At 36.7% G+C, this 115,343-nt stretch carries 117 protein-coding genes and 1 other RNA gene (1 of these 118 running past the window's edge); 88 read left to right on the top strand and 30 right to left on the bottom strand.

Going from position 1 to position 115,343, the window contains the following annotated elements; all coding sequences use genetic code 11:
- Both DRF61_RS14175 and DRF61_RS14170 read right to left on the bottom strand, forming a co-directional pair.
- Positions 1-891, bottom strand: the 5' portion of a protein-coding gene (locus DRF61_RS14175; protein WP_111958151.1) for a leucyl aminopeptidase family protein. The gene continues 525 nt to the left of window position 1, outside the view; the window shows 891 of its 1,416 coding nt (coding positions 1-891); the start codon lies at positions 889-891; the stop codon falls past the left edge of the window.
- A 4-nt stretch (positions 892-895) separates the two neighbouring features.
- Positions 896-2,017 (bottom strand): alpha/beta hydrolase-fold protein, encoded by a 1,122-nt coding sequence (locus tag DRF61_RS14170; protein ID WP_111958149.1) that lies wholly within the window; start codon positions 2,015-2,017, stop codon positions 896-898.
- A 203-nt stretch (positions 2,018-2,220) separates the two neighbouring features.
- Between DRF61_RS14170 and glgB the strand changes: the two genes are divergently transcribed.
- The 3 genes from glgB to DRF61_RS14155 all read left to right on the top strand — a co-directional run bounded on the left by glgB (position 2,221) and on the right by DRF61_RS14155 (position 7,018).
- The gene (gene glgB, locus DRF61_RS14165; RefSeq protein WP_174772316.1) at positions 2,221-4,170 is read left to right on the top strand and encodes a 1,4-alpha-glucan branching protein GlgB; all 1,950 of its coding nucleotides are present in this window, start codon (positions 2,221-2,223) and stop codon (positions 4,168-4,170) included.
- A gap of 57 nt (positions 4,171-4,227) precedes the next feature.
- Complete coding sequence (locus DRF61_RS14160; RefSeq protein WP_111958145.1) at positions 4,228-5,634, top strand: glycogen synthase; 1,407 nt, start codon at positions 4,228-4,230, stop codon at positions 5,632-5,634.
- Between the two features lie 115 nt (positions 5,635-5,749).
- Entirely contained in the window at positions 5,750-7,018 is a 1,269-nt protein-coding gene (locus DRF61_RS14155) for a glucose-1-phosphate adenylyltransferase (protein ID WP_111958143.1), read from the top strand.
- An 82-nt stretch (positions 7,019-7,100) separates the two neighbouring features.
- Here DRF61_RS14155 and DRF61_RS14150 read toward each other — a convergent pair whose 3' ends face one another.
- On the bottom strand, positions 7,101-8,561 hold the full coding sequence (locus tag DRF61_RS14150) for a S41 family peptidase (protein WP_111958141.1): 1,461 nt from the start codon (positions 8,559-8,561) through the stop codon (positions 7,101-7,103).
- Between the two features lie 241 nt (positions 8,562-8,802).
- Between DRF61_RS14150 and DRF61_RS14145 the strand changes: the two genes are divergently transcribed.
- The 4 genes from DRF61_RS14145 (at position 8,803) to apaG (ending at position 14,549) form a co-directional block, all read left to right on the top strand.
- On the top strand, positions 8,803-9,843 hold the full coding sequence (locus DRF61_RS14145; RefSeq protein WP_111958139.1) for an SRPBCC domain-containing protein: 1,041 nt from the start codon (positions 8,803-8,805) through the stop codon (positions 9,841-9,843).
- Positions 9,844-9,967: 124 nt separating this feature from the next.
- Positions 9,968-12,784, top strand: a complete 2,817-nt coding sequence (locus tag DRF61_RS14140; protein ID WP_111958137.1) for a 2-oxoglutarate dehydrogenase E1 component — start codon at positions 9,968-9,970, stop codon at positions 12,782-12,784.
- Between the two features lie 41 nt (positions 12,785-12,825).
- On the top strand, positions 12,826-14,082 hold the full coding sequence (gene odhB, locus DRF61_RS14135) for a 2-oxoglutarate dehydrogenase complex dihydrolipoyllysine-residue succinyltransferase (RefSeq protein ID WP_111958135.1): 1,257 nt from the start codon (positions 12,826-12,828) through the stop codon (positions 14,080-14,082).
- A 77-nt stretch (positions 14,083-14,159) separates the two neighbouring features.
- On the top strand, positions 14,160-14,549 hold the full coding sequence (gene apaG / locus DRF61_RS14130) for a Co2+/Mg2+ efflux protein ApaG (RefSeq protein WP_111958133.1): 390 nt from the start codon (positions 14,160-14,162) through the stop codon (positions 14,547-14,549).
- A 75-nt stretch (positions 14,550-14,624) separates the two neighbouring features.
- Here the strand turns inward: apaG and DRF61_RS14125 are convergent, their stop codons facing one another.
- The 3 genes from DRF61_RS14125 to DRF61_RS14115 form a co-directional block, all read right to left on the bottom strand.
- Positions 14,625-15,179, bottom strand: coding sequence for a 3'-5' exonuclease (locus DRF61_RS14125; RefSeq protein WP_111958131.1), 555 nt, complete (start codon positions 15,177-15,179; stop codon positions 14,625-14,627).
- A 171-nt stretch (positions 15,180-15,350) separates the two neighbouring features.
- Positions 15,351-16,331: a glycosyltransferase family 2 protein gene (locus DRF61_RS14120; RefSeq protein WP_111958129.1), complete on the bottom strand. Its 981-nt coding sequence runs from the start codon at positions 16,329-16,331 to the stop codon at positions 15,351-15,353.
- Positions 16,332-16,336: 5 nt separating this feature from the next.
- Positions 16,337-17,221: a lysophospholipid acyltransferase family protein gene (locus DRF61_RS14115; RefSeq protein WP_111958127.1), complete on the bottom strand. Its 885-nt coding sequence runs from the start codon at positions 17,219-17,221 to the stop codon at positions 16,337-16,339.
- A gap of 80 nt (positions 17,222-17,301) precedes the next feature.
- On the opposite strand from DRF61_RS14115, the gene DRF61_RS14110 reads away from it, so the two are divergent.
- Complete coding sequence (locus tag DRF61_RS14110) at positions 17,302-17,874, top strand: thioredoxin family protein (RefSeq protein ID WP_111958125.1); 573 nt, start codon at positions 17,302-17,304, stop codon at positions 17,872-17,874.
- Positions 17,875-17,910: 36 nt separating this feature from the next.
- Here the strand turns inward: DRF61_RS14110 and DRF61_RS14105 are convergent, their stop codons facing one another.
- From DRF61_RS14105 to DRF61_RS14090, 4 genes are all read right to left on the bottom strand, one after another.
- The gene (locus DRF61_RS14105; protein ID WP_111958123.1) at positions 17,911-19,272 is read right to left on the bottom strand and encodes an aldehyde dehydrogenase; all 1,362 of its coding nucleotides are present in this window, start codon (positions 19,270-19,272) and stop codon (positions 17,911-17,913) included.
- A 44-nt stretch (positions 19,273-19,316) separates the two neighbouring features.
- Positions 19,317-20,879, bottom strand: a complete 1,563-nt coding sequence (locus DRF61_RS14100) for an MFS transporter (protein ID WP_146897111.1) — start codon at positions 20,877-20,879, stop codon at positions 19,317-19,319.
- 287 nt (positions 20,880-21,166) lie between these two features.
- Positions 21,167-22,213, bottom strand: a complete 1,047-nt coding sequence (locus tag DRF61_RS14095; RefSeq protein ID WP_111958119.1) for an HlyD family secretion protein — start codon at positions 22,211-22,213, stop codon at positions 21,167-21,169.
- Between the two features lie 5 nt (positions 22,214-22,218).
- Positions 22,219-23,556: a TolC family protein gene (locus tag DRF61_RS14090; RefSeq protein ID WP_228452664.1), complete on the bottom strand. Its 1,338-nt coding sequence runs from the start codon at positions 23,554-23,556 to the stop codon at positions 22,219-22,221.
- Between the two features lie 137 nt (positions 23,557-23,693).
- Between DRF61_RS14090 and DRF61_RS14085 the strand changes: the two genes are divergently transcribed.
- The gene (locus DRF61_RS14085) at positions 23,694-24,497 is read left to right on the top strand and encodes a helix-turn-helix domain-containing protein (protein WP_111958113.1); all 804 of its coding nucleotides are present in this window, start codon (positions 23,694-23,696) and stop codon (positions 24,495-24,497) included.
- Between the two features lie 257 nt (positions 24,498-24,754).
- Here the strand turns inward: DRF61_RS14085 and rplI are convergent, their stop codons facing one another.
- The 7 genes from rplI to DRF61_RS14050 all read right to left on the bottom strand — a co-directional run bounded on the left by rplI (position 24,755) and on the right by DRF61_RS14050 (position 30,779).
- The gene (gene rplI / locus DRF61_RS14080) at positions 24,755-25,273 is read right to left on the bottom strand and encodes a 50S ribosomal protein L9 (protein WP_111958111.1); all 519 of its coding nucleotides are present in this window, start codon (positions 25,271-25,273) and stop codon (positions 24,755-24,757) included.
- 169 nt (positions 25,274-25,442) lie between these two features.
- Positions 25,443-25,745, bottom strand: coding sequence for a 30S ribosomal protein S18 (gene rpsR / locus DRF61_RS14075; RefSeq protein WP_034706728.1), 303 nt, complete (start codon positions 25,743-25,745; stop codon positions 25,443-25,445).
- A gap of 31 nt (positions 25,746-25,776) precedes the next feature.
- The gene (gene rpsF / locus DRF61_RS14070) at positions 25,777-26,118 is read right to left on the bottom strand and encodes a 30S ribosomal protein S6 (RefSeq protein ID WP_034706729.1); all 342 of its coding nucleotides are present in this window, start codon (positions 26,116-26,118) and stop codon (positions 25,777-25,779) included.
- Positions 26,119-26,331: 213 nt separating this feature from the next.
- Positions 26,332-27,684, bottom strand: coding sequence for a chloride channel protein (locus DRF61_RS14065; protein WP_111958109.1), 1,353 nt, complete (start codon positions 27,682-27,684; stop codon positions 26,332-26,334).
- 150 nt (positions 27,685-27,834) lie between these two features.
- Positions 27,835-28,188, bottom strand: coding sequence for a hypothetical protein (locus DRF61_RS14060; protein WP_111958107.1), 354 nt, complete (start codon positions 28,186-28,188; stop codon positions 27,835-27,837).
- A 383-nt stretch (positions 28,189-28,571) separates the two neighbouring features.
- The gene (locus DRF61_RS14055; protein WP_111958105.1) at positions 28,572-29,888 is read right to left on the bottom strand and encodes a dihydrolipoamide acetyltransferase family protein; all 1,317 of its coding nucleotides are present in this window, start codon (positions 29,886-29,888) and stop codon (positions 28,572-28,574) included.
- Positions 29,889-29,951: 63 nt separating this feature from the next.
- Positions 29,952-30,779 (bottom strand): SAM hydrolase/SAM-dependent halogenase family protein, encoded by an 828-nt coding sequence (locus DRF61_RS14050; RefSeq protein WP_111958103.1) that lies wholly within the window; start codon positions 30,777-30,779, stop codon positions 29,952-29,954.
- A gap of 138 nt (positions 30,780-30,917) precedes the next feature.
- Between DRF61_RS14050 and DRF61_RS14045 the strand changes: the two genes are divergently transcribed.
- From DRF61_RS14045 to DRF61_RS14025, 5 genes are all read left to right on the top strand, one after another.
- On the top strand, positions 30,918-31,874 hold the full coding sequence (locus DRF61_RS14045) for a PhoH family protein (protein WP_111958101.1): 957 nt from the start codon (positions 30,918-30,920) through the stop codon (positions 31,872-31,874).
- Between the two features lie 123 nt (positions 31,875-31,997).
- Positions 31,998-32,663, top strand: coding sequence for a porin family protein (locus DRF61_RS14040; protein ID WP_111958099.1), 666 nt, complete (start codon positions 31,998-32,000; stop codon positions 32,661-32,663).
- 139 nt (positions 32,664-32,802) lie between these two features.
- Positions 32,803-33,300: a hypothetical protein gene (locus DRF61_RS14035; RefSeq protein WP_111958097.1), complete on the top strand. Its 498-nt coding sequence runs from the start codon at positions 32,803-32,805 to the stop codon at positions 33,298-33,300.
- Between the two features lie 412 nt (positions 33,301-33,712).
- Positions 33,713-34,375: an outer membrane beta-barrel protein gene (locus DRF61_RS14030; protein WP_111958095.1), complete on the top strand. Its 663-nt coding sequence runs from the start codon at positions 33,713-33,715 to the stop codon at positions 34,373-34,375.
- An 83-nt stretch (positions 34,376-34,458) separates the two neighbouring features.
- A complete protein-coding gene (locus tag DRF61_RS14025) occupies positions 34,459-35,112 on the top strand; it encodes a porin family protein (RefSeq protein WP_111958093.1) in 654 nt (217 codons plus the stop codon).
- 64 nt (positions 35,113-35,176) lie between these two features.
- Here the strand turns inward: DRF61_RS14025 and ffh are convergent, their stop codons facing one another.
- Positions 35,177-36,538 (bottom strand): signal recognition particle protein, encoded by a 1,362-nt coding sequence (ffh, locus tag DRF61_RS14020; protein WP_048504315.1) that lies wholly within the window; start codon positions 36,536-36,538, stop codon positions 35,177-35,179.
- A gap of 169 nt (positions 36,539-36,707) precedes the next feature.
- Between ffh and DRF61_RS14015 the strand changes: the two genes are divergently transcribed.
- From DRF61_RS14015 to DRF61_RS13870, 30 genes are all read left to right on the top strand, one after another.
- Complete coding sequence (locus DRF61_RS14015) at positions 36,708-37,079, top strand: hypothetical protein (protein WP_034725372.1); 372 nt, start codon at positions 36,708-36,710, stop codon at positions 37,077-37,079.
- Positions 37,080-37,138: 59 nt separating this feature from the next.
- Positions 37,139-38,236: a F0F1 ATP synthase subunit A gene (atpB, locus tag DRF61_RS14010; protein WP_111958091.1), complete on the top strand. Its 1,098-nt coding sequence runs from the start codon at positions 37,139-37,141 to the stop codon at positions 38,234-38,236.
- A 48-nt stretch (positions 38,237-38,284) separates the two neighbouring features.
- Entirely contained in the window at positions 38,285-38,479 is a 195-nt protein-coding gene (atpE, locus tag DRF61_RS14005) for an ATP synthase F0 subunit C (protein WP_002979108.1), read from the top strand.
- A gap of 86 nt (positions 38,480-38,565) precedes the next feature.
- Complete coding sequence (locus DRF61_RS14000; RefSeq protein WP_111958089.1) at positions 38,566-39,063, top strand: F0F1 ATP synthase subunit B; 498 nt, start codon at positions 38,566-38,568, stop codon at positions 39,061-39,063.
- Between the two features lie 2 nt (positions 39,064-39,065).
- Positions 39,066-39,605, top strand: a complete 540-nt coding sequence (gene atpH, locus DRF61_RS13995) for an ATP synthase F1 subunit delta (RefSeq protein ID WP_111958087.1) — start codon at positions 39,066-39,068, stop codon at positions 39,603-39,605.
- Positions 39,606-39,623: 18 nt separating this feature from the next.
- Positions 39,624-41,201, top strand: coding sequence for a F0F1 ATP synthase subunit alpha (gene atpA / locus DRF61_RS13990; protein WP_111958085.1), 1,578 nt, complete (start codon positions 39,624-39,626; stop codon positions 41,199-41,201).
- Between the two features lie 73 nt (positions 41,202-41,274).
- Positions 41,275-42,141 carry an ATP synthase F1 subunit gamma gene (gene atpG / locus DRF61_RS13985; RefSeq protein ID WP_111958083.1) on the top strand — a complete coding sequence of 289 codons (867 nt, stop codon included), beginning with the start codon at positions 41,275-41,277 and terminating at the stop codon, positions 42,139-42,141.
- Positions 42,142-42,244: 103 nt separating this feature from the next.
- The gene (locus tag DRF61_RS13980; protein WP_111958081.1) at positions 42,245-43,603 is read left to right on the top strand and encodes a hemolysin family protein; all 1,359 of its coding nucleotides are present in this window, start codon (positions 42,245-42,247) and stop codon (positions 43,601-43,603) included.
- Between the two features lie 10 nt (positions 43,604-43,613).
- Positions 43,614-43,919 (top strand): ATP-dependent Clp protease adaptor ClpS, encoded by a 306-nt coding sequence (locus DRF61_RS13975; RefSeq protein WP_111958079.1) that lies wholly within the window; start codon positions 43,614-43,616, stop codon positions 43,917-43,919.
- A gap of 129 nt (positions 43,920-44,048) precedes the next feature.
- Positions 44,049-45,887 carry a T9SS type A sorting domain-containing protein gene (locus tag DRF61_RS13970; protein ID WP_111958077.1) on the top strand — a complete coding sequence of 613 codons (1,839 nt, stop codon included), beginning with the start codon at positions 44,049-44,051 and terminating at the stop codon, positions 45,885-45,887.
- A gap of 120 nt (positions 45,888-46,007) precedes the next feature.
- The gene (udk, locus tag DRF61_RS13965) at positions 46,008-46,622 is read left to right on the top strand and encodes a uridine kinase (RefSeq protein WP_111958075.1); all 615 of its coding nucleotides are present in this window, start codon (positions 46,008-46,010) and stop codon (positions 46,620-46,622) included.
- Between the two features lies 1 nt (position 46,623).
- Positions 46,624-46,980, top strand: a complete 357-nt coding sequence (locus DRF61_RS13960; RefSeq protein ID WP_111958073.1) for an FtsB family cell division protein — start codon at positions 46,624-46,626, stop codon at positions 46,978-46,980.
- A 208-nt stretch (positions 46,981-47,188) separates the two neighbouring features.
- Positions 47,189-48,349, top strand: a complete 1,161-nt coding sequence (locus DRF61_RS13955) for a methylmalonyl-CoA mutase family protein (protein ID WP_111958071.1) — start codon at positions 47,189-47,191, stop codon at positions 48,347-48,349.
- 72 nt (positions 48,350-48,421) lie between these two features.
- Positions 48,422-48,805 carry a GxxExxY protein gene (locus DRF61_RS13950; RefSeq protein WP_111958069.1) on the top strand — a complete coding sequence of 128 codons (384 nt, stop codon included), beginning with the start codon at positions 48,422-48,424 and terminating at the stop codon, positions 48,803-48,805.
- 169 nt (positions 48,806-48,974) lie between these two features.
- Positions 48,975-49,415: a DinB family protein gene (locus DRF61_RS13945; protein WP_111958067.1), complete on the top strand. Its 441-nt coding sequence runs from the start codon at positions 48,975-48,977 to the stop codon at positions 49,413-49,415.
- Between the two features lie 122 nt (positions 49,416-49,537).
- Positions 49,538-50,686, top strand: coding sequence for a class I SAM-dependent methyltransferase (locus DRF61_RS13940; protein ID WP_111958065.1), 1,149 nt, complete (start codon positions 49,538-49,540; stop codon positions 50,684-50,686).
- Positions 50,687-50,822: 136 nt separating this feature from the next.
- Positions 50,823-51,488 carry an OmpA family protein gene (locus DRF61_RS13935; RefSeq protein WP_111958063.1) on the top strand — a complete coding sequence of 222 codons (666 nt, stop codon included), beginning with the start codon at positions 50,823-50,825 and terminating at the stop codon, positions 51,486-51,488.
- A 77-nt stretch (positions 51,489-51,565) separates the two neighbouring features.
- Complete coding sequence (locus DRF61_RS13930) at positions 51,566-52,945, top strand: dipeptidase (RefSeq protein ID WP_111958061.1); 1,380 nt, start codon at positions 51,566-51,568, stop codon at positions 52,943-52,945.
- Between the two features lie 139 nt (positions 52,946-53,084).
- Positions 53,085-54,002: a T9SS type A sorting domain-containing protein gene (locus tag DRF61_RS13925; protein ID WP_111958059.1), complete on the top strand. Its 918-nt coding sequence runs from the start codon at positions 53,085-53,087 to the stop codon at positions 54,000-54,002.
- 149 nt (positions 54,003-54,151) lie between these two features.
- Entirely contained in the window at positions 54,152-54,856 is a 705-nt protein-coding gene (locus tag DRF61_RS13920) for an SDR family oxidoreductase (protein WP_174772317.1), read from the top strand.
- 153 nt (positions 54,857-55,009) lie between these two features.
- Positions 55,010-55,756, top strand: coding sequence for an electron transfer flavoprotein subunit beta/FixA family protein (locus tag DRF61_RS13915; RefSeq protein ID WP_111958055.1), 747 nt, complete (start codon positions 55,010-55,012; stop codon positions 55,754-55,756).
- 101 nt (positions 55,757-55,857) lie between these two features.
- The gene (locus DRF61_RS13910) at positions 55,858-56,805 is read left to right on the top strand and encodes an electron transfer flavoprotein subunit alpha/FixB family protein (RefSeq protein ID WP_111958053.1); all 948 of its coding nucleotides are present in this window, start codon (positions 55,858-55,860) and stop codon (positions 56,803-56,805) included.
- Positions 56,806-56,994: 189 nt separating this feature from the next.
- Complete coding sequence (locus DRF61_RS13905) at positions 56,995-57,594, top strand: bifunctional nuclease family protein (protein WP_111958051.1); 600 nt, start codon at positions 56,995-56,997, stop codon at positions 57,592-57,594.
- Positions 57,595-57,614: 20 nt separating this feature from the next.
- Positions 57,615-58,997 (top strand): nucleoside permease, encoded by a 1,383-nt coding sequence (locus tag DRF61_RS13900; RefSeq protein WP_111958049.1) that lies wholly within the window; start codon positions 57,615-57,617, stop codon positions 58,995-58,997.
- 118 nt (positions 58,998-59,115) lie between these two features.
- On the top strand, positions 59,116-59,670 hold the full coding sequence (locus DRF61_RS13895; protein ID WP_111958047.1) for an RNA polymerase sigma factor: 555 nt from the start codon (positions 59,116-59,118) through the stop codon (positions 59,668-59,670).
- Positions 59,636-60,352 carry a hypothetical protein gene (locus DRF61_RS13890; RefSeq protein ID WP_111958045.1) on the top strand — a complete coding sequence of 239 codons (717 nt, stop codon included), beginning with the start codon at positions 59,636-59,638 and terminating at the stop codon, positions 60,350-60,352. The genes DRF61_RS13895 and DRF61_RS13890 overlap by 35 nt, the downstream gene beginning before the upstream one ends.
- An 84-nt stretch (positions 60,353-60,436) precedes the next feature.
- Positions 60,437-61,528, top strand: a complete 1,092-nt coding sequence (locus tag DRF61_RS13885) for a hypothetical protein (protein WP_111958043.1) — start codon at positions 60,437-60,439, stop codon at positions 61,526-61,528.
- A gap of 149 nt (positions 61,529-61,677) precedes the next feature.
- A complete protein-coding gene (locus DRF61_RS13880; RefSeq protein ID WP_111958041.1) occupies positions 61,678-62,082 on the top strand; it encodes a hypothetical protein in 405 nt (134 codons plus the stop codon).
- Complete coding sequence (locus DRF61_RS13875; RefSeq protein WP_111958039.1) at positions 62,079-62,492, top strand: hypothetical protein; 414 nt, start codon at positions 62,079-62,081, stop codon at positions 62,490-62,492. Before DRF61_RS13880 ends, DRF61_RS13875 begins: the two co-directional genes overlap by 4 nt.
- A gap of 56 nt (positions 62,493-62,548) precedes the next feature.
- Positions 62,549-63,727, top strand: a complete 1,179-nt coding sequence (locus DRF61_RS13870; protein WP_111958037.1) for an acetyl-CoA C-acyltransferase — start codon at positions 62,549-62,551, stop codon at positions 63,725-63,727.
- Between the two features lie 368 nt (positions 63,728-64,095).
- Here DRF61_RS13870 and DRF61_RS13865 read toward each other — a convergent pair whose 3' ends face one another.
- Both DRF61_RS13865 and DRF61_RS13860 read right to left on the bottom strand, forming a co-directional pair.
- The gene (locus DRF61_RS13865) at positions 64,096-64,584 is read right to left on the bottom strand and encodes a hypothetical protein (protein WP_111958035.1); all 489 of its coding nucleotides are present in this window, start codon (positions 64,582-64,584) and stop codon (positions 64,096-64,098) included.
- Between the two features lie 25 nt (positions 64,585-64,609).
- Positions 64,610-64,987, bottom strand: coding sequence for a helix-turn-helix domain-containing protein (locus tag DRF61_RS13860; RefSeq protein ID WP_111958033.1), 378 nt, complete (start codon positions 64,985-64,987; stop codon positions 64,610-64,612).
- A gap of 136 nt (positions 64,988-65,123) precedes the next feature.
- On the opposite strand from DRF61_RS13860, the gene DRF61_RS13855 reads away from it, so the two are divergent.
- The 11 genes from DRF61_RS13855 (at position 65,124) to DRF61_RS13805 (ending at position 76,056) form a co-directional block, all read left to right on the top strand.
- Positions 65,124-66,623 carry a hypothetical protein gene (locus DRF61_RS13855; RefSeq protein ID WP_146897114.1) on the top strand — a complete coding sequence of 500 codons (1,500 nt, stop codon included), beginning with the start codon at positions 65,124-65,126 and terminating at the stop codon, positions 66,621-66,623.
- A gap of 19 nt (positions 66,624-66,642) precedes the next feature.
- Positions 66,643-67,206 (top strand): DUF6705 family protein, encoded by a 564-nt coding sequence (locus DRF61_RS13850; protein ID WP_146897117.1) that lies wholly within the window; start codon positions 66,643-66,645, stop codon positions 67,204-67,206.
- Complete coding sequence (locus tag DRF61_RS13845) at positions 67,206-67,766, top strand: DUF6705 family protein (protein WP_111958027.1); 561 nt, start codon at positions 67,206-67,208, stop codon at positions 67,764-67,766. Before DRF61_RS13850 ends, DRF61_RS13845 begins: the two co-directional genes overlap by 1 nt.
- Positions 67,767-67,908: 142 nt before the next feature.
- Positions 67,909-68,406, top strand: a complete 498-nt coding sequence (locus tag DRF61_RS13840; RefSeq protein ID WP_111958025.1) for a hypothetical protein — start codon at positions 67,909-67,911, stop codon at positions 68,404-68,406.
- The gene (locus DRF61_RS13835) at positions 68,406-68,924 is read left to right on the top strand and encodes a hypothetical protein (protein WP_146897120.1); all 519 of its coding nucleotides are present in this window, start codon (positions 68,406-68,408) and stop codon (positions 68,922-68,924) included. Before DRF61_RS13840 ends, DRF61_RS13835 begins: the two co-directional genes overlap by 1 nt.
- Positions 68,925-69,018: 94 nt before the next feature.
- Entirely contained in the window at positions 69,019-69,846 is an 828-nt protein-coding gene (locus tag DRF61_RS13830) for a peptidase associated/transthyretin-like domain-containing protein (RefSeq protein ID WP_111958021.1), read from the top strand.
- A 171-nt stretch (positions 69,847-70,017) separates the two neighbouring features.
- Positions 70,018-71,508 (top strand): MFS transporter, encoded by a 1,491-nt coding sequence (locus DRF61_RS13825; protein ID WP_111958019.1) that lies wholly within the window; start codon positions 70,018-70,020, stop codon positions 71,506-71,508.
- Positions 71,509-71,713: 205 nt separating this feature from the next.
- Positions 71,714-72,640, top strand: coding sequence for a mevalonate kinase family protein (locus tag DRF61_RS13820; protein WP_111958398.1), 927 nt, complete (start codon positions 71,714-71,716; stop codon positions 72,638-72,640).
- A gap of 10 nt (positions 72,641-72,650) precedes the next feature.
- Positions 72,651-73,580: a UbiA family prenyltransferase gene (locus DRF61_RS13815; protein ID WP_111958017.1), complete on the top strand. Its 930-nt coding sequence runs from the start codon at positions 72,651-72,653 to the stop codon at positions 73,578-73,580.
- Between the two features lie 64 nt (positions 73,581-73,644).
- On the top strand, positions 73,645-74,811 hold the full coding sequence (locus DRF61_RS13810) for a proline dehydrogenase family protein (protein WP_111958015.1): 1,167 nt from the start codon (positions 73,645-73,647) through the stop codon (positions 74,809-74,811).
- Positions 74,812-75,036: 225 nt separating this feature from the next.
- Complete coding sequence (locus DRF61_RS13805; RefSeq protein ID WP_111958013.1) at positions 75,037-76,056, top strand: T9SS type A sorting domain-containing protein; 1,020 nt, start codon at positions 75,037-75,039, stop codon at positions 76,054-76,056.
- A 57-nt stretch (positions 76,057-76,113) separates the two neighbouring features.
- Here the strand turns inward: DRF61_RS13805 and DRF61_RS13800 are convergent, their stop codons facing one another.
- Positions 76,114-76,650, bottom strand: coding sequence for a helix-turn-helix transcriptional regulator (locus DRF61_RS13800; protein ID WP_111958011.1), 537 nt, complete (start codon positions 76,648-76,650; stop codon positions 76,114-76,116).
- A gap of 839 nt (positions 76,651-77,489) precedes the next feature.
- Between DRF61_RS13800 and DRF61_RS13795 the strand changes: the two genes are divergently transcribed.
- A complete protein-coding gene (locus tag DRF61_RS13795; protein WP_111958009.1) occupies positions 77,490-78,599 on the top strand; it encodes a M14 family zinc carboxypeptidase in 1,110 nt (369 codons plus the stop codon).
- Between the two features lie 81 nt (positions 78,600-78,680).
- Here DRF61_RS13795 and DRF61_RS13790 read toward each other — a convergent pair whose 3' ends face one another.
- Positions 78,681-79,190, bottom strand: a complete 510-nt coding sequence (locus DRF61_RS13790; protein WP_111958007.1) for a DUF4920 domain-containing protein — start codon at positions 79,188-79,190, stop codon at positions 78,681-78,683.
- A gap of 143 nt (positions 79,191-79,333) precedes the next feature.
- On the opposite strand from DRF61_RS13790, the gene DRF61_RS13785 reads away from it, so the two are divergent.
- From DRF61_RS13785 to uvrA, 5 genes are all read left to right on the top strand, one after another.
- Positions 79,334-80,749, top strand: a complete 1,416-nt coding sequence (locus DRF61_RS13785; RefSeq protein WP_111958005.1) for an APC family permease — start codon at positions 79,334-79,336, stop codon at positions 80,747-80,749.
- A gap of 163 nt (positions 80,750-80,912) precedes the next feature.
- The gene (locus DRF61_RS13780) at positions 80,913-81,353 is read left to right on the top strand and encodes a GPW/gp25 family protein (RefSeq protein ID WP_111958003.1); all 441 of its coding nucleotides are present in this window, start codon (positions 80,913-80,915) and stop codon (positions 81,351-81,353) included.
- Positions 81,354-81,378: 25 nt separating this feature from the next.
- Positions 81,379-83,262 (top strand): type VI secretion system baseplate subunit TssF, encoded by a 1,884-nt coding sequence (locus DRF61_RS13775; RefSeq protein ID WP_111958001.1) that lies wholly within the window; start codon positions 81,379-81,381, stop codon positions 83,260-83,262.
- Between the two features lie 27 nt (positions 83,263-83,289).
- Positions 83,290-84,219, top strand: coding sequence for a DUF3829 domain-containing protein (locus DRF61_RS13770; protein WP_111957999.1), 930 nt, complete (start codon positions 83,290-83,292; stop codon positions 84,217-84,219).
- A gap of 260 nt (positions 84,220-84,479) precedes the next feature.
- Entirely contained in the window at positions 84,480-87,311 is a 2,832-nt protein-coding gene (gene uvrA, locus DRF61_RS13765; RefSeq protein ID WP_111957997.1) for an excinuclease ABC subunit UvrA, read from the top strand.
- 46 nt (positions 87,312-87,357) lie between these two features.
- On the opposite strand, the gene DRF61_RS13760 is transcribed toward uvrA, so the two are convergent.
- Positions 87,358-87,738 carry a DUF7079 family protein gene (locus DRF61_RS13760; RefSeq protein WP_111957995.1) on the bottom strand — a complete coding sequence of 127 codons (381 nt, stop codon included), beginning with the start codon at positions 87,736-87,738 and terminating at the stop codon, positions 87,358-87,360.
- A 36-nt stretch (positions 87,739-87,774) separates the two neighbouring features.
- The gene (locus DRF61_RS13755; protein WP_228452666.1) at positions 87,775-88,254 is read right to left on the bottom strand and encodes a hypothetical protein; all 480 of its coding nucleotides are present in this window, start codon (positions 88,252-88,254) and stop codon (positions 87,775-87,777) included.
- A 197-nt stretch (positions 88,255-88,451) separates the two neighbouring features.
- Between DRF61_RS13755 and DRF61_RS13750 the strand changes: the two genes are divergently transcribed.
- Positions 88,452-88,586, top strand: coding sequence for a bacteriocin-like protein (locus DRF61_RS13750; RefSeq protein WP_111957991.1), 135 nt, complete (start codon positions 88,452-88,454; stop codon positions 88,584-88,586).
- Positions 88,587-88,635: 49 nt separating this feature from the next.
- Here the strand turns inward: DRF61_RS13750 and DRF61_RS13745 are convergent, their stop codons facing one another.
- Positions 88,636-89,184 carry a YqhG/Tai3 family protein gene (locus DRF61_RS13745; protein ID WP_111957989.1) on the bottom strand — a complete coding sequence of 183 codons (549 nt, stop codon included), beginning with the start codon at positions 89,182-89,184 and terminating at the stop codon, positions 88,636-88,638.
- A gap of 128 nt (positions 89,185-89,312) precedes the next feature.
- On the opposite strand from DRF61_RS13745, the gene DRF61_RS13740 reads away from it, so the two are divergent.
- The 3 genes from DRF61_RS13740 to DRF61_RS13730 all read left to right on the top strand — a co-directional run bounded on the left by DRF61_RS13740 (position 89,313) and on the right by DRF61_RS13730 (position 90,730).
- Positions 89,313-89,825, top strand: coding sequence for a DUF421 domain-containing protein (locus DRF61_RS13740; protein ID WP_111957987.1), 513 nt, complete (start codon positions 89,313-89,315; stop codon positions 89,823-89,825).
- A gap of 5 nt (positions 89,826-89,830) precedes the next feature.
- On the top strand, positions 89,831-90,325 hold the full coding sequence (locus DRF61_RS13735) for a GNAT family N-acetyltransferase (RefSeq protein ID WP_111957985.1): 495 nt from the start codon (positions 89,831-89,833) through the stop codon (positions 90,323-90,325).
- 171 nt (positions 90,326-90,496) lie between these two features.
- Positions 90,497-90,730, top strand: coding sequence for a hypothetical protein (locus DRF61_RS13730; protein WP_111957983.1), 234 nt, complete (start codon positions 90,497-90,499; stop codon positions 90,728-90,730).
- Between the two features lie 43 nt (positions 90,731-90,773).
- Here DRF61_RS13730 and DRF61_RS13725 read toward each other — a convergent pair whose 3' ends face one another.
- Positions 90,774-91,088 (bottom strand): DUF4286 family protein, encoded by a 315-nt coding sequence (locus DRF61_RS13725; RefSeq protein ID WP_111957981.1) that lies wholly within the window; start codon positions 91,086-91,088, stop codon positions 90,774-90,776.
- A 147-nt stretch (positions 91,089-91,235) separates the two neighbouring features.
- On the opposite strand from DRF61_RS13725, the gene gyrA reads away from it, so the two are divergent.
- The 7 genes from gyrA to DRF61_RS13690 all read left to right on the top strand — a co-directional run bounded on the left by gyrA (position 91,236) and on the right by DRF61_RS13690 (position 98,348).
- Positions 91,236-93,824: a DNA gyrase subunit A gene (gene gyrA / locus DRF61_RS13720; protein ID WP_111957978.1), complete on the top strand. Its 2,589-nt coding sequence runs from the start codon at positions 91,236-91,238 to the stop codon at positions 93,822-93,824.
- 28 nt (positions 93,825-93,852) lie between these two features.
- Positions 93,853-94,878 carry a tetratricopeptide repeat protein gene (locus tag DRF61_RS13715; protein ID WP_111957976.1) on the top strand — a complete coding sequence of 342 codons (1,026 nt, stop codon included), beginning with the start codon at positions 93,853-93,855 and terminating at the stop codon, positions 94,876-94,878.
- A 156-nt stretch (positions 94,879-95,034) separates the two neighbouring features.
- A complete protein-coding gene (locus DRF61_RS13710; RefSeq protein ID WP_111957974.1) occupies positions 95,035-95,871 on the top strand; it encodes a 1,4-dihydroxy-2-naphthoyl-CoA synthase in 837 nt (278 codons plus the stop codon).
- A 90-nt stretch (positions 95,872-95,961) separates the two neighbouring features.
- Positions 95,962-96,891 carry a 1,4-dihydroxy-2-naphthoate octaprenyltransferase gene (gene menA / locus DRF61_RS13705; protein WP_111957972.1) on the top strand — a complete coding sequence of 310 codons (930 nt, stop codon included), beginning with the start codon at positions 95,962-95,964 and terminating at the stop codon, positions 96,889-96,891.
- 12 nt (positions 96,892-96,903) lie between these two features.
- Positions 96,904-97,350, top strand: a complete 447-nt coding sequence (locus tag DRF61_RS13700) for an SRPBCC family protein (protein WP_111957970.1) — start codon at positions 96,904-96,906, stop codon at positions 97,348-97,350.
- 5 nt (positions 97,351-97,355) lie between these two features.
- Positions 97,356-97,643, top strand: coding sequence for a hypothetical protein (locus tag DRF61_RS13695; protein ID WP_111957968.1), 288 nt, complete (start codon positions 97,356-97,358; stop codon positions 97,641-97,643).
- 18 nt (positions 97,644-97,661) lie between these two features.
- Positions 97,662-98,348 carry a metal-dependent hydrolase gene (locus DRF61_RS13690; protein WP_111957966.1) on the top strand — a complete coding sequence of 229 codons (687 nt, stop codon included), beginning with the start codon at positions 97,662-97,664 and terminating at the stop codon, positions 98,346-98,348.
- 104 nt (positions 98,349-98,452) lie between these two features.
- Here DRF61_RS13690 and ffs read toward each other — a convergent pair.
- Positions 98,453-98,550, bottom strand: an RNA gene (gene ffs, locus DRF61_RS13685) — signal recognition particle sRNA small type.
- Positions 98,551-98,680: 130 nt separating this feature from the next.
- On the opposite strand from ffs, the gene DRF61_RS13680 reads away from it, so the two are divergent.
- The 12 genes from DRF61_RS13680 to DRF61_RS13625 all read left to right on the top strand — a co-directional run bounded on the left by DRF61_RS13680 (position 98,681) and on the right by DRF61_RS13625 (position 109,374).
- Complete coding sequence (locus DRF61_RS13680; protein WP_111957964.1) at positions 98,681-99,280, top strand: DUF4199 domain-containing protein; 600 nt, start codon at positions 98,681-98,683, stop codon at positions 99,278-99,280.
- Positions 99,281-99,296: 16 nt separating this feature from the next.
- On the top strand, positions 99,297-100,247 hold the full coding sequence (locus tag DRF61_RS13675; RefSeq protein ID WP_111957962.1) for a glycosyltransferase family 2 protein: 951 nt from the start codon (positions 99,297-99,299) through the stop codon (positions 100,245-100,247).
- A 372-nt stretch (positions 100,248-100,619) separates the two neighbouring features.
- Positions 100,620-100,994, top strand: a complete 375-nt coding sequence (locus tag DRF61_RS13670; RefSeq protein WP_111957960.1) for a hypothetical protein — start codon at positions 100,620-100,622, stop codon at positions 100,992-100,994.
- 18 nt (positions 100,995-101,012) lie between these two features.
- Positions 101,013-101,741: a DUF3667 domain-containing protein gene (locus tag DRF61_RS13665; protein WP_111957958.1), complete on the top strand. Its 729-nt coding sequence runs from the start codon at positions 101,013-101,015 to the stop codon at positions 101,739-101,741.
- A 7-nt stretch (positions 101,742-101,748) separates the two neighbouring features.
- The gene (locus DRF61_RS13660) at positions 101,749-102,450 is read left to right on the top strand and encodes a GIN domain-containing protein (protein WP_111957956.1); all 702 of its coding nucleotides are present in this window, start codon (positions 101,749-101,751) and stop codon (positions 102,448-102,450) included.
- Positions 102,451-102,505: 55 nt separating this feature from the next.
- Positions 102,506-102,862: a four helix bundle protein gene (locus tag DRF61_RS13655; RefSeq protein WP_111957954.1), complete on the top strand. Its 357-nt coding sequence runs from the start codon at positions 102,506-102,508 to the stop codon at positions 102,860-102,862.
- 232 nt (positions 102,863-103,094) lie between these two features.
- A complete protein-coding gene (locus tag DRF61_RS13650) occupies positions 103,095-104,810 on the top strand; it encodes a phospho-sugar mutase (RefSeq protein ID WP_111957952.1) in 1,716 nt (571 codons plus the stop codon).
- Positions 104,811-104,820: 10 nt separating this feature from the next.
- Complete coding sequence (locus tag DRF61_RS13645; RefSeq protein WP_146897123.1) at positions 104,821-105,729, top strand: hypothetical protein; 909 nt, start codon at positions 104,821-104,823, stop codon at positions 105,727-105,729.
- Between the two features lie 20 nt (positions 105,730-105,749).
- Entirely contained in the window at positions 105,750-107,003 is a 1,254-nt protein-coding gene (locus DRF61_RS13640) for a pyridoxal phosphate-dependent aminotransferase (RefSeq protein ID WP_111957948.1), read from the top strand.
- Between the two features lie 247 nt (positions 107,004-107,250).
- On the top strand, positions 107,251-107,973 hold the full coding sequence (gene kdsB / locus DRF61_RS13635; protein ID WP_111957946.1) for a 3-deoxy-manno-octulosonate cytidylyltransferase: 723 nt from the start codon (positions 107,251-107,253) through the stop codon (positions 107,971-107,973).
- 78 nt (positions 107,974-108,051) lie between these two features.
- Positions 108,052-108,714, top strand: a complete 663-nt coding sequence (locus DRF61_RS13630) for a histidine kinase (protein WP_111957944.1) — start codon at positions 108,052-108,054, stop codon at positions 108,712-108,714.
- An 84-nt stretch (positions 108,715-108,798) separates the two neighbouring features.
- Positions 108,799-109,374 carry a glutathione peroxidase gene (locus tag DRF61_RS13625; protein WP_111957942.1) on the top strand — a complete coding sequence of 192 codons (576 nt, stop codon included), beginning with the start codon at positions 108,799-108,801 and terminating at the stop codon, positions 109,372-109,374.
- Positions 109,375-109,494: 120 nt separating this feature from the next.
- On the opposite strand, the gene DRF61_RS13620 is transcribed toward DRF61_RS13625, so the two are convergent.
- Positions 109,495-110,151, bottom strand: coding sequence for an NAD(P)H-binding protein (locus DRF61_RS13620; RefSeq protein ID WP_111957940.1), 657 nt, complete (start codon positions 110,149-110,151; stop codon positions 109,495-109,497).
- Between the two features lie 97 nt (positions 110,152-110,248).
- Between DRF61_RS13620 and DRF61_RS13615 the strand changes: the two genes are divergently transcribed.
- Positions 110,249-110,602: an MmcQ/YjbR family DNA-binding protein gene (locus DRF61_RS13615; protein ID WP_111957937.1), complete on the top strand. Its 354-nt coding sequence runs from the start codon at positions 110,249-110,251 to the stop codon at positions 110,600-110,602.
- Here the strand turns inward: DRF61_RS13615 and DRF61_RS13610 are convergent.
- Positions 110,599-111,519 carry a bifunctional riboflavin kinase/FAD synthetase gene (locus DRF61_RS13610; protein ID WP_111957935.1) on the bottom strand — a complete coding sequence of 307 codons (921 nt, stop codon included), beginning with the start codon at positions 111,517-111,519 and terminating at the stop codon, positions 110,599-110,601. The genes DRF61_RS13615 and DRF61_RS13610 overlap by 4 nt on opposite strands.
- A 206-nt stretch (positions 111,520-111,725) precedes the next feature.
- Between DRF61_RS13610 and atpD the strand changes: the two genes are divergently transcribed.
- The 3 genes from atpD (at position 111,726) to DRF61_RS13595 (ending at position 114,501) form a co-directional block, all read left to right on the top strand.
- Positions 111,726-113,234 carry a F0F1 ATP synthase subunit beta gene (gene atpD, locus DRF61_RS13605; RefSeq protein ID WP_111957933.1) on the top strand — a complete coding sequence of 503 codons (1,509 nt, stop codon included), beginning with the start codon at positions 111,726-111,728 and terminating at the stop codon, positions 113,232-113,234.
- Between the two features lie 83 nt (positions 113,235-113,317).
- Positions 113,318-113,599 carry a FoF1 ATP synthase subunit delta/epsilon gene (locus DRF61_RS13600; RefSeq protein WP_111957931.1) on the top strand — a complete coding sequence of 94 codons (282 nt, stop codon included), beginning with the start codon at positions 113,318-113,320 and terminating at the stop codon, positions 113,597-113,599.
- An 80-nt stretch (positions 113,600-113,679) separates the two neighbouring features.
- A complete protein-coding gene (locus DRF61_RS13595; protein ID WP_111957929.1) occupies positions 113,680-114,501 on the top strand; it encodes a hypothetical protein in 822 nt (273 codons plus the stop codon).
- Between the two features lie 67 nt (positions 114,502-114,568).
- Here DRF61_RS13595 and DRF61_RS13590 read toward each other — a convergent pair.
- A partial coding sequence (locus tag DRF61_RS13590; RefSeq protein ID WP_238601920.1) for a helix-turn-helix domain-containing protein occupies positions 114,569-115,343 on the bottom strand: 775 nt, incomplete at its 5' end.

Genomic DNA, 115,343 nt, shown 5'->3' with positions numbered 1-115,343 from the left:
TTCAGAAATGGCATTATCCGTGATAGGAAGTACGGCAACGATATTCACCGGAAGCTTCATTTCTGCTGCATAGATCAGGGTTCCGATAACTGCCGTGGCACCTCCCATATCAGATTTCATGTAATGCATATTGTCCGGGTTCTTCAGGGAAATACCTCCTGTATCAAAAAGGACACATTTCCCGACCAAACCAAATGTTTTGGCATTTTTAACGGTAGTTTTATATTCTATAATGGTAAAAGCAGCATCATAAGCACTTCCCTGGTTAACCGACAGATAAGCGCCTAGGCCTAATTCTTCGCATTTTTTTCTATTGAATACAGTATATTTTAAATCATATTTCTTGGCCATATTTTTCAGAAACAGACTTAATATATCAGGTTTCTTAAGATTAGCCGGCTTATTCAACCATTCCTGACAGGTTGTTTGTCCGTTGGCTAGCGCTTCGGCTTTTGAGCTGATTGTATCCAGCTTTTTCTGGCTTAAATTTTCAAAATGGATCTCAAATTTTGGATTCCAAAAAGCATGCTTTTTATCAAAAGGATAGCTGTATGTTCCAAAAAGTAAACCTTTTACGAACTCTTCGAACTGTTTCTCATTCAGAAAATCTGCTAAAACGAGACTAGGAACAGCCTGAAGCTTATCTTTTTGTGTTTGGGAGAATTTAACGGCTACCTGCTGAACCTCGAAATTCTGCAGCGTGGATTTGCCTAAACCGATTAGATACATGATCCTTTCCTCATCAGTATGAATGAAAACCTCATATTTCTTTCCGGAGAAAAAAGAAGAGATGTTTTTATTGTAATTTTTGCTGGATTTTTTCCATTCTTCTTCTGTGAAAAGGTGAAAAACCTGTGTGTATTTTTTATTTTTTTTGTTGATCAGTTTCATAAGCTTAATTTTTAATGCTCTGTTGTTGTGGTTTTACTTCTACCGGATTTTCCGTGTTATCATAGAACAGCCACTCAATGGCTCTGGGAAACTCCTGGGACCAGTAAAATTCACTGTGGGTTCCTTCCGGATTGATGCTGGTCCTGAATTCAAAGTCAAAAAGATTCTTCTTTTCCCAACGCTTTAGATATTCTTCAAAAACATGGATTCTTTTTACCATTTTGGAACCTTCCTGGCCACCTCCATACAGGTATATTTTGGTTTTAAAAGGAACCCTGAAGCTCATCATCGGAAAATTATTGTTAGGTTCCACCCAAAGTGAAGGGGAGAAGATCAACAGTTTAGAATAAACCTCAGGATAAAGAAATCCGCTGTAAATACTGATCAGCGCACCCAATGAGCTGCCCCCGATTCCTGTATTGTCACGGTCTTTTTTCGTGCGGTAGTGTTCATCCACAAAAGGCTTTAAAGTATCTGTAATGAAACGGATGTATTTTTTTCCTTCCGAGCCGTTCGCAATATTGTCATTGTCAAAGATATATTCCTTGATACGTTCTTCACTGCCGTGTTCTATCGCAATGATAATAACATCACCACGTCCATATTCCGCTAAAATAGAAAGCTTTTTATCAATTTCCCAGTTTCCGTACCCACTTCCTTCGTTGAAAAGATTTTGGGCATCCTGAAGATAAAGCACGGGATAGCTTTTATCGGATACATAATAGTCGTAAGGCAATACAGCCCAGATTTTCCGGTACCGTTCTAGTTGTGGAATGTAGAATTCTTCCGAAATAACTTCTGCAATCGGGAAAAACTCCTTTTTAAAAGGTCCCCAGTTGAGCCTCCATTTTTCTATAATATCAGATGTTTTCCCGGATGTTTTTTCAGCTTTCCGGTTTGGAGTGATGTTTCCGTATTTATCGAGCTCCACATTTTCCCAGCCTCCTTTTGTGAATTTATATTCTACGGTATTCGGAAGTATTTCGTTGTCAATCTCTATAAAATAATTGTGCGGATCCAGCTGTTTAAGCTGATAATTGTAGTCTCTTGGGTTCCAATTGTTGAAATTTCCGGTGATGTATACCGTTCTGTCGTCGCTTTCTTCAGTATAAAGTTCAAACCTCATCCTATGTGTTTAATATAATTTTGAAGCTAAATTTATAAAAAAGATTGTTTTAAAATCATAAAAAGATAAATATAAAAAATAATATATTTGATATTTGTGCCCAAAATCGGGAAATTAACATAATAATTATTTGATTAATTATTAATCGTTATTGTGGGGAATTTTCGTAGTTTCAAAGAAAAATAAAGTATAACTATATCTTGATGAATTCTGTTAAAACCTATACGCTGTTCACAGATCATGATATCTACCTTTTCAAAGAAGGCAGGCATTATAAGCTGTATGGGAAATTTGGAGCACATTCTGTTGAAAAAGAGGGTGTAAAAGGTGTCTATTTCTCGGTTTGGGCTCCTAATGCAAAAAAAGTTTCCGTTATAGGGAATTTCAACAACTGGAATCATAAAGATCATATTCTGTTTCCGCGGTGGGACGGATCGGGAATCTGGGAAGGATTTATCTCCGGACTTACCTGGGGGACGTTATATAAATATGCTATAGAAACTGCCAGAGGTGAAATTCTGGAGAAAAGTGATCCTTATGCTTTAAGCTGGGAGCAAAATCTGCAGGCAGCCTCGCTGGTTTCTACAACCTGGTACGAATGGAGTGATGAGGAATGGATGGAAAAGCGCTGGAAAAGCAACAGTCTGAATGCGCCGCTATCTGTGTATGAGCTGCATTTAGGTTCCTGGGTAAGACAAGGTGATGCTCCGGATAAATATTTGAATTACCGTGATATTGCTGAGAAATTAGTTCCTTATGTAAAGGAAATGGGCTTTACGCATGTAGAATTCATGCCTGTTATGGAGTATCCGTACGATCCAAGCTGGGGATATCAGATTACCGGCTTTTATGCAGCGACCTCACGTTTCGGTTCGCCGCAGGATCTGATGTTTCTGATCAATGAGCTTCATAAAAATAACATTGGGGTTATTTTGGATTGGGTACCGTCTCATTTTCCGGGAGATGCCAACGGGTTGCACCGTTTTGATGGCTCTTACCTTTATGAACATGAAGATCCCAGAAAAGGGTTTCATCCTGACTGGAAGTCTTATATTTTCAATTACGGCAGAAATGAAGTGAAATCTTTCCTGATCTCGAATGCGATGTTCTGGCTGGAACGCTATCATGCAGACGGACTTCGTGTAGATGCAGTCACATCTATGCTTCATCTTGATTATTCAAGGAATGAAGGAGAATGGGAACCTAATATTGAAGGGGGAAATGTAAATCTTGAAGCCAAAGCTTTTTTGCAGGAATTCAATACGGCTGTTTATAAAGAATTTGGAGACAGTATTGTTACGATAGCTGAGGAAAGTTCGGATTTCCCTATGCTTACAAAACCTGTTCATGATGGCGGAGTAGGCTTCGGAATGAAGTGGATGATGGGATGGATGCATGATACGCTGGATTATTTTAAAGAAGCTCCGGAAAACAGGAAATACCACCATCATAAAATCACTTTTGCATCCGTGTATATGTATAACGAAAATTATATGATGCCGCTGTCGCATGATGAAGTGGTACACGGAAAAGCGAGCCTGATCTATAAAATGCCGGGTGATGAATGGCAGAAATTTGCCAATCTCCGCACCCTATATGTCTACATGTACACTCATCCGGGAGCCAAGCTTCTTTTTATGGGGGACGAATTCGCCCAGACCGGTGAATGGAATTTTACCAGAAGCCTTGATTGGCATCTGCTGCAGTATCCGGTTCATAAAGGAATGCAAAGTTTAGTCAAAGATCTAAATCATTTATATAGGAACGAAACTGCTTTTTATGAAAATCAATTTGATAAAAACGGATTTGAGTGGGTGGAAGCGGATGATCTCGAGAATTCAGTCTATGTGTATCTTAGAAAAGGCAAAAGAAGGGATGATGTATTGATGGTCGTTCTCAACATGGTTCCACAGGTTTTAGAATATACCATCGGAGTTAATGTAGGGACTCATTGGGAGGTTATTTTCAACTCTGATGACCAGAAATATGGCGGAAGCGGTGTAGATGCTGATATTCTGGGTGAAAAGCAGGAAGAATGGATGAGGCATCCAAAATCTGTCACGGTAAAACTTCCACCAATGGCAGGAATTGTTTTAAGACAGAAAAAAGATAAAAAATATAAATTACAGAGAATAAAACAACACAAGAAATAATCATTAGATGCTGAGGACTACAATAGGGTTTGATGAAATATAAATGACAGTGAAATTATGGTAATATATCATTTAAGTACAGAATGTTATCCGGTAGCAAAAGTAGGTGGTCTTGCAGATGTTGTGGGAGCGCTGCCGAAATACCAGAACAAAATAAAGGGAATAGAAGCCAAGGTTGTTATGCCCTGGTATAATAAATCTTTTGTTCATGATCATGAGTTTGACATAGTTTTTGATGGCTTTATTCATCAGGGAGAGAATATGCTTCAGGTCCAGGTCATGAAGGAGAAAACAGATGCTTTGGGATTTGAATTGTATATGGTGAAAATTCCCGGACTTTTAGATAGGGAAAACCCTTACGGATATCAGGATGAAAGTTTCCAGTTTTTAGCCTTTCAGCATGGGGTACTTCATTGGCTGAGTGCTATGAAGATCCGTCCGGATGTATTGCATTGCCACGATTATCATACAGGGTTAGTCCCTTTTATGACGCAGCACTGTCCTGAATTTGAATTTTTAAAGGGTGTAAAAACTATCGGCACCATCCACAATGGAGAGTACCAGGGAATGATGAGCTGGAATATGGCAAATTATATGCCTCATTTTGATTCCTACAAATGGGGGTTAATGGACTGGAACGGACTCATCAACCCGCTGGCAAGCATGATCAAATGTGCAGATGCTTTTACAACTGTTTCTGAAGGTTATCTTGAAGAACTGTTTATCAGTTTCCGCGGACTGGAAAGCCTGGTGCGCCAGGAGTTCGGAAAAGCATACGGGATCATCAACGGGATTGATACGGAAGTATGGGACCCTGAAACCGATCCGATGCTGGATTTTAATTTTAATATTAAAAATGCGGTAGCCCAAAAGAAGAAAAATAAAGAAAAGCTTTGCAAAGAATATGGTTTGAAGCCGGAACTTCCTCTGTTTGCCTTTATAGGAAGATTTGCTACCGAAAAAGGAGCAGATTTCCTGCCGGATGTAGTCTGGAAAAGCATTAAGCAAAGTTATGGTGCACTGAATATTATGATCTTGGGCTCTGGAAATGCTTATATTGAAAACAAGCTTAAGGAATATGCATATACATATACCAATTTTGCGCTGGATCTGGGGTATAAAGAATACCTTTCCCATAAGATCTATGCATCCGCGGACTTTCTGCTGATGCCGTCGCGCGTGGAGCCATGTGGGCTAAACCAGATGTATTCTATGAGGTACGGAACAGTTCCTGTTGTAAGATATACCGGAGGCCTCAGAGATACAGTGGAAGATATTTCAACCGGAGGAGCGGGATTAAATTTTACCTATCCGGGAGTAGACGATATAGTACATGCCATGAACAGGGCATTGGGAATTTATAACCAAAAAGGAATTATGGAAGATCTTATCCATGCCAACATGAAATTTGATTTTGCATGGGAGAAATCTGCAGAAAAATATATAGCTTTATATAATAACTGATATCACGAAAATTTCCGGATTTCTTTTGCTGATCATAATCTAAAGAGTGCTTTAGATTAGCAGTAAACACTAAGAATAGAACAGTAAATTTAATTCAATAAAACGCAAGATACCTATGAAACGAAATGTAATCTCCATTGTTTTGGGAGGCGGCAGAGGGACAAGATTATTCCCGTTAACATATTCAAGATCCAAACCGGCAGTTCCTATTGCAGGAAAATACAGGCTGGTAGATATTCCTATTTCCAACTGTCTGAATTCGGGACTCAATAAGATTCTGGTTTTAACACAGTTCAATTCAGCTTCCTTAAATTCACATATCAAGAATTCTTATCACTTTGACATTTTCAGCAAAGGATTTGTAGATATTCTTGCTGCTGAGCAGAACGTGGAAAACGATAGCTGGTACCAGGGAACAGCAGATGCTGTCCGCCAGTCGATGAAGCATCTGGAAAAATATGATTACGACTATATTCTGATCCTTTCCGGTGACCAGCTTTATCAGATGGATTTCAGGGAAATGCTCGATTTTCACATTAAAAACGGAGGCGATGTGACGATTGCTACCATTCCCGTGGTGGCAAAAGACGCCACAGGATTCGGAATTTTAAAGTCTGATGACGACGGAAACATTACATCTTTCTATGAAAAACCGGAATATGATATTCTGGATGGCTTAAAATCTGAAGTTTCAGAAGAAAACAAGCGTAAGGGAAAAGAATATCTGGCCTCGATGGGAATTTATATCTTCACGAGAACCATTCTTAAAAAAATGTTTGAAGATGGAGCCGGGGATGATTTCGGGAAAGATATTATTCCAAATTCTATCGGAAAATACAAAACACTGAGCTACCAGTATGAAGGCTACTGGACAGACATCGGAACCATAGAATCTTTCTACGAAGCCAACCTGGATCTGTGTCAGGACTTTCCGCAGTTTAATCTTTTTTCCTCTTCACCCATTTATACAAGAGCAAGGATGCTTCCGCCGTCCAAAATTAACGGTTCATACGTAAGCAAAGCTGTTTTCGGGGATGGATGCATCATTATGGCCGATAAGATCGAAAATTCCGTGATTGGGAACAGAACCAGAATAGATAAAGGAAGTACGATTGTCAATTCTTACGTAATGGGAGCTGATTTCTACCAGAATACTACCGAAATTGTGCTTAATGACAGAAACGGGTACCCGAACATGGGAATAGGAAAATACTGCTATATTGAAATGGCTATTCTTGATAAAAACTGCTATATCGGCGACAATGTAAAAATTATCGGCGGAAAGCATATTCCGGATGGCGATTACGGAACCCATTCCGTACAGGATGGAATTGTAGTGGTGAAAAAAGGAGCTGTTCTTCCTTCGGGAACCCATATCGGATAATGAAAGATATGGTTAGTTGACTAGCTATATATAAAAGAGGAGACATTATTGGGTCTCCTCTTTCTGTATATATAAGCTTCTTTTATTGAGAAAGTAGTTTTAAGGAATATTCCAGTTCCGGATCTTTCTGTTCCTTTAGTGATTTTAAAAAATAGTCACTTTTAATGGTGTGATCAGGGATTACACCTGTGCAGTTGGCAACATTTTCCTTATCATTATTATTAAAGAAAATTTCTGTCCGTGGGATGGAAAGAGTGGATTTAGTATTAGGGAGCCTGTAAGTGAGAAACCATGCAGCAGTGGTAAAATTACTGCATGAGCCTGTTTCTTTACCTACAATTTCTCCTCTTTTTTCAGTTTTGAATAAAGAAGCAAAATACGTAGCCGCAGAGAAAGTGCGGTTATTGGTTAGCAATATAGTCTTACCGTCAAAAAATAATCCATCTCTTGGATAGCTTTTTATATACGTGTTATCAAGCCTTGAATTTCCAAAATAATAGTCTCCTTTCTCACCTTTATCAAACCGCTGTCTCATAAAATTATTAAGATCTGTAATATCCTTATCTGAATAATACTGGTTGGTTTGAGGATCTATCAAATAGTTAGCATAATTGATATCAATAACTTGAGTTCCATATTTATACTCGTTATTAAAGTTCTTATCTGCTGCTATAAAAGAATATAATAAAGCTACATTACTGATAGCACCGCCTGAATTATTGCGAATATCTATAATAAGTTTTTTAGATTTTAGATTCCTTATTTCCTGGAAATATTTTTTTAATCTTTCGTAAAAAAAACTTTCATCATAAGAGAAAGATTTTACTGATAAATAATACGTTTCCGGATCTATTTTATAGCCGTAAATTCCGTAGTTTTCCGAAACTACGTCAATAGGAAGTACAGCATGTTTGGTTTCGTAATAATATTGAAGATATTTTATACCATTTACTTTCACTGTTTTTTGTGCTCCGTTTAACGATTTATATTTTAAAGTATAATCATTGGTACGGTTTTTTAAAATAAAAGGGATGTTAAAAGATATATCCAGATCTTCCACTTTAATATTTCCGTCTGCAGCTTTAGGAATTTTTTTAAGAATAGCCTCTGCACTTAATCCATTAATTTCAAGGATCTCACTGCCTGTTTCGATTGCATATTTGTTGGCTCCATTCACATATATAGTACCATTATGCACATAAGTCGAAAGAGGAAAATAATAGATAGAATTCATAACATCCTCAAAATAATTGGAATCAGTACCAAAAGAACTGTGACCATCACCAATTATTCTTGTAGGGTTGTTAATCAGTAAATTGATATAGCCGGGATTCTTTTTAATTTCATTACGAAGGGAATCCAGCTTTCTGGTAATGGTTTCTTTGTTGTGAAACCTGTAAGGATTAGGATGTTGTTTTTGGATAATATCAACTGCAATATCGAAATCTTTGAGATAGCCGTCTTCAGGGATTTCTGAAATTGAATACTGAGAAAAACCCGTTGAAAAAAGTAAAATCAAAGGAAATACAAATAACTTCTTCATAGAAAAATATTTAATTTTAGGCTTTTTCACGCATCAAAAAATATACCGTTATTTCGATATTTAAAAGTGGAGTTATTTTTATAAAATAATAAATTAATAATTGAAATTTCCAATTGTAATGCAGTTTTTTAAAAAATAAAAATTGAATAATTCACTTTTATAATTTGGCTTATTTCAGAAATAAATTTTTCAAAATAACTGAGATATTGGTTACTTTTTTTATTTGTCTTACTTTTGCGTGATGCGTTTTTTTAAAATAATAGCCGTAATTCTTGTTCTTGTGGTAGGAGCCTATGCTGCTTCCATGTATTTTTTCGTGGACGAAAACAAGGATTTTAAGATAGAAAAAGAAGTCGATTATCCCATAGATAAAGTCTTTTCCCAGTTTAATAATCTCCAGCATTTTACCCGCTGGAACAATTTTTTTACAAGTTCACCATCAATTGATATCGATTATTATACCCCTTATGAAGGTCAGGGAAGTGCAATAAGCTATGTAGATCCGAAAAATGATACGGACGGAGAAATGTTCATCCGGTATGAAAATCCTGCTAAAAGCTTGAGATACCAGCTTTTTGAAGACAGGAATGAAAGCCCAACGGTAGTGGATGTTCAGTTCAAGCCTGTTTCTGCGGACAAAACAAAGATTACTTGGTATGTGCATACGCCTAAACTTTCCGTATTCAGAAGAGTAGAAAATTTTTGGACAGAAGATCGGTTTGCCGAAAATATTAATAAAAGCATGGTCAATCTGAAAAATGTTTTGGGTAATAAAGTGGAAAAAGACAATCAGATGGCTTCCATCAAGTATGACAGTCTCATGGTGGAAAACGAGGAAGATAAGCTGTTGCTGGGCATCAATGTAAGTGCATCCAATAAGAAAGAAGCACTGTATAAAAACATCGTTATGAATTACAGCAAAGTGTATAACTATGTCACAATGGATCTCGGTAAAAAAGACGATGAATTTGGCTTCCCGGTACTGATTACCGATGCCGATAATTACAAAGACAAAGAAGTTTCTTATTTCCTGGGAATTCCTCTTTCCAAAAAGATAGGAGTTCCGGATAATAATTTCAATTTCCGGACTGTAAATCCTTCTCAAAATTATGTGATGTACTACAAAGGAAGCTACGAGGGCAGAATACGGGCGGTTCAGCAGCTGATTCAGAAGGCTAAAAAAGACGAGATGCGCTTCGGAGATATCCGGCAGACCTTTATTGAACGTCCGATTGAAGGGCAGGAGGTGAATATTAAGCTCTCATTATCAGTGTTTAAGTAATTTTTTTCCAATTATTTTTTTCTTAATTTTTTTTAACGGTTTCAGGCTGTCTTAACTCGGTTTTTTTTATTAAATTTGAAGATTAATTCTACAAATAAATTTTAATAATAGATAAACTGTAATAATGGACAGATTTTCATTCCTAAACGCAGCTCATTCTCAGTTAATTGAGGATTTATACCAACAGTACTTAAAATTCCCGGATTCTTTAGAGCCATCATGGAAAGCCTTTTTTCAAGGCTTTGATTTTGCTTTGGAGAACTATGGAGATGACGATAACATCCAATATATCCAGGCTCCGGCCAACGCTGCTCCGGCAGTACAGCAGATCTCTCAGGCAGTAGCCGGCGGAGAAGTTCCTGAGCACATCAAAAAAGAGTTCAAGGTAGTAAACCTTATCGAGGCTTACAGAACAAGAGGGCACCTGTTCACAAAAACAAATCCTGTCAGAGAAAGAAGACATTATACGCCTACTTTAGACATCGAGAACTTCGGTTTGAGCAAGGAGGATTTAAATACAAAATTCAACTGTGCTGTTGAAACAGGAATGAAAGAGCCTGCTACATTACAGGACCTGATCAAGCATTTGGAAAATATCTACTGCGATTCTATCGGGGTAGAGTATACGTATATCAACAATGTTGAAGAAAAAGATTTCATTAAGAAGTGGCTTCAGGTGAACGAAAACCACCCAAGTCTTTCCGCCAATGAGAAAACTGAGATTTTATTAAAATTGAATCAGGCAGTAGCTTTTGAAAACTATCTTCACACAAAATTTGTAGGACAGAAAAGATTCTCTCTGGAAGGAGGCGAAACATTAATTCCCGCATTGGATCAGCTGATCTCACGATCTTCTCAACTTGGAGTGGATGAAGTGGTATTAGGAATGGCCCACAGAGGAAGACTGAATGTTTTATCAAACATTTTCGGAAAATCTTATAAGCAAATCTTCTCAGAATTTGAAGGAAAAGAATTTGAAGAGGATGTATTCTCAGGTGACGTTAAGTATCATTTAGGATCATCTAAAAAAGTGAAAACCGCTTCCGGAGAAGAAGTGGCCATCAACCTTACCCCGAACCCGTCTCACCTTGAAACCGTAGCAGCTCTTGTAGAAGGAATCTGCCGTGCGAAAATAGATGACAAATACAAAGGAGACGGTTCCAAAATTCTTCCTATCGTAATCCACGGTGACGGTGCTATTGCAGGTCAGGGGATTGCTTATGAAGTAGCTCAGATGATGACCTTAGAAGGGTATAGAACAGGAGGAACTGTTCATATCGTTGTCAACAACCAGGTATCATTTACCACAAACTATGCTGATGCCAGATCGTCAACATACTGTACAGACATTGCAAAAGTAACAGAATCACCTGTAATGCACGTTAATGCAGATGATGCTGAAGCGGTAGTTCATGCCATGCATTTTGCAGCAGATTTTAGAGCAAAATTTGGTAAAGACGTTTATATCGATTTATTAGGATACAGAAAATATGGACACAATGAAGGTGATGAACCTAGATTCACACAGCCTAATTTGTATAAACTAATTTCTAAACATCCTAATCCAAGAGAAATTTATAAAGATAAATTACTTAAGGACAGCATTACATCCAATGATCTTATTGCAAAAATGGAATCAGATTTCAAAGCACTTTTAGATAAAGACTTTGATGCTTCCAAAGAGATCGAAAAAAATGCAATGGATCTTTTCATGGCAGAAGACTGGACCAATTATCCAATCGGAAAAAGAGGGGCAGTTCAGATTCCTGTAGATACAAAATATGACCTGGCTAAACTTAAAGAGCTGGCGATTAAAATGTCATCTCTTCCTGCTGATAAAAAGTTCATCAATAAAATTACAAGACTGTTTGATAACCGTGTTAAGGCTATCGAAGGAAATTCATTAGACTGGGCTCTTGGAGAATGGTTGGCCTATGCAACACTTCTTGTGGAAGGGCATAATGTGAGAATTTCCGGAGAAGATGTAGAGAGAGGAACATTCTCCCACAGACATGCGGTGGTGAAAACTGAAGATACAGAAGAAGAATATATCCCATTAAGACATGTATCAGAAAGCAGATTTGATGTATTCAACTCTCACCTTTCAGAATACGGAGTTTTAGGTTTCGACTACGGATATGCAATGGCTTCTCCTAATACACTGACGATCTGGGAAGCTCAGTTCGGAGACTTTGTGAACGGTGCTCAGATCATCGTTGATCAGTATCTGGCTGCTGCAGAGGAAAAATGGAAGATTCAGGACGGATTGGTAATGTTACTGCCTCACGGTTCAGAAGGTCAGGGTGCAGAACACTCTTCAGCAAGATTAGAAAGATTCTTAACGCTTTGTGCGAACGAAAATATGGTGGTAGCCAATATCACTTCACCTGCTAACTACTTCCACTTATTAAGAAGACAGCTTAAATGGACATTCAGAAAGCCGTTGATCGTAATGAGCCCTAAATCTCTGTTGAGACACCCGAAAGTGGTTTCTCCACTGGAAGATTTTGCAAACGGTTCATTCCAGCCGATCTTGGACGATCCTACAGCAGACCCTAAAAAAGTAGAAAAATTAGTATTGTGTTCAGGTAAATTATACTTCGAATTATTAGCGAAGAAAGAAGAGCTTAACTGTGAAAATATTGCACTGGTAAGATTGGAGCAGCTGTATCCGCTTCAGGCAGATGCATTAGAAACGATCTTCAGCAAGTATAGTAACAGAACACAATTGGTTTGGGCTCAGGAAGAACCAGAAAACATGGGAGCGTGGTCTTATATCCTGAGAAACTTCAGAGATACAGGAATCCAGGTAGTAGCTCCGGTACCAAGCGGTGCTCCGGCTCCGGGAAGCCACAAAATGTTTGAGAAAAACCAGAATGCAGTGATCAACAGAGTTTTCGACAGAGATGATGCTCCAGCAAAAAGACCCGTTACAGCGTAATTAAGAATAATACCCAATTAAAAAAATAAAAAATACTCAATATGTCAGTTTTAGAAATGAAAGTTCCTTCACCGGGAGAATCCATTACAGAAGTTGAAATTGCAACTTGGCTTGTGAAAGATGGTGATTATGTAGAAAAAGATCAGCCAATCGCAGAAGTAGACTCAGATAAAGCAACTCTTGAATTGCCTGCAGAACAAAGCGGTGTAATCACGTTAAAAGCAGAAGAGGGTGATGTAGTACAGGTTGGCCAGGTAGTTTGTTTAATTGATATGGATGCTGCAAAACCTGAAGGCGCAAGCGCACCGGCTGCAGAAGCTCCAAAACAGGAAGAAGCTCCAAAAGCTGCTGAACCAGCTAAACAGGAAGCTCCAAAACCAGCTGCTCCGGCACCGGCTCCACAAACGTATGCAACAGGAGCTCCATCTCCTGCAGCTAAAAAGATTCTTGATGAGAAAGGTATTGAGGCTGGACAGGTTTCAGGAAGCGGAAGAGACGGAAGAATCACTAAGACTGATGCAGAATTAGCTGCTGTTCCTGCTTTAGGAGGAAGCCCTTCTACGGCAACAGGAGCTCGTACTACAACGACGACTAAACTTTCAGTTCTAAGAAGAAAAATTGCTTCAAGATTAGTTTCTGTAAAGAACGAAACAGCCATGTTGACAACTTTCAATGAAGTTGACATGTCTGAAATCTTCAGACTAAGAAAACTATATAAAGAAGAATTTGCTCAGAAACACGGAGTAGGACTAGGCTTTATGTCTTTCTTTACAAAAGCGGTAACAAGAGCATTACAGATGTATCCGGATGTAAATGCATCTATTGACGGAGATTACAAGATCAACTATGATTTCTGCGATATTTCAATCGCAGTTTCAGGTCCTAAAGGATTAATGGTTCCGGTATTGAGAAACGCCGAAAACATGTCTTTCGCTGGAGTTGAAGCCAATATCAAAGATCTTGCAACCAAAGTAAGAGACGGTAAAATTACAGTTGATGAAATGACTGGAGGTACATTCACTATTACAAACGGTGGTACTTTCGGATCTATGATGTCTACACCAATCATCAACCCTCCGCAGTCTGCTATCCTTGGAATGCACAACATTATCCAAAGACCGGTAGCGGTTGACGGACAGGTAGTGATCAGACCAATGATGTATGTGGCAATGTCTTATGACCACAGAATTATCGACGGAAAAGAATCTGTAGGATTCCTTGTAGCGGTAAAAGAAGGTATCGACAACCCTGTTGAAATACTAATGGGAGGTGACGAAAGAAAAGGTCTTGGATTATAAATTTTAAGAAATTTTAATATTAACACAATCTCGCCCTAAAAAGGCGAGATTTTTGTATCTGTTAAAGAAATACTAAGATGATGTTCTCAAAAATGACTTCCAATATCAAAGTTTCAGTAATACCTGAATATGATAGTAAAAACAGTTATCCATCTGAAAACCGTTACGTCTTCAAGTATAATATTACGATAGAAAATGACGGCAGCTTTCCGATTAAAGTACTGAAAAGAAAATGGCTGATCTTCGATGTAGGCTTTGGATACACTGAGATTACAGGAGATGGTGTAATAGGATTGACACCAGAGATTCCTGTAAGCGAAAATTTTGCTTATTTCTCCAATGTGATGCTTCGGTCCGGAGTAGGAAATATGAGCGGAAAATACCTTGTTAAAAACATGGATACCCAGGAAACTTTTGAAATTGAGATTCCAAAATTCAACCTGCTCTCTGAAGTGTTAAGCAATTAGGAGTATTCCTTTTGAGATGGTGTAGGAAATAAAATAATGATTGTGAATAGCAGTCGGTAGTAGAGGCTTTTTAAGTTATAATTTTTTAATATACTTTAGAAAAGACTCGTGTATTTCTTCATTTTCAGTAATAATTAATTTTTCAAAAGCCAGCAGGGCAATTTTTGCACAGGCTTCCGCATCGTCCCCAGCCCGGTGATGGTTAAGGTTGATCTGATGATGTTCCGCCAGATGTTTCAGACCGTATTTCGGAAGATAATTCCATGATTTTTTAGCCAGCTGAATGCTGCAAAGGTAATTCAGTTTTGGGGTAAACATGCCGTAATGCTCAAAACAGCCCCTTAAAACCCCTGCATCAAAGCTTGCATTATGGGCGATCATTAGGGTGCCATACATCATTTCTTCAGCTTCATACCAGATCTCATCAAAAGTAGGAGCATCCTGCACATCTTCCGGAGTTATCCCGTGAACACCAATATTAAATCTGCTGAAATAAGGGAAACTGGGTGGTTTGATCAGCCAGGTCTTCGTTTCTACGATTTTGGAATTCTGAACAACACATATGCCCATTTCACACGCTGAACTTTTTTCGTGAGTGGCTGTTTCAAAATCTATTGCGCAGAAATCCATTTTTTTGAGTGATGAGTTAAGAATTATGTGTTGCTGATTGGTTAGATGCTGGTTTTATTTAATATTCAAGGTTTAAAGTTTTTTGAAGTTAAGAATTTTTCGGGTAAAATACTATACTCCTTTAAGCGTCAGATATTGTACTTTATTTCCCTAATCCTTAATCCCTAAAACCTACTTCCTTCCACCTAAAAAATGTCTGAAGATCAGCCACTTTGACTGGTAGAATATATTTTTCTGATGCCTTTGACGAAGTTTCCATGTTCCTGGAAGTTGCCCATAAAACCCGAAATGAGCCCTTACCACAGCCCAAAGGTGTGGAAATCCATTCTTGAGTCCGAAATAAATTCCTGCAATTCCGTCTAAGCACAGCCTGAAAAATATGAGCCCTATCAGTTTAGGAAACGGCAGATTTTTCAACATCATAGAAAGGTTGTTTCTGATGTTTAAATAAGTCTTTTGTGCACTTTGCTTATTCAGGGTTCCGCCCCCTACATGGTATACTTTTGATTTTCCCGTATAAAAGATCTTCTTCCCGGAATTAATCAGTCTCCAGCAAAGATCAATCTCTTCCTGATGAGCAAAAAACCTTTCATCGAAACCATTTTGCTCCCAAAAATCTTTTGAACGAACAAAAAAACAACATCCTGAAGCCCAGAATATCTCTGTTTCATCATCATACTGGCCGTTATCCTCTTCAAGGTCGTCAAATACACGTCCCCGGCAGTAAGGGTAGCCCAGATTGTCAATAAGGCCTCCGGCAGCACCGGCAAATTCAAACTGCTTTTTATTGTTGAAAGATAAAATTTTAGGCTGTACGGCTGAGATAGAAGGATTTTTTTCGAGCAGATTCAAGGCAGGATTGATCCAGTTTTCGGTAACCTCCACATCAGAATTAAGAAGGCAATAATATTTGTTTTTTATTTCCTTTAGACCTTCATTATACCCCCCTGCAAAACCATGATTCTGATTGTTTTTAACGATTTTTACGATAGGAAAATGAGTCTGTACAAATTCTATAGAATCATCGGTAGAAAGGTTGTCTATCACATAAATATCTGCATCCTGGGAAAAACCAACAACACTGGGAAGAAATTTTTCAAGCCAGTTTTTACCGTTCCAGTTTAAAATAACAACTGCTAAATTTTTAGGCATCAGGATTATATTTTTTCAGCATCAAACGATTTAATAGAATCCTGGTACTTCCATTTTCTGTGTGACCAGAGATAATTGTCCGGGTGCTTATGTAAAGTGTTTTCCAGAAGCTTATGAAATTTTCTTACCACTTCATGTTCCGTAAACTTTTCACCGTCAGGATAGATCCTGTGGTAGTTTACCTGGTAGTATCCCCGTTTTACTTTCTTCATTTCACAGTAAATGAAGACAAGGTCCATTCTGGTAGCCAGCTTATCGTATCCTATAAATGCAGGGGTTCTCTGGTGCAGGAACTCTAATCCATAATTGACGTGGGCAACATGCGGGGTCTGATCTGCTACAAACATATAAGCCGATTCACCATCATTTTTAGACCTGAAGATATTCATGATCACTTCATTGGCTTCCAGAGCTTCATTCCCAAACTTATTCCTAACTTTTTTCATCTGGTTCTCCCAGAAATCACTGTTCACTTTTCTGTATACCGGATGGCAATGTTTCTGCGGAATAATTCTTGCGAAAGCATTCATCCATTCCCAGTTAAAAACATGTCCGGCAAGCATGATCACATTTTTTCCTTCTGCTTTAGCTTCATGGAATGCTTCCTGATTGATGTGCTGCATTCTTACCCGGGATTCCGTTTCAGAAATACTGAAAGATTTAATAGTTTCTACAAGATAATCTGAAAAATTAAGATAAAATTTCTTTCTTATAATTCTTATTTCTTCCTCAGACTTCTCGGGAAAAGAGTTTTGGAGATTCTGCGTAATTACCTTCTTGCGATAGCCTACCAGATAATAATTTAAGAAAAACATAACGTCCGAAAAAATATACAATACTTTAAGCGGAAGTTTAGAAATGAGATATAATATTTTGATTAGGAAATTCATAAAACATGCAAATCTAGTGATAATAAAATTATGGTTCTATTTTTGCTTGCAATAAGTATTATTTTTTTTATTTTTATGTTATGAAAAAATTGTCGATCATAGCTTTTCTTGGACTAAGCATACTTGCTTTTTCTCAGGAAACCAAAAATGTACCGGAAGCAAGAAAGCAGGATAATGCCCTTCTGGTAAAACCTGATCATGCAGAGCTGGATGCGAAGAAGAAAGCAGCAGAAGAAAAAGCAAAACTTCCCAAACCTTATGATCCTAAAGCTAATGCTGAAGCTGATATTAACAAGCTAGTGGCTCAGGCTAAAAAAGAAGGTAAGAATATTGTGATTCAGGCCGGAGGAAACTGGTGTATCTGGTGCCTGCGCTTTAATAATTTTGTTCAGAACACTCCTGAGTTGAAGGAAACTGTAGATAAAAACTATCTGTATTATCATTTGAATTATTCCCCGGAAAATAAAAATGAAAAAGTTTTTGCTAAATATGTGGACATTAAAGAAAAGCTTGGCTATCCTTTTTTCATAGTTTTGGATAAAAACGGAAAAATGATTCATGTTTTAAAAGACAGTTCTGTTCTTGAAGAAGGAAAAGGATACAGCAAAGAAAAAGTAAAAGAGTTCTTTGACCAGTGGGCTCCAAAGTCATAAAAAATATAATCGGGAAATTCTTCCCGGTTTTTTTATTTACAGCAGTTTCCTGATCCAGCTTAATTTCTTTTCAGAATATGGAGGATATTTTATATCCGGCTCGCCCCAGGTTGCTTTTTCAAGAATGGATTTCTGATGAGAAAATGCTTCAAAACCATATATTCCATGATAACTTCCAATACCTGAGTTTCCAACCCCTCCAAAAGGAAGACGGTCATTTCCTAAATGCATGATCACATCATTAATGCATCCTCCACCAAACGACAATTTCGTGGTGAACGCTTCTTTTTCTTCAGAATTCCGGGTAAAAAGATAAGCGGCCAGCGGTTTTTCAAACTCCAGGATGGTAGTAAGAACCAAATTAAAATTGGTAAAGCTAATAACAGGGAGTATCGGACCGAAAATTTCTTCCTGCATAACATCATCTTCCCAGCTTACATTATTTAGAAGGGTAGGCTCTATAAATAGGTTCTTTTCATCGAAATTTCCACCAAAGTAAATTTTCTCTTTATCGATTAGCTTTACCAAACGTTGGAAGTTTCTTTGATTGATAATTCTTGTATAATGTTCAGAGTCCGATCCGTACTTAAATTCCATAATATACTTTCTCAGTGTTTCCAAAAACTGTTCATGGATAGGTTCTTCGACCAGCAGATAATCCGGTGCTACACAGGTTTGTCCGGCATTGAGGAATTTCCCCCATATAATTCTTTTGGCAGCTACCTCAAGATCTGCATCTTTGGTTACAATAGCGGGCGATTTTCCGCCCAATTCAAGCACAACAGGCGTTAAATGTTCTGCAGCAGCCCGATAAATGATCTTTCCAACCTTAGTGCTTCCGGTAAAGAATATTTTGTCGAATTTTAACTTTAAAAGCTCTGTGGTTTCACCAATACCGCCTTCATATACATACAGATATTCGGGAGGGAAATTTTCATTGATGATTTTTGCCATTGCCTTCATTGTGTTTTCTGCAATTTCACTTGGCTTTAAAACACAGCAGTTTCCTGCTGCCAGCGCAGCAATTACAGGGGAAATCGACAATTGATAAGGATAATTCCATGCACCTATAACAAGAATATTTCCTAGAGGTTCCGGGTAAATTTTACTTTTTCCAAGTTGATTGGCCAGGTTGGTCCTGACTCTTTTAGGTTTTGAAAGTGCATTTAAATTCTTCAGATAATACTTAATATCATTCAAAACAAAGGAAATCTCTGTGGTAAAAGTATCAAACTTTGATTTGCCGAAATCTTTGTAAACAGCTTCATACAAAAGCTCTTCATTCTTTATAATAATATCACGGAGCTTTTCAAGATACATTTTTCTGAACTTGATATTCTTCGTTTGCTGTGTCTTGAAAAAAGCTTTCTGATGATCTACGATTTCCTGAATTCCCATTACAATTCAAATTTCGGAAAGTACAGCAAATTTTCGGCCTAAAATCACATAATATTTCTCACCGCAATTTTCACAGGGTGGTAAAGCAGTAAAGCAAACGCCGTGATCAATGCCAGCCAGAACAGTCCTGTGAAAATTTCCATATTGGAAAGGAGGATCGACTGGGCTGTTATTTTTGCTTTAAAGGCTCCGGCAGTCACTGATAAAGACTCATTCACGGGCAGTTTAGAGAGTTGAGCTCCGAATATCTGGTTCCATTGGCTGTAAAAGACCGGATTGGTATCTGTAAGATTAAAGCTTAAAGTATCAGAATGCTTTAAGGTTAAAAAAAGCATCAGGTTCTGCATTAAAGCATAGCCGATAGCAGTGGTCCAGAAACGGGTTGTAGTTCCTAAAGCTGTTGCATTGGAGAGATATTCTTCCGGCGTTCTGGAAATAAGAAAGAAAACAAGGGGCGTAAACAGTAAGCCCTGAGCAATTCCCTGCAGAAGTAAAGGTGGGCAGATTGTAGAAAGGGTAGTGTCCGGATAAAATGTATACGTAAACCATGCACAGTCTAATGCCAGCAGCAAAAATCCGGTAAAAAAAACAATCCTTGAAGAAATGCCACGCATCAGGCAGATCCCCGATAAAAAAATACCAATAAATGTCCCTACCACATTCCAGTACTGAATGTTGACAATATAGTCCCATGGCCATTTCCAGACCGTTGCCATAATGCTGTAAACATTGTTCAGGCCGGAACGGATCAGATAAAAAATAAAAAAAAGGATCATCCCGGCAATCACATTCTTTGAGCTGAATACTTCAAAATGAAAGATCGGTCTTTTGGAATTCCTTTGCTTCAGCATAAACAATCCTCCTGAAAGAAGAAATATAAAAAGACACATGATAATGGTATCAGACTCAAACCACATCAGTCTTTTTCCGTAAATGATGGCATACCCTCCTGACTGAAGACAGGCCCACAACAGGAACCAACTTGTGATGTCCAGTTGATAAAGCGGCATTTTAGGAAAAAACCGGTTGGTATTGAAAAGAGCGATTCCGATAACCAGGACAAAAACATGAAAATAAACCATCATCAAGATCATATGCCGGAAATCATAATTTTCAATGCTTGATTTAAGTAGTGATGTAGTGACTGTTCCTCCTGTGAGCATGATGGTATACATGAAAAGATAGGCTATTACCTTAGCGTGTTTGGTTTTCAATTCAGCAATGATCAGTGGGAGAAAAATAGCGCCTTCCAGCAGCCCGAAAATGCCTTCCAGAAATCTTATGACCAGGATGACCTGGTAATTGTTGGTAACCGAGAGGGCATAAAGAATGATCACAGAAATGGAAGACATCAGCAAAACATAATATTTAACGCTGAAATATGCCATAAACCTCTGTAAAACCAAAAGAGTAACCACAAAAGTTCCATACATCAGAATCATTAAGTACTGGATGTCATCTGAATCTACATCCATAAAAGAAGAAGTGAAGGCGCTATTGGAATGCAAAAGCGACAACAACATCAGGTGGGGAAATAGTGCCAACACCAGAAGCGGCAGCTTCAGCCATTGCGGGACCCATTTGTGATAAACTGTATTATGCTGCATAAGATGTGTAAATGCGATAATTGGTGATTATTAATTTAATACGAAGGCATAGATATTTTTTCACTTTTTCATCGAAATAAAATGCGGAAAGACAAAGAGCAGAATGTAAAAGTAAAAGGTAAGATGACAAACGCTAAAGAATAACCAAAAGCCTGTCGCTGCAGTCCCGTCTTTCCGCTAAAAAAATCTAATCTGGCTGTTATTGATGTAGAAATTGGATTTGTTTACTATCTTTTACTCTAAAACTCTAAAACTCTAAAAACTTAAAACCCTCCCACACAAAAACTTTATATCTTCTTCGCGCTCACCAGGACATTCATTCCGGAAAGCAGTTTTTCGTTATTTTGATTGGTATCGAGAATGATTTTTACGGGAAATCTCTGTTCGATTTTGACAAAGTTTCCCGTGGCATTATCAGGCTTTACCAGAGAAAACTGTGAGCCTGATGCTGGCGATACGGAAACTACTTTTCCTTTAAACTCAATTTCAGGATAGGCATCTGCAGTAATTGTTACTTCCTGTTTCGTATCAATCTGGCCGAGTTGGGTCTCCTTATAATTGGCAATGATCCATTTTTCCTTGCTTACCATTTGTACCAGAGCCTGGCCTTCTTTGATCAGCTGTCCTTCCTGGATTGTTTTTTTGCCTACCCAGCCATCGTACGGAGCGGTGATCACAGTATATGAAAGAAAAAGTCTGGCATTATTAAGATTTGCGGAACTCTGCTGGATCTGGCTTTTTACCGGGGCAACTTTGGTCTGCTGTTCATTAGCACCAGCTTTTACTGAATTTTTCTGTTGTTCTAAGGCTAAAAGATTGGCTTTGGCCTGCTCGTAAGAGGCTTTTATATTCTCAAACTGCTGTTCGGTAGCGGCGTCTTCAGAAACCAGGTTCTTATACCTCTTAAAATCCTGTTCCGTTCTCCATATATCAATTTTTGCTGAAGCTATTTTGGCATCAATAATCTTTGAATCACTTTTCTTTGTATTAACCCCACTTTCAATGGTTGTGATGTTTTCTGCATTGGCATGAAGGCCGGCCTCAGCCATTTTTACCTGGTTGACAAATTCCCTGTTATCGATAACAATCAAGGTATCTCCTTTATGCACGAACTGGTTTTCTTCAAAACGTATACTTTTAATGAATCCTGAAACCTTACTGGAAACCGGGGTAATATACTGTTCGATCTGAGCATCGTTCGTGGTGACGTTTTTTCTTGAGAAGAGATAGAAACTTACCATGCCTGTGATGCCGCTGATGATCAGGATCCAGGCCAGAAGTGTAATTGACTTGTTGATTCTTTTTTCCTTTTGTGTCAGTTGTTTCTTTGCCATAGTTTTTATAAGTTTCCAATCGTGTACTGGAGTTGATAATATTTTAGTTGTCGGTTAATTTTTACGGAGATAAGATTGGATTCAGCTTCCAGATAAGCATTATCTGCATCGATGAGTTCTGTGATCAGGCTTAGTTTATTCGCATATTTTGTCTTTACAATACGGTAGTTTTCTTTGGCCTGACCAATGGCTTCTTCAGCAATCTTCACTTTCTGATCGGTTTCTTCGAATTTTTTATAAGCTTCATAAACGGTATGTCTTACCTTTTCATCATTCTCTTCAATCTGGAGCTTTGCCAGATCAATATTTTCCCGGGCTTCCTGCATCTTGTATTTGTTTTTATACAAATTTTCGATGGGATAAGTAAGATTCACTCCAAGCATTCCCAAACGGTAGGCGTAAGGCTCAGGAGGGAAAAACATCATATTGGGATATTTGATAAAGTATTCTCCTCCTGCCGTAATTTTGGGTAAATAATTTGCTTTTATAATTTTTTGATCCAGTTCTTTTAACGAAAGATTTTTGTGGGTCATTTCTACGGATTCGTTCTTACTTAAAGCAGTTTCTGTCAGTTCATCAATATAGGGAATCGTAGCTCTGTCGGAGATAAGATCCTCCGTATCTACATGCATTTCCTGGTTTTCAGGAAGAGAAAGGATGGTTTTAAGCTTATGTTCAGCAATTTGTATATCGTTGTCCAGCTCTGTCCAGCTCATAGTATGGTTGGAAAGCTGTAAAGCTGTTCTCAGAACTTCATTTACTGTAACAACTCCATTGGCTTTTAAAGCTTTTACCTGTTTTATATTTACAGAATCCTCCTTCATTTTATCATTGATAAGATTTTGCTGTTCCTTTAAATGATGGATCTGAAGAAAAGCAGTAATGATCTCCATTTTAAGCTGCCTTTCATCCTGATGGGTTTGCAAGGCTGAAATTTCGGTATCAATAGACGCTTTTTTCTCTGAATTCCTGATTTTCCCACCCATATACACAGGTATTGATGCCGAAAGCGTAAAATCATACATCCCGTTAATAACATCATATTTCGTGGCTTTATTGAAAATGCCGTTTTGATGCTGGAAAAGATTAGTTACCTGACTATAGCTGGTGTGAAATTCTATATCCGGAAGTTTTTCCATGGCAAGATCCTTTTCCCTGGTGACAGACATTTCCTTTTTTAAGTGGCTTATCTGTATATTTTTGTTGTTTTTCAAACCGGTCTCGATAGCCTGTTGAAGGCTGATATGCTGATAATCGATCATTTGTGAGTGTAAAAAACTGCCTGTAAGCAGTAAGCACAACGTCATGCACTGATATTTACATGCGTTAAATATCATATTCATAATTTAATTAAAGGATTTTTGCTAAAATGATTTTGATGTTGCAAAGTTACGATGCGAAGTATGGGACCTGATTTGTGAAAGCAGAAAAAGATTTGCTCATTTACGCCAATTTAAAATTTTCTTTATACCTTTATTGTATGAATGACAGCCATTTTAAAGCGGTAGAAGATGATGATGCAGAATTTTATGTGTATAATGTGCTTACAGGAGATGTTACCACAGACATTCATCATCACAGTTCTGCCCAGTTGGTATATGCAGAGGGCGGAATCGTTCATGTTTTTACGGATCTTAAACATTGGTATCTTCCGGCAAGATGCTTTATGTGGATCCCGGCAGGAACGCCGCATTATATTTTCTCAACCAGCCCAAAAGTAGATTTATACAATTTTTATTTTAAAAAAGAGGAGAATGAAAGTGGCTTCTTTGATGAAATTAATATCTATTCGGTCAGTCACTTGCTCAGGGAAATGATCTTGTATACCAAAGACTGGGATGGGAAAATCACAAAAAATGATGGTGCTAAATATTATTTCCTTAAAGCCTTAAAAGGAATTCTTCCCGAAAAAAGAGATAAAAAGCTGGCTTTTCCGGTTCAGCATCCTTTTCCAAAAGATGAAACTCTTCTGAAGATTGCCAAATACATCCATGCTAACCTTGAAAAACCTCTTACCATCGAATCTACGGCGAAAGAATTTGGCATGAGCACCAGAACTCTCTCTCGGAAGTTTAAAGAGATTTTAGGCATGAATTACGTCCGTTTTCTGCGGGCGCTGAGAATCACCCGTTCACTGGAATTAATGTTGGAAGGCAAATACAATATGTACGAAATAGCGATGATGGTAGGCTATAACAGCCTTTCTTCATTCAGTAATATCTTTAAAAAAGTAATTGGGGTACCGCCTACAGAATATCAGCAGAAACTGAAAGGAGATAAGTAGGTTGTGGAGAGTAGGAGAGTTTGAGAGTTTTTTGGAGGTTCCGTGATTTGTGATATAGAGTAGCGTTGAGGAATTCAATGGAAAAAGAAATAAATATTTACCTCAAGCTTTTCCTGACCCTAATTCCCCTTCCTTGAAGGGGTGGATTTTTGCAACGCAAAAAGACGGGGTAGTTAAAAAGATATCAATACAATAAATACAAAAAAAACCACTTCAAAGGAAGTGGTTTATATATTTGAGAAAATCTCTTTAGAATCTTAAGCTTCTTCAGAAGGAGTTTCTTCTACTACTTTAGCTTTAGGAGCAGCTGGTTTAGGAGCTTCTACCGGAGCGTCAGATACGATGTCGAATTCAAAGTTGTACTCAACATTTCTGTGTAGTCTGATGTTTGCAGTAACTTTACCAGTTCTTTTAATAGTGTTCCCTGGGATTTTGATGTATTTCTTCTCTACAGAAACTCCAGCTTTAGCAAGAGCAGCAGAAAGATCTGCATTGTTGATAGATCCGAATAACTTGTCGCCAGAACCTACTTTTGCAGGAATAGTAACAGAAGTTTTCTTTAACTGATCTACTACAGCGTTAGCAGCAGCGATTAATTTAGCTTCTTCTTCTTTTCTAGCTTCTAAAGTAGCTTCAAGAGCTGCTTTGTTTTTAGGAGTTGCTAAAAGTGCAATTCCTTGAGGAAGTAAGAAGTTTCTTGCATAACCAGGCTTTACGCTTACTGTATCAAACTCAAGTCCTAAGTTTTCTACGTCTTTTTTTAGGATGATATCCATTGTTGTTGTCCTTTTTTTAGAATTTAGATGCTGGAAATTAGAAATTAGATGGAAGACAATGTCTGTTTATCTGAAATCTTAGATCTCTTATCTAAAATCAAGTTAGAATTAAATTATTTATTCAGCAACAAAAGAAGAGGTTGTCCTCTTCTCTTATTTATTTTTTGTCTTATTTCAATAAGTCAGCTACGTAAGGTAGTAAAGAAAGGTGTCTTGCTCTTTTGATAGCAGCAGAAACTTTTCTTTGGTATTTTAAAGAAGTTCCAGTGTATCTTCTTGGTAAGATTTTACCTTGCTCGTTTACAAACTGTAATAAGAAATCAGCATCTTTGTAATCAACGTGCTTAATTCCGTATTTTTTGAATCTACAATATTTCTTTTCAGATTTTGTATTGATATCAAGTGGAGTAAGGAATTTTACTTCAGATTCTCCTCCAGCTGAGGCTTGTTTAGCCATTTCGTCTATTGCCATGTCTTGTCTTTTTTTAAAATAGGGTTAATAATTAAGCTCTAGCCGCTTTGATTTTAGTTCTTCTAGTTACAGCGTACTCAACAGCGTGCTTGTCAAGTTTTGTAGTCAGGTAACGGATTACTCTTTCGTCACGTTTGAATGCCAATTCTAAATCAGCAACTACAGTACCTTCACCTTTAAACTCGATTAAAGTGTAGAATCCATTCTTTTTCAATTGAATTGGATAAGCTAGTTTTTTTAATCCCCAGTTTTCTTTGGCAACGATTTCACAGTTCTTTTCTTTTAAAAGATCTTCAAATTTTTTCACTGCTTCCTCTACCTGAGCATCAGATAGAACGGGAGTTAAAATGAAAACAGTTTCGTAATTGTTCATAATGTTAAATGAATTTGTTAATTATTTCGAGGTGCAAAATTAGAAAATATATTTGTAATATACAACAGTTGTGCGAAATAGTTGGCAGTTACAAGTTGCTGTTTTTTAGTTTAAAATTGACAGTGAGAGATTTGATACTCTGTTTTTTTTAAATTCCTCTGCTAACTTCAAGCCAAAAAATAACAGGAATCGCTAATAAATATAATGATTCTATTAATCTTTCTCTCTGATTTCCGTCAGAAAATTTACCTTGATCACATCATACAGAGAATGTCTGCTTACTAAAATAGAAACAATGGAAGATACCATTCCTGCCAGCATCAGGTGGAAGATCAGGGAATGTCTGTCCGTCATTTCAAGTACGATAATAGCGGAAGTAAAGGGAGCTCTTGTAATTCCGGTAAGAAAAGCTACCATTCCTGCGAGGATTACTACATTGGTTTCGTTGGCTGTCAAATGAATGGCCCCGGAGATTACAGATCCTATACTGGCACCCGCACTCAGGGCCGGGGCGAAAATTCCTCCTGCACCACCTGAGGTAAAAGACAGGGCAGGGCCAAGCATTCTTAAGATTGGGACATACCATTCTTCATGTTTGTCGCTAGTAAAAAGCACGCGTTCCATGATTTCTTTTCCGGATCCAAGAATCTCGCGGTTGATAAAATATGCTATGGAAGCAATAAACAGTGCGCAAAGCACCAGAAAAATAATATTGGCTTTATCCGTTTTAAGCTTCCTTTTCTTCCAGTCACTCATCTTAAGCATCATTACGGAAAGCTGGCTGGCCAGGATTCCGGAAGTTCCCGCGACAAGGATAATCGGAAACATAACCATCAGAGATACATCATTGGTTTTAGGATAGCCTAAATATAAATAGGATCCCGCTAAAGTCTGGGCTGTTAAGCCCGCAATAATCACTGCCGTAAATAAAGCCGTTTTGAAGTAATTGATATGTGTTTTGGAAAGTTCTTCTACGGCAAATACAATTCCTCCTAAAGGTGTATTAAATGCCGCTGCAAGTCCCGCAGCCGCACCGGTCATGATCATGTTCTTCTTTGAGATTTTCGGCCACCAGTGGGGAAGATATTCATTGACCTTTCTGAACACAGAACCGGCAATTTGGATGGTAGGTCCTTCACGTCCTACAGCACCGCCTCCGATCACCAGAATGACAGATGAAATGATTTTAAAAACAATGATTTTAAGACTTAAAAGGCTCCTGATTTTGGTATGTTCCTTCGGATTAGCAAGTTCTACAGCGGCCATCACCTGCGGAATACCGCTGCCTTTGGCGTTGGGAGCAAATTCTTTCACCAGCCACCATGAAAGGACAAAACCAATGGGAGCAATAATAAAGATCATCCACGAATGCCAGTTCATCATGAAATGCAACAGATGTTCTCCCCATGCAAATATCTTAGCATACATCACCGCAAAAAAGCCGGTGATCACTGAACCGATCCAGAAGGGAATGGCCTGCAGCAGATTGTTTTTCAGCTGCTCGTTGCGGATATTATCAAAAGACTTTTTAAGGCCTGTTCGGATGAGGGAGAGAATTTTCAGCATTTGTGGACTGGGACATTTTATTAAACCGAAAAATAGGGAAATTAGATGGTATTAAAAAATCCTATTAAAAAAGTTCCCACGGATTTGAGATACATACATATAGGGGCTTCCCAAAAGGAAGCTTTTATATTATATTGATGAAAGCAATGATTAATACTGTGGATTGAAAATAGCAATATAGGCTACACAATAAAGAATTAGTACAACAGCCGAAAATTTCAGATTGGCATTTCTGAGGATGTATTTATTATTGATGTGCAGGATGAGTGCTTCAATAAGAATACAAAAAAACCAGATAGCATGAAAAGCAAACATAATTATCAGGTAACCTAAAACGTCCCAGCCGTTAGCATTAAATATCACAGCTGTAAAACCTATAGTTCCGGCTATAAATATGGCAAGACGAATAAGAATATGCTTTGCAGTATTTGGCTTCTTTTCTGAAACAAATATTGTATGATCATCTTCTTTGATCTCAAAAAGTTCTCTTAGCTCATTATCCATTATCGCTGTTTTTGATAGAGCTTGATAAAGAAAGGTAAGATGCCGACATAGCCCAGAAGGCTTATTACGCCACAAACACGGTATACGTACATGATATCATTAATGTTGAAAAATCCTATGATAAATTCAACAAAATAAGTGGCAATGATGATGCATAATGAAATAATTGCAATTAAAGTTACTTCTTTCATATTTAAGATTGGGTTGTGATGTTTTTATTAAGATTATTGTGTTTTATGGTTAGTTTCGTATTTAACTCAAATGTACAGATAATCTTTTAATAGTAAAAAAACCTCCGGATTTTTCGGAGGTTTTGTATGGTAAGATGTTTGATAAGTTCCGCATGACCTTTAAATAATGAGTCCCTTATCAGTTATCAGGTATTAAATTTCTGTATTCAGATCCCAGTTCTGAAGATAATCATGAACATGCTTCAGCATCATCCCTCCTAAAGATCCGTCTACCACTCTGTGGTCATAAGAGTGAGACATGAACATCAGCTGACGGATGGCAATTACATCACCGTCTTTAGTTTCAAGAACTGCAGGCTTTTTAACGATAGCACCAATAGCTAAGATAGCGACCTGAGGCTGAGGAATAATAGGAGTTCCCATAAGGTTTCCGAAACTTCCCACGTTAGAAATGGTATACGTTGCTCCCTGAGTATCTTCCGGTCTTAGTTTTTTGTTTCTCGCTCTGTACGCCAAATCGTTGATCGCTTTTGCCAAGCCTGAAAGCGATAACTGATCAGCGTTTTTAATTACAGGAACGATAAGGTTTCCGTCCGGCAGAGCTGTAGCCATACCGATATTGATATTTTTCTTTTTAATGATATTTTCACCGTTAATAGAAACATTGATCATTGGGAAATCCTGGATAGCTTTCACTACAGCTTTCACGAAAATTGGCATGAAAGTCAGTTTTTCTCCTTCACGTTTTTCGAAAATATCTTTATGCTTGTTTCTCCACTTTACAACGTTGGTAACGTCTGTTTCGATGAAAGAAGTAACATGTGGAGCAATCTGTTTTGCTTTTACCATGTTTTCAGCAATGATCTTTCTCATTCTGTCCATTGGAATGATCTCGTCACCTGCTGCTACAGGAACCGTAGAGACCGGTGCTGAAGCCGGAACTTTTGGAGCTGCCGGAGTTGCTGGTTGTGCAGAAACAGCCTGCTGAGCCGGCTGGTTTCCTCTGTTGGAAACGTATGCTAATATATCTTCTTTTGTGATTCTTCCTTCTAAACCACTTCCTTTAATCGTTTTAAGCTCAGATTCAGAAATGTTTTCCTGCTGTGCAATTGATTTTACCAATGGTGACAGGTAAAGGTCTCCTGAAAACTCTACGTTGGAAGCTGCAGCCTGTAACGGCTCTTCAATAGCTTTTAAAGTTTCTGTATCCGGAGCGGCTGCCGGAGTTTCTGGTTGTGCTTCTTCTGAAGCTGTATTTCCGCCTTCTCCTTCAATTTCTAAAATGGCAATGGCCTCACCAACTTTAGCAACCTCGTCCTTTTGTTTCAGGATTTTTACAATTTTCCCCGAAACCGGTGTCGGAACGTCTGAATCTACCTTATCTGTTGCAATTTCAACTACGGAATCATCCTCTTTTACATTATCACCTTCATTGAATAACCAAGTGATAATTGTCGCTTCCATAACACCTTCTCCCATGGAAGGAAGCAATAATTTGTATTCTGCCATTTTTAATTTTTAGATTTTGACAAATATATAAAAAAAATCGGTTTTTTTATGGAATATATAATCTTAGACAAATTCAACGTAGATATTCTCGCCTACATTGAGCCCAAACAGGCTTTTGGCCCCGTTTTTTTTACTCCCTTTATAGATGGTGAGCTCCAAAAGCTGACTATCATTGAAGATCGCTGCCGACTGTCCGTGGAATTCTGTTTCCCTTTCCCAGTCGGAAACCACTTCCGTATGGCTGGAATACACCCTTGAAAGTGTTAAATTTCTGAATTTTATAGTAAAACCTTCATTTCCTTTGCCTGTGTTTTCAAAAAAATCTTTACTGATATTTGAGATTATATTTCCGAAATTATCAATATAGGTTACTTCTCCAATGATCATTTTTTCAGATTCATTGAAGACAGGTTTCGGAAAAAGAAGTTCCTTTGCCGAATCTATTTTCCGGCCTATTACTTCTGGAAGTCCGCCATTCGCAAGATGTACTGCTGCAGGCACAAAAACATCGGTGGAAGTAAAGTTTACCACATCATCGAAGCGGTTGTTCAAAGTGATTTCGTATATCGCTTCCGGTTTTATATCAAAAAAGACAAGGCTTAAAAGTCCGTTGTCTGCTGCTAAAAAGTAGGAGCCGTCTGCCTTATAAAGAATGTTTTTTCTGGATCTGTTGTAAAAACTGTCTACAGAAAGAATGTGAATTGTCCCCTTAGGGAAATATTTATAGGCGTTGCGTACAATATACGATGTCTGTATCAGGTTGAAAGCTTGAATTTCGTGGGTTATATCAACAATATTAACCTTAGAATTTAAAGACAGAATTTTGCCTTTCACAGCGGCAACTCTGTAATCTAAATTTCCGAAATCCGAAGTAAGGGTAATAATTGACATGGATCGTTGATAGAATAAATAGTGTTTCCTGCAAAGTTATTTAAAATAAAAAGAAAGCCCCAAAAGATTGTAGAAAAGAATTGATATAAATTTGAAAAAAAGCTTTAATTTTAAAATCTAATAAAAATAAAATACTGCATGTTTGAATTAACATATGATTTAGAAGACATCGATGTAAAGACCTTCTATGGCGTTAATAACCAATATTTCAACTTATTAAAATCAAGCTTTCCTACCCTTAAGATTACCGGAAGAGACCATTTTGTCTTTGCAATGGGTAATCAGGAAGCATTAGATATACTCAGACAGAAACTGGATAATCTTGTAAAATTTATCTCTGAAAACAATTCTATCGCTTTAAAAGACGTTGAGAATGTCCTGAATATTAAGGACGAGAATGAAAAACAACTGATTTTCGACCAGGATATTATTGTAAAGGGGGTCAACGGTAAGATCATTAAAGCTAAAACTACCAATCTTAAGAAACTGGTAAAAGAAACCGAGAAAAAAGATATGGTTTTTGCGATAGGACCTGCGGGAACCGGAAAAACGTATACCAGTGTGGCTTTGGCAGCGAGAGCTTTGAGAGATAAAGAGGTGAAAAGAATTGTCCTGACGAGACCTGCGGTAGAAGCAGGAGAGAGCCTTGGATTTTTACCCGGAGATCTTAAAGAAAAGCTGGATCCGTATTTGCAGCCTTTATATGATGCGCTTAGAGATATGATCCCTCATGAAAAACTGGAAGGGTTTATGGAGAAGAAAGTGATTGAAGTCGCTCCGTTGGCTTTCATGAGAGGGCGTACGCTGGATGATGCCTTTGTAATCCTTGATGAAGCACAGAATACAACTCATGCCCAAATGAAAATGTTTCTGACAAGAATGGGGATGAATGCTAAATTCATCATCACAGGAGATCCAACCCAGATCGATCTGCCGCCGAAACAACAATCCGGATTGAAAGAAGCTATGAGAATTCTTAGAGATGTTAAAGAAATCGGTTTTGTACACCTTACTGAAGAAGATGTTGTAAGACATCCTGTTGTGAAAAAGATAATTCTGGCATACAACGAAGAGGACAAGAGGCTGAAGGATTAATTGGAACTGCTTGAACCGAATGTTTTTACATTTAGTATTAATTGTTTGTGATAATATTTTTACCCACTATTTGGTGTTCTAAAAAAAAAACTTAGTTTTGTGACCGAATACTAAAAAATAATCATGAGAAAATTTTTACTTATTGCAGCGGCGGCTGTAGTTAGCGCTAATCTAAGCGCTCAAGAAACAAGATTCGGGGCTAAAGCCGGTTACTCACTTTCAACTTTAAAATTTAAAGACGACGGGAATTCTGAAAATACAGATCCTTCACACACTTTCTATGCAGGTGTTTTGGTAGAGCATAAACTAAGTGATAAATTTGCTCTTCAGGGTGAAGTTTTATACTCGCCACTAGGAGGTAAAATTACTGAAAGAGTGGAAGATGAGGATGATGCAGGTACATTCTTTAACATTAAGAACAAGACCACTTTCGGGACTATTTTGATTCCTGTTTCTGCTAAATACTTCATTACTGAAGGTTTATCAGTTTCTGCCGGAGCAAGTTTCGGACTTATCATTTCTGCAAAAACAAAAACTGTAGCAGATCTTGGTTTGGGAATGATTCCAGGATTCGAAATCTCTGCAGACGATGAGAGAGACATTAAAGACCAGGTTAACACTTTGAATATTGCTCCTTTCCTGGGTGCTGAGTATGCTTTGGAAAATGGTTTGTTTTTTGACGCCAGATACAACATGGGAGTTTCTAACTTAGCTAAGGATTCCGGAGATGGAAAACTGACTAACAGCTTCTTCCAGGTAGGTGTTGGTTTCAAATTCGGAGGAAACTAATTTTTAAGAACTTGTTAAAAATATGAAGCGGGCCTAAATTGGCCCGCTTCTTTTGTTTCTAAGAGACGTCTCCCGTTAATTTTATGTTAATAATAAAAATATTTAGTAATTTTGCAGCATCAATCAAACTATTTAAAAAATGAAAAAACTATTTTTACTAGGTGCTTTTGCGCTGCTAGGCGGTGCTGCACAGGCGCAGGAAGGTTTTAAACTGGGAGGTCACATCGGTGTTCCGGTAGGTGATGCTGGTGATGCTTCTTCATTTACATTAGGAGTGGATGCTGCCTATATGTGGAACATTACAAAAGGACTTGATCTTGGAGTTACCACAGGGTATTCACATTTCTTTGGAAAAGATAACTTTGATGATTTCGGATTTATTCCTGTAGCAGTTTCCGGTAAATATAAATTCTCAGGAGCTCCTATCTTTGTAGGATTAGATCTTGGATACGGAATTTCTACAAAAGATGGAGTAGATGGTGGTTTCTATGCTCAGCCTAAATTTGGATACCAGATGTCTACAGGTGAACTTTATTTAGGATACCAGACAATCAGCAACAAGCGTGACTACGGATGGTATACAGCCAACTGGAACGTAGGTGCCATTAATATTGGATACAACTTCTTCATCAAATAAGAAAAAGTAGAAAATAATTCAGAACTCCGGCTGTTAAAGGCCGGAGTTTCTTTTTTACAATGTATACTTAATAAAGAAGAAAAATTGTCTTTAGGTATAAATATTTGCTTAATATTAAGACTAATATGTTAAATATTAACGGTTTATAATCTTATTATTCATGATGTTTATGGAAAAAAAACATAATTTAAAGAAAATGGTAAAATTAAATAAACTAAGTATTTTTCGCTGTTATTGAAAAATTGTAATTTTTTTATTCTAAATATTGTGAAAAAATCAAAATCCTGTAATGAATATGCTTTATTTTCGGAAAACACCAATGTTTATCGATGATATTAATCACGTTAACAAATTTTAATATTAGCGAGAGCCACTGTAAATTTGCCCTCAGAAAGTATTAAAATTTTTTAAAATGAAAAAATTATTATTAGCGGGTGCTGTTGCACTTTTCGGTTTATCTAATGCTCAAATTGCAAAAGGAACTGCATATATTTCAGGACAAGTTGGTTATTCTCAGGAAGAAAACAACAACAATGATACTAAAGTAGAAAGCTTCAGAATCGTTCCAACTGCAGGATACTTTGTAGGGACTAACCTTGCTGTAGGTTTAGGAGTAGGTTATGCAAGTGATAAAGTTACTAAAACTACAACTGGATCAATTGCAGGTGGTAGCTTTGTTTCTGAAACTAAAGGTACTCAATCTGCATTTGTTGTTGCTCCTTTCGTAAGAAAATATTGGACTTTAGCTGACAAATTATATATCTTCGGTCAATTAGAAGTTCCAATGGAATTCGGACAATTTAAAGACGAAGCTACAACAACAACTACAATAGGATCAACTACGAACACTGCGTCTACTTCTGACAAAGCTAACTATACTTCAATCGGTGTTAACGTTAAGCCAGGTTTAGATTATTTCTTAAACAAAAACTGGAGCATTGAAGCTACTATCGGTGAATTTGGATACAACACTTCTAAATTAGACGTTGATGGTGCTAAGAGCGTAAACAACTATAAGTTCGGTTTGAATTTATCTTCTGTAACTTTCGGAGTTAAATATGTATTTGCTAAGTAATTAACAAAGCATTTGTAAAAATAGAAGCCCTAATTATTTTAGGGCTTTTTTATCTTTAAAAACTTTTTTAAAATAAAATAACCATGAAAAAAATCTTATTGGCATCAGCTCTTGCTTTTTGTGCAGGAATGAATGCGCAGACAAAATTCGGTGTAAAAGCAGGGTATGCATTATCAAAACTGAATTCAAATGACGATCTTGATGCATTTGAAGGGGTAAGTGGAGGTTTGAAATCTAAATCAGGCTTTTATGTAGGCGCTTTGGTAGAGCATAAATTCAATAATAAATTTGCTGTGCAGGGAGAAGTTCAGTATGCAAACCTGGGTGGGAAAGTTGAAGTTTCAACAATGGGAATTACTGTTACAGAAAAATTCAATTTCAACAGAATTGTAGTTCCTGTAACTGCAAGATATTATGCTACCCCTGAACTTGGAGTATACGCAGGACCTTTTGTAAGCTTCAGAACCAACACGAAAGTAAATATTGACGTATCAGGAGGAATGGCAAATCCACAGGCTGTAAATGAAGGTGAACAATTCCTGGAGAAGAACTTTGATGATAACCTTAAGTCTGCTGAATTCGGTTTGGTTTTAGGGGCTGATTATAACGTATATAAAGGATTATTTGTAGATGCCCGTTACAGTTTCGGACTGACCAATATGATCAAAGATCCAGTAAACGATGAAAAGCTGAAAATGAATTTCTTCCAGATCGGAATAGGATATAAATTCAAATAAAAATAAAAAACTCTCAGAATTTCTGAGAGTTTTTTTATGACTTTTTGTTTAGGCTTTGTTATTTTTATTTTCCCATCATTCCGCCCATGCCTGGCATATTTGGCATTTTGCTCATCATCTGCATCATCTGTTTTCCCTGAGGTCCCTGCATCATCTTCATCATTTTGCCCATCTGTTCGAACTGCTTCATCAGTTGATTCACATCTTCAATCTTTCTTCCTGCACCTTTTGCAATTCTCTGTTTTCTCTGGGTATTAATGATAGAAGGTCTTCTTCTTTCGTCGGGTGTCATAGAGTAGATGATTGCTTCAATGTGTTTGAAAGCATCGTCACTGATCTCAACATCTTTGATTGCCTTTCCAACCCCTGGAATCATTCCCATAAGGTCTTTCATATTACCCATCTTTTTGATCTGGTTGATCTGTTTAAGGAAATCATCAAATCCGAATTCGTTTTTAGCGATCTTTTTGTGAAGCTTTTTAGCCTCTTCCTCATCAAACTGTTCCTGAGCCCTTTCTACTAAGGAAACTACATCTCCCATTCCTAAGATCCTGTCTGCCATTCTTTCCGGATAGAAAAGATCTAAAGCTTCCATTTTCTCACCGGTAGAGATGAATTTGATTGGTTTTTCAACAACAGAACGGATCGTTAAAGCGGCACCACCTCTTGTATCACCATCTAATTTAGTAAGGACAACACCGTCAAAGTTCAGGGCATCGTTGAATGCCTTTGCTGTATTTACAGCATCCTGACCGGTCATGGAATCTACTACGAATAAGGTTTCCTGAGGCTTGATGAAATAATGTACAGATTTGATCTCGTTCATCATCTGCTCGTCAATCGCAAGACGTCCTGCGGTATCAACGATCACTACATCATGACCGTTTGCTTTTGCAAAATTAATTGCATTTTCAGCAATGGTAGATGGATTGGTAGAACCTTCTTCTGTAAATACCGGAACCCCAATCTGACCACCCAATACTTTAAGCTGGTCAATTGCAGCAGGACGGTAAACGTCACAGGCAACCAATAAAGGTTTCTTAGTTCTTTTTGTTTTTAAGTAATTGGCCAGTTTTCCGGAGAAAGTAGTCTTACCCGAACCCTGAAGACCTGCAATAAGAATTACGGTAGGTTTTCCTGAAAGATTGATTCCTTCCTGAGAACCTCCCATCAGATCTACCAGCTCGTCATGAACAATCTTCGTCATCAGCTGTCCCGGTGTAAGGGAAGTAAGAACGTTCTGTCCTAAAGCTTTATCCTGAACTCTTTTGGTAAGATCTTTTGCAACTTTATAGTTAACATCGGCATCTACCAGCGCTCTACGGATCTCCTTTACGGTTTCCGCCACGTTGATTTCTGTGATTTTCCCGCGTCCGGAAATATTATGTAGAGCCTTGTCTAATTTATCCTGTAAACTATTAAACATATGTATTGTAAATTATAGGTTTGCAAAAATAAGGAATTTTTAGGCATATCCAAAGTCTTACGATACGTAATATTATATATATAGAAAAAATGATAAAAATCAATTCATGTGAAATTCGATAGAAAAAGTCTATTTTTGTGATCACTTAAAATAAACCATAGTATTTGCAATGAAATTAAATCCTAATATCCTGGTTACGGTATTATTCTTTTTAACATTTCTGATCCATTTTTCCCTTTGGAAATTTGTTTTTCACTTAGATGAGATTATTATTGTTAAATTTTATCTTTTTTTAAGTGTCATGTTCATGCTGATGATTACAATGATTGTTTTAATTAATAGGGTAGTGCCTGAATTTTTAGGGCTGTCTGTGATTGGGCTGATCCTTTTAAAATTCGGTTTAATGTACTTAATCAGGAAAAAATTGAACTTTGAAGTGATTCCGGGCTATAAATTTCATTTTATTATTCCATATTTCGTCCTGACAACACTGCTTACATACTATGCAATTAAGCTGATTAATCATGACAAAAAACAGTAAAATTATTTATTGAAACTAGAAAAAATATTATATTTTTGCACAACGAAAAAAACCTATCAATGTTTAAGAAATTCGCAGTTTTATTCTACAGTATTTTTGTATTAAACTTAGTGTCTGCACAGCACGGTGAGGCTACTGCTGAGGCGGCTCCTGCTCAAGAGCTTTCGGAGAAAGACAAAACAAGTAAAGAAAACAAGGAGTTTATCGATCATCACTTGTTGGATGCTCACGACTTTACATTGATGGTAGACAAAGAAGGTCACCATATCGGTTTCCCTCTCCCTGTTATTTTCTATGATAACGGATTCCATAGCTTTATGAGCAATAAAGAAGGTTTCATGCATGGTGAGCCGACTGAAGTAGACGGTTCTTATTATAAATTGCACCACGAGAAAATTTATAAAACAGATGCAGCGGGAATTTTAACACTGGGTGAAGATGGTCATCCTACGAATGAGAAGCCTTTGGATCTTTCTATTACAAAGAGTGTGCTTATCATTTTATTAGTATCAATCTTTATGTTAGTATTATTTGGGGGAATGGCTAAGTCTTATAAGAAGTCTGTTGTACCTACAGGAGCTGCAAGATTCTTAGAGCCTTTAATTATTTTCGTAAGAGATGAAGTAGCGATCCCAAACATCGGGCATAAATACAAAAGATTTATGGGGTACTTATTAACAGTATTCTTCTTTATATTGTTTCTTAACGTATTAGGATTGATGCCTTTCGGAATTAATGTTACAGGTAATATTACCATGACATTCTTCCTTGCGATCCTTACTTATTTAATCACGACGTTCTCTGCTAACAAAGATTACTGGAAACATATTTTCTGGATGCCGGGTGTTCCTGTACCAATGAAACTGATCATGTTGCCAATCGAATTATTAGGAACAATTACTAAGCCTTTCGCATTGATGATTCGTCTTTTTGCTAATATGACTGCAGGACACATCGTAGTAATGAGTTTAATTGGATTGATCTATGTGTTTAAGAACTTTGCAGCAGGTGTTGCATTCCCGTTCTTAACATTAGTGATCTACTTATTGGAAGTATTGGTAGCATTCTTACAGGCTTATATCTTCACAATGTTATCAGCTTTGTTTATCGGAATGGCAGTACAAGAGCACGAACATGAACACCATGCTGCTCACTAATTGAAATTGTAAATTAAAGTAAAAACAAATTTTTTAAAATTATATATTATGGAAATCCCTAAAATTGTAGGTGCTGGTATCGTAGTACTAGGTGTAGGTATCGGTCTTGGTAAAATCGGAGCTGCTGCTCTTGAAGCTATCGCTAGACAACCTGAGCAATCTGGAAAAATCCAAACAGCTATGCTTATCGCTGCTGCACTTGTTGAAGGTGTTGCGTTTGCTGCTCTATTCGCAGTAAACTAATTAAAATTAAACCATTACCCGTAACGGTTGGTTACAGGTAATGGTTATTTAAGAAAAAAAGTAATAATTATTTATACATTTATATAATGGAATTAATTCACCAGTTTTCATCAGGATTATTTATTATCCAGTCTGTTATTTTTCTAGCATTATTATTTTTGTTAGGCAAATTTGCTTGGAAACCTATTTTAAAATCAATCAATGACAGAGAAACTTCTATTGTTGATGCTCTTAATCAAGCTAAATTAGCAAGAAAAGAGATGGAGACTTTAAAAGAAGATAACGAAAGAATTATTCGTGAAGCTAAAATCGAAAGAGATGCTATCCTTAAAGAAGCCAGAGAAATTAAAGATAGAATCGTAGGTGAAGCTAAAGATGCTGCTAAAAATGAAGGAGATAAAATGATTGAAGCAGCTAAACAGACAATCAATGCTGAGAAAAATGCTGCTATGGCAGACATCAAAACTCAAATCGGTGCTTTATCTGTAAACATTGCTGAATCTATCCTTAAGCAGAAGTTGGATAACAACGAAGCTCAAAACGAATTAGTTCAAAATTATTTAAACAAATCTAACCTTAACTAAGAATGCTTACATCTAAAGTAGCTAAAAGATACGCACAGGGACTGCTTGATTTCACCAATGAAACAGGTCAGACAGCTGCTGTATTTTCTGAAATGAAAGATGTAAAGAAGATCATGTCTCAATCTGCAGATTTGAATAAATTCTTCCTTACACCTTACATTGATGCAAAAAAGAAAATAGAGGTAGCAGACCAGATCTTTAAAGATTTTTCAGTTTCTTCACAGAACCTGATCAGATTAGTGATCAAGCACGGACGTGAGAACCAACTGAAAAATATTGCTCAGGAGTTCATCAATAAAGTAGAGGATATCAATGGAGTACAGAGAATAACTCTTACTACAGCGACTCAGCTTTCTAAAGAGAACCTTGATCAGATTCTAAGATCTACCAATCTAGTAAAATCAGATTCAAACTTTGATCTGAATTTAAATGTGAAGCCAGATATTTTAGGAGGCTACATTTTAAGAGTAGGTGATCAGCAGATCGATGCATCTGTAAAGACAAAACTTAACCAGGTTAAAAAAGATTTTCAATTAAATTAAAGAAAAAACAACCATACAATGGCAGAAATAAATCCGGCAGAAGTATCTGCGATCTTAAAACAGCAATTGGCCAACTTCGACACTCAATCCAACGTTGAGGAAGTAGGTACAGTTTTAACCATCGGTGATGGTATTGCTCGTGTATACGGGTTAGAAAACGTACAATACGGAGAGTTGGTGAAATTTTCTAGTGATGTAGAAGGTATTGTACTTAACCTTGAAGAAGACAACGTGGGTGTTGCTCTACTTGGGGAAAGTAAATTAGTAAAAGAAGGAGATACAGTAAGAAGAACAAACAGAATCTCTTCTATCAAAGTAGGAGAAGGTATGTTAGGAAGAGTAGTAGATACTCTTGGTAACCCTATCGATGGTAAAGGTCCTATTACTGGGGATTTATACGAAATGCCATTGGAAAGAAAAGCGCCTGGGGTTATCTTCAGACAGCCGGTAACTGAGCCTTTACAGACAGGTATCGTTGCGATTGACTCTATGATCCCTGTAGGAAGAGGTCAGAGAGAGCTTATCATTGGGGACAGACAGACCGGTAAAACTACCGTTGCGATCGATACGATCATCAACCAGAAAGAATTCTTTGATGCAGGTAAGCCTGTATATTGTATATATGTTGCTATTGGTCAGAAAGCTTCTACTGTAGCACAAATCGTTAAAACCCTTTCTGACAAAGGAGCTTTAGCATATACTGTAATTGTTGCGGCTAACGCATCCGATCCGGTTCCAATGCAGGTATATTCTGCTATGGCTGGAGCATCTATCGGTGAGTTCTTCAGAGACACTGGTAGACCAGCATTGATCGTTTATGATGATCTATCCAAGCAAGCGGTTGCGTATCGTGAGCTTTCTCTACTATTGAGAAGACCACCGGGCCGTGAAGCTTATCCTGGAGACGTTTTCTATCTTCACTCAAGACTATTGGAAAGAGCAGCTAAAGTTATTGCTGACGACAAAATCGCGAGCCAGATGAACGATTTGCCAGATTCATTAAGACCAATCGTAAAAGGTGGTGGTTCATTAACTGCACTTCCAATTATCGAAACCCAGGCTGGTGACGTTTCTGCATATATTCCGACTAACGTAATCTCTATTACAGACGGACAGATCTTCTTGGAGTCTGATCTATTCAACTCAGGGGTTCGTCCTGCGATCAACGTAGGGATCTCTGTATCCAGAGTAGGAGGTAATGCTCAGATCAAATCAATGAAAAAAGTATCTGGTACTCTTAAATTAGACCAGGCTCAATATAAAGAATTGGAAGCGTTCGCTAAGTTCGGTTCTGACCTTGATGCTTCTACTTTAGCGGTAATCTCTAAAGGAGAAAGAAACGTTGAGATCCTTAAGCAGCCGGTAAACTCTCCACTTCCTGTAGACAGCCAGGTGGCTATGATCTACGCTGGAACTGAGAACTTATTGAGAAACGTTCCGATCAGAAAAGTAAAAGAATTCCAGATTGAATATATCGAATTCCTAAGATCTAAGCACCCTGACACAATGGCGGCTATTAAAGCAGGTAAAATCGACAACGATATTACCAACGTTCTTAAGCAGGCGGCTAACGATTTAGCTTCTAAATATAACTAAAATCTTCATTGTTTAAGGTTTAGAATCCGTTTTAAACCTTAAACTTTAGACCATAAACTTTGAACCCAAATTAATGGCAAACTTAAAAGAAATACGAGGTAGAATTACGTCAATTTCATCTACGATGCAGATTACACGTGCTATGAAAATGGTTTCCGCTGCGAAGCTTAAAAAAGCACAGGATGCCATCGTAATGCTAAGACCTTATTCTGAAAAACTGCAGGAAATCATCCAGAATGTAAATTCTAGCTCTGATCCCGATCAGGTTTCTATCTATGCTCAAAAAAGAGAAGTGAAGAGGATTCTTTTCATCGCTGTTACTTCAAACAGAGGTCTTGCAGGAGCTTTCAATTCATCTATCGTAAAAGAGCTTAACATCCAGTTTAGAGATAAGTCTCAATACGAAGTTGAAGTGCTTACCATCGGTAAAAAAGCTTTTGATGCGGTAAGAAGAACCCGTACGGTATACTCTAATGAAAGTGCTGTTTTTGATAACTTAAACTTTGATACAGTATCTCATGTTACTGAAGGAGTAATGAACAGCTTTAAAGAAGGTAAATTTGACGAAGTTTATTTAATCTACAACAAATTTGTTAATGCTGCTACTCAGGAAGTAACTACTGAACAGCTTCTTCCGATTTCTATGGCTGAAAAAGCTGAAGAAACTCAGGTGGAAACAGATTATATCTTTGAACCGAACAGAAATGAAATTCTTGATAATTTGATCCCTAAAGCGATCAAAACCCAGGTTTTCAAAGCAGTTTTAGATTCAGTTGCCTCTGAGCATGGCGCGAGAATGACAGCAATGCACAAAGCTACAGATAATGCGCAGGAACTTAAAAATGATCTTGTCATTTTCTACAACAAAGCAAGACAGGCTGCCATTACAAACGAAATCTTAGAGATCGTTTCCGGAGCAGAAGCTTTGAAAAATTCGTAAAGAATTATTTTAACATAATATTAAAGCATCGATATTATCGATGCTTTTTTTGTTATTTATATTTTATCTATCTTTGTAAACTAAAATATTATACAACTTCTAAATGGACTCGGATATAGTCAGGCTTTTGCTAGCCTTATTTCTTGTTTTACTAAATGGCTTTTTCGTAGCCGCAGAATTCTCAATTGTTAAGGTTCGTTATTCACAGATCCAGTTAAAAGCAGCCGAAGGTAACTCTATGGCAAAACAGGCGGAGCATATTATCAAACACCTTGATGAATACCTGTCTGCTACACAGCTTGGTATTACCCTGGCATCTCTTGCGTTGGGTTGGGTAGGTGAAAGTGCCCTGCACCACGTAGTTGAAAGTATTTTCCACTCTTTGAATGTGGAGCTTACCCAGACAACAATTACCACAATTTCAGTGGTGACAAGTTTCGTATTAATTACTGTGATGCATATTGTATTTGGTGAACTTATCCCGAAATCTATTGCAATTAGAAAGTCGGAAGCGACTACAATGGCTACAGCAGTTCCATTAAGAGTTTTTTACACGGTTTTCAAACCATTTATCTGGTTGATGAACCTGATGTCGAATACATTTCTAAGATTAATTAAGATACATCCGGCTTCCGAACAGGAAATTCATTCCACCGAAGAACTTCAGCTTCTGGTAAAGCAGAGTGCTGATAGTGGCGAGATTGAAGAAGAGAATTATGAGATCATTAAAAATGCATTTGATTTTACAGATCATTCCGCCAAGCAGATCATGGTTCCAAGACAGAATATCACGTCTATTGACTTTGAAGAAGATATCAATGAAATTATCAACAAGATCATGGATAGCGGCTATTCGCGTATTCCCGTGTATCTTGATTCCATAGATAATGTGATTGGGATTTTCTATACCAAAGAGATTATCAGGGAATTTGTAAAGAGAAAAGGAGACCTTAACCATGAGGACCTTAAAGATCTTATGCGTGATGCATTCTTTGTTGTGGGCAGCAAAAAGATCTCGGACCTCCTAAAAATCTTCCAGCAGAAAAAACAGCACCTTGCAATAGTTATTGATGAATTTGGAGGAACAGAAGGTATTATTACCCTGGAAGATATTCTGGAAGAACTTGTAGGAGAAATTCAGGATGAAGAAGATGATGAAGATAAGCTGGTAGATAAAATAGGAGATAATATTTATTGGGTTCAGGCTACGCAGCCACTGGATGAAATCAACGAATATCTGCCTAAAAAATTACCTCTTTCTGAAGAAAGCGAATACAACTCACTCGCAGGATTCATTCTGCATGAACTGGAAGATATTCCGGAGGAAAACGACGAATTTGATTTGGAAAATTATCATTTCAAGATTCTGAAAATGAATAATAAGAGTGTAGAGCTCGTAGAATTAGTATACGAAGGCCCGAATGTACTTAATGACCTGGCCGATAAAATAGGGGAAGTTTAAAAAGGTAGAAATGATTTTTTATAACAGCATAAAAGATTACGAAGATCCAAAACGTCAATATGAAGAAGAAGTATTGGTTTTGGATGACACAGATGAAGTATATAAACTGGTTCTCCATAATGATGATATTCACACATTTGATTATGTGATAGACTGTCTGATAGAGATTTGCAAGCATACCCTGGAACAGGCGGAGCAATGTACAATGCTCGTCCATTACAAAGGCAAATGCACAGTAAAAACAGGTTCTATGGATCTCCTTAAGCCCATGCATGAGAAACTGCTTTCGAGAGAATTAACAAGCGAAATAGTATAAACAAAACACTGCCAATTGGCAGTGTTTCTTATTAAAGCATATTTTTTTTAGAGAATATACACTTATTGGTGAAAAATTTCGTCATATTTATTTATATTAGCAATTAAGACACACCCTAAATATAAATAAATGAAACAAAAAATTACTTCGCTGGTTCTTGGGAGTATATTATGCTGTTCCGCATTACATGCTCAGGAATCATCTTTTGAAGCTCCGGCTAAAAACTGGATCAAAGAAAACTCAAGAAATTTAGGAATTCCGGGATTCAGCGGACTCACATTAAGCTCGGTACGCAAAAGCAATACAGGAGAAACCCTGCGATTTCAGCAGATGATAAAAGACGTTCCTGTTTTTCAGTCTGAAATTGTGGTCCATTTCAACAAATCCGGTAAAATAAGTTATACAGGGACAGAAAGTTTGAAGAAAAACCTGAAAGAAACTGATACGGTTCCCTCTGTGTCTGCTTCAGAAGCGCTTAAAAAAGCCCATAGAGCTTCCCGGTCAAAAGGAGAGATTACCTATGAAGAAAATAAGCTGTTTATCTACATTACAGATTCAGGAGAAACAAAATTGGTTTACAGGGTACTGATCAGCTCTTTTGATAATCCCGGCAGCTGGGAAACCATTGTTGATGCAAAAACAGGTGATGTGATCAGCATGAAAGACATTTCTGTAAAACATCATGATAAAAATGATTCACTTCATAAGAAAAAAGATAAAAAAGTAACATCAAAGAAGACTTTGGTAACTGGAAGTGCCTACATTTTTCAACCGGATCCTTTATCTAAAACCGGATCAGCTTATGCAGGTGATTTTGTAGATAATAACGACGCTACCAACGCCAGTCTGGATGCTGCAAGAACTTTAGTGACAATTCCTGAAATTGATTTTACAGGCGGAATTTATACCTTAAAGGGAACGTATGCAGAAATTAAGGAGATAGAGGCACCCGCAAAAGGAATTTTTACACAGTCTACCAATCAGTTTTTGTTTAACAGAAGTGATGATGGATTTGAAGCAGTGAATGCTTACTGGCACCTTGATAATAGTTTAAGATACATCAATGTAACTTTAGGAATTGTCTGCAAACCTTCACAAAACAATGGGGTATTAAGATTTGATCCGCATGGTTTTAGTGGTCAGGATAACTCTCATTATCTGACAGGAAGTGAGTCACTTGGATTTGGTGAAGGCGGTGTAGACGATGCTGAAGATGCTGATGTAATTTTACATGAATTGGGACACGGAATTCATCACTGGCTGGCAGGCGGAATTTCCAATGCAGACGGTCTGAGCGAAGGATGCGGCGATTACTGGGCACAGTCTTACAGCAGAAGTTTAAATCAATGGTCCACATCTGCTCCGGAATACAACTGGATGTTCAGCTGGGACGGTCATAATTCTTTCTGGGATGGCAGAATAACCAATACTACAATGATATATCCGGGATCCGGATCCTATTATGATAAAGCACAGATTTGGTCTGCGGCACTGATGAGAATTTATAACAGAATAGGTAAAGAGAAAACGGACAGAGCGTTTTTAGAAGGACTGAATTTAACAACTTCAACAACAAACCAGCAAAATGCGGCCATTGCCGTAAGACAGGCCGGTATTGATATGTTGGGACAGTTCGGGTTCAATTGTAATGATATCACCGCTATGACAGAGGAATTTACAGCTGCAGGCTATGTTCTTCCGGAATACAGCTGTACACTGGGTACCAAAGAAACAGTTAAACAAAACCCAGTTTCAGTATATCCAAACCCGGTTTCTGATGTTCTTATCGTTTTGTTGAAAGGGAACAAAGAAGAAAAAGCCGAAATTTATAACATGGAAGGCCGAAAAGTAATGGAAACAACGATAAGGAATAACAGCAACAGAATTGATGTTTCAAACCTTCCGTCCGGAAATTATATCCTGACCGTAAAAGAAATTAATTTATCTGCAAAATTCATTAAAAAATAAAAACTTTAAATCCGGTGCCCAGACATCGGATTTTTTTGTTATACCAAATTCTGCGGGATTGTTTTACTTGCATTCATCTAAAATAGTATATTTGTACCAACTATAAAGAAACAAAAAAGAATGCTTGTAATAGGAATTGCTGGAGGAACAGGATCCGGCAAAACTACAGTTGTTGATAAGATACTGCAACAGCTTGATATTGAAGGAATGAATATCCTTTCTCAGGATAATTATTATCACGATAACCCGAATCTGACACTGACCGAGAGAGAGGCGCTTAATTATGACCATCCAAAGTCTATAGATTTCGATTTAATGATAAAACACGTAAAAGCTTTAAAAAACAATGAGTCTATAGAACAGCCCATTTACAGCTTTGTAACCCATTCCCGAACTGGCGACCACGTCACTGTAGAACCTAAAAATGTATTGGTAGTAGAAGGTATTCTGGTATTGACGAACAAAGAACTGCTGAAAGAATTTGATTTAAAAGTATTTGTTCATGCAGATTCAGACGAAAGACTGATCAGAAGAATCAGGCGGGATACTCAGGAAAGAGGAAGAGATCTGAGTGAAGTCCTTCACCGTTATCAGACCACTTTGAAGCCAATGCATCAGGAATTCATTGAGCCATCCAAGAATGACGCAGATCTGATCATTCCGAATATGAGACAGAATTCCGTAGCGATTGATTTTTTAACTACTGTTATTAAAAATTCGTTGAGAAAACATTAAAATGGAAGAAAACAAACTTATTAAAGACATTCAGCCGAAATCTGAAACATTTAAAATGATCCAGAAATATGTTCTGAATAAATATACCATTACAATCTGTATGTTTTTGGTCTGGATGATTTTCTTTGATAAAACCTCTTTCCTTGTTATTAATGAACTGAACGGTGAAATCAGCCGATATGAAGACCAGCTTGAATATTATAAAAAAGAGTACGAAAAAAATGATACTTTTTATAAAAAGCTGATGAACAATAAGTCGGAAAAAGAAAAATACGCAAGAGAAAATTATTTTATGAAAAAACCGGATGAAGAGATCTTCATTTTGGTAGTAGACAGCACAAATAGTGCTAAAAAATAAGAAATTTGAAATGTGAAAGTCAATTAGCTTTGCTGTGAATGGTCAATAGTCAATTTTCATGACTCACCATTGACTTGCGAAGCAAAATTCACCATTCACATAAAAATGATAAACGTAATCGTGAATTATCAATGGTTAATTGTCAATTTTAATAATTTTACCATTGCCTGCAAAGCAAAATTCACCATTCACTCATAATAAACAGCCAATGTCAGCAGATATACTTCCAAACTGGGAAAATTTAGTAAAAAAACAGCTTAAAACAGAAGACATTTATTCCATCTTAAATAAGGAAAATCTGGAAGGAATTGATGTAAAACCTTTTTACAGTGAAGTTCAGAAACCATTGGCAAACCTGCCGAAAGTTGAGGAAAATACCCATCTCGTAGCAAGATATCACGAAAGCCTGGAAGAAGATGTATTTGCATTTGTCTTAGACCACAACGTAGAAAACCTTGAGCAAAAAACAATTTTTGTCAATAATAAAGACCTTGCCGGTCATATCAGCCCGAAAGAAGAAGACCAGTATTTTTCACTGATTGATGTTTTTAAAGAAAATGAAGGCATTATTGATGACCAGCTGACTAAAGAACTTTTATCAAAAGACTTCAGAAGAAACATCTGTGTTGATATTTCGCTTCATCAGAATGCCGGAGCTGCCATTTACCAGCAGTTGGGAATTGCGCTGGCAAAAACCAAGGAGCTTGCTGAAATGTATGGCTCTGAAATTTTGAACAAACTGATTTTCAGAATAGCAGTGGGTGGGAATTATTTCTTTGAGATGGCTAAGCTGAGAGCTTTTAAAATAGTTTTTAACCAACTTTCCAAAGAATATGGTTTAAATGAAACACCATATATTTTTGCAGAGACATCTTTAAGGAATAAGGCTGTTGCAGACAGTGAAAATAATCTGATCCGTTCGACACTAGAACTGGCATCCGCAATGATTGCAGGAGCAGATGCGGTGTTCAGCAATAATTATCTTGTAAACAGAAGCACCGACAACTCCGAAGAGATCTCCTTTAAGCAGCAGATTGTTCTCGCTTATGAAAGCATCATTAATGTATTTGAGGATGCTTCGAATGGAAGTTATTATGTAGAAGACATTACCCGCCAGATTGCAGATAAATCTTGGGCACTGTTCGTTGAAATAGAAGAGACAGGAGGGTATCTGGAACTTTTGAAACAGGGAATCATTCAGAAAAAGATCTACGATCATGCTGTTGAAGAGCAAAGATGGGTGGAAGAAGGAAAAATAAAACTGATTGGAGTCAATTTATACCCCAAATTAGACGTTAAAAGGTCCATTGAAGATCTTTACAGCGAAAAAGAGATTAGAGCTGTACGTTGGGCTGAAATGTTTGAATAATTTATAGGTTCCCCAGACTTCTCAAATACAGGTAATCTTAAAAGATATCTGTTATTTTAAAAACACAATATAATGAAAGAAAATGAGATAAGTTTTTATGTCAGGAAATGCATTTTTTCTGTCTATAATGAGCTTGGTCCAGGTTTATTAGAAAAGGTTTATGAAAAAGTTCTGGCTTATGAACTTGAAAATAATGGATTAATGGTAAAAACTCAGGTCCCAATGAATCTTAAGTTTAAGGATACTGTTATAGAATCAGGATTTATTGCGGATATAATTGTTGAAAATAAAGTAATTATAGAGATAAAAGCTACTACAGATATAGCTAATATACATCATCAACAGTTGTTGACTTATCTAAAACTTACCGGATTAAAGCTCGGCATTCTAGTGAACTTTAATACTGACTATATTAATAAAAGTATTTTCAGAAAAGTAAATGGAAAATTAGATTAAAAAAATATAGATTATTAAACCACAGATTACGCAGATTTACACAGATGATTATGTGTAAATTTTTTATTCTTTTAATACCATTTATACCTAATTTTAGGATCATGGAAATTAATCGTAAACATCTGTGTAAATCTGCGTAATCTGTGGTTAAGAAAAATAATATCATGTAATGAAAGAAAAACTGATTGATCTATTTGAATACACCCATCATTTCAACAAAGAAATGATAAAATATATTTCAGAAAACAAGCCGAAAGTTGATGAAAAAACAATCAGCCTGATCAATCATATATTGAATGCCCAGCAGATCTGGAATTCACGGATATTGGGCGAAAACTCATTTGAAGTCTGGCAGGTCAACCCTTTTGAGTCTCTTGATGAAATTAATCAGCAGAATTTTCTGAAAAGTATTGATATCATTCAAAAATCCGATCTGGATAACAGAGTGGAATATCAGAACTCAAGAAGGATAAAATTTGAAAATAGTATTTTTGAAATACTGTTTCATGCCGTGAACCATTCAACCTATCATCGAGGTCAGATCAATTCTCTTCTGAAGCAGAACAGCATCGATCCGATATTGACAGATTATATTTTTTATAAAAGATAAAATCTAGGTATTGCCTTGAAAAATATAATGAGCAGTTGTAGAACGTCATTCTGAGCGGAGTCGAAGTATTTTATAATCATTTATATTATTCATTTATAAAATTTGAAAATTCCAGGAAATCTGTGGAAAACAAATTATTAAACAAAGAAATTCAAAACTATATCAATGCAAATCTGAATACAGATCTGCATTCTCTTCTGTTAAAAAAATCCCCATTTCAAGATGTTTCCATGTCGGAAATTGTGCAGCAGATTAAAGGAAAACAAACTGCCCAGAAAAAATTTCCGTTTTTACTTAAAGAAGGAATTATTTTTCCACCTCAGTTGAATTTAGAGCAGGCATCTTCAGAGATTACAGCTGTCTATAAATCACAGATCCTCAAAGGAAATACATTCATTGACCTGACCAGCGGATTCGGAATCGATGCCTATTATCTGTCCCAAAATTTTGGCGAAGTTACTTTGGTAGAGCAGAATCCTGAATTGTTGAATATTGTCGAGCATAACTGGGGTGTTTTAGACAGAAAGGCGATATTCATCAATCAAAATCTGGAAGATTTTTTAGATATCAATAAAGACCATTTTAATGTGATCTATTTAGATCCGGCCAGAAGGGATCATAATAAAAATAAAGTCTTTTTGCTTGAAGATCTTTCGCCGGATATCCTTCAGATCAAAGACAGGCTTCTTACCACAGCAGATCAGGTAGTTGTAAAGCTTTCACCGCTAATTGATTTGAAATACCTGGTATCAGTCCTTCCTGGCATTTTCAGGATAGAAATCATAGCGGTAAAAAATGATGTCAAAGAAGCGGTTATTTTTCTGTCCAATGAAAAAAGAAAGGAAATTATGGTAAACTGTATTAATCTGGAGAGCGGAGATTCTTCTTTTACCTTTACATTTGATGAGGAAGAAAATACCCAGGCTGTATATTCTGAACCTGAAAAATTCATATACATTCCCAATAACAGTATTTTAAAAGCCGGAATTTTTAATCTGGTCTCAGAAAGATTCGGGCTTAAAAAACTTCATCCCAATACCCATCTCTATACATCGGATCAGAAAATTAATGATTTTCCCGGTAGAGTTTTAGAAATGGAATCTGTTGAATCTAAGCAGATTAAAAAGAAAGAGCAGTTTAATATCATTTCAAAGAATTATCCTTTAAAACCTGAAGATATCAAAAAGAAATATGGAATAAAAGACGGTGGTGAAGGCTACCTTATTTTTACACAATCCAAAAAAGGGAAAATTATTTTAAAATCAGTATAAAAATGTTGCCGAAAAAAGCAGGATTTCTTACTTTTGGGCAATCAAAAATTTAAGCATGAAATCGCTTGCTGTTAAAATATGATAACCGGCTAAAATAATGCGATTCCATATGACATTTAAAAAATAAATTTTACATATGAAAAAATTCATTATATGTTTAGCTGTTGCAACAGTAGCCGTAAGCTGTAAAAAGATCCAGGCAGGAGGAAACAAGAATACTCTGAAACTGGAAGAAGGAGTAGAAAGATATTCCGACGATGCACAGGGTGGAGGTGAAGCACACGGTCATGAAGCTGCTGCAGGACATGGTTCTGAACATGCTGAGAAGAGATCTCAGGTTTCTATTGATTTAAATGGGGTTGCTCTGAAAGGTTTTGCTAACGGAATGGAAGACAGCATTGTAAAATACCTGAAATCCGGACAATATGCTTCTGCTACAGAAGATGGATTGAAAAATGTATGGTATGACTTTGATAATGTTAACTTCAAAATGGGTTCTGCCAATCAGTTGGAAGCTGGTTCTCAGGAGCAGTTGAGTAACCTTGCTAAAATTTTGAAAGCTTACCCGGATTCAAAAATCAAAATTGGGGGGTATACTGACAAAACCGGAGATGAAGCTAAAAATGTAAAATTGTCTCAGGACAGAGCCAATTTCATTAAAGCTCAGCTTACCGCTTTAGGTGCCGGAGGACAGATTGTCTCAGCAGAAGGATATGGAAGCCAGTTTGCAAAAGTGGATGCAAAAGCATCTGATGCAGAAAGAGCGTCTGACAGAAAAATGTCTGTAAGATTTACAAAATAATTTAAATACAATAAAGTATATGAATGTCTTGCTCAAGCAGGGCATTTTTTTTATTTTTAACGAAACAAATTTTTAAAATGCAAGAGACATTAAATTACATCAATGAAAACAAACAGCGTTTCGTGGATGAATTATTTGAGTTATTGAGAATTCCTTCTATTTCTGCAGATCCGGCTTATAAAAATGACGTCTTGAAATGTGCGGATGTTGTTGCAGAATATCTTAAAAATGCAGGGGCTGACAATGTAGAAGTATGCAAAACCAAAGGATATCCTATTGTTTTTGGAGAAAAACTTTTAGATAAAAATTTGCCAACAGTATTGGTATACGGACATTATGATGTTCAGCCGGCAGATCCATTGGAGCTTTGGACAAAACCACCTTTTGAACCTTATATTGAAAAAACAGAACTTCATCCTGACGGAGCCATTTTTGCAAGAGGTTCTGCGGATGATAAAGGACAGTTTTTTATGCATTTAAAGGCTTTTGAAGCGATGATGAAAACAAACTCTCTTCCTTGTAATGTTAAATTTATTTTGGAAGGTGAGGAAGAAGTAGGATCCGTAAGCTTGGGAGACTTCGTTAACGAAAACAAAGAAAAGTTGTCTTGCGACTGTATTTTAATTTCTGACACTCATATTTACAGCAACGAACAGCCAACTGTTACAACTGGCTTAAGAGGCTTAAGCTATGTAGAAGTTGAAATAGAAGGACCGAACAGAGATCTTCATTCAGGATTGTATGGAGGAGCCGTTCCTAATCCGATTCACGTACTTTCCAGAATGATTGCTAAACTGATCGACGAAGACGGACATATTACCATAGACGGATTTTATGATAATGTAGAAACCGTATCAGATGCTGAAAGAGCAGATATGAACAAATTGAAAGACAATCCGGAAGAATTCAAGAAATCTATCGGACTCAATGGAGTGGAGGGTGAAAAAAGCTATACAACGCTTGAAAGAACCTCTATCCGTCCTACTTTAGACTGTAATGGTATTTGGGGAGGATATACAGGAGAAGGAGCTAAAACAGTAATTCCTTCCAAAGCTTCTGCTAAAATCTCAATGCGTCTGGTTCCTTATCAGACTCCTGAAGAGATCACGGAAAAATTCACAAAATATTTTGAAAAAATTGCTCCTGAGAATGTTAAAGTAAAAGTAACACCTCACCACGGAGGAATGCCATATGTTTTACCAAGTGATACTAAAGAGTTTTTAGCGGCTAAGCAGGCTATGGAAACTGCATTTGGTAAAGAAGTTCTTCCTTACAGAAGTGGAGGCAGTATTCCGATCACGGCAATGTTTGAAAAAGTATTGGGCGCTAAGTCTGTGCTAATGGGCTTTGGGCTGGATTCAGATGCAATTCACTCACCGAATGAACATTACGGGCTGTTTAATTTCTATAAAGGAATTGAAAGTATTCCGCTGTTCTTCGAGAACTATTCAAAATAATTAAATATTTTATAATCATATTCAGTAAAGCGTTCCAAAATCGGAGCGCTTTACGTTTTTTTATGGTAATATCCCTATCAAATGATATTTTTTTAGTTAATGTATGTGATTATTTTTAGTTCAACCTAAAATAATTACTATGAAAAAAAACTACTCTATCGCATTCTGCTTGTTTTCAGTGTTTTCCTTTGCGCAGCAGATCATTTCGTTTGAATATTCAGATGGATTTTATACCGGGAATATCCATGGTCAGGGGACCTGGATCAGCACGCCAACCGGTGATATGCCCCCGAACGTGCTTAACCAGATCATTTCTATGGATAATGCATCAGACGGAATTAATTCTCTGAAGATTGTAAAAGAAAACACTTATGGAACCCAATCCATTCCTATCATTGGCGCATTTGATAATCTTCCTGTATTGCTTCCCTACAACGGTTTTACGGTTTCTTTTGATATCAATATGTCCCAACTTAATGGATCGATTTTTAGCTTTCAGGGAGTAAGCAGCGCTGACGAAAAATATATTGTCAGACTCGATTTTGATAATTCCGGTGCAATTAAAGTTCTGAAAACATTATCAGGAAATCCTGTAATGGACACTGCATTGGGAACGTGGCAACCGAATTCCTGGTACCATATTGCAGTTGTAGGAACCGCTGCAGATGTTAAATACTATCTGAACGGGATTTTGATCTATTCCGGTATTGCAGTAGAATCAATGGATATAAACCAGTTGCGTTTCGTACACGATAATGCAGACGGAACAGCCTATATTGATAATGTTAAAGTATATAATCAGGCATTATTATCTGTAGCAAATAGTACTGTAAATAAGAATAAGGTAATTGTATATCCTAATCCTGCTTCAGATTTTATTAAAATAAATGCTTCTTCTAAGATAAAAAACATTGAAATCTACGAGGCGGCTGGCAAAAAGGTTCAGTCGATGGTAGAAAATGATAAAATTGATGTTAGAAGTTTTCCTGCTGGCACTTATCTGATCAATATTAGAACTGAAAATGGTAATTTCTCTGAGAAATTTATAAAAAAATAGGTTAAGTTTTGTATGAAATTAGTTTTCATTATTTTTCAGATAAAATATTTTGTTATAGATTAATTATAGAAATACCTGACAAATCTTAGTCTATATAAAACGCTTCAATTGAAGCGTTTTTGTTATTTTAGAGCATTAAAATTAATAATATGTCAGAAAATAAAGTAGCTTATATAACTGGAGGAACCAAAGGAATAGGTTTCGGAATAGCGAAAATATTATTGGAAAACGGTATTTCAGTAGCATTTTCAGGACGTAAAAGAGATGATGTTGAAAAAGCTGAAGAAGAACTTAAGAAATATTCAAAGAATGTTTTGGGGATTGTTTCAGATGTAAGAAGCCTTGAAAGTGAAGAAGAGGCTGTAAAATATATTACTGAGACATTCGGAAGGCTGGATTTTGTAATTGCCAATGCAGGATTGGGAATATTCAAACCTGTAGATGAACTGACTGCCGAAGAGTGGAATGATATGATAGAAACCAATCTGACAGGTGTATTCTACACATTAAAAGCTTCTGTAGAAGAATTAAAAAAGACGCAAGGCTATTATATCACGGTTTCGAGTCTGGCAGGCGCCAATTTCTTTGAAAACGGAACAGGTTACAATGCATCTAAATTTGGAGTCGTAGGATTTACCCAGGCGGCAATGATTGATCTGAGAAAATACAACATCAAATCTACGGTTATTATGCCGGGATCAGTCGCTACCAATTTTAACGGAAACGTTCCCTCAGAAAAAGACAGCTGGAAGATCCAGCCCGAAGATATGGGGAATCTGGTCCTGGATATTTTAAAAATGAATCCACGTGTTCTGCCCAGCAAAATAGAGTTTAGGGCAACAAAACCAGCCTAGTAAATGCATTTAATGTATTGAATAGTAAAAAAATAAGTATTATGCATGCATAATATATTTTTTAATTATATTAGCAACGTAAAATGTAACAAAATCTCAGCATAAAACACTAAGGTTTTTTATGCCTAAAAGGGAAAAAATAAAATAGTACACATGAAAATATTAGTTTGTATCAGTAGTGTTCCGGATACTACTTCCAAGATTAACTTTACGGCAGATAAATCTGCCTTCGACAAAAATGGAATTCAGTGGGTAATCAATCCTTTAGATGAATTTGCGTTGACAAAAGCAGTTAAACTTCAGGAATCTCAGGGTGCAACTGTAACAGTGATCAACGTAGGAGATGCTGCTACAGAACCAGTGATCAGAAAAGCATTAGCTATTGGTGCCAATGATGCCGTGAGGGTAAACCTTGATCCTAAAGACAGCTATTCTACAGCGAAAGAAATCGCTGCCGTAGCTCAAAACGGAGGATATGACCTTATCCTTTGCGGAAAAGAATCTATCGATTACAACGGAGGTTCAGTACCAGGAATGGTCGCTCAGCTGTTAAACCAGCCTTTCGTCAATGCATCTGTAGGTTTAGATGTAAACGGAAGCGAAGCTACAGCTGTAAGAGAAATTGAAGGCGGAAAAGAAACGATATCAGTAAAATTACCTGCTGTAATCGCAGGACAAAAAGGATTGGTAGATGAAAAAGATCTTATCATCCCGAATATGAGAGGGATCATGTCTGCAAGAACGAAGCCTTTACAGGTAGTAGAGCCTGCTTCTTCTGAGGTGAAAGTTCAGGGAGTAACTTATGACAGCGTGCCGCCAAGAGCTGCTGTAAAAATGGTTTCTCCTGACAATTTGGATGAATTGGTAAGATTACTTCACGAAGAAGCTAAAGTAATCTAAAAATTTAAAAGAAAGAAGCTGAAACAGGGACATATGTTGAGCCCTGATCTGATTTCCAATCTTTTAATCCTTAAATTTTTTAATCTTTAAATTTAAAAAAAATGGCAGTATTCGTATACGCAGAAAATATAAATGGAGTTTACAAAAAAGCAGCTTTTGAAGCCGTTTCTTATGCTAAAGCAGTTGCAGACCAGGCGGGAGATACCGTTACGGCAATCTCTGTAAACCCAACAGATTCTTCAGATTTATTGTACAAATATGGAGCATCAACCGTTATCAATGTAAAAGATGAAGGTCTTAAAAGCTTTTCAGCAAAGGCATTCGCTCAGGCTGTAAGTGAAGTGGCAGACGGAAACACTATCGTTTTTCCTCACACTACAGATGCTTCTTCTATCGCTCCTATGCTTGCAGTAATGAAGAACTATTCTTTGATTACCAATGTACTTGAAGCCCCTGAAAGCCTTTCCCCGTTCCAGGTAAAAAGAAAAGCTTTTTCAGGAAAAGGGTTTATGCATGCAAAAGCTGAAGGAAATGGGGTGATCATCACAGTTTCTCAAAATGCTTTCGGTGTAAAAGAAAGCGCTGTATCAGGATCAGAAGAAGTTAAGAATCTATCAGTAGCTAATGAAGATACTAAAGTGATCTCTCACGAGCAGAGCTCAGGGAAATTAGACCTTAAAGAAGCAGAGGTGGTAGTTTCTGCAGGAAGAGGAATGAAAGGTCCTGAAAACTGGGGAATGATTGAAGATCTTGCTAATGTTCTTGGGGCTGCTACTGCATGTTCCAAGCCGGTTTCTGATATCGGATGGAGACCTCACACAGAGCACGTAGGACAGACAGGAAAAGCAATTTCACCTAATCTTTATATTGCAGTAGGTATTTCCGGAGCTATTCAGCACTTAGCCGGGGTAAACTCTTCTAAAACTATCGTAGTTATTAATAATGATGCTGAAGCACCATTCTTTAAGTCTGCGGATTATGGAGTAGTAGGAGATGCATTCCAGATTATTCCTGCATTAACAGAGAAAATTAAAGCAATTAAAGGATAGAATAGTGAATGGTTAATAGTCAATATGCTACGCTTGTCAATTTTTTCAGATAAATTAATTCACTTGCGAAGCAAAATTCACTATTGACTTTTGACACTTATCAACAATAGCATAAAAGCTCGGCTTCCGGGCTTTTATTTTTGTCTAAAAGTGAAACCTACAATAAAAAATTAATTTATATTTGTAGCTATGGATTATAAGCAGCTAATTATTCGCGGAATATCGTACAGCCAGACCCAATCGGGGGCTTACGCTTTGTTATTGGAACATGAAGAATCACATATAAAATTACCTGTTGTTATAGGAAATTTCGAGGCTCAGTCTATTTCGCTGGGACTGGAAAAAGACATCCATCCGCCCCGTCCGCTTACCCATGATTTATTCACAAAATTTATAGTTTCTGCCCATTATGAATTGGTTTCAGTGATTATTTACCAGATCGTAGACGGCGTATTTTTTTCTAATATTAATTTCAAAAATAAAGCTAATAATGAAGAGCTGATCCTGGATGCAAGAACTTCTGATGCAGTAGCAATGGCCGTAAGATTTGACGCCCCTATTTTTACCACTCAGCAGGTTCTTAATGAAGCAGGAATTCTTCTTGAGCTGGAAGATGTTTCAAAAGAAGAACAGCCGTTCTCCGAAACCGAGCAGTCTGAAGATAATTTAAAAGCAGTATCTATGGAAGAGCTGCAAAAATTACTGGATGAAGCCGTAAAGGAAGAAGATTTTGATACCGCTCTGGAAATTCAGGAAGAAATTAAAAGGAGGAAAAAGAGAATTGATTAAAAGAACACTTATACTAAACTATGAATTTAAAATTACGACTTACCATCCTCAGCTTTCTTCAGTTTTTTGTTTGGGGAGCATGGCTGATTACGATGGCTAATTTTTGGTTCGGTACAAAACACTGGGACGGAACCCAGTTTGGAGCCGTTTTCGGAACCATGGGAATAGCTTCTATTTTTATGCCGACCATTACCGGGATTATTGCCGACCGCTGGGTAAATGCAGAACGTATATTTTCTGTACTGCATATCCTTTATGGGGTTATCCTTTTTGTATTGCCTCATTCCGCAGATCCTAATTCTTTCTTTTGGCTAATGCTTCTGGCGATGTGCTTTTATATGCCTACCATTGCCCTGGCAAACTCTATTTCTTACACGATCCTGAAAAACAGTAATCTGGATGTCGTGAGAGATTTTCCGCCTATCCGGGTGTGGGGAACTATCGGGTTTATTGTAGCGATGTGGATTACCAATCTTACAGGAAACAAGGCTACAGAAGGACAGTTTTATATTGGCGGAGCTATTGCGATATTTCTAGGAATCTATGCTCTGACTTTACCAAAATGTCCGCCTCAAAAGCTGATTGATAAAAATGCTCCATTATCTGAACAATTAGGCCTTAATGCATTTAAGCTTTTCGGAAGCTATAAAATGGCCTTGTTCTTTTTGTTTTCAATGCTTTTGGGGGCAGCACTTCAGCTGACTAACGCTTACGGAGATGTATTCTTAAGTGAATTTTCACACTTCCCCAAATATGCAGACTCATTTGTAGTACAGAGGTCTACGATTATCATGTCGATTTCGCAGGTCTCGGAAACACTATTTATTTTGGCAATCCCATTCTTTCTAAGAAAATTTGGAATTAAAAAAGTAATGTTGATGTCTATGTTGGCCTGGGTGCTTAGATTCGGATTCTTTGCTTATGGGGTTCCTGATGGATTTGGGCTTTCACTGATCATTTTTTCATGCATCGTATACGGAATGGCATTTGACTTCTTTAATATTTCCGGTTCTCTTTTCGTAGAAACAACAACTGATAAAAAGATAAGATCATCTGCTCAGGGATTATTTATGATGATGACCAATGGTTTTGGTGCTCTTTTCGGAAGCTATATTGCAGGTTGGGCTATCGATAAATTTTTCACGCACAAATTTACGAATGCTTCGGATTTATCTGCTTATCTTGACACAACAGCTGATAATCCTACTTTCCTGGAAATCCTTAAAAACAGCTTCAATTCAGCAGTGAATGCTGACGGAACACTTTCATCTGTAGTCATGGTAAAAGACTGGCAGAATATATGGCTCTCATTTGCAATTTATGCATTGATCCTGGCCATTTTCTTTGCTGTTTTATTCAGACATAAACACAATCCGGAAGAAGTTTCTTCAGTAAAACACTAATTCTACTGATCTGATTATTAAAATATTAAATTGCACTTTTTGAAAGAAAGTGCAATTTTTTTTTATTTTCGGGCAACCTTTTAGAATAAATTCCGTCTTATAGTTAGAAAACCGATACATGGAGAACCTCGAAAAGAATTTTTTACTGGCTAAAAAACAGGACCGGATGGCCCAAAAGGCTCTTTACGAAATGTTTTCGGCTAAAATGCTTGCCATATCAAATTCTTATACGAATAATCTTCATGATGCAGAAGATATCCTGATCAGCGCGTTTATGAAATGCTTTACCAAGCTAGACGAATGCAGAGATTGGAAAAGCTTTCCATTTTGGCTGAGAAAAATTGTTGTCAATGATTCTATCAGTTTTGTCAGGAAGAACAGGAATATTCTTTATGCCGATATAGAAATTGCAGACGAGTATTCTGATGAAGATATAAATGAACGGCTGGAAGAAATCAATATTGAAGAAATATTTTTAAAGATGCCGGCAGGGTATAGGCTGATCTTCAATTTATATGTTTTTGAAGAAAAAAAACATCAGGAAATCGCAAAAATGCTGAATATTTCAGAGGGAACAAGTAAAAGCCAGCTAAGCAAAGCTAAAAAATGGCTTACAGAATTTTTAAAAGCAGAAGAAAATGAAAAAAGAGATACTGAAACAGTTAAAGTCTGACTACGAAAGACTCGAAATTAAGCCTTCTGAAGATCTTTGGGATAAATTAGACCAGAAGTTGGATAATATACCTGATATGCCGTTAAACCGGTCTTTTAAGTGGTGGAAGTATGCTGCTGCTGTATTGCTCTTTATTTCTGCAGGAACATTTATTTATTATAACAATTATAAAACAAAATTTGAGAGTAAACAAACAGATTATATTGTTAAAAAAACTCTTAAAAAGACAGTAAATCCTATAAATGCAGGCTTGGAAGATCAAACGCTTATTTCGAATGAGCCTATCCGGGAGAATACAGTGAAAATTGTAAACAAAAATCTGGAAAAATTTAGTTCTGATCATGCATTAATTCCAAAAAAAGAAAGAAGATCGAACGATACTCAGATTGCTGAACATAAAGAAGGGCAAAATATAGTTATTCAACCGGAAAATAATATCATTAACAATGAAAAAGCGGAGAATACTGTGATGCCAAATCCTCCTGTATTTGCAGAAGTGAAGAAATCAAAATCAAACTATATCAATTCTGATGAACTTCTTTTGGGCAGAGAATTTGATAAAGCCCGGGAAAAAGCCAGTAAAGATGAACGTAAATTAGGAGCTTTCAAATTTGATAATATTGTTCCGAATGTAGGTAATGTAACCGTTTTGGGAGTAACGGTCTATCTGGAATCCAAATAAAACTGAATTTTTTATAAAATCCAAATAATACTGGCCTGAAACAGGGACAGAGCTAAAATATTGTTTAAAATTAATAAAATAAATATGAGAACAAAGTTGATCTTTATGGCTGCTGTAATGGCTTTTACATACAGTGTGGCTCAGGAAAAACCGGATATGAATCTGCAGATTAAACTCTATTCGAAAAAAATTGACAGCATTGTGGTTTCAGAGAAATCCAAAATGAATGCAGAGCTGGACATCGTTGATAAAGATTTTAAAGATAATAAAATCACAACGGAGGAAAAGAAGAGAAAACGCTCCGAAATTGCTTCAAAATATCAACAAACGATTAATGAAAAAGTAGATGCCCAGCAAAGCGAACTGCAGGCTGCGACAACAGAAATGGTTAGAAATGCTGTTTTTATGGATCGGGACAGTACAAATAAAAACGAGATGTGGCTGGGATTTAATGGTCTTAATATGAAATTGGGGCAAAAGGGGACAAAAAATCCAAAACAGTCCTTACAGACTGTAGAATTATCCGGCAGTATAATGGGAGCAGGCCTGACATCAAAAAATGAACCTTTTAACTTTTACAATAAAGATTCTGATACCAGGAATACCATCATCAACTCTTCAGAAATGGCAATCAGATATGAGGACCAGATCGGAGGCTTTAAAAGCCCTGTATTTTACCGGGTTGGTTTAGGAGTCAGATTCGACCAGTATGTTCCCAAATACGGAAGAGTTTTTAAGCAGGAAGACAACGCTTTGTTCGTAGATGATTTTGACAGGGGGAATTTAAAGAAAACCCAATTCAACATTACATACCTATACATTCCTGTAGATTTAAGATTTGTATTGAATCCAAAATATACAGAATATGACGGGGTTCAGTATCTTGATAACAAAAAAAGACAACTGAGCCTGGTAATGGGGATTTATGGCGGTGTGAAAGTGGGAAGTGTGAATTACATAAAATATTCAAATGAAAACTCCAGAAGGATTGTAGAAAGAGAAAGAATAATGCATGGAGTGAACGATTTTATCGTCGGTGGAAAATTCGGGATCAGTTATGGAGGTCTTAAAGTATTTGTTCAGAAAGATTTTACACCCGTATTTAATGACAGTACTATTCTGAAGAATAAATATGGAGTTCAGCTCGGCATAGAATTCGTAAATATCATTTTCTAATTCAGTAATAAAACTGGATATTTATTAAAGATAATTTAATTTAAATCAATTTTTATTGAGGCTAACAAATGTTTGTAAAGGAATCATCCGTTTTTAAAGCACACTGTTTAAAAGTGTGTTTTTTTTTGTATTTTGGCACTTTAGTAAATATGAAAAATATTCAGTTATTAGGATTATTATTAGTGGTGGCGGGTAGTTTTCTTCCTCTTGTTCATGTTCCCATTATTGGAAACTGGAATTACTGGAAACTGGATCATTATCTGGCTATTGCATGCTGGATCTTTGCCGCATGTGCAGTTTTTGGTATTGTCAATAATAGTGTGAAAGTAGTAAGGTTCTTTGGAGTGTTGCTGATTCTGTTATTTGCATTTACACTCGTTGCCGTAAAGATGCAGTCTCTGGAATACTTCAGCTTTCTGCCGTTCAAATCATGGAGAGAAGCTTTTGCAGGAGTTGTAAAGCTGAAATGGGGCTGGGTTATAGAATTTTTAGGCGCTTTCCTTATGGTTTTCGCTGCAGGAAATAAAAAAATAAATCAACGGACACAAATATGAAGCATTTAAAATTAGGATCAGCAGCTTTATTGATGTTGATATTTTCTCAGGCTAAGTCTCAAAAGACAGCATTTGACAAACCGGATCAGCCGGCTAAATGTAAAAATATAAGAGAAGGGAAATTCCTTCGCCCGAATTATCCCGCGGGAATCTGGTATATGACCATTAAAGATAATATTCAGACCGAATATTTCAATAATGGTAAAGACTACATAAAATCCTCGCTGGTTTTTGTGGACGACTGCAATTATAAAGCGATCGTGCTGGATAAGACAGTCAATGATGGCCGTATCCGTATAGGAGATGTTTTCAGCAATAAAATTGTAGAAACTCAGGATAACGCCCTGAAAATACATTCCAAAATTGAAAATAGCCAATATGAGGTTATTTATATAAAAGTAAAAAAATAGAATAGTATAATGCAGTCGGAAGGCAGCATTTGTTAAAAAAAGTAAATATAATACACATGAAAGAAGTATTCATCGTTTCCGCAGTAAGAACACCTATCGGGAGTTTTATGGGAAGCCTTTCAACCGTTCCTGCTACAAAGTTGGGATCTGCTGCTGTAAAAGGAGCATTAAATAAAATCGGTCTTGATCCTAAGAATGTTCAGGAGATCTATATGGGAAATGTACTGCAGGCAGGAGAAGGCCAGGCGCCGGCCCGTCAGGTGGCTTTGGGTGCAGGGCTGTCTATTGAGACTCCTTCTACTACAGTCAATAAAGTATGTGCTTCCGGAATGAAAGCAGTAACTATGGCGGCACAGGCTATCAAAGCAGGTGATGCTGAAGTAATTGTTGCCGGAGGTATGGAAAATATGTCATTGGTTCCCCATTACTATAATGCAAGAGTTGCCACTAAATTAGGTGATATCAAAATGCAGGACGGAATGGTGCTGGATGGCCTTACAGACGTTTACGGTAAAGTGCATATGGGAGTATGTGCTGAGAAATGTGCTGTAGATTATGGTATTTCAAGAGAAGATCAGGATAACTTTGCCATAGAATCTTACAAAAGATCTGCAAAAGCCTGGAGCGAAGGAAAATTTGCTGAAGAAGTAATTCCTGTTGAAATTCCCCAAAGAAAAGGAGATCCGGTAATTTTTTCTGAAGATGAAGAGTATAAAGCAGTAAATTTTGACAGAATTGCAACGCTTCCTACCGTATTCAAGAAAGAAGAAGGAACAGTAACCGCTGCCAATGCGTCTACATTAAATGATGGTGCTTCTGCCTTAATCCTTGTTTCTAAGGAAAAAATGGAAGAATTAGGCTTAAAGCCTCTAGCACGAATCGTTTCCTATGCTGATGCAGCTCAGGAACCTGAAAACTTCACGACTGCTCCTGCAAAGGCTTTACCAATTGCTCTTAAAAAAGCAGGTTTAGAAATTTCTGATATTGATTTCTTTGAATTTAATGAAGCATTCTCTGTAGTAGGTCTTGCCAACAACAAAATTCTAGGTCTGGATGCATCCAAAGTAAACGTAAACGGTGGAGCAGTAGCCATAGGACATCCGCTAGGAAGTTCAGGATCCAGAATCATCGTAACGCTGATCAATGTATTGAAGCAGAATAATGCAAAATACGGTGCTGCAGCTATCTGTAACGGTGGCGGAGGAGCTTCTGCTATTGTGATTGAAAATATGTAATAAAGCCGTACAATCAGAATTTACGGTTTAAGATATAAAAAGCGGGGTCTCAGGACCCCGCTTTTTGCGTTCCGGAATCATACTGCGTAGTTTTTTAATGGTTGGTTCAGGTTTTGGATATAAAATTTCCGGTCCTATAACCTCAATTTTGCCGTTACAGAATAGTGCTGCGTAGTCTTTTAATGGTTCGTACAGGTTCCAGACCCTAAAGTTGCGGTTGTAGAACCGCAGCGCACAGGCATCAGACCCAACCGGAAGAGTCCGGAACCCCAAAGGAGTATTCCGGGACCGCAAAATATAGGTTGTACAACCTAATGGGAGATATAAAAAGACCCGGAACATAGGTTCCGGGCCTTATATATGTGGTATTATTTTGCTTCATTCGGGAGGTCTTCACCCGTTTGGGCAGATTTTCCGAAAAACTGCTTCAGCTCGTTTTGCTTTACTTCGAAGCCCGGGGCTGCGGCTCCGGCTTTATAAGCTGTGAATGCGTAGTCTATAAGAGAAGCCTGATAGTTGTCGTAATCATGCAGGGTTTTTGCACTTTTTAGTCTTGTTACAAGGCTTTCCAGTCTCGTGATGAAGCCTTCGTAAGCCTGGCGTGAGGCAAGATCCCTGTCGAACTCTGCCCAGTCTACTTCCGCAGCGCTCAGCGTGGGCTGGCTTTTTCTGTAGTCTGATACTTTGTTTACCAGAAGCTTGTTCTGCTCGTTGATGCTTCCGTACTTCTGGCGGTCTTCCGGGGAAAGGGCTACGGTAATAGCGGCCAAAGCAGTTTCCAGTGAAGTGAGGGCGGTCTGGGCTGCCGTAAGCTGTGCAGCCGTAAGGTGGGTACTGTTTAAATTGGTGAGTGCCATCGTTTTTTGTGTTTATGGGTTATTTTTATTTTTTAAGCAGTCTTTCTATAAGTTTGCTTTGTAATTCTATCAGTTTTGTAATTTGTTCCTGATTCTTTAGTATACTCTCAGTAATTTCAGGCGATTGTATATTAAATATAGGGTTATATTGATTTACAGCTGCAACAGCATGATCACTAAATTCGTTATTTGACATAATATTGTTGGAAGAATCATTTAAAAGATCATTAATATCTACTTCTAATTCTTTTGCCATCTTACTTAATAATAGAGAATTGGGAATGTTTTTGTCAGATTCTATATTAGAAATAGTAGTCTGTGTGGTATCCAAGCGTATTGCCAGATCCTCCTGAGACCAGTTTTTAGCTTCTCTATACTGCCTAACTTTAGTACCTATACTCATATTATAAGAATTTTTATCAAAAATATAAAAATTCTTATAATGTTGAGAGATAATTTATTTTAGTTTTGCTAAAGATCACTTTGAAGTGACAAGAAAATTATTATATATTTAACAACTTAAAAAACACAACCAATTTATGAGAAAAAATTTATTTCTCCGGCTGTTTCTATTAATGGCCCTCAGTGCTTTGCTGTACTCCTGCCGGATAGAAGAGGAGCTGAACCCCAAAAACGGTGAAGCCGGAAATTTGCAGTATGGCATATCCAAAGAGGTCTTTATGGGCAGCCTGTTTGTAACAGGCCTGAAAAGCAGCAGCTCCAAAAATGTGGCCTCTGCCCTCACAGCAGAAGAACTGGTAGAAAGACTGGACCTGGCAAAAGCCCACCTGAATGCGGGTAACGGGAAAGAGGTTTTTCATGTGCCTGTAAGAACGTTCGGCAGCTACAAAAGATCGCTCTTGTCTATATCCGAAAACGGAAATTCCAGGGCTGTTCTACTGACCTATCCCAATCCGGAAGATCATAAACTTTTTTATATAACAGATCTCAACGGAAACCTTCTGAAGGAAGTGAAGATAGGAGACAATGGGAAAGAAATAGCTACAGCTTTTTCGGGAAAAATTTCTGTACAGGGAAAAACGGACGACTGTTCCATTGTAGTGTATACCACCTGCAGCTCTGGCGAGCACAGCTTCGAATGGGGGAACGCCTATAGCTGTACTTTCTGGCATAATACGGGGGCGGGTACTCCACCCACTCTTTTTACCCAGGCGGGAGGCTGTCCCAGCGGAGGCGGAGGCACACCGATAGGCGGTGATGGATCTTCCGGTGGACATCCGGCCGGTGGAAGCGGCACTTCTCCTGTAGGAGGCGGAGGCCCTCCGAAGAACCAATTAACACCCGCCAACTGCGTACAAAATCTGGACTGTGAAAACTGTAATATCCCGGGTGATACCAATAACGACTGTATGCTGAGTTATGATGAGGCGATAACTTTTAATAATGACCCATGCAGGAAAATAAAAAATCTTGTTAACAAACCACAAATACAGGATTCTCTTATTTCTTTGAAAGCTCATGCTCAAACTATTACAAAAACAGAAAGAGGTTTTCAGGAACTAAAAAGTGGTACTTTAGTACAGGGAAATGTAAATGGAGATAATCTATTAGAATTTGGAATCGGTCAAAATTCTTTAGGTACTGTACACTCTCATCAGCCAGGAACAATTGGTATACTTGCGCCGCAAGATATTATGACATTTTTACATATTGTAAGACAACAAGGTTCCAGTACACTTGGAAATGCATACAGTGGGACAGTTTCTTCCAGTGGTACTTATTTTATTAATTTTACAGGAACGGCATCTGATTTGCCTCCTGCTATGACGGACGCACAAGAAGCGGTGTATGTTGTAAAGTTAGTTGAATATTATCAAAAAAATTATTATCAACTATTAAAAGCTGAAGGAAAAAAATCGTATCAAACATTATCAAATTCGGGATTGGAAAAATTATTTTTTAATACATTAAACAAAATAGGATTATCAGGAAAAGTGGCTCTTATAAAAGAGGATAATGGAAATATATCAACAATAGAAAAAGATTCAAATGGAAATCCAGTACCAAATCCTTGCTAAATTAGTTAAAAACATTATTATGAAAAGAAAACAATTTTTATATTTAGTTATAGTATTAATATCAATGAGCTGTAAAGCTCAACAGTACCCTTTAAATACGTATTATGAAGATATTCCTGACAATGCTTATATAAAGGATCTTAATAACGAGTATAATAAATATATTGGTGACTGGAAAGCTGTTATAGGAAACAAAGAAATTTATCTTTATATAACAAAACAGAATAATAGATCAATAAATGTACTTAACAAACCTTATTATAGCGATGTATTACTTATTAAGTATAAAGTTTTAGTTGATAATCAAATTGTTGAGAATACTACAAATTTCAGTAATGAAAATATAAATATAGTTAGTATGGCAACAGAGGATAATTCTGTAATTTTCACTTATACAGGTGGGAAGTGTACTGTGGGCTGGGGAATGATTAATACAGAATATATTGATTCTTCACATTTAAAATGGAATTATCAGCCTCAATCTACAGTAATTACCAATAAAAACTGTCCAGATTACCCTGCCAATGGTATAAAAATAAATTTACCTTATGAGCCTGCTGATATAATTCTCACTAAACAGTAATGAAAAATTTAGGAATATGTTTGGGAATTCTTGCTGTGCTTTCATGTAAAGCCCAGCAATATCCTTTGAATACGGATTATGATGCTGTTCCTAGTAATTCTTATGTAAAAGATTTGAACAATGATTACGATCCATATATTGGTACTTGGAAAACTTCATTAGGAAATAAGGAAGTATATCTCAATATTACAAAACAGCAGAATAGAGAAATTAAATTGGTTTCCAAAACTTACTTTAGTGATGTTTTGCTAATTAAATATAAAGTTGTTATAAATGGACAAATAGTAGAAACTACAGAAAATGATTCTTTAGACAAAGTAAAAATTATTAGCGATGGATTAGATTTAGATAATTCAGTAATTTTTACCACTTTAGGGGGGAAATGTATGGTTGGCTGGGGAACTATTCTGTTAAAAAGCATTGATTCAACTCATTTGAAATGGAATTATTTACCTGACTCGATGGTTATTACTAATAAAAATTGTTCAGATTACCCTGCCGGTGGCATAAAAATAAATTTACCTTATGAGCCTGCTGATATAGTTTTTACTAAACAATAATAAAATAACCGCTGAAAGGCGGTTTTTAGTTTATATTAAAAAGGATTTGAAAAATAATTGTTAAGAAGACAACGGAAATACTTCCACAATAAATGAAAATGTTAATGGAACAACAACACCTAACCCTTGCTAAAAATACTTTATGAAAATAAATATTTTACTTACATTTTTTATTACTGTAATTATTTTTGCACAATGTAAATCACAAACAAGTCAACCTATAAGCATAGCAGATTATCCCAATTTTTATAATCAGACTGTTTCTAATTTAAATAACCTTATGCCAAATAAGACTAATTATTATAATCAACCGCTTTCAGCTTTCCTCCAAGCATTAGCACAAAATAATATTTCTATAAAGGCTTATGATCCGGGACCATTCGATAATAATTTCTTAACACTTATGTTTATTAATGATGCAGAAAGCTCTTCAATTATTTCTCAAAATGGTTATGTTCAAGCTCATATAGCAATAACATTTCAGCAAACTTTTGATTACCAACAAGCAAGTTCAATTTTAAATCAATATCATTGGTTCTGGAATTCGACATCTGAAAATTTCTATAAAAATTTAATAATTAAAAAGATAGAATTTTGGTATGTAAGAGGATTAACAAATAAAAGTCAAGCTCCAAAGTGATGAAATTTATTTTTTCTTTTTTTATAATGCTTTATTTTTTTAGTGCTTGTTCTGTGAGACAAAAAAATGTTACTTATTTTTCAACAGGAATAGAAAATATAAAACTTTTCCCTGCTAATAAAATAGATTCCGCCAAAATTAATATTATAAATATAAATGCAAAAAAATCTTTAAAAAAATGTGGAAAACAAAAAAATATAGTGTGTATAGATGATTTAGGTATAATGATTTTGAATGCAGAATTCCCAAAGGGTATGAGTAACTTTAGAAATGTTTTATTTGAAAAATTTAAGCTTCCCAAAAATGTAAGAGAAGGAGAAAATAGAATTCGTATAATTCTAGGTATTAATGATAATTTAGAAAAAATAGAGATTCTAAAGTATACTGATAAAAATACCAAAAAAGCTATTGAAGAAGTTTTTAAAGTAAAAGAACTTAATATATGGAAATCAGCAAATATGTATGGTATTCCGGTAAAAGAACAATTTGAAATAAGTATATTTATAGAGCATAAATAATAAAACCAATGATAATTGATCTTTGCCCAAGAATATTGTATTAATAAAACAATAATATAAGCCTCTTCGGAGGCTTTTGTTTTAAACACAGATTATGAAAAACCACATTAAAATTCAAAACCCCTGCACGGAAAACTGGAACGATATGCAAGACTTTTCCTTGGGGAAGTTCTGTGAAAAGTGTGCTAAATGCGTCGTTGATTTTACAGATAAAACTGATGCACAAATTCATGATATTTTTAAAACAGCCAATGGAAAAGAAATCTGTGGAAGAATTTCAGCACGATCATTAGCCATGGCTGCTACAGGAATTATTTTAATAACCAATCTTAGTTTGGTTCAAGCTCAAGCTCAAACTAACTTCGGAATTATTACTGAACAAAAAGTAACAGATATTACAAAAGTATCAGGAAAACTTATCTTCAAAAGAACAAAAAAGGAAATATCAAATGCCGAAGTTTTCTTCATTTGCAAATCAAAGTACATTAAAACAACGACTGATGAAAATGGAAATTTCACATTAGAAATACCGAACGAACTAATTGAGAGAAAAAATGTTTTATACTTTGACTTTGAAAAATTAAATAATGAAACATATAAGAACTTTGATAGAAAACCTTCCAATATAATGAATGGTGATATTTATGAAAATACATCAATTATCTTTCTTAAAAATGAACAAATCCATGAAAAAGAAATTCAAATTGATTCTCAATACTCATATATAGGTGGTGTATCCATGATGTCAGAAAGTCCTCCGGACTATTATTATTTTAATGGAAAAAGTATCAGCGAAAGAAAATTTGAGAAACTCAAAAAAGAAAATCCAAATTATCAGTACTTTTTTTTCGAAAACAAAGAAGCGGAAGTTATTTCCAAAAAAAGTTATCTGAATAGTTTACAATTACTCTATTCGGACTAAAAGCAAAGGAAGCTGTCTCAAAAGGCGGCTTTTCTGTTTTTCATACATCCAAAAGAAGCAACTAACATTCTCCTTAATAATATTTTACCATTAAGGAATCGATAATTTTTCTAAATTCTAATCGATTTCTTAATGGTTTTTCTATTTTTGTGCTACTAATATTTATTTGAAATGTCTGAAATTGAGAATCAACAGCCTCAAAACATAAAGAATAATCCAAGGATTATGAAAGCCTGGGCTGTATACGACTGGGCGAACTCTGTTTACTCATTGGTTATTACCTCTACTATTTTTCCTATTTACTATTCCATACTGACAACTGCTTATGAGAAAAAGGAGTATGTGGAAGAAACAAAATCATGGATTGATGTTCCGGTAAGGCACATGATAAAGATTTTCGGAGAAGAATACCAGCCGGATGCTGTGTACGGATATTCACTGACCATATCGTTTTTTATTGTAGTGCTGCTTTCTCCGTTCCTATCCTCATTAGCGGATACTATCGGAAACAAAAAATCATTCCTTCAGTTTTTCTGTTATCTTGGCGCAACCTCATGTATGGGATTGGCTATGTTTACGGGAATGCATAATGTATTTTTAGGCCTTTTATTCAGTATTACGGCGAGTGTCGGGTTCTGGGGAAGTTTGGTATTTTATAACTCATTTTTGCCCGATATTGCAACCCGGGATAAACAGGATGCGCTGTCTGCAAGAGGATATGTTTACGGATATATAGGCTCTGTCGTTCTTGTGGTGATCTGTCTGGTACTTATTCAGGTTTTTGCAAAAGGAGCGGCACAGCAGCTTTTATTTACAAGAATAAGCTTCCTGTTGACCGGTGCATGGTGGTTTGGTTTTTCCCAGTATACTTTCAAACATCTTCCTCAGTTTGGAGATGTTAAAGAAAAACTGCCTAAAGATCTTGTCCTTTTAAATTATAAGAATATTTTTAAAAAACATGAAGAACAGGGTGGTTTCTTTGAGGTTCTTAAGGACAATATGAGCTTTTATAAAGACATTGCCAAAGAAAGTTTTCATGAGCTTTTCAAAGTGGGTGGAGTATTGTTTAAGGATAGAAACCTAAAATTCTTCCTTTCCAGCTTCTTTTTTTACAGTGTCGGAATGCAGACTATTTTCCTGATGGCTACGTTATTTGGAAAAAGTGAAATCAACCTGGCTCAGGATAAACTGATCGGAACCCTTTTGGTTATTCAAATCGAAGCGATTATCGGAGCAGTCATATTCTCCAGGTTATCAAGAAAAATAGGAAACAGAAACGTGATTTCTATCGCTATCGTACTTTGGATTGTTGCGTGTCTTTGGGCTTATTTCCTGAACAAAGAAAATCCTACGGTAGAATATCAGTTCTATGGAGTGGCAGCAGTAGTAGGATTGGTAATGGGTGGACTTCAGGCTATGTCAAGATCAACCTATTCAAAGCTTCTGCCTGAAGACTCTATGGAAAATACCACATATTTCAGCTTCTATGATGTATTGGAAAAAATTGCGATCATTATCGGAACATTCATCTTTGCAACACTGATTGAACATTTTAATAATATGCGCATTGCAGCCCTTTCGATGACTTTATTTTTCGCGGCAGGACTTGTTCTGATCCGGTTTCTTAAAGTTAATATGCGGAAAGAAAGAGATACTTTATAATCAACTATCAATAAAAATTAATTAAACTATCATAAAAGCCTGATCTTTCAGGCTTTTTTGCTGTCTGCGGATAAAATGGTTTTCCGCTCTTTGTAGTGAGAAAAGCCTGAAAAACGTTTTCTGCTTAAATAAATTGGAATTCGGCTTAAGTTTTGCTTATATTCAGCGGAATAATTTTAACTTTGCAAAAAGATTTATTGTCAAAATGACGAACCCTCTATTTTATGCAAAAATAATTCTCTTTGGAGAATATGGGATGATTGAAGACTCCCAGGGGCTTGTAGTACCTTACAGTTTCTATAAAGGAACCCTGAAATTCTCAGATTTGAGTTCTGAATTTGAACTTAAATCGAACAAACATCTGCAGAAATACTCTGATTTCCTTGCGACGCTTGACCTTTCTGATGATTTTAAATTAGATATCGAAAGCTTTAAAAATGATATTGAATCCGGACTTTTCTTCGATTCCAATATTCCCCAGGGATACGGCGTAGGCAGTTCAGGAGCTTTGGTAGCTGCTATTTTTGAAAAATATGCGCTCAATAAGTTGGATCCTGAACAAATCTCAAAAGACAATCTGAAAAAATTAAAAACCGTTTTTGGAGAAATGGAAAGCTATTTCCATGGTAAAAGTTCAGGAATGGACCCTCTGATCTGCTATATGAACCTTCCGATCCTTATCGAGAATAAAGAAAACCTCGATAGAGTTTCCATCCCGGAAGGGGAAGCTGGAAAAGGAGCCATATTTCTTATCGACAGCGGTATTACAGGAGAAACAGGACCTATGATACAGATTTTCTTTGAAAAAATGAAAACTGAAGGTTTCCGAAAAACATTGAAAGAAGAATTCATCCGTTACAACAATGCATGCATTGAATCTTTCCTTAAAAAAGACATGAATCCTTTCTTCAGAAACCTGAAAAAGCTTTCCTATTGGGCATATGAACATTTCCGTCCGATGATTCCTGAAAGTATTTTCAACATCTGGAAAAAAGGACTCGATTCTAATGCCTATTATCTGAAACTTTGCGGAAGCGGCGGTGGCGGATATATCCTGGGTTTCACTAAAGATTATGCAAAAGCAGAAAAAATGCTTGAAGGCTTCCAAAAAGAAGTGATTTACAGATTTTAAACAGGTTGGAATGAATTCTGAAAAAGAAACTTTCCAATCTAAAAACTATATCTCTAAATCTATATTTTACAGATTATCACAATTCGTGGGTTTTCTGATCGGTGCTCGGTTTTTTGTTGCGGCACTCCTTACATTTGCCTTGTATGTATCTACTTTTTTTCTCTTCAATCAGGATGAAACGTTCAGTAAATTTGTCTTCGATTTTAAGGTACACGGCATTATTTTCTGCACCGTTATAACTATTCTGGCGGGTGGAATCATCAATCAGTTTTATGACCTGGAAAAAGACCATGTAGTAAAACCGTTCCGGACCAGAATCCAAAGCTTTATCAAGCAGAAATATTTTTTGTATGCTTACCTTGCTCTGACAGCGATTTCTCTTGGGGTCGCATGGATGATTTCCCATAAGGTTTTTGTTTTTTTTCTTGTATACCAGTTCTTCATGTGGTTTTACAGTCATAAGTTAAGTCGGTTACTGATCATTAACAATCTTACTTTTGTAAGCCTAACCCTTTATCCTTTTTTCGGAATGATGGTGTATTACGAAACCTTTTCCAAAAAGGTATTGCTGATGGCTATTTTCCTTTTTCTAATTCTTCTGTGTATCGATATTGTGAAAGATATGCTTACAAAAAGTGTAGACAAAGCATTCGGATATACAACCATTCCCAACTATTTTAAAAATAAAAATACCCAGATCATAATCATTTCCCTGTTGATTACCACAATGGCTGTTTCCATGAAACTAATCACCAAAACAGGGATATCAGGTTTTATGGCATATTACTTTACCGGAGGCTTATTCGTAATGATCTTCTGTATTTACCTTTTGCTTAAATCTACCAGAAGGAGTAAGTTCTTCACACTCAATATATTAAGATTTTGGGTTTTTGTAGGAATTATGGCAATGCTCCTGAACGGAATCGAAAGCAAATTCTAGAAAATTTTCTTTAAATAAACTGAGGTTATTATTACCTTTGCAAAACTAAATTTAATAAAAAGGAATGCCCATTTTTAACGATACTAAAGTAGCATTTGCAGACAAGTCTGATGCACAATTGAGAAAGGCGTACTGGATGTTTAAAATGATTGAACAGCCCGCTCTTACCAGTCTTGGAACTTCTGTTCTTAATTTTACGGTTCACAATAATTTTCCTTTCGTGACCGGAATTGTAAAAAGTACTTTGTTTGAACAGTTCTGTGGTGGCGAGACCCGTGAGGAAAGTATGAAGGCGGTAAAACAGCTTTTCAAAAGAGGAGTGGGAAGTATTTTCGATTACTCTATAGAAGGTAAAGAGGATGAGGAAACCTTTGATGCAGTATGTAAAGAGATCAAAGATATCATTAGATTTTCTGTGGGAAATCCTGCTATTCCTTTTATTGTATTCAAACCGACTGCTTTTGGAAGAATTGACCTGTATGAAGCGGTAGGAAGTGGAACTGAACTTACTTCAAGTCAGAAAGAAGAATGGAAAAGAGTTGTAAGAAGATTTGATGAGGTATGCGATCTTTGCCATGAGCATGACAAAAAAGTAATGGTAGATGCTGAAGAGACCTGGATGCAGGATGCAGCAGACCAGCTTTGTGAAGAAATGATGGAGAAATACAACCGGGAAAAGCCAATTGTTTGGAATACCATCCAGATGTACAGAACCGGAAGACTGGAGTATATGGAAGCTCATCTTCAGAAAGCCAGAGAAAAGAACTATTTCATAGGATATAAGATCGTGCGTGGCGCCTATATGGAAAAGGAAAGAGCCAGAGCAGAAGAAAAAGGATATCCGGATCCTATACAGCCTAATAAGGAGGCTTCAGACAAGAATTATAATGCCGGAATTGATTTTGTAATGAATCATCTGGATAAAGTATCTGCATTCTTTGGAACTCATAATGAGATCTCATCAGAATTGGTTATGGATAAAATGAAATCCAAGGCGCTTGAAAATGGAAATCCTCACATCTACTTTGGACAGCTTTACGGAATGAGCGATAATATTACCTTCTACCTTTCAGATAAAGGCTATAATGTAGCTAAATACCTTCCATACGGTCCAGTAAAGGATGTTGTGCCTTATCTTACAAGAAGAGCCAGAGAAAACACTTCTGTAGCCGGACAAACCGGAAGAGAACTAGGTCTCATCAAGAAAGAATTGGAAAGAAGAAAGAAATAATATTTTATAAAATATACAAAAAGACCTGCATTTTCTGCAGGTCTTTTTAATTTGCTATATGCATGTGAAAAAGAACTGTATCTATTATAAGTTTCCGCAGTTTGATATTATTTATAATTTACAATATTTACATATCTGTTAATTATATAATAAAAGTATTTAATATATATTGTTTTATTCATTGTTATTGGTTATATTTGATTGAAACCATCAAAAACTAATATTATGAAAAAAGCATTACTTATTGCTGCCTTTATAGCGGCTAATTTTGGCATAGCACAAACCTATAATAACGGAGGTTTAAGTACCGGAGCTACTTCTAAAAGCGGAACGGCAGCACCTGCCGGATACACATGGTCTGAACTTCAGAATAATACAGGAAATACTACAGAGTCCAATACCAGCCTTGGTTTGGGCGGAACATCCAGTTCAGCTGCGGCAAGTTTTTTTCTTGCTGATGATTTTACTGTTCCCGCCGGAAGTTCGTGGCAGATTACAACCATAGATTTTTTTGCCTATCAGACGAATTATGCAGGAACTACGGCTCCTTTTAATACAGTAAGAGTAAACATATTCAATTCGGACCCTTCCGTAGCAGGGGCAACAAGTGTATTTGGAGATGATACTACCAACAGGTTTTCTGCAGGAGTAGATGCTACCATGTACAGAACTGGAAATACTGTCGTACCTGCAGCAGCAGTTCCTGGTACCACTAGAAAAATATGGAAAATAACAGCCAATACCCCTGTTACTCTGGGAGCCGGAACATACTGGATAAAGTACCAGCTGCAGAATGTGGTGATGGCTAATGCAGGCTTTTTACCACCGGTTACAATTGTTGGAAGCCGGGGACTTCCTGCCTTTAATGCTAAACAATTTGATGCCATTTTAGGAACGTGGACTTCTCTAGTTGATGCCGGAAACCCTACTTCAGCTCCTGATGTCCCTTTAGATATGCCGTTTGTTATTACATTTACAGCGACTACGCTAGGTACACAGGAAACCATGCAGTATGACAACAGGATCCAGGTATATCCTAATCCGGTAAAAGACCATTTCAGAATCAATAATCCTGAAAGGCTCAGAATAAGCAGTGTGGAAATTATGGATGTTTCCGGAAAAATAGTAAGGACCTTGAAAGGTTCCGAAGAGTATAGTGTTTCAGATTTGCCAAAAGGAAATTATATTCTGAAGATCAAGAATGAAGGTGGACATACAAAAATTACAAAACTAATAAAGCAGTAAGCTTTAGTTTTCTTCTTCAACTATTTTTTATCCCGGCCATTTCTTTGACCGGGTTTTTTATGGCTCAAAACTTTCAAATTTTCCGTTTTCATAAAAGAGCACAATCCTTTTTATCTTATTTTCTTGATTACCAATAACTTGGCTTAATATTTTATCATTAGTATTTTCTAATCGCTGAGAATTGGATAAATTTTCCTGAGTCTTATATGGGGGTGGTATAAACGATTCTCGTGGGCTCTCTTTCAGAGTATCAGATTCCTCTTCAGCTCCGAAATCTTCATCATCCTTCATCATCGTAAACAGATCGGGTAGCGGAGTGGGTTTCCCTTTTTCATCTTCTGGTTTTTCTTCTGAAGCAGGTTTTACTTCCGGTAATTCGGATTTCAGCATTTCACCTTCACCCGTAACTAGCCAGTCCCAAAGGATTTCCGGGAAGCTTGACTTTATCTTTATAATAAATTCCAGAGACGGCTTGTTTCTTCCGGAAGTGATATGCGAAATGGAAGAACGCTGTACATCGATCTCATCTGCAAACTCGGAAGGGCTGAGGTTGGAATACTCAATAACTTTTGAAATTCTTTCGTTTAAACTCATAAAAATAAGTTGTCAATTATGTTACAAATGTAAATAATAAAATTTACATATACAAATTACATAAGTAAACGAAGTTTAATTTTATAAATATACATATGTAAATGGATATAATAAGCTTAAATAGAGCTGTTTATAATAATTCTCTTTCCACTATAACTCTATTTAACAAAGTAAACACCATTTTAAGCTGATAAATTTCCTTGATTAATTACTTTGAAACCTTCTGTTTTGTTGGGTCTCCAATATTGAGGGGTTGTCTATTAATTATATGCTAAATCAATGATTAGTAGTGTTTTAAAATATATTCAGAAGTAAAGCATATTTACTGAGAAATAAAAGATTTTAAGCAGTAAAAGATCTTTATTTGCTGTATACAAACGTAAATTACAATCGTAAGTAACTTATTAATAGTATTTTATGCATAAATATATTAAAACTTTGTTTACTAATAAATCCTTATTTTCTGATAAGAGTAATGAAAGTTATATAATAGCTAAATTTAGATTGGATTTCTTAGATAAGTACAAAAAAACATCAATTTACATTTGTATATATGTGTAATTGACGAAGTTTTCCACATTAATCTTGTTTAGCAATATTATGCCTATTTACTGATTAATAGGCTTTTATTCACTTAAAGTAAGATTCTAAATGTAATTGATATAAACTTTATAAGTAACTGATTTTAAGAATTTTATATTAATTTAAATATCATATATTCAATTAACAATTTTATCCACAGACAAAATGGCAGTTGTCATTGTTTAATCAAGTTACAAATGTTAACTAATATTTTTTGCCTAAAAATCATTAAATTTGACTCTTGTAAATTATTTATAATGAATTTTGAACAGCTCTATTCTCCGAATCCTAATTTCTCAAACCGCTATATTTCTCCTGAAAAATTATTTTCTTACTTACAGGCCAATCTCAGCGATTATATTCAGGAAATTGGAAGATCCTATTTAGACAAGCCTATTTATCAATTAAGCATAGGAACGGGAACTATTAATGTTCTTGCATGGTCACAGATGCACGGAAACGAATCCAATGCCAGCCATGCCATGCTTGACCTTTTGGAAACTTTGGATAAGAATCCCGAAATGAAACAGGATCTTTTCAGTAAAATCAGGCTGGATTTTATTTTTATGCTCAATCCTGACGGCTCAGAAAGATGGACAAGACTAAATGCTGTAGATATTGACCTGAATAGAGATTTTCATAATGAATCGAGTACGGAAATTAAATTCCTTAAAAAAGTAGTGGCCTCAAAAAAATATGATTATGCACTAAACCTACATGAACAGAGGACTATTTTTACGACAGACGGAATACATCCGGCAACGCTTTCTTTTTTGGCTCCCTCTGAAAATGAAGAACGTACGATAACAGATAACAGGAAGAAATGCATGGCTGTAATTGGAAGAATGTATGATCATTTAAAAGAATTAATTCCGAATCAGATCGGCAGATATTCTGATGAGTTTTATCCTACCTCTACAGGCGACAACTTCATTAAGGCCGGAATGCCTACTATTTTATTTGAGGGCGGACATTTCGTAGATGATTATACAAGAAAAGGAACCAGAAAATACTATACGGTTGCTTTATATTATGCTTTAAAAGCAATCAGTGAGCTGAATTCGGATACAGAAGGGTGGGAAAAATATCTTGAAATTCCCGAAAACCAAGAAACACATTATGATATTATTTACAGAAATGTAAAGCTGAATACAGACCATGAATGCATTTTGGATGTTGCAGTTCAGTACCGCGAAATTATGGAAGAAGGTAAGGATGAAATATCATTTGTACCTTTTGTGATGGAAGTGGGAGATGTGAAAAAAAGAAAAGGCTGGCTGGAAATAGATTGTACAGGGAAAAGATTTGTATCTGCTACCAAATATCCGAAACTGGATGCGCCTGTAGAATTTACAATAGAAGATTAGAAAAGCTTAAGATTTTCATAAAATAAAAACGTCCTCAAAAAGTATTACTTCCTGAGGACGTTTTTGATAGTATATACAGGATTAGTTTACCACTTTAATTCCATTGGCTACGAACCTGATCTCTTCTTTAGGAGTCGTGATGGCATCAATTTCAGCCTGAGGTTTCTTAGCATCTTCAGCATAATGTTTCTGCTCGTCTACTGAAGTTACTTTTCTTTCTGCAGTACCTTCCAATACAACATTTTTACCTTTTAAAGCTGTTGGAACAAAGAATGCATAATCTTTCATTTTTACGAAAAACTGAGAATTATCTTCAGTCTGGATGGTAAGCCAGCATCCTTTTTTCTCACATACATCAGTTACTTTTCCTTTAACTGCTACGTTTTCAACTTTTTTATTGTCTTTCTTAAGTTTTTTGCTCAGTTTATCAACTGTGATGGCCTTAGACTCTGAAGTTACTCCGGCTCCATATGCGTCACCTACAATAGCACTTCCTTCCGGTGGTCCAGACTTTTTCTGTGATGTCTCCTGTGCAAAAGCTAAAGTAGAAATACTTACAGCTGCTGCAAATAATATAGCCTTGAATTTCATTTTTAATATTTTTTCCAAAAGTACTAATTAAAATTGAATAACAATTCGATAAAAACTTGATAAAAAGCAGGTGATGCAGTAAATTTTCAACAAATATCAAAATGAATCTCAGATTTGTTTATATTTGATGCCTATACTTGACTATGCAGAAAAAACTGAAACTTTGGGACGCCATTATGCTGGTAATGGGATCTATGATTGGAAGCGGAATTTTTATTGTAAGTGCCGATATGATGCGGAACCTGGGATCCGGTTTCTGGCTGATCGTAGTCTGGATCATTACCGGAGTGATGACTGTAGCAGCGGCAATCAGCTATGGAGAGCTTTCTGCGCTGTTTCCAAAAGCAGGCGGGCAGTATACCTATCTCAAAGAGATCTTTGGGAAAAAGATGGGATTTCTGTACGGCTGGGGCCTGTTTACGGTAATCCAGACAGGAACTATTGCCGCAGTAGCAATGGCTTTCGGTAAATTCACCGCTTATCTGGTTCCGTCACTGAATGATGCAGCTCCTCTTTTCCAGAGTGGAGAATTCAAAATCACATGGATACAGATTCTGGCAATAGCCGTTATCCTTTTACTTACTTATATTAATACAAGAGGTGTACAGAGCGGAAAGTTGCTTCAGAATGTATTTACAGGTTCAAAAATCATTGCTTTACTAGGCTTAATTGCTGTTGGATTTATTCTAGTTGATTTTTCGCATTTAGCTGAAAATTTCAGCCTGGGTTTTGATTCATTTAATAACCTTAAAAAAGATATAAGCGGTAATTTCCTAAAAGAAGGCTGGGAACCAATTAGTGGAATGACCCTGCTCGGAGGCATCGCGGCAGCCATGGTAGGATCTGTTTTCAGTTCAGTAGCCTGGGAAAGCGTAACTTTCGTTTCCGGAGAAGTTGAAAATCCTAAGAGAAATATTGTCAAATCAATGATCTATGGAACTTCTGCAGTGATGATCCTTTATCTGGCAGTCAATTATGTATACCTGAATGCTTTGGACAGGGACAGTATTGCTTTTGCAGCCAATGACAGGGTTGCGGTGGCAGCCTCACAGAATATTTTCGGAAGTGCAGGCACCATCATTATAGCAGTTCTTGTAATGGTTTCTACCTTCGGGTGTGACAACGGGCTGATTCTGGCTGGAGCCCGAGTGTTTCAAACTATGGCAAAAGACGGAATGTTTTTTAAATCTGCAGAGAAAAATAATAAAAATGAAGTTCCGGAAAATGCTTTATGGATGCAGGGAATATGGGCTTCGGTGCTATGCCTTAGCGGACAGTATGGTAATCTTCTGGACATGATCTCTTTTGTGATCGTTCTGTTCTACATGATTACGGTTTTCGGAGTTATTTATTTAAGAATCAAAAAGCCGGACCTTGAAAGACCTTATAAAACATGGCTTTACCCTGTAACGCCTATTATCTATCTCTTGATAGGAACAGGGTTTTGTGTACTTCTCCTGATTTACAAACAGCAATATACATGGCCCGGATTTTTAATGGTGCTCCTGGGACTTCCTGTGTATTATTTCATCAACAGGAAAAAGCAGACAGATCAATAGGTTAAGATTCAACCGTTTCTATAATATATCAGGGCTCTCAAATTCGTTTGGAAGCCCTTTTTTCAATGAGATTTTTGATTTCTTTTCATATTTATTTCATGAAAATGTGTATTTTGGTAGTTCTTTTTAAGAAAACTAGACTATGTAAAATAAGAAGCTGACTATGGACACACCAAATTACAGAATGCCTTTCGTGCCTTCAACACTCATGACTGAAGGAGGAAGCATTGATATCTGCGACATGGGCGAAAGCATTGCGCACAATATCATGCTGCTGATCACTACTAAAAAAGGCGAAAACAGATATGATGACAATTATGGAAACGACGTATGGAATCTGGAATTCGACAATGGAGTCACAAGTGCCGTTTGGGAGAGCGTTTTCATTAAAAGCCTCAGAAGGCAGATTCAGGAATATGAGCCCCGCATCGTGAACCCGCAGATTGATGCCCACATCCAATTTGTAGAGCACAGCTACGATACCAAAGAACATACAGAGATCAAAAAGAAAGTAAGAATTGCCATCAATGCAAAAATGGAGGCAACAGGAGAGCGTTTCAGTTTTTCTACAGAATTATTTTTAAGCCCGATGTCTATTGACTAATTGTTTTTAAAAGCAAGAAAAAATTATGAACTTAGATCAAAATATATATTCCAAAGAATCTGTAAAGGCAAGAATGCTTCAGAACGCCACCAAAGTGTGGGGACTGAAAAGCCCGCAGTCTCTGGACCCTTTTGTAAAACTACTGATAGACGCATTCAGTACAGAAGTTTTTAAGGCTAATAACGAGATTCAGACAGTCAATGCAAGAATCCTTGAGAAACTGGCAAAACTTCTGACACCCTCCATTTATACCCATCCGATTCCGGCTCATGCGGTTGCCTTTACGTTGCCTTACGAATCTTCGGAAGTCCTACTGGAACATACCGAATTCTTTTTCCGCAAGCAGATGACATCAACGGTAAAATCAGAATCGGATAAACAGCTTAATATTCCCTTTACACCCGTAGGAAATGTAAGAATTAATAAAATACAGACGGCAATAATGTTTGTAGGAAATACCTGCTATAGTGTAGATGACAGGCTGAATAAAATACCGGTAGCAAGATTTCAGGGAAAACCTGAAGACTACAGAAAGATTACAATAGGAGTGGATGTAAGCCGATATGCCACTGAAAATTTCCCTAAATACATCAGTGTATTCTGTTCCAATCCTGCTTTTGAGCATATAGATTTCGTCTACAAACTGCTTCCTTATATTACCGTTACCAGTAATGGGAATCCTTTGTTTGTAAGAGAGGGATTGAGTTATCTTACGAACAGCCAGCAGGACGGATACGAACAGATGTTCAGAGAACAGTCGATCCGGAATAAAGTTATTGAAGATATCAAAAGTATTTACCGTCATAAATTCATAGAAATCACAGGACTTTCGAGCAGCCTCTTTTCGGAGCCTGGCGTATTGCCACAAAATTTAGACTTTCTCAACGATAAAGAAGAGATCAGAAAGCAGATCGGAGACAAACGCTATTTATGGCTTACCTTTGAATTCCCGCCGCAGTTTTCTGCGGAGATCTTAGATAATTTTTCATTTGTAATGAATGCTTTCCCTATTTACAACAGAGGCTGGAAGAAGACAGAATACAGCCTGGATATCATGGGAAACAATATTCCTCTCGTTACAGACGAAGGCGAACATTTCCTGTATGTGGATGAAGTTCAGGATGGAGACGGAAGAAAATATACGGAGATTCCTTTTACTCCTGCCGATGATCTTAAAAAAGGATTGTATACAGTAAGAAAAGGCGGAATGGAGCGTTTCACCAATAGAAATGCCGTAGATATGATCGCCAATGTTCTGGAACTGACAAGAGATGAAATTGCTGCATTTTCACTGTTAAACAGGGATAATGTCAAAGGAGTGCTAAGTGAAATGTCAGATAAAATGAAGACGATGGTTCAGAAAGTGAACAATGCGAAGAGAAATATCAGACAGGAACTGAATTACGTCATTATGGAGCCTGTAGAAAAAACTGACCATACATATGCCTCATTCTGGGTGACACACTGCACACTGGCCAACCATATGCGTCCGGGAACAGAACTTTCTAATCAGTTAAAGTCACAGACTGTTGTACTTCTCACAGAAACTATAGGCGGTTCTGAAGAACAGAAAGGAACAGACAGTATTCAGGCTTACAGATACGCCCTAACCACAAGAGACAAGATCATTTCTCTCGAAGATGTTAAAAACTACTGCAGAATGGTCCTGAAAGATGAGGTAAAAGAAGTAAGGGTAAGAAGAGGAACCATGATCAGCAACCGCCCAAAAGAAGGTTTTGTAAGAACCGTTGAAATAGAAATCATTCCTCAGAATTATTCATTCTATGGAAGGGCCTACTGGGAAAATATGGCCAATATCCTTAGAAATCAAATCATTTCGAAAGCGATTGACGGAATCGAATATGTAGTAAAAATAAGCAATGAAGATATTGATCTTGACGAAATATAAATTACAACTAAACTTAAACTATAAAATATGAGAAAGATTATTGTCCTTGCTATGGCCCTGACCTTCACATCAGTCAGTGTGATCAGCTGTAAAAAAGACGTCAGTAAACTGGGTAAATCCGTTTTGAACCTTGGTGGTGCTGACGAAGCGAATGCTATCATCGATTTCAATAACAACTTTTTGGATTCTTATAAGAATACATCCAAACATATAGAAAGTATTCTGAGATATGCAGATGGAGCTGTAGCGAAAGCAAAAGGCGGAAATGCCATGATAATGCCCGTAATAGGTTCTATGGATTACTCATTCAGCAAGATCAAAGAAATACCGTCAGGTTTTGGAAAAGACAAGGCAGCAATAGAAGCCGATTTCAATACCTATAAAGCTAAAAAGGAAAGTATAGAGAAAAAGTTCGAAGAGCTTAAATCCTATATGAATTCTGAAGACTATAAAGATGACAAAGGAGCAAAAGCAGATGCCATAACAAAGGATATTGAAACCGAAGCCCAGGCTTTATTTACCTCGGGAGAAAATGTAGTGGCGAAGATCAAACCTGCAACAGATGCGGCAGAAGAAGTGGTTCTGAAAGACCATCCTATGAAAGAATATATCATCTCTTCCAAAAGCGTAATGAACTCCCTGGACTCTAATATTGATGTACTGGATAAGCAGTATTCAGGAAAATTCAACGAAGCGGAAGCTCAGAAAAAATATGATGAGCTTGCCAAAGCAGTAGAAGCCAATTCAAAATTAGAATTCAATGTGAAAGATCCGCAGTATTCTTACAAAAAAACATTGTTTGAAAGCTTTAATAAAAGTGCGTCCAGCTTTTTGGATACTTACCGAAAACTGATTCGTGATGCTAAAGGCACTGGAAAAATTTCAGACAGCGATATCCAGCAGATCGATTCCTCCTACGAATCTGTATTGAACTCCTACAATTCATTTGTGAAATAAAAAAGGTATGAACCTATAACAGAAGACTGATGCAATGCATCAGTCTTTTTTATTTGCCGGAATAGGAGTATAGTTAATATCAGCAGTATCATGCAGAGCATAAACAAAATTTACGAACGAAATTCATGAAGAATTAATCATTTCAGAACCTTAAAAATTTAACTAAAATTAAAGTTTAATAAAATCTTTCAGGTTCATACAATTCCATAAAATTCCGTAATTTTGCACATTGTGATTTTCAGGCAGGATCACCCCAAATTATGAGTAAATCAACAGAATATATAGAAGTTTACGGAGCACGTGAACACAATCTTAAAAATATTAATGTAAAGATTCCTCGCAACGAGCTGGTAGTAATTACCGGGCTTTCCGGCAGCGGGAAATCATCTTTGGCTTTTGATACCATCTTTGCCGAAGGGCAACGTCGTTATATCGAAACATTTTCGGCATATGCGCGCCAGTTTCTGGGCGGTCTGGAACGACCGAATGTAGATAAGATAGAAGGTCTTTCTCCCGTAATTGCCATCGAGCAGAAAACCACCAATAAAAATCCGAGGTCTACCGTAGGAACCGTAACTGAGTTGTATGATTATCTACGCTTGTTATATGCAAGAGTTTCCGATGCATACTCTCTTTCCAGTGGAAAAAGGTTGGTAAGCTATACGGAAGACCAGATCTTGGACACAATCAAGGAAAATTATAAAGGCGAAAAAATAATGCTTCTTGCGCCTGTAGTGCGTTCCAGAAAAGGCCATTACCATGAGCTTTTTGTACAGATGGCAAAAAAAGGCTACGGTCAGGCAAGGATTGACGGTGAGTTGCAGGATATAGAATATGATCTGAAGCTGGACCGTTATAAAACCCACGATATAGACATTGTGATCGACCGATGGATCATCGGTGAAAATGCTTCCGAATCCAGAATGGAAAAATCCCTGCGTACCGCAATTGAGATGGGCGAAGGGATCATCGGAATCCAGAAACTGGGAGGCACAGATATAGAATATTTTTCGAAAAATCTGATGGATGCTGAAACAGGACATTCACTGGCACTTCCGGAACCCAATACATTCTCATTTAACTCTCCGAAAGGAAGCTGTCCGGAATGTAAAGGTTTGGGGACTATCAAAAAGATCAATACAGATTACTTTATTGAAAACCCTAAGCTTTCCATTAACCAGGGCGGACTGTTACCGCTGGAAGATATTAAATCCAACAAATGGATACTCTCACAGATCAAAAATATCCTTGAGATCTTCGGATTAGGCATGGCAACACCTATGAAGGATATTCCGGACGAGGCTTTGGACTATATCTACAACGGATGCCATAAGGAATTTAATAAAGATCTGAAATACGCAGGGATTACCAAAAAGATAAAAATAAGCTTCGATGGTCTGATCACTTTTATGGAAGAGATCATTGAAGAAAGAGAATCTTACGAGGCAGTATTGCTGGAAAGGCATTTTACCACTGAAGAAACCTGTCCGGAATGCGGCGGAACCCGTCTTCAGCCTGCAAGCTTAAGCTTTAAAATAGACGGAAAGAATATCGCTGAGGTAAATGCTTTAAGTTTATCCGATTTAAAAGAATGGCTATCCGACGTTAAAGATAAATTCTCAGAAAAACATAAAATCATTGCCTACGAAATCTTAAAAGAGATTGAAACAAGACTTCAGTTCCTTCTGGATGTAGGTTTGGATTATCTGAGCTTAAGTAGAAGCTCTAAAACCCTTTCAGGCGGAGAATCCCAGAGGATACGTCTTGCCACGCAGATCGGGTCGCAGCTTGTGAATGTTTTGTATATTCTGGATGAACCAAGTATCGGGCTTCACCAGAGAGATAATGAGAGACTGATCAATTCATTGAAAAACCTTAGAGATATTGGGAACTCCGTCATTGTTGTAGAGCATGATAAAGATATGATCCTGGAGGCCGATGAGGTATTGGATATTGGTCCGAGAGCCGGAAAATTTGGTGGAGAAATACTGTGGCAGGGAAAACCGAAAGACCTGTTGAAAGCAGATACCATTACGGCAGATTATATCAACGGAAAAAGAAAGATAGCAGTTCCTGCGGAAAGAAGAGCTGGGAATGGTAAAAATATACTGTTAAAAGGAGCTACTGGAAATAACCTTAAAAATGTTACCCTGGATATTCCGTTAGGAAAACTGGTTGTAGTAACAGGAATTTCAGGTAGCGGAAAATCTTCCCTGATCAACGGAACCTTATATCCGATCCTGAACAAACATTTTTACAGAGCCGTTCAGGAGCCTCTTCCATACAAAAAGATTGAAGGGCTTGATCATATTGATAAAATTGTAGACGTAGACCAGACTCCGATCGGAAGAACTCCGCGATCAAACCCTGCAACCTACACAGGAATGTTTACAGACATCAGAAACCTTTTTGCTGAACTTCCGGAGAGTAAAATCCGTGGTTATAAGCCGGGAAGATTCTCATTCAATGTAAAAGGCGGAAGGTGCGAAACCTGCCAGGGTGGTGGGCTGAAAGTAATTGAAATGAACTTTCTTCCCGATGTATACGTACATTGTGAAACCTGTAATGGAAAACGTTTCAACAGAGAAACCCTGGAAGTACGTTACAAAGGAAAATCTATTTCCGACGTTCTGGATATGACGATTGGTGAAGCGGTAGATTTCTTCCAGCCGATCCCTAAGATTTTTGCTAAAGTAAAAACCCTTCAGGATGTAGGATTAGGTTATATCACGCTTGGACAGCAGTCGACAACACTTTCAGGAGGAGAGGCACAGCGTATCAAGTTGGCTACAGAACTTTCGAAAAGACAGACTGGAAATACATTGTATATTTTAGATGAGCCGACGACGGGGCTTCACTTTGAAGATGTAAAGATCCTGATGGATGCCATTAACCAGCTGGTAGAATTAGGAAACTCATTCATCATCATCGAACATAATATGGATGTGATCAAATTGGCAGACCATATTATCGATGTAGGACCGGAAGGAGGAAAACACGGTGGCCAGATCGTAGCTCAGGGAACTCCTGAAGAGATTGTGAAATCTAAGAAGAGTTTGACCGGTAAGTTTCTAAAAAGAGAATTAGAATAATAATTAAAATTAAATATAAAAAGCCACAATACTTGTTGTGGCTTTTTTATTTCTCCTGCATTTCGTTGTAAATGCTTTCAAGCTTCTGCCAATAGTCTTCCTGCATCCAAGCATATTTTTTATAATTGGTGCTGATCATTGCGTTATCAGAAACGGTTTTTGTTTTAAGGTAATCTGTAATGGCTTCCAGCAGCCATTTTTCATTAAATCCGGCCCATTCACCTGCTGCCTGTAACAGATTGGGCTGTAAAACAGGAAAGACTTCATATATATTAATGGTTTTCACATCGTCAAAAGAATACGGGCTTTCCAGAATTGTTTTAACAATATATTGAAAATTAAAATCCTGAAGTTCTGTATCCAGATAAAAATCAGATAGAGCGATCCATACAGGTTTTCGCTCTTCAATATTAACAGGTTTTAGCATTGACAATTCCTTTGATAGATGGATTGATCAAACCAATTATAGAGAGGATATATAAACTTCTATTTTTGTACCGTCGTAGTTGAAGGTTCCGTCTTCATTCTTTTTACCCAGAACCCATTTCATGTCTACAGGAACAGACCATGCCGTACCTAGTGAAAATCCGTTCACGGATCTGATCTCCGCACCGTTTCCGGTAGTGACAGCCGAATGGAACCACGTTTTATCTCTTAGTCTGTAAAAACCAATGGCTTTTCCTTTGGGAATTATAGCATAACCATCCCACTTATCGCCTGCAGGATAGTTGAATTTATTGAGCCATCCCTGTGCACGGAACTGTACAAGTTCATCCGGAGATATGGTTGCACCTCTCATATACAGGGCATAAGCTACCACATCGTGGCATACGCCCTTGTTGTAATTGGCCATCTCGTCCTGCCCGGAAAGAAGGCCATTGGATATCAGTGATTTTTTCGCTGGTTCGAATTGCCCGACCTGGGCTCCTTTTGGTGTGATCATTTTAATATTATTTTATTGTTTTGGTTTATTTAAAGATACATAATATATTATAAATAATATTTCACCATAAAGATATATGATATTAAAGTATTGTTTGTAATTTCTTAAAATTTTTATAAATAATGAAGATTTTAAGTGCAAAACATAATAAATGTTCAGGAAAAACGTTCTATATTTGTCAAACAAATTAAAACAATATGAAAAATTTAAAGAAACTTAACAAGAATGAATTGAAATCAGTGTATGGGGGTGCACCTGTAATTTATTGTGTATTTTGTGAAAGACTCAATAAAACAGTGTGTAGTGAAGCCCATATTTCTCAATGTCCTTAAAAATTCAAGCTGCCTTTAGAGCAGCTTTTTTTATGATCAGATTTAATGATTATTTCACGCTTTGAGCAAAATTCTTCAGGCTTGATTTCAGATCTTTCGAATTTGCAATACTGTCAAAGCTGATGTTATCAATCTTCCATTCCTGGCCGGACTTTATCAAATGTACTTTGTCGGTCCATATAACTTTAGGCTGAGACATCATGTATTCAAAAGTAACCGCCGCATCCGCTGAGGTACCCGAAGGGTTGATAACAACGGATTTTATTTTGTAACTGTTGTATCCTTCATATAAGCTTGAAAAAACAGCTCCTTCAAACAATAATGGTTTTTCATCCGGATGATCACTGTGTTTTACCTTTTCAATATCAGCTTTAGAAGCATTCAAAGCCTCTTCAAGTGTTCTTTTGAGTTCCGGAGAAAAAAGGCTGTCAGAGAAGGGTTTATTATAAAGAGCATCATTTGAGCCTCCATATAAACGGTAAAGCTCGTTGACCTTTTGTATAACAGAGGTTTCTTCGGCCGAATTTGCACGGGATCCATTATTTTTGCAGGCTGCTAAAAAGAGAAAAATTCCTAAGCATAGAAAGATTTTTTTCATCAATAAAATTTAAATTCAATGGTCAAATCATGTGCCATCTTTTATTCTGTCAGCTTGTTTCTTAAGCCTAAAAATAATTTAAACAGCCAATCATAAAATTTAATACATTTGATTATTAAATATGATCTGTGAATCCTATTCTTGATGTTGTAGTACGTTCCCTTTGCGTTTACCTTTTTATGGTGATCGCTATCCGTCTCTTTGGTAAAAACCAGCTTTCCCAGCTTAATGCAGGAGATGTGGTTCTGCTCCTTCTTATTTCCAATGCGGTTCAGAATGCAATGGTGGGCCAGAATACCTCTCTACAGGGTGGTCTTATTGCAGCCCTCGTTCTGTTTGCGGCCAACTTTATTCTAAAACGACTCATGTTCTCCAACCGGAAATTCGAAACATTTATGGAAGAAGACCCTGTAATCCTGATCAGAGATGGGGTAATAGACCAGACGGCTCTGAACAGGGTGAAGATCACCCGTGATGAGCTGGAAGAAGCCATAAGAGAACACGGCGTGGAAAAAATAAGAGATGTTAAGCTTTCTATTCTTGAAGTTGATGGTAATATAAGCGTTATTTCAGAAGATGAGAAAGAAAAGCAGACCCACTATTCAAGAATCAAAAGAAAAAATAAAAGAAAATACTATTAAATAGAATGAATTACGAATTAAGAGAAATGCTTCCCGGTGATGAAAAAAGAGTGCTGGAAATTTATAAGCAGGGATTAGACGGAGGGGTATCCACTTTTGAAACAGAAGTTCCTACTGCCGAAGCCTGGAATATGGAATATTTCAACGATTGCCGTTGGGTACTTGAAAATGAAAACAATGAAATAGTAGGGTGGTGCGCTTTGAAGCCGGTAAGCAAAAGAGAATGTTATAAAGGAGTAGCTGAAGTGAGCATTTATTTTGACAATACGTATCAAGGGAAAGGCTTAGGATCAGTTCTGCTGAAAAAGATGATTCTTGACAGCGAAAGCCATGGTTTCTGGACTCTTCAGGCCAGTATCTTTCCCGAAAACGAAGCTTCTATAAGATTTCACCAAAAAAACGGGTTCAGAACCGTAGGAGTCAGAAAAAAGATTGGAAAGCTAAACGGACAGTGGAAAGATGTCGTACTGTTCGAAAAGCGAAGTGACAGTATAGAATAAATAAAAGAGAACCGGACAATTCTTTAAATCTTTCATTTTTAACTAAATAAATCACTTTTGTTCTAAAAATATTGGCTTTCAAACCCCGTAAGCTTCCCTTTCAAAAATGCTCCGGTGTACTTTGGCACTAACCTTGTTATCTCCCTATTGAAATTTGAAAAAGTGGAAAATATGAAAGGTTTAATGAAAATTGTAGGGGTGTTAACCGTTATGTTTATGATGACATCATGTGTGGTGCATGATCATCATGTAAGGAGACTCCCGCCGGGACAAGCTAAAAAAGTGTATGGAGGAAGTGCACGATACTATGCTCCGGGACAGGTGAAAAAACGAGTGTATTATTATGATTATGACAACAGAGGTCATCATCATAAAAACAAAGGACACAAACGACACAGAGATTAAGAAAAATAAAAAAGCCCTGATTTTTCAGGGCTTTTGATTTGTATTAAAATCTTGATTTTTTTGGATTCAGGAATGTATTAAAGATCATTATTTCCGTTCCGAATTTTTTCTCAATTCTTTCCGAAATGTTGAGCATTTCACTTTTGATAAAATCCTCTCTGAGATCATCATTGTCAAACATCAGAAGCAAGTTATAATTCTTCCCCTCTTCAATATAATCACTGTGTACTTCAGAAAGAATATATTTATTGACATCCATAAGGTTTTCCGCCATCAGCACCAGTGTTTCATCAATATAATTTTCCCATTCTTCGATATTGTTTTTCGTACAGTGGAAAGTTATACTCAATAAGCTCATATTTTATGAATTTTTAAGATTTTGTGGATAAATTCTAGTGCAAAAATCGGTAAAAATTTCGTAAATTAGCCCGTTAATAAAAATTGGAAATAAATAATTTTCAGACGCACAGCTAAAGGTCTGACTGTCATTATAATAAATTTGTTTATGCAAAAAGAAGGAGAAAGACTGATTCCTATCAACATTGTTGATGAAATGAAATCGTCTTATATCGATTATTCGATGTCGGTTATCGTTTCAAGAGCGTTGCCGGACGTAAGAGACGGCCTGAAACCCGTTCATAGAAGAGTACTTTACGGTATGTATGGATTAGGGGTTTTTTCTAATAGAAAATATTTAAAATCTGCAAGAATCGTTGGGGATGTTTTGGGTAAATATCACCCGCATGGAGACTCTTCAGTATATGATGCAATGGTGAGAATGGCTCAGGAATGGAGCTTGCGTTATCCCCAGGTGGATGGGCAGGGTAACTTCGGTTCAATGGACGGAGACCCACCTGCGGCAATGCGATACACCGAAGCAAGACTGAAAAAGATTTCTGATGAGATTCTTTCAGATCTGGACAAAGAAACTGTTGATTTTCAAAATAACTTTGACGACAGTATGCAGGAGCCTACCGTGCTGCCTACAAAAGTTCCTAACCTTTTAGTCAATGGTACTTCCGGGATTGCAGTGGGTATGGCGACCAATATGGCACCGCATAACCTATCAGAATCTATTGATGCAATCTGTGCTTATATCGATAACCGAGAGATTACTATCGATGAATTGATGCACCATATTACAGCGCCGGATTTCCCTACAGGAGGTATTATATATGGTTACGATGGAGTAAGGGATGCTTTCCATACAGGAAAAGGAAGAGTAGTGCTGAGAGCAAAAGTGAATTTCGAAGAAATCGGAAACAGAAATGCTATTATCGTTACTGAAGTTCCATACCAGGTAAACAAGGCTGATATGATCGCCAGAACTGCGGAACTCGTAAAAGATGACAAGATTGTAGGAATTCATGAGATCAGAGACGAATCGGACAGAAATGGTCTGCGTGTTGTTTATGAACTGAAAAATGATGCTATTCCTAATGTTGTCCTAAACTTACTATATAAATATACAGCACTTCAGACTTCTTTCAGCGTTAATAATATTGCGCTGGTTAAAGGAAGACCGGAACAGCTGAATTTAAAGGATATCATCCACCATTTCGTAGAGCACAGACACGAAGTGATTGTGAGAAGAACTCAGTACGAGCTTAAGAAAGCAAAAGAGAGAGCTCACATCCTGGAAGGTTTCATGAAAGTGATAGGATCTCAGGATTCTTTAGACAGAGCCATTTCTATTATCCGTCACAGTGCTAATCCTCAGGCGGCAAAAGAAGGCTTGATCGAAGCATTTGAACTTTCTGACATTCAGGCTCAGGCCATTCTTGATCTAAGATTAGCACGTCTTACAGGAATGGAACTTGACAAGATCCGTGATGAATATGACACGATCATGAAAGAGATCATGAACCTGGAAGATATCTTAGCCAATGAACCGAGAAGATTTGAGATCATCAAAGAAGAATTGCTTGAAATCAAAGAAAAATATGGTGACGAAAGAAGAACTGCAATCGACTATTCAGGAGGAGAAATGTCTATCGAGGATATTATCCCGAATGAAGCCGTAGTTCTTACCATTTCACACGCAGGATATGTTAAGAGAACCTCACTTTCTGAATACAAAATTCAGAGCAGAGGTGGTGTAGGGAACAGGGCAGCAACTACAAGGGATGAAGATTTCCTTGAATATATTGTTTCTGCGACCAACCACCAGTATATGCTGTTTTTCACAGAAAAAGGAAGATGTTACTGGTTAAGAGTATTTGAAATTCCTGAAGGGTCAAAAACATCCAAAGGAAGAGCAGTACAGAACCTGATCAACATTGAGCAGGATGACAAGATCAAAGCCTACATCAGAACCAATAACCTGAAAGACGCTGAATACGTAAACCAAATGAGTGTAGTGATGGTAACCAAGAATGGAACCATTAAGAAAACCTCTCTTGAAGCGTACTCAAGACCAAGAGTTAATGGGGTTAATGCCATCGAGATCAGAGATAATGACCAATTATTGGGTGCATACCTTACCAATGGTACTTCTCAGATCATGATTGCAACTAAAAATGGTAAATGTATCCGTTTCCCTGAAGAAAAAGTAAGAGAAGTAGGTAGAGGATCCATTGGGGTACGTGGTATCACTATGGACGATAATGATGAGGCAATTGGTATGATTGTTGTGAATGATGTAGAAAAAGAGACAGTTCTTGTGGTTTCTGAAAAAGGATACGGTAAAAGAACTGCTGTAGAAGACTACAGAATCACCAACAGAGGAGGAAAAGGAGTTATTACTCTGAACATTACCGAAAAAACAGGAAATCTGATCGCTATTCAGAATGTGACAGACGAAGACGGATTGATGATCATCAATAAGTCCGGTGTTGCCATCAGAATGAATATGGATGAAATGAGAGTAATGGGAAGAAATACCCAGGGAGTAAAAATGATTAACCTTAAGAAAAATGACGAAATTGCAGCCATTGCAAAAGTAGAAATGGATAAAGAGGTAGCAGAAGAAGACTCTGAAGAAAATGCAGAAGGGACAGGAATTGTAGCAGATAACCAAGAAAATAATACAGAACCACAGGCTGAAAAAGAAAACCCGGCCGGAGAAAATGAGAATTCTGATTCTGAAGAATAAAACGTACAATTAATATAATATAGTTATTATGAAGAAACTCATTTTAGGTATAGCAATCGTAGCTTCTGCTTTCGTTTTCGGTCAGAAGGGCGATGTAAATGCCAAGCTGCAGGAAGCGAACAAAGCTGCAATGGATGCATATAATGCAAAAAATTATACCGTTGCCGCGCCTAAGTTTTTAGAAGTTTATAACTTATTAAAAACCAATGGCCAGGATGATAAGATATATATGTATTACGCAGGTCTGAGCTATGCTTTGGCAAATAACAGCACCGAATCCATCAAAATATATACAGACCTTATCAATTCAGGTTTTACAGGAGTTCAGACAACGTATACTGCGAAAGAGAAAAAGTCTGGTCAGGTAGTGAATTTAGACAAAGCTACTTGGGAGCTTATGAAAAAGAATCCTGATTATTCAGATTTCAAAACAGAGCAAACACCAAGTGTTGAGCCGGAACTGTATGAAACATTAACAACTTTGCTTATGAACGCAAAGAAACCTAATGAAGCATTGACAATTATTGAAAAAGGTTTGGCAAAATATCCAAATAATGCCAAACTTAAAGAAGCTCAGGCTACAGCTTATTATGATTCTGGAAATACGGAAAAATTCATCGGAGCACTTAAAGAGCAGCTGGCTAAAAACCCTAACGATGCTACCAACTGGTATAACCTTGGAGTAATGCAGTCTAAAAATCCTGCAACAGTGGAGGATGCACTTGCATCATTCAAGAAAGCTATCGAGATTAAACCTGACTTTGATAATGCCTATCAGAACCTTGTTTATACAATAATTGGAGACGATTCCAAAATTGTAGAGCAGATTAATGCAACAAGAAAAGAGAAGCCTGAAGAAGCGACTAAACTAATCGATGCAAGAAGAGAAAGATTTACTAAAGCACTTCCATATGCTGAAGGATGGTACAAAGCAGCACCGGAAAATCTTGATGCCCTTACTGCATTGAAAGAGATTTATATCGTAACAAAAAATACAGATAAAATTAAAGATCTGAAAGCTAAGGAAGCTGAGCTTAAAGCAAAAGCAAAATAATAATTCTTAGTTAAATTATAAATGAAACCGGAGCAGAAATGTTCCGGTTTTTTATTTTTTGATCTGAAATATGCTTTTATTTTCACCTTAATTATCGTTAAATTTCACCCTGAAAATTCTCTGTAATTCCGTATCTTTGGGAAAAATTTTTATAAGATGATTGAGTGGAAAACCGCCAAAGAATACGAAGATATTACCTATAAAAAATGTAATGGGGTAGCAAGAATTGCTTTCAACAGACCGGAAGTAAGAAATGCCTTCAGACCCAAGACCACTTCAGAACTGTATGACGCTTTCTATGACGCTTATGAAGACTCTTCAATAGGGGTTGTCCTGCTTTCAGGAGAAGGTCCAAGTGCCAAAGATGGTGGCTGGGCTTTCTGTAGTGGAGGCGACCAGAAAGCAAGAGGACATCAGGGATATGTAGGCGAAGACGGAAGACACCGATTGAATATTCTTGAAGTTCAGCGTCTGATCCGTTTTATGCCGAAAGTAGTGATCGCTGTTGTTCCGGGATGGGCAGTAGGAGGAGGGCATTCACTTCATGTGGTATGCGATCTTACTCTGGCAAGTAAAGAACATGCTATCTTCAAACAGACCGATGCTGATGTGACGAGTTTTGATGGTGGATACGGATCCGCTTACCTGGCGAAAATGGTTGGTCAGAAAAAAGCCCGTGAAATATTCTTTTTAGGAAGAAACTATTCTGCTCAGGAAGCTTTAGAAATGGGAATGGTCAATGCCGTTATCCCACATGCCGAATTAGAAGATACAGCCTATGAATGGGCACAGGAAATATTAGCAAAATCACCAACTTCTATCAGAATGCTGAAATTCGCAATGAACCTGACAGATGATGGAATGGTTGGCCAACAGGTGTTTGCAGGAGAAGCGACCCGTTTGGCATATATGACAGAAGAAGCGCAGGAAGGAAGAAATGCATTCCTTGAAAAAAGAAAGCCAGACTTCGGAGAAAATCAATGGATATCTTAAAATAAGAAGTTAGAGGTTAGAAATTAGATAGTAAGCTTATATGGTTTTAAATCTAACTTCTAACTTCTACTATCTAACATCTAAATATTTATGTCGGATTGGATAAAAGCCGCAAGGCTAAGAACTTTACCGCTTTCCTTAAGCGGAATTATAATGGGAGCTTTCATTGCAAAATGGAGACTTTACGGAGAAGGAGGTACCTGGGACTGGAAAATTTTTGCTCTGGCGATTCTGGTAACCCTTTTATACCAGATTTTATCAAACTATGCCAATGACTATGGGGATGGCGTAAAAGGAACTGATGCCAAAAGAATAAATGAGGCAGAATCCAGAGCCGTAGCTTCAGGAAAAATTACGGCAAAGCAAATGAAAAATGCGGTGATCCTTTTTTCTGCATTATCCTTTGTTGCCACAATTGCACTCTTATACATCGCTTTCATCCCCAATTATATGAATGAATTTTATATTTTCATAGGATTGGGAGTAGCCTGTATTCTGGCGGCAATCGGTTATACAGTTGGAAAGAAACCTTACGGATATATGGGATTGGGAGATCTTTTTGTATTTGTATTTTTTGGCTTAGTTTCGGTTTGCGGGAGTTATTTTCTGTTTACAAAAACCCTCAGCTGGGATATGCTATTACCCGGAACAGCAGTAGGAATGATGAGTATGGCTGTTCTTAATCTTAACAATATGAGAGATATAGAAAGTGACAGACTGTCTGGGAAAAACAGCTTTGCATTGAGGATAGGTTTCAAAAATGCAATGATTTACGAAATGGTCCTGTTACAGCTTCCTTTGGTCTTAATTCTTATATTTTTAGGATTAAATGGTTTCATACAGTCTCAAAACTATTACGTTTTCATTGTAATGATCCTGTTAATTCCATTTGCTAAGCTCAGAAGGAAAATTATGTCTGTAAAAGAGCCTAAAGACTTGGACCCATTCTTGAAACAGGTGGGTATCCTTACCTTTACCATGGCAGTTCTTACAGCAATTGGACTTAATTTTTTTAAATAAATTTCCATTACTATGAGTTCAAATAGCTACGTTGAAGCTCAAATGCTTATCAGAAAACCGATTGAAGATGTCTTTGAGGCATTTATCAATCCTGAAGTGACTACCAATTTCTGGTTTACAAAATCTACCGGAAAATTGGAGGAGGGTAAAACGATTACCTGGGAGTGGGAAATGTATGGCGCAAAATCTGAAGTAAAAGTTCACCAGATTATTCCAAACCAGCTGATAAAAACAGAGTGGGGAGATCCGTCAGTACATGTAGATTATGAATTCAAACAAATGGAGAAAGGAATTCTAGTTGTTATTAAAAGCTATGGGTTCAGCCAGACGGGTGAAGACCTTTTAAAAGTAATTAATGATAATACGGGAGGTTTTACAACTGTTTTAGATGGCTGTAAGGCATATCTTGAACATAGAATCAAACTGAATCTGATTGAGGATAAATTTCCATCAAAATAAATGCAATGAATTTAGCTTTAAAAATAACTTCTTATTTATCAATTATTTTAGCTTTATTTCTTATTTATACTCTTATTGATGAATCACAGGGTAATATATCGGTTTCTGATATTAGCTTTCTTCCTCTTTTAATTTTCATCGTTGTTGTTTCAAATGCAGTTTTCGCTTTGCTTTTATTAATCGGAAAGAAAAAACCGCAGAGAGAATTTTTAATTCTTCAGATTTTTATTATTATACCAACAAGTTTATTGTTGTATCAAATTCTTTTCAACTCAACGGTTTCATGTACATAATTAGAAAATAAATTAAAAATGAAAATACAATTTTTAGGACAAAACTGTTTTTTGTTTACATACAAAGACAAAACAATTTTAAGCGATCCTTTTTACAATTACAAAAAAGCGGAATCCGGCTTTGATATATCGGCTCAGAAGATCGATTATATTTTATTGACTCATGCTCACGGTGATCATATTGCTGATGTAGAGGAAGTGTTACAGTTTCATCCGGAAGCAACAATTATTGGTGTTCCTGAGGTCTGTGCTTATTTTAAAACTGCAAAAAACAAAGACGATGTGAACTTAGGAGGATCGGCAAAAATCGACGATCTTAAAATTTCCATGGTACCGGCTCACCATACAAGTTCGTTCCCGGATGGAAGCTATGGAGGCGTTCCGGTAGGATATATTTTCAGACTTCCTGAAGGTAAGAACATTTATCTGGCCGGAGATACCGGAGTAATGGCTGATATGGAGCTTTTCCCAAGACTTTTCGGGAATATTGACCTGTCTATCCTTCCCATCGGAAGCCACTATACGATGTGCCCAAGAAAAGCATCTTTTGCAGCAGCAGAATTACTAAAAACTCCAAAAGTGATCGGATGCCATTTCGATACATTCCCTGCCATTGAGATCAACCATGAAAGTGCATTGAAGCATTTTGCAGATAAAAATGTAGAATTGGTTCTTCCTAAACTGGGAGAGGAGTTTGAATTTTAAATAAAAATGAAAGGTAATCTGGAAATTAGAATGGAAATGCTGAAAAGTATGGAAAAAAAAAAAGATAATCATCCAATTACCTTACTTCAACTTAAATCAAAAAAAAATGGCAAGCTACCTAAATCACACCGCTACGACCAATTACCTTTGCTGTGTTCCCACCCTGGAGGGTTCTCAGGAGCTGGTTGTTTAGGACTTGCCGTTGCAAAGGTAGGAATAATTTATAAACTTCAAAATATTATTAAAGAAAATTAGTCGAAAAAATGCAGTAATAAAGCTAAACAGCTGGAATTTAGGGCAATAATTTTTCAACTTTTTCTAAAAAATCTAACATGACGAAAAGTCCATCAACATTAGGAATTATACTTTTTATCGCTACAATGATCATCTTTTTTGTAGCCTATTACTTTTTCTCAGGTATCAATTATTTTGACATCTCTCTGAAAATCAATGCATTTATTCTGCCTATTTTATATGCAGGTGGTGCTTTTTGGTCCGTAAAATCTTTCTGGAACAAAAATAGGGTCGTAAGCTTTAAAGATGCGTTCTCAAGAGCATTTATTCCGATGTTTATCGGAGGAATTCTTTCTATTTTCAGCATTTATGCGTTCCTTAATTTCGTAGATCCTGATGCTAAAAAACTGCTGAATTACCAGTATGTGCAGAGACAGAAAACGGAACTAGATACTGAGTATCAGTCTGCAAGAAAAATCCTGAAACATCAAAAAGACATTGATGAATTAGACAAAAAGTACAAGGAAAGGCTGCCAAGTTTTTCTCCGGAAGCCATTAAAGGAAAAGATATGCTTATTGCCAGTCATTTTTCAGGATATTTTGCAGCAATTCTTATATTTTACGTAGTTTTGTCAGTGTTTTTTGGAGCGTTTTTCAGAACGAGATCCGTGTATCAGGAAACCGAAAATCAAGAATAATTTTTATTAGAATTAAATGAATTTATCTATAGTTATTCCGTTATTAAACGAAGAGGACTCTTTGGAAGAACTTTTTTCAAGGATTGATAATGTCTGTTATTCCAACAGCTTATCCTACGAAATCTGGTTTGTAGATGACGGAAGTACCGATCTGTCGTGGAGCATCATTGAAAATATGAAGGTTCAGCATCCCCAGATCCATGCAATAAAGTTTTCCAGGAATTATGGAAAATCTCAGGCTCTTCATGCTGCTTTTGAAAGAACGAACGGAGAAGTGGTGATTACCATGGATGCTGATTTACAGGATTTTCCCGAAGAAATTCCTGAACTTTATAAAATGGTCACTGAAGATAATTACGATATTGTTTCAGGCTGGAAAAAGAAACGCTTTGATAACGTAATGACGAAAAATGTTCCGTCAAAACTGTTCAATGCAGCAGCACGAAAAGTGTCGGGAGTCTATCTTCATGATTTCAATTGTGGTCTGAAAGCCTACAAAAAGCAGGTTGTAAAATCCATCGATGTGTATGGAGATATGCACCGGTATATTCCTGTACTGGCTGCTAATGCAGGGTTCAGAAGAATTACGGAAAAAGAGGTACAACATCAGGCAAGACCTTACGGAACCTCAAAATTCGGGACCGAAAGATTTATCAGAGGTTTTCTGGATCTGGTAACCCTTTGGTTTGTAAGCCGATTCGGAGGAAGACCCATGCATTTCTTCGGGGCGGTAGGAACTGTGATGTTTATCGTGGGATTTCTTTCGGCACTTTGGTTAGGAATTTCAAAACTGATCGATGTAGCAAGAGGAATTTACGGACATTTGATTACAAACAATCCGTGGTTTTATATTGCTCTGACAATGATGATTATGGGAACTCTGCTTTTCATAGCCGGATTCTTAGGAGAAATGATCATCAGAACCAACAGGGAACATAAGAATTATAATATTGATGAAGTGATTTAATACGTTAAATACACCATCATTAAACTAATAAAATCCCCGGGAAGATCTAAACTATCCGGGGATTTTTATGTCATTTTTTGTACTGGAAAGAACAAATGTCTTTGCGACCTTGCATTATTACTTATTGTTAGGACGCAAGGAAATCAAAGATTTTCAACAGGGTTTATTTGAGCATTAATCCATTTTATCGCAGATAAATCCTAGTGCCTTGACAGCACAAAGTAGGTGAAAACCCTCTCGCCCTTGCGAAAACTCAAACCATTACGCCAATATAATTCAACAAATCAGATAATATAAAATATTGGCAGAAAACACAATCGCAGAACCATTTCCGAAGCTATTTTTCTTTATATTTGTGTGTAATTTATAAAATTGGCAACACAAAACAAGCCGGTAAAACTCATTTTAATAAGTTTTTCTATTCTTTTACTGTCTTCCTGCGGATCATCAAAACTTCTGGGTTCCTGGGAATTCATAGATTTATATGATGGAGTGGTAACTGAAATTGATAGTTTAAAATCCAAAGAAAATAATTCCAGATACGGAACAGGAACTTTGACTTTTGATAAAGGCAATTCCTTTACCTCAATGGAAGAAAAAGGAAGTTATCAAAGAAAAAATAAAATACTGAAGATGAAATATCCTGCTGTGGATACTGTTGTAATGAATATTTCTTACTTAAGCAAAAATTATTTATTGCTGTCGGCAGGAAAGGATCCGAAAACCTGGTTTTACAGAAAAAAATAAAATGTAAGAATTTTTATAATGAACCCAAAAAGTTGTCTGAATTGTGGTCATGAAATTTCCGATGAGTTTTGTTCTCATTGCGGGCAAAAGGCAGATACAGCAAGAATAACTCCTCGTTCATTGATTAAAACTGATATTTTAGGATCAATCTGGCATATAGAAGAAAGGTTTTTCCGGAGCCTGAAGCATGTTTTATTTAGACCCGGCAAAATGGCAATGGATTATATTTCAGGTAAAAGAATCAAGTACTATAATCTATTTTCTTTGCTGCTTATTTTGTTTGGATTCAATGTCTTAACCATGCATTTTTATTTGGATTTGAATCCGAACGAAATTCAGAAAGAAAGCTCAAAAATCTTTGAATTTTTCTCCCGATACTCCAAAACAATCCTTTTTGTCATCATTCCCATACTCGGGACCAATGCCTATTTCATTTTCAAAAGAATGAAATTGAATATTGCCGAGCATTTTATCATCGGAACAGTAAGCCTGTTAGGAATTTTAATCATATTTTTGTTTAATGATACGGTAAGTCTTATAGGCCTGTGGAAGCCCGCAGCGAAGATTTTCGGTATTTTGGAGAAGGCTTCATTTATTCTTTTCATTCTCTTTCCGGCAGTTACGTATTGGAATGCATTTGAAAAATCATACCCAAAACCTGGTCTGCTTTGGAGGGTATCATTACTGTATGTTTTGATGGGAATAGAGAGCCTTGTCATCATCGCGATTTTATATAGAATACTTTAATTTGAATATGAAAAAAATAGTATACCCATTTTTACTTGTAGCGGCAGTTTCCTGTGGAAAAGTTTCTCCGAAAGGAAATATTGAAAGGAAAGATGTAGATGTTTCAGAATTTGTTAACCTGGACCTGGAAGGAAAATTTCGTGTCTTTTATGCCAGAGGGGCTAAAAATTTTGTAGAGATTGAAACTTACCCAAACGTAGCCAGTAATCTGGATGTTGATGTTAAAGACAAGACTCTTATTATCAAAGAAAAAAGAGGAACAAAAGGGGTGGATTTTTATAACGTGACCATCTATTCAAAATATAACCTTGAAAAAGTTTCAGTGGCAGATTCTGTAGAAATGAATATTTCAAGTGAAATTAAGACCGATAATTTTAGGCTTAATTTAAAAAATTATGCTACTTTTATGGGTTCAGTGAACACGAGAAGAGCAGAAGTAGAAATGCAGAACAGAAGCCGCGCCAACTTTTTGGGACTTACCAAAAATGCAGTGATAAAGATCTCTGACACAGCAAGTCTGATCGCGCCGTACTGGAAAATAGAGAACCTGAATATCGATTCTAAAAATGGGAATTATGCAGAAGTTAATGTAAAAGATTCTTTAAAAGGAAATATTCAGAACACGGCAAAATTTATCTATTACAATAACCCGATTCGTGCATTCAAAATTGATAAGACGACCAAGGTTGAAAATAAGAAATTGGAGTAATAGAAAGGAAGAGAGAAGATGGAGGGGGAAGTTATCATAGGAAGAAAAGAAATGGATGAGTTTCAAATTTGAAAAATTAATTATTTGGCAAAAATCTATGGATTTTGGAGAGAATATCTTTAAGTTGTCTCAAAATTTTCCAAAAGATGAAGTTTTTAATATAACTTCTCAAATAAGAAGAGCATCTGATTCTGTTGCACTTAATATTTCAGAAGGAAGTATTTTACAGTCTAAACCAGAATTTAAAAAATTCCTGGGATACTCCATCCGTTCTCTAGCTGAAACTGTGACTTGTCTGTATAAGGCAAAAAACCGGAATTATATTTCAGAAGAAGAATTTAATACAATATATAATGAAAGTTATAATTTAATGAATCAGATTATAGCGTTTAGAAATCAGCTAAAGGATTGAGGAAGCTGAAGACAAAAGAATCACAGGACATTAAAGATGATAATCAAAATAAATAAAAAGTAGATAGTAAGTAGAAAATTGAAGTTGAGACATAAATTTCTCCCATCTTCGAGCTTCCATCTTCCAAACAAAATATAACAAACAGAATAGTAAAACAAAAGTAGGATATATGAATTTGGACATAGAATACCTTCCATCTTCAAACTTCCCGCTTCCAAACTTAAATACACATATGACAACATTAGAAAAAGCGAAACTTTGGTTAAGTGATACATTCGATAAAGAAACAAGAAATGCTGTACAAACCTTAATTGACAGCAATTCTCCGGATCTCGAGGATTCTTTCTACAGAGAACTTGAATTCGGAACAGGAGGCATGAGAGGTGTCATGGGAGTAGGAACCAATCGCTTGAATAAATATACTTTAGGTCAGGCTACACAGGGGCTGGCTAATTATATGCTTCAACAGTTTAAAGGAGAAGAAATTAAAGTGGCCATTGCTTACGATGTACGCCATAATTCAAAAGAATTCGGGAAACTGGTTGCTGATGTTTTAACCGCAAATGGAATTAAAGTGCTTCTTTTCAAAGATCACAGACCAACCCCGGAATTGTCCTTCACTGTAAGAGACAAAAAATGTAACGGGGGAATTGTATTAACCGCATCACATAATCCGCCTGAATACAATGGTTATAAAGTATATTGGAATGATGGGGCGCAGATTGTTCCGCCACATGATGAAGCAATTATTAATGAAGTATATTCTGTAAAATTCGAAGAAATTAAATTCAGCGGAAATGATGACCTGATCGAATGGATCGGGGAAGAGCAGGACGATGTGTATATTGATGCCTGTATTGAAAATTCAACCTATCAGAATGTAGGAAAAGAGAATTTAAATATTGTTTTTACCTCTATCCACGGAACAACTTATACTACGGTTCCAAAGGCTTTGGAAAAAGCAGGATTCAAAAAGATAGATCTTGTAAAAGAACAGATGATCCCGAGCGGTAATTTTACCACGGTAGAATCTCCGAACCCAGAAGAACCTGCAGCACTTGAAATGGCTATGGATCTGGCAAGAATTACCAATGCAGATATCGTGATCGGAACAGATCCGGATGGGGATAGATTAGGAATTGCCGTAAGAAACCTTGATGGCGAAATGCAGCTTCTGAATGGTAATCAAACGAATACAATTCTTACTTATTATATTTTAAATGAATGGAGAAAGCAGGGAAGGATTACAGGGAAAGAATTTATTGGTTCTACGATTGTGACTTCAGATATTTTCTTTGATATTGCAAAGAAATTCGGAGTTGACTGTAAAGTTGGACTTACAGGATTTAAATGGATCGGAAAAATGATCCGTGAGGCAGAAGGAAGAGAGAAATTCATCTGCGGTGGTGAAGAAAGTTTCGGTTTTATGACCGGAGATTTTGTCCGCGATAAGGATTCCTGTGGAAGTATTGTTTTAGCCTGCGAAATTGCAGCATGGTGTAAGGCTAACGGGAAAACAATGTACCAATACATGATCGAGATTTATCAGGATCTTGGAATGTATTATGAAGGCTTGGTCAATATTGTCAGAAAAGGAAAAGAAGGAGCTGAAGAAATTCAGAACATGATGAAAAACTTCCGCGAAAACCCACCGAAAGAATTGGCAGGATCACTGGTAGAAGAAGTGAAGGATTTTAAAGAACAGACCAGTTTCTCCGTTTCAAAGAATGAAACCAAAGTAATGAATGATATTCCGAAATCGAATGTACTCATTTATTATACTCAGGACGGAACTAAAGTCTGCGTAAGGCCTTCAGGAACAGAACCGAAAATTAAATTTTATATTTCTGTAAAAGATACGGTTACTTCTGAAGCCGACTTTAAAGATAAATTAAAATCATTAGAAGCAAAAATAGAGGACGTAAGAAAAGATCTGAAGCTGGACTAAATTTGTAGGAATGATAAAAAAGAGTTTTGCGGTCTGTATGCTTTCTGTACTTGTTTTTTCCTGCAAAAAAGAGGTTTCTAAAACGACAGAAGTAAAAGCAGTTAATGATTCAGTTGCCAAAACAGAAATAAAAGAAGATCTTTTTAAACCAGTTGATACAGCCTATTCTCCGAAAAATACAACGGAGGATTATATAAAAGCGCTTCAATATTATCAATCTAAAACAGAAAGAGAAATAGCAGCCGGAAGTCCGGAGCAGAATAATAAGGTATACGAAGATTACGTTGAAGTAAGGAATAAATATATTGAAGGCCTGAGCAGACTGCATACCGATATTCTGGATAAATATGTCAATTATTATGATTCCGGCAGCGACAGCTACAAGTTTCCGGAAAATATAAAGAAGCTCGCAGCTCAGTTTAAGAAAGAAGGATTGGAGTTCAGGGAAGTAGGAGAAGGTTACACCGAAATCTGGTCTGTGCCTGATCATTATTTTACCATATTTAAAAATAAGGTAACCCCGGACTACAATTCTTACATTGCTCAGATGGCAATGGAAGCAAAAGAGAACTATGCTGCGGATGCCGGATTGATCATTAGTTGGAAAGAACTGGGAGAAAGATTGATATTCTGGGAAAATTTTATGAAGAAATATCCCGAAAGCCAGCTCCTGAAAACAGTGAAAAAAGATTACAACAATTACCTGCATGATTATCTGTACGGAATGGACAATACCCCAACGTATGAAACAGCAGACGGAAAATTATACGAAGAAAACAGGAATGAATATAAAAGGATTATAAAAAAATATCCTAATTCATATACCGCAAAAAGGGTTCAGGAATTTCTGGCTCTTTTTGATGCTCAGGTACCTGTTGATCAGATTCGTGAGAAAATGAACGTGGAAAACGATTATTAGTAAATTTAAATAAAAATAAAGTGAAAGTTTCAAAATTAGCGGCGAACCTGATTGGTTCTGAAATTGTAAAAATTGGTAATGAAGTAAATGATTTAAAAGCAAAAGGAGCGGAAATTGCCAATCTTACTATTGGTGACCTGAATTCTAATCTCTATCCTATCCCGGCACTGCTGAAGGAAGAGATTCAGAAGGCATATCAGAATAATCTGACAAATTATCCGCCGGCCAACGGGCTTTTATCTTTAAGAAAAGAAGTTTCCAAAGATCTGAAAAACAGATGGAACCTGGATTATTCACCGAACGATATTTTAATTACTGCAGGATCAAGACCGTTGATCTACGCGGTGTATAAAACAATTGTAGATGAAGGTGATAAAGTAGTATATCCTACACCATCATGGAACAACAACCATTACGCTTACCTTACTTCTGCAGAGGCTGTAGAGGTGAAAACTACCCCTGAAAACAACTTCCTTCCTACAGCAGATGATCTGAGACCACATTTAAGCGGTGCAGTTCTTTTAGCGTTATGTTCACCGTTGAATCCTACAGGAACAATGTTTACAAAAGAGCAGCTTTCAGCTATCTGCGAATTGGTTCTTGAAGAAAACAGAAAAAGAGGGGAAGATGAAAAACCATTATACCTTATGTATGATCAGATCTATTCTAATCTTACTTTCGGTGCACAGCACGTAGATCCGGTTTCTCTTTTTCCTGAATTGAAAGAATATACCATTTATATCGACGGTATTTCCAAATGCCTTGCTGCAACGGGAGTACGTGTAGGGTGGGGATTCGGTCCGTCTCATATTTTAGATAAAATGAAAGCTCTGTTAACGCACGTTGGAGCCTGGGCACCGAAGCCTGAACAGGAAGCTACTGCGAAATTCTTTGAAAACCCTGACAATGTAAATGTTTTCGTAGAAGATTTTAAAGGAAAACTGGAAGAAAGCTTAAAAGTTCTTCACGGTGGAATCCAGGACTTAAAAGGAAAAGGATTGGCCGTAGAAAGCATCGAACCGATGGGAGCGTTGTATCTTACGATCAGATTAGACTATATCGGAAAAACAAAACCGGACGGATCTGTTATTGAAAATTCGTCTGACCTTGTATTCTACTTAATTAATGATGCCGGAGTTGCTCTTGTACCATTCTCAGCATTCGGAGAGGCAAAATCTGAGCCTTGGTTCCGTGCTTCTGTGGGAGGTTTAGCGGTTGACGAGATCAAAGTGATGCTTCCAAAGCTTGAAAATGCTTTGAATGCTTTAAAATAATTAAGAAAAATATATATGCTTCGGCTACACTTAACACGGCACGGTATAAGTTATTATTAAGTGTCACGCTGAGCGTAGTCGAAGCGATTTTTTGAAGATAAGAAATACGGAAAAAATTTAGTTTTTATTAATGAAACTTCCAAAAAGGCCGTTCCTGGAAACCAAGTTGTTGAGCTATTCAACATTAGGAATTATCTTTTTAGCAAATTATATCAATTAATCATTCATAACTCATAATTTATAATAAATGAAAATCATAGCTGTCATTCCTGCCCGTTACGAAGCAAGCCGTTTTCCGGCAAAGCTGATGCAGATGTTAGGTGAAAAAACAGTGATCACGACTACCTATCAGAATGTTGCCGAGACGGGACTGTTTGATGAAGTATTTGTAGCTACGGATTCTGAAATTATTTTTGATGAAATTGTGAAAAATGGTGGAAAAGCCGTTATGACCGGACAGCATGAAACCGGGAGCGACCGTATTGCGGAGGCCGTACAGAACATCGACTGCGATATCGTGATTAATGTTCAGGGCGATGAGCCTTTCCTTAAATTAGAGCCGTTAAGACAGCTTATCGACGTTTTCAAGGATGATACTAACCAGGAAATTTCTCTGGCTTCATTAAAAATCAGACTAACAGAAAAAGAAGAAATTGAAAACCCGAATAATGTAAAAGTTATTACGGATAACAACGGTTTTGCCCTTTATTTTAGCCGTTCCGTGATTCCTTTTCATAGGGAAATCTCTTATGACATTAGCTATTTTAAGCATATTGGCGTATATGCTTTCAGAAAACATGCCTTACTTCAGTTCTCCAAACTGGAAATGAAACCACTTGAAATATCAGAAAAAATAGAATGCATCCGTTATCTGGAATACGGGATGAAGATTAAGTTAATAGAAACCAATTTCATCGGAGTGGGGATCGATACTCCCGAAGATCTGGAAAAAGCACGGAAATTAATTTGAGAATAGATGGTGAAAGCATTGCTCATCACCTTTTGTTTTTTCGCGCAATTCCCCTTATATTTGAAATAAATAAGATTAATGAAGAAATTACTTTTAGTATTCGTACTGATACTTTCGCAGTTGTCTTTTGCACAGACCGCAAAAGAAATTATAGACAAAAATATTGAACTGTCCGGAGGATTAACGAATTGGAAGCTTTTAAATTCAGTACTGTTACAGGGAAAAGTGATTTTAGGGATCAAAGATGAATACCCTATAAAAATTTACCAGCAGCGTCCCAATCTTACCAAAACGGTGATCAGTATCGGTGGAAAGGAAACAGCTATTGAAGGTTTTGATGGTACTAGAGGATACGCAATGAATTATGCAGCCAACAAACTTCAGGTATACCCTGAATACATACCTGAAAGCTTTGATAATGATTTCATTGACTGGGAAAATAAAGGTTTTGATGCTAAATATGCAGGAAAAGAAAAAGTAGGTGAGATCTACTGTCACAAAGTGGAGCTTACCAAAAATGTAAATAAGAACATCTATTACTTTGATGTAAAAACGTATATGCTTTTAAAAGAAATCAAAAAAGATGAAACGTTGGTATATGCCGATTACAAGAAAGTAGGAAATCTGTCAATGCCTTTTAGAATTGAATCTTCAAGTACTAAAAAAGATGGAGACTTCGTTATGATCTTAAACAGGATAGATGTCAATAAAGTTTTTCCTGCCAATACATTTAAATTTTAATTAAGAAAATAAGGCCTATTTAAAATATTCGGCATTATATTTTGGAAAATAACCGCGGCAAAACTGCCAACTAAAATTATAAGAATGAAAAAGATTTTCTTATGGCTGCTTTCTTTTGTAGCATTTTTACAGAGCTGTACCAATCAGAAAAGTGAAATTTCTCAATCTAAAACCAAAGAACTTATGGGAAAAACAATATATGATTTCAAAGTTGAAAGCCTTGACGGCAAAGAGATCAACTTTGCAGACTTTAAAGGAAAAAAGATCCTTATCGTAAACACAGCATCAGAATGTGGATTTACTCCACAATATGCAGATCTTGAAAAGCTGTATGAAGAATATAAAGACAAACTGGTTATTGTAGGTTTTCCTGCCAATAACTTCGGAGGTCAGGAGCCCGGAACCAATACTGAGATCGGTGCTTTCTGCCAGAAAAATTATGGAGTAACTTTTCCTTTGGCGGCTAAAGTTTCTGTAAAAGGAGATGATACAGCTCCTATCTTTAAATATTTAACGGAAAAAGATTTAAACGGGGTAAAAAACACTACCATCCTTTGGAATTTCACGAAATTCCTGCTCGATGAAAACGGAAAGCTGATCGATACTTTCATAAGTACTACAAAACCTACAGACGATGCTATCACGAAGCATTTGAAGTAAGATAAATTATAAAAACAACACTTCGGCTCCGCTCAGTGTGACAGCTTAGAAAAATACAGATAGTATTAGAAATGTCACGCTGAGCGGAGTCGAAGTGTTTATAATTCAAGTTGTCTGCTTCTAGTCGTTGCTTTTCTCAGCAAAACAGAAAATATTCCCAAGTTTAATACTGGAATAACCATTACTTTTTATTTTGGATGAATTAATCATAGCTTTTGCTAAAATATCAGTAGGCAAAGGTTTCTGACTTTCCAGCAGTCCCAGCTTATTGGCAAATTTTATAATTCTGCTACCCAGAACCTCTCCGGTTCTTTCCGAATCTTTTCTTTCCAGCATTCCTGGTTTAAAAATAGTGATCTTATTAAAATGAAGTTGTTTCACAGCCTCTTCCAGCTCACCTTTCATTTTAGAATAGAAAATTTTAGATGTGGGGTTTGCTCCATATGCCGAAACCAGTATATAATCTTCCACATCATTTTCCTTCGCTGCTTTGGCGAATTCATACTGATAATCAAAATCTACCTTTCTCTGGGCTTCTTTGCTTCCGGCATCTTTCAGTGTTGTTCCTAAGCATGAGAATGCAATGTCACCCTTCACTTTATCTTTCCATTCTTCCGGCTTTTCAAAATTAACCACATGAACTTTCAGCTTGTCATTCTGGATATCCACAGGCTTTCTTACAAAGATATCGACTTCTTCAAACTCTTTATCGCTGAGCAGCTGTTTTACCAGATCCTTTCCTGTAGCGCCCGTTGCGCCAATAACCAAAGCTTTCATAATATTTGTGATTTATATAGATGGTATTTTCTTTCTTAAATTTACTACATTTGAAATTAATATCAATAATCATTATCACTTATCATTTATAAAATCCATGGATGCCAACGAAATTTTAGATTACTGCCTGGCTAAAAAAGGAGTTACAGAAACGTTTCCTTTTGATAACGAAACCCTTGTGATGAAAGTAGGGACAAAAATGTTTTTATTAATGGGACTTGAAAGACAGCCATTGAGCATCAACGTAAAAACTGACCCTGAATGGAGCGCAGAACTCCGAGAACAGCATCCGCAGATCACAGGCGCATTTCACATGAATAAAACCCATTGGAATTCTGTCATGGTTGATGGTTTGAAAAGAGATCTTATCTATAAGTTAATAGATCAGTCTTATGAATTGGTTTTTAATTCATTAACGAAAAAAGCAAAAGAAGAGATTATAAATAGCTAGAATTGAAACTCCCGGGTCAGCCTTTTATCTTCATCCAACCTCTCAATTAATTTTTCAAGGCCTTCGAATTTGATCTCGTCATGAAGAAAATCCCTGAATCTTACCGTGATCTTTTCATCATAAATATCGCCTTCAAAATCAAGAATATAGACTTCAACGGTTAATTTTTCTCCGTTTACAGTAGGATTGGTACCAATGCTGAGCATTCCTTTATATTGCTGGCCTTTTACTTCGGTTTCTACAATATAAGCTCCTTTTTTAGGCAGAAGTTTAATAGATTCAGCATCAATGTTAGCTGTAGGATAGCCGATTGTCCTGCCAATTTTTTTTCCGTGTACAACGGTACCGGAAACAGAGTAGGAGTAACCAAGCATTTCATTGGCTTCTTTAATATTTCCTGTCAGAAGAGCATTGCGTACTTTCGTGGAGCTGATATTGTTTTCGTGGAGATTGATCGCTTCCATCTGTTCAACAACAAAATCCAGTTCTTTGGAAAGCTTTTGAAGAAGCTCGAAATTTCCGCTCTTATTTTTTCCGAATGAATGGTCGTAGCCAATAATAAGGTATTTAACATTCAGTTTGTCAATGAGGATCTGACGTACAAATTCTTCACCTGTAAGGTTTCTGAATTCTTCATCAAATTCTTTCAGGAACAAATGATTGATTCCGTATTTTTCGATCAGCTGTTTCTTTTCATCCAACGTATTCAGAAGCTTAAGATCTTCATTCGGGTTAAAAACAAAACGCGGATGCGGCCAGAAAGTAAGGATCGCTGTCTCCAGATTATTCTCTGTACCCACATTAATCAGTTCATCGATGATACTTTTGTGCCCGAGATGTACTCCGTCAAACATTCCCAGAGACAATGCTAAAGGCTTTTGGGAGGAATAATCTTTAAAATTCTTGAAAACTTTCAAAACGGAAAAAATTTGACTGCAAATATATACATAATGTAACAATGTATCAATATAACAATGTACCAATATTTTTTGCGGAGAAATAATTGCTAGACTGGTAAATTGTTATATTGGTACATTAACAAAAAAGTATGATAAAAATCTTTTTTTTACCAATTGTAGGTTTATGAAGAATCATTATATTTGCACCAAGAAAAAATTTAGCAATGGCAAACCAAATTAAAGGTAAAATTTCTCAAATTATTGGTCCGGTAATCGACGTTGTCTTCACAGATGTGGAAGCAATTCCAAGTATTTATGACGCGTTAGAAATTACAAAAGGAAACGGTGAAAAAGTAGTCTTAGAAGTAGAGCAGCATATTGGTGAAGATACAGTAAGATGTATTGCAATGGATGCTACAGACGGTCTTCAAAGAGGGCAAGAAGTAATCGGATACGGAAATCCTATTACAATGCCAATTGGTGAAGCTGTGAACGGAAGACTATTCAACGTTGTTGGGGATGCTATCGACGGACTTCAAAATATTTCTAAAGAAGGTGGTCTGCCAATTCACAGACCAGCTCCAAAATTTGATCAACTTTCAACTTCTGCAGAAGTTTTATTTACAGGTATTAAAGTAATCGACCTTATTGAGCCTTACGCAAAAGGGGGTAAGATTGGATTGTTCGGTGGTGCCGGTGTAGGTAAAACAGTATTGATCCAGGAGTTGATTAACAATATTGCAAAAGGACACGGAGGTCTTTCAGTTTTTGCCGGAGTAGGTGAAAGAACGAGAGAAGGAAATGACCTTTTGAGAGAGATGCTTGAATCAGGAATTATTAAATATGGTGATGATTTCATGCATTCTATGGAAAACGGAGGTTGGGATCTTTCTAAAGTAGACTTAGAAGCTATGAAAGAATCTAAAGCTGCATTCGTTTTCGGACAGATGAACGAGCCGCCAGGTGCAAGAGCCAGAGTAGCACTTTCTGGTCTTACATTGGCTGAGTACTACAGAGACGGTGGTGAAAGCGGACAAGGTAGAGACGTACTTTTCTTCGTAGACAACATCTTCCGTTTTACACAGGCTGGTTCTGAGGTATCTGCACTACTTGGTCGTATGCCGTCAGCGGTAGGTTACCAACCGACTCTTGCTTCTGAGATGGGAGCGATGCAGGAAAGAATTACTTCTACTAAAAACGGTTCAATTACATCAGTACAGGCAGTTTACGTACCTGCGGATGACTTAACTGACCCGGCTCCTGCAACTACGTTTGCTCACTTGGATGCAACTACGGTACTAGACAGAAAAATTGCTTCATTGGGTATTTATCCTGCGGTGGATCCATTGGCTTCTACGTCAAGAATCCTTGCTCCGGAAATTATCGGTGATGAACATTATGACTGTGCTCAGAGAGTAAAAGAAATTCTTCAGAGATACAAAGCGCTTCAGGATATTATCGCAATTCTTGGTATGGAAGAACTTTCTGAAGAAGATAAATCAGTAGTTTACCGTGCCAGAAAAGTTCAGAGATTCTTATCTCAGCCTTTCCACGTAGCTGAACAGTTTACAGGTATTCCAGGATCATTGGTGGATATCAAAGATACCATCAAAGGATTCAACATGATTATGGATGGTGAACTAGACCATTTACCGGAAGCTGCGTTCAACTTAAAAGGAACCATCGAGGAAGCTATCGAGGCTGGACAAAAAATGTTAGCTGAAAACGCTTAACTAGATAAATAGAATAAAGAAAAAAGAACAAAGACATGGTCTCTTTCTTTTTTCTTTTCTCTTTTCTCTTTAATCTAAGAAATATGAATATAAAAATTTTAACACCAGAATACGTAGTTTTTGAAGGAGAAGTAGACTCTGTATTGTTGCCGGGAAAAAGTGGTGAATTCCACATTATGAAAAATCACGCAGCAATTGTTTCTTCTTTGATCGGAGGTAAAGTAAAGCTTTTCACATCTTCAGTGGGTGAAGCTTATGCTAAAAACTTTACTAAAGAAAATGAGAAAGATTCTGTTTTTTCTTACCCTATCAAAAGCGGTGTTGTAGAATTTAATCATGATAAAGGAATCATCCTTTGTGAATAATTAAATGAAAAGCTAAATATATTTTCAAGAAAGTGTAACTTTGGTTACACTTTTTTTATGTTGTGTAAAAGTCTGATTCTATGAAGAAAAGTACAATCATATTCTTTACCGTTCTGGCAATTTTGTGTAATGCCCAAAATTTCAAAACCAAAAGAGGTATCATAAGTCTTGATGGCGTTCATGTTGCCAAGATCTCCAACAAATCCAGTATCTATACGTTCATGGATCTGAACGAGACCCCGATGTATACCATAGAATTCGTAGATAAAAGTATAGTGGATTCCGTAAGAGACAGTTATATAAAACTCAACAGGGTTTACAACAGGGATAAGACAATAGAAATGGACTATATTTCTCCGTCAGCATTTTCCGGAGAGGAAAAATCAGCAGTTTATACTTCTATTAAAGGCCTGAAGATTATTGATAATAAAGGAATCAATATTAAAAACCTGGATGATATATTTAAAAATATCCCTAAAAGGAAGCTGGATACCAAAACCAAAGATGCCTACACCACCAGAAGTAAAATTGATAAGCTCAACATTGAGGTTAATAAAGTAGGAGAGATCATTAGCAACGGCATTCCTGTCGGATATTTTACCAATCTTCCGGTAAGTTTTGGTTCTGAAGATACCATTACCGATAAAACTTTCATAGATATTGAGGTATATGATGCTAAAAGTAAATATATTGGAAAATATATTACCACAACAAAGCAGATCAAAACAGCTAACGGAAAAATTTTTACCATCTACAGGGAAATGTCCGGCAGGGCTTCTCTGTTAAAATTTCCTACTTATAAAGCAATTGCGGAAAGGTTGGCTATTATGGATCCTAGTTTTATTAAAATTCAGGAAAAAGTAGTTGTAGGGCAGGTTAAGAAGGAAGGAGCTGAGAAATAAAGACTCTTTTTATTAATCTTAAATGAATATATAAAACTCGCGAAAATTAATTTTTCGCGAGTTTTTATTATATATTTTCTTTTAACTTTTGAATATATTCTGTAGGAGTAACTCCCTCTAAATCTTTAAAAACTTTATTAAACGTCGATTGATTTTTAAAACCTGCCTGAGTATATAGGTAGGTTAGTTTATAACGGTCATAATCATCATCGTGCATCAACTTTTTGATATATTGAATACGATAAGTATTTAAAAAAGTATTGAAATTAGAACCCGCTGTAGAATTAATAGTACGTGAAACATAGGAAACATTTGTATTTAAAATCTCAGCAAGTGTAGAAATATTAAAGTTTGTATCTAAATATATTTTATCGTTTTCAAACAGAGTAATAATATCATCATAAATTTTTTTATAAGTAGCCTCAGAATTGGAAATCCTAGATACAATTAGTTCATTTTCAGTTATAATATGATCTGTTTCTTTATTTTCAGAAATATCATGAAATGTAATTTTATGCTTATAGTATAAGAAAAACGAGATAAAATAAATTACTGACAGTAATGTAAAAACATTAATAATGAATAGGTTATTTTTTGAAATAGCCAGTTTAGGAACATCAAAACAATAATTTCCAAAGAACGTAAGGAGAATTAGAAACGCAATATAAACAGTCCAATACAAAACAGTACGTATGGAGTAGAAATGGTACACTGCCACTGGAAAAATAAGATACCATATAAGTGATAGTGGACTATGATTCCAAAATAAAATTAAAATAAAATATATCGCTATAGAAGATAATATCAAGTAAGGTTTTATGAATAATCGGATTATATTATAC

It is taken from the genome of Chryseobacterium lathyri (assembly GCF_003290185.1).
Lineage (GTDB): Bacteria > Bacteroidota > Bacteroidia > Flavobacteriales > Weeksellaceae > Chryseobacterium > Chryseobacterium lathyri.
The sequence above is the reverse complement of the archived record's forward strand: the minus strand, read 5'-3'. Positions and strand labels throughout refer to the sequence as shown.

Coding starts and splice junctions, on each gene's coding strand:
- DRF61_RS13805 (WP_111958013.1), top strand. CDS start 75,037: ATGAAAAAAGCATTACTTATTGCTGCCTTTATAGCGGCTAATTTTGGC.
- DRF61_RS14025 (WP_111958093.1), top strand. CDS start 34,459: ATGAAAAAAATCTTATTGGCATCAGCTCTTGCTTTTTGTGCAGGAATG.
- apaG (WP_111958133.1), top strand. CDS start 14,160: ATGATGTTCTCAAAAATGACTTCCAATATCAAAGTTTCAGTAATACCT.
- DRF61_RS13960 (WP_111958073.1), top strand. CDS start 46,624: ATGGAAGAAAACAAACTTATTAAAGACATTCAGCCGAAATCTGAAACA.
- DRF61_RS13895 (WP_111958047.1), top strand. CDS start 59,116: ATGGAGAACCTCGAAAAGAATTTTTTACTGGCTAAAAAACAGGACCGG.
- DRF61_RS13750 (WP_111957991.1), top strand. CDS start 88,452: ATGAAAAATTTAAAGAAACTTAACAAGAATGAATTGAAATCAGTGTAT.
- DRF61_RS13880 (WP_111958041.1), top strand. CDS start 61,678: ATGAAAAATATTCAGTTATTAGGATTATTATTAGTGGTGGCGGGTAGT.
- DRF61_RS13885 (WP_111958043.1), top strand. CDS start 60,437: ATGAGAACAAAGTTGATCTTTATGGCTGCTGTAATGGCTTTTACATAC.
- DRF61_RS14110 (WP_111958125.1), top strand. CDS start 17,302: ATGAAAAAATTGTCGATCATAGCTTTTCTTGGACTAAGCATACTTGCT.
- ffh (WP_048504315.1), bottom strand. CDS start 36,538: ATGTTTAATAGTTTACAGGATAAATTAGACAAGGCTCTACATAATATT.
- DRF61_RS13980 (WP_111958081.1), top strand. CDS start 42,245: ATGGACTCGGATATAGTCAGGCTTTTGCTAGCCTTATTTCTTGTTTTA.
- DRF61_RS13595 (WP_111957929.1), top strand. CDS start 113,680: ATGAAGAAAAGTACAATCATATTCTTTACCGTTCTGGCAATTTTGTGT.
- DRF61_RS13865 (WP_111958035.1), bottom strand. CDS start 64,584: ATGGCACTCACCAATTTAAACAGTACCCACCTTACGGCTGCACAGCTT.
- DRF61_RS13860 (WP_111958033.1), bottom strand. CDS start 64,987: ATGAGTATAGGTACTAAAGTTAGGCAGTATAGAGAAGCTAAAAACTGG.
- DRF61_RS13790 (WP_111958007.1), bottom strand. CDS start 79,190: ATGAAATTCAAGGCTATATTATTTGCAGCAGCTGTAAGTATTTCTACT.
- DRF61_RS13935 (WP_111958063.1), top strand. CDS start 50,823: ATGAAAAAATTCATTATATGTTTAGCTGTTGCAACAGTAGCCGTAAGC.
- DRF61_RS13615 (WP_111957937.1), top strand. CDS start 110,249: ATGGATGCCAACGAAATTTTAGATTACTGCCTGGCTAAAAAAGGAGTT.
- DRF61_RS13785 (WP_111958005.1), top strand. CDS start 79,334: ATGCAGAAAAAACTGAAACTTTGGGACGCCATTATGCTGGTAATGGGA.
- DRF61_RS14115 (WP_111958127.1), bottom strand. CDS start 17,221: ATGAATTTCCTAATCAAAATATTATATCTCATTTCTAAACTTCCGCTT.
- DRF61_RS13775 (WP_111958001.1), top strand. CDS start 81,379: ATGAACTTAGATCAAAATATATATTCCAAAGAATCTGTAAAGGCAAGA.
- DRF61_RS14030 (WP_111958095.1), top strand. CDS start 33,713: ATGAAAAAATTATTATTAGCGGGTGCTGTTGCACTTTTCGGTTTATCT.
- DRF61_RS14050 (WP_111958103.1), bottom strand. CDS start 30,779: ATGTCAATTATTACCCTTACTTCGGATTTCGGAAATTTAGATTACAGA.
- DRF61_RS13905 (WP_111958051.1), top strand. CDS start 56,995: ATGGATTATAAGCAGCTAATTATTCGCGGAATATCGTACAGCCAGACC.
- DRF61_RS13945 (WP_111958067.1), top strand. CDS start 48,975: ATGAAAGAAAAACTGATTGATCTATTTGAATACACCCATCATTTCAAC.
- atpH (WP_111958087.1), top strand. CDS start 39,066: ATGCTTACATCTAAAGTAGCTAAAAGATACGCACAGGGACTGCTTGAT.
- DRF61_RS13700 (WP_111957970.1), top strand. CDS start 96,904: ATGAGTTCAAATAGCTACGTTGAAGCTCAAATGCTTATCAGAAAACCG.
- DRF61_RS13925 (WP_111958059.1), top strand. CDS start 53,085: ATGAAAAAAAACTACTCTATCGCATTCTGCTTGTTTTCAGTGTTTTCC.
- odhB (WP_111958135.1), top strand. CDS start 12,826: ATGTCAGTTTTAGAAATGAAAGTTCCTTCACCGGGAGAATCCATTACA.
- DRF61_RS13875 (WP_111958039.1), top strand. CDS start 62,079: ATGAAGCATTTAAAATTAGGATCAGCAGCTTTATTGATGTTGATATTT.
- DRF61_RS13780 (WP_111958003.1), top strand. CDS start 80,913: ATGGACACACCAAATTACAGAATGCCTTTCGTGCCTTCAACACTCATG.
- DRF61_RS14120 (WP_111958129.1), bottom strand. CDS start 16,331: ATGCCTAAAAATTTAGCAGTTGTTATTTTAAACTGGAACGGTAAAAAC.
- DRF61_RS13675 (WP_111957962.1), top strand. CDS start 99,297: ATGAATTTATCTATAGTTATTCCGTTATTAAACGAAGAGGACTCTTTG.
- DRF61_RS13840 (WP_111958025.1), top strand. CDS start 67,909: ATGAAAATAAATATTTTACTTACATTTTTTATTACTGTAATTATTTTT.
- DRF61_RS14145 (WP_111958139.1), top strand. CDS start 8,803: ATGCGTTTTTTTAAAATAATAGCCGTAATTCTTGTTCTTGTGGTAGGA.
- DRF61_RS13680 (WP_111957964.1), top strand. CDS start 98,681: ATGACGAAAAGTCCATCAACATTAGGAATTATACTTTTTATCGCTACA.
- DRF61_RS13630 (WP_111957944.1), top strand. CDS start 108,052: ATGAAGAAATTACTTTTAGTATTCGTACTGATACTTTCGCAGTTGTCT.
- DRF61_RS13850 (WP_146897117.1), top strand. CDS start 66,643: ATGAAAAGAAAACAATTTTTATATTTAGTTATAGTATTAATATCAATG.
- DRF61_RS13845 (WP_111958027.1), top strand. CDS start 67,206: ATGAAAAATTTAGGAATATGTTTGGGAATTCTTGCTGTGCTTTCATGT.
- DRF61_RS13725 (WP_111957981.1), bottom strand. CDS start 91,088: ATGAGCTTATTGAGTATAACTTTCCACTGTACGAAAAACAATATCGAA.
- DRF61_RS13690 (WP_111957966.1), top strand. CDS start 97,662: ATGAAAATACAATTTTTAGGACAAAACTGTTTTTTGTTTACATACAAA.
- DRF61_RS13730 (WP_111957983.1), top strand. CDS start 90,497: ATGAAAGGTTTAATGAAAATTGTAGGGGTGTTAACCGTTATGTTTATG.
- DRF61_RS14105 (WP_111958123.1), bottom strand. CDS start 19,272: ATGGGAATTCAGGAAATCGTAGATCATCAGAAAGCTTTTTTCAAGACA.
- DRF61_RS14000 (WP_111958089.1), top strand. CDS start 38,566: ATGGAATTAATTCACCAGTTTTCATCAGGATTATTTATTATCCAGTCT.
- atpE (WP_002979108.1), top strand. CDS start 38,285: ATGGAAATCCCTAAAATTGTAGGTGCTGGTATCGTAGTACTAGGTGTA.
- DRF61_RS14160 (WP_111958145.1), top strand. CDS start 4,228: ATGGTAATATATCATTTAAGTACAGAATGTTATCCGGTAGCAAAAGTA.
- DRF61_RS13855 (WP_146897114.1), top strand. CDS start 65,124: ATGAGAAAAAATTTATTTCTCCGGCTGTTTCTATTAATGGCCCTCAGT.
- atpG (WP_111958083.1), top strand. CDS start 41,275: ATGGCAAACTTAAAAGAAATACGAGGTAGAATTACGTCAATTTCATCT.
- atpD (WP_111957933.1), top strand. CDS start 111,726: ATGGCAAACCAAATTAAAGGTAAAATTTCTCAAATTATTGGTCCGGTA.
- DRF61_RS13815 (WP_111958017.1), top strand. CDS start 72,651: ATGAATTCTGAAAAAGAAACTTTCCAATCTAAAAACTATATCTCTAAA.
- DRF61_RS13900 (WP_111958049.1), top strand. CDS start 57,615: ATGAATTTAAAATTACGACTTACCATCCTCAGCTTTCTTCAGTTTTTT.
- kdsB (WP_111957946.1), top strand. CDS start 107,251: ATGAAAATCATAGCTGTCATTCCTGCCCGTTACGAAGCAAGCCGTTTT.
- uvrA (WP_111957997.1), top strand. CDS start 84,480: ATGAGTAAATCAACAGAATATATAGAAGTTTACGGAGCACGTGAACAC.
- atpA (WP_111958085.1), top strand. CDS start 39,624: ATGGCAGAAATAAATCCGGCAGAAGTATCTGCGATCTTAAAACAGCAA.
- menA (WP_111957972.1), top strand. CDS start 95,962: ATGTCGGATTGGATAAAAGCCGCAAGGCTAAGAACTTTACCGCTTTCC.
- DRF61_RS14100 (WP_146897111.1), bottom strand. CDS start 20,879: ATGCAGCATAATACAGTTTATCACAAATGGGTCCCGCAATGGCTGAAG.
- DRF61_RS13620 (WP_111957940.1), bottom strand. CDS start 110,151: ATGAAAGCTTTGGTTATTGGCGCAACGGGCGCTACAGGAAAGGATCTG.
- DRF61_RS13715 (WP_111957976.1), top strand. CDS start 93,853: ATGAAGAAACTCATTTTAGGTATAGCAATCGTAGCTTCTGCTTTCGTT.
- DRF61_RS14040 (WP_111958099.1), top strand. CDS start 31,998: ATGAGAAAATTTTTACTTATTGCAGCGGCGGCTGTAGTTAGCGCTAAT.
- DRF61_RS13645 (WP_146897123.1), top strand. CDS start 104,821: ATGATAAAAAAGAGTTTTGCGGTCTGTATGCTTTCTGTACTTGTTTTT.
- DRF61_RS13625 (WP_111957942.1), top strand. CDS start 108,799: ATGAAAAAGATTTTCTTATGGCTGCTTTCTTTTGTAGCATTTTTACAG.
- DRF61_RS13930 (WP_111958061.1), top strand. CDS start 51,566: ATGCAAGAGACATTAAATTACATCAATGAAAACAAACAGCGTTTCGTG.
- DRF61_RS14055 (WP_111958105.1), bottom strand. CDS start 29,888: ATGGCAGAATACAAATTATTGCTTCCTTCCATGGGAGAAGGTGTTATG.
- DRF61_RS13660 (WP_111957956.1), top strand. CDS start 101,749: ATGAAAAAAATAGTATACCCATTTTTACTTGTAGCGGCAGTTTCCTGT.
- glgB (WP_174772316.1), top strand. CDS start 2,221: ATGAATTCTGTTAAAACCTATACGCTGTTCACAGATCATGATATCTAC.
- DRF61_RS14065 (WP_111958109.1), bottom strand. CDS start 27,684: ATGCTGAAAATTCTCTCCCTCATCCGAACAGGCCTTAAAAAGTCTTTT.
- DRF61_RS13920 (WP_174772317.1), top strand. CDS start 54,152: ATGTCAGAAAATAAAGTAGCTTATATAACTGGAGGAACCAAAGGAATA.
- DRF61_RS13915 (WP_111958055.1), top strand. CDS start 55,010: ATGAAAATATTAGTTTGTATCAGTAGTGTTCCGGATACTACTTCCAAG.
- DRF61_RS14090 (WP_228452664.1), bottom strand. CDS start 23,556: ATGAATATGATATTTAACGCATGTAAATATCAGTGCATGACGTTGTGC.
- DRF61_RS13665 (WP_111957958.1), top strand. CDS start 101,013: ATGAACCCAAAAAGTTGTCTGAATTGTGGTCATGAAATTTCCGATGAG.
- DRF61_RS13770 (WP_111957999.1), top strand. CDS start 83,290: ATGAGAAAGATTATTGTCCTTGCTATGGCCCTGACCTTCACATCAGTC.
- DRF61_RS14035 (WP_111958097.1), top strand. CDS start 32,803: ATGAAAAAACTATTTTTACTAGGTGCTTTTGCGCTGCTAGGCGGTGCT.
- DRF61_RS14060 (WP_111958107.1), bottom strand. CDS start 28,188: ATGGATAATGAGCTAAGAGAACTTTTTGAGATCAAAGAAGATGATCAT.
- DRF61_RS14045 (WP_111958101.1), top strand. CDS start 30,918: ATGTTTGAATTAACATATGATTTAGAAGACATCGATGTAAAGACCTTC.
- udk (WP_111958075.1), top strand. CDS start 46,008: ATGCTTGTAATAGGAATTGCTGGAGGAACAGGATCCGGCAAAACTACA.
- DRF61_RS13795 (WP_111958009.1), top strand. CDS start 77,490: ATGAATTTTGAACAGCTCTATTCTCCGAATCCTAATTTCTCAAACCGC.
- DRF61_RS13755 (WP_228452666.1), bottom strand. CDS start 88,254: ATGATCACACCAAAAGGAGCCCAGGTCGGGCAATTCGAACCAGCGAAA.
- DRF61_RS13600 (WP_111957931.1), top strand. CDS start 113,318: ATGAATATAAAAATTTTAACACCAGAATACGTAGTTTTTGAAGGAGAA.
- DRF61_RS13975 (WP_111958079.1), top strand. CDS start 43,614: ATGATTTTTTATAACAGCATAAAAGATTACGAAGATCCAAAACGTCAA.
- DRF61_RS13830 (WP_111958021.1), top strand. CDS start 69,019: ATGAAAAACCACATTAAAATTCAAAACCCCTGCACGGAAAACTGGAAC.
- rpsR (WP_034706728.1), bottom strand. CDS start 25,745: ATGGCAATAGACGAAATGGCTAAACAAGCCTCAGCTGGAGGAGAATCT.
- DRF61_RS14085 (WP_111958113.1), top strand. CDS start 23,694: ATGAATGACAGCCATTTTAAAGCGGTAGAAGATGATGATGCAGAATTT.
- DRF61_RS13820 (WP_111958398.1), top strand. CDS start 71,714: ATGACGAACCCTCTATTTTATGCAAAAATAATTCTCTTTGGAGAATAT.
- DRF61_RS13655 (WP_111957954.1), top strand. CDS start 102,506: ATGAGTTTCAAATTTGAAAAATTAATTATTTGGCAAAAATCTATGGAT.
- DRF61_RS13760 (WP_111957995.1), bottom strand. CDS start 87,738: ATGCTAAAACCTGTTAATATTGAAGAGCGAAAACCTGTATGGATCGCT.
- DRF61_RS13710 (WP_111957974.1), top strand. CDS start 95,035: ATGATTGAGTGGAAAACCGCCAAAGAATACGAAGATATTACCTATAAA.
- DRF61_RS13695 (WP_111957968.1), top strand. CDS start 97,356: ATGAATTTAGCTTTAAAAATAACTTCTTATTTATCAATTATTTTAGCT.
- DRF61_RS13745 (WP_111957989.1), bottom strand. CDS start 89,184: ATGAAAAAAATCTTTCTATGCTTAGGAATTTTTCTCTTTTTAGCAGCC.
- DRF61_RS13825 (WP_111958019.1), top strand. CDS start 70,018: ATGTCTGAAATTGAGAATCAACAGCCTCAAAACATAAAGAATAATCCA.
- DRF61_RS13650 (WP_111957952.1), top strand. CDS start 103,095: ATGACAACATTAGAAAAAGCGAAACTTTGGTTAAGTGATACATTCGAT.
- atpB (WP_111958091.1), top strand. CDS start 37,139: ATGTTTAAGAAATTCGCAGTTTTATTCTACAGTATTTTTGTATTAAAC.
- DRF61_RS13810 (WP_111958015.1), top strand. CDS start 73,645: ATGCCCATTTTTAACGATACTAAAGTAGCATTTGCAGACAAGTCTGAT.
- DRF61_RS13835 (WP_146897120.1), top strand. CDS start 68,406: ATGAAATTTATTTTTTCTTTTTTTATAATGCTTTATTTTTTTAGTGCT.
- rplI (WP_111958111.1), bottom strand. CDS start 25,273: ATGGATATCATCCTAAAAAAAGACGTAGAAAACTTAGGACTTGAGTTT.
- gyrA (WP_111957978.1), top strand. CDS start 91,236: ATGCAAAAAGAAGGAGAAAGACTGATTCCTATCAACATTGTTGATGAA.
- DRF61_RS13870 (WP_111958037.1), top strand. CDS start 62,549: ATGAAAGAAGTATTCATCGTTTCCGCAGTAAGAACACCTATCGGGAGT.
- DRF61_RS13950 (WP_111958069.1), top strand. CDS start 48,422: ATGAAAGAAAATGAGATAAGTTTTTATGTCAGGAAATGCATTTTTTCT.
- DRF61_RS14095 (WP_111958119.1), bottom strand. CDS start 22,213: ATGGCAAAGAAACAACTGACACAAAAGGAAAAAAGAATCAACAAGTCA.
- DRF61_RS13890 (WP_111958045.1), top strand. CDS start 59,636: ATGAAAAAAGAGATACTGAAACAGTTAAAGTCTGACTACGAAAGACTC.
- rpsF (WP_034706729.1), bottom strand. CDS start 26,118: ATGAACAATTACGAAACTGTTTTCATTTTAACTCCCGTTCTATCTGAT.
- DRF61_RS13970 (WP_111958077.1), top strand. CDS start 44,049: ATGAAACAAAAAATTACTTCGCTGGTTCTTGGGAGTATATTATGCTGT.
- DRF61_RS13955 (WP_111958071.1), top strand. CDS start 47,189: ATGTCAGCAGATATACTTCCAAACTGGGAAAATTTAGTAAAAAAACAG.
- DRF61_RS13735 (WP_111957985.1), top strand. CDS start 89,831: ATGAATTACGAATTAAGAGAAATGCTTCCCGGTGATGAAAAAAGAGTG.
- DRF61_RS14150 (WP_111958141.1), bottom strand. CDS start 8,561: ATGAAGAAGTTATTTGTATTTCCTTTGATTTTACTTTTTTCAACGGGT.
- DRF61_RS14125 (WP_111958131.1), bottom strand. CDS start 15,179: ATGGATTTCTGCGCAATAGATTTTGAAACAGCCACTCACGAAAAAAGT.
- DRF61_RS14155 (WP_111958143.1), top strand. CDS start 5,750: ATGAAACGAAATGTAATCTCCATTGTTTTGGGAGGCGGCAGAGGGACA.
- DRF61_RS14015 (WP_034725372.1), top strand. CDS start 36,708: ATGAAATTAAATCCTAATATCCTGGTTACGGTATTATTCTTTTTAACA.
- DRF61_RS13800 (WP_111958011.1), bottom strand. CDS start 76,650: ATGAGTTTAAACGAAAGAATTTCAAAAGTTATTGAGTATTCCAACCTC.
- DRF61_RS14170 (WP_111958149.1), bottom strand. CDS start 2,017: ATGAGGTTTGAACTTTATACTGAAGAAAGCGACGACAGAACGGTATAC.
- DRF61_RS14140 (WP_111958137.1), top strand. CDS start 9,968: ATGGACAGATTTTCATTCCTAAACGCAGCTCATTCTCAGTTAATTGAG.
- DRF61_RS13910 (WP_111958053.1), top strand. CDS start 55,858: ATGGCAGTATTCGTATACGCAGAAAATATAAATGGAGTTTACAAAAAA.